Genomic DNA, 90720 nt, shown 5'->3' with positions numbered 1-90720 from the left:
AATTGTGGGTAATCAGGAAGATAAATTGCCCTAAACGGCCGTTCACGTTCACAGGGAAACCACAGGCAGGGAATTTGTGGAACGCATTCTCCTTCGGGAAGGCATCGCCGAGAACCTCCGCTTCATGGTCCTGGAAGTGACCAAGCAGGTGGAGAATACCAAAAAGGCGCTGGACCACTATGACCAAAAGATCATGGACTCCATCGCCAGCCGCGACGACTACATCGATAATCTCAAAAGCGTCGTGGAAAACAAGTGCTTCACCGCCATCCACACCCAGCGCGCCCAGGACAAGCGCGCCGTGGACCTGGTGCGCGCTGCCAACACCGTGGCCAACAACCTGGAGCGGGTGGGGGACTTTGCCGTCTCCATCGTCGGACAGATCAAGTACCTGAAAAGCCAGAGCTTCATCCAGCGTTACGACTATCCCCGCTTTTTCCGGGAAGTGCTGGACGCCCTGGACATGGTGTACCAGGCGGTGGTGAAGCAGGATCTTTCCCTGGCCTTCAAGATCTGCCGCGCGGAAAACACCCTGGACATGCTGTACAAGGTGCAGTTCGACCGCATTCTGTATGAGCTGCGCAGCGGCAAGGAAACGGAAAACCTCATCACCTCGCACCTCATCCTGCGCTACCTGGAACGCATGGGTGATGCCATTCTCAACATCGGCGAGGCAATCATCTTTGCCGCCGTGGGCGAGAAATTCAAGATCCGCCAGTACCACGCCCTGAAGGAAACCCTGGCCCTCTCCGGCATTGATACGCCCATCAGCGATGTGGAATTCCATTCCATCTGGGGCACCCGCTCGGGCTGTCGCATCGGCTACGTGCCCAGCGCCGCCCAGGCTCCCGAGGAAGGCGGGGAAGGCGAGGACGCCAGCCGCAAAAAAGCCAGCGCGGGCGTGCTCTTCAAGGAAGGCAACAAGAAGAAGCTCCTGCAGGAGATGGAAAACATCATGCGCTGGGAGTCCATCCTGCCGGGGCTGCCGCCGCGCGTGCTGGCCCACCAGGAAGACGCCACCCAGGCCTCCCTGCTCATCGAGTTCCTGGGCGGCTGCAACTTCCAGGATGTGGTGCTCACCGGGGATCCGGAAGTGGTCAAGAACGCCTTCTTCCTCATCACCGAAACCCTGGGCAACATCTGGGATCAGACCCTGGCGGAAACCCAGGCCCGCTCCCACTTTATGGAGCAGCTCAGGGGCCGCCTGGACGACGTGTTCCGGCTCTATCCGTCCCTGGATACGCCGCCCATGTACGTGGGCAACCTGGAAGTGCCGACCATTGCCGCCCTCATTGATGAGGCCCAGGCCATCGAGGAAACCTTGCTGGCCCCCTACACCGTGTTCATCCACGGCGATTTCAACTGCAACAACATCGTCTACGATCACGAAACCCAGCGCGTGCATTACATAGACCTGCACCGCTCCAAGCAGGCCGACCCGCTGCAGGACATCTCCGTCTTCCTGCTGTCCAATTTCCGGCTGCCTCTTTTCGATGCCCACCTGCGCGCCCGACTCAATAGCGTCACAATGGCCATGTATCACTTCGCCAAGGAATATGGCCTCAAACACGGGGACGCATGTTTTGAGGCGCGGTTGGCCATCGGCCTGGCCCGCAACTTCATCTCTTCCACGCGGTTCGAGCTCAATCCCAAGTTCGCCAGGGAGCTGTTCCAGCGCGGGCGGTACCTGTTGATGAAGATTGCGGCGCACAAGGGCCGGCCCTGGGAGGAATTCTCGCTCCCCGAACAGGTGCTTGTGTACTGAGGCAGGCCCGTCACCATTTTGCAACCACGGCGGTCCCCGCCGCCGCATGGCAGGTTTCAAGGAAGGATAGGTCATGAAAAAAATCGCGGTCATCGGCATTCCCGGAGGCTGGTCTTCGGAACTGCTGGCAGACACGGTGGCGAAGAAAACCGGGTTCCGCGCCCTGGTGGAACTCAAGGATTGCGCGCTGGACCTTGAACGCGGCGAGATGTTCGACGCCAAGGTCAAGCTGCACGAGATGGACGCCATCATCGTCAAAAAGGCCGGGCGGTACTATTCGCCCCATCTCATTGACCGCCTGGAGATGCTGCGCTACCTGCGGCAGCGGCGCAATATCCCCATTTTTTCCGACCCCGAGCGCATCATCCGGGTCCTGGATCGCCTGACCTGCACCGTGACCCTGGCCGCCAACGACATCCCCATGCCGCCCACGGCCATCACCGAGGACCCCGATCAGGCCCTGGCCTTTGTGGAACGCTACGGCCGCGCCGTGTTCAAGCCCCTGTACTCCACCAAGGCCCGGGGCATGGAAGTCATCGAGGCCGGGCCCGCCGCCCGGCACGAGATCGAAGGCTTCCACGAAACCAACCAGGTGATGTACCTGCAGCGCATGGTTTCCCACATCGGCATGGACCTGGGCGTGACCTTCCTGGGCGGGGAGTATCTGGCCACCTACGCCCGCAAAGGCAGCGGCGAGAGCTGGAACACCACCACCCGCTCCGGCGGCAAATACGTGCCCTACGAGCCGAGCAAGGAAATCATCGACCTGGCCCACCGCGCCCAGTGCCTCTTCAACCTGGATTTCACCTGCGTGGACATCGTGGAAACCAACGAAGGCCCCATGTGCTTCGAAGTCTCCGCCTTCGGCGGGTTCCGCGGCCTGCAGGAAGCCAACAACATCGACGCCGCAGACCGCTACGTCGACTACGTGCTGGGGAGGATCGGCGCATGATTCCCACCGTGCAACAGCTTGTGGATGCCGTGCTGGCCGAGACCCAGACGCCGCACACCCTGTTCCTGGCCTTCGGGCATTACGTGGCCGAGGTGCGCTCCAATCATGCGCCCCTCATCGAGACCCTGCGCAGCTACTACCGCGACTTCCTGACCGAGCCGGCTACGCCCCAGGCCGTCATTCATGCCGTGGAGGCCACCCCCCTGGAACCGGTCGCCCTGGCCGCCCAGGGCCTGGACTTCGCCGCCAAGCAGCCGGACCCGGGCAAGACCAAGATCAAGGAAGAATTTCTGGATCTTCCCGATGGCCGGCTGGTGCGCAAGCGCCTCACCGGGCTGCTGTTCGCCTTCGGGGCCGGGCGGCATCTGGCCCTGGGGCCCTGCCTGCAGAACGACAACCAGATCGTCAACTTCATCAACAACCGCTTCATTGAATACTGCCTGGACGGCGGCAGCCTGCTCTTCCATGCCGCGGGTGTGGCCCGGCACGGCCAGGGCCTGGCCCTGGCCGGGTTCTCGGGCATGGGCAAGTCCACCCTGGCGCTGCACATCATGCGCCGGGGCACGCAGTTCGTCTCCAACGACCGGCTGATGGTCAAGGGCGGAGAACCGTACGACGATCCCGCCACCGGCATCTCCATGTTCGGCGTGGCCAAAATGCCGCGCATCAACCCCGGCACCATCCTCAACAATCCGGACCTGACGTCCGTGATGACCGAGGAGGAGCGCGAGGAGTTCGAATCCCTGCCCCTGGACGAGCTCTGGAGCCTGGAGCACAAGTACGATGCCTTCATCGACGAGTGCTTCGGCCCCGGCAAGTTCATCCTGGCCTCGGCCATGAGCGGGCTGGTGCTGCTGAACTGGAAGCGCGACGGCGGGCCGTTGAAAATTGCCCAGATAGATCTGGCCTCCCGCGACGACCTGATGCCCGCCTTCATGAAGCCGGCCGGCCTGTTCTACGGCCCAGGCAAGGAAACGCCCTACACCATGGAAGCCTACCGCGACCTGCTGGCCCGGTGCCCGGTGTATGAACTCAGCGGCGGCGTGGATTTTGACGCCGCGGCCGACTGGTGCGCCTCCCTGATCAAGTAGCCCTGCCGCGTTTCGCTCATCCTGTGCGCGCCGTCCGTTCCGTCCTGCGGGGCGGGCGGCGCGTCTCCACTGCCTCCCCTGGGGAGCAATTCATGCAACGCATCCAAATTACGCATCATATCAATGTGCCGGACCCGGTGAAGGTGGCGCGCTACCGCACGGCCCCGCACCTGGGCCCGCGCGTGCTCTTCTTTTCCGGCGGCACAGCCCTGAAGACCCTCTCCCAGGAACTCATCAACTACACCCACAACTCCATCCACATCATTACTCCCTTCGATTCCGGCGGCAGCTCGGCGGAAATTCGCAAAAATTTCAGCATGCTGGGGGTGGGGGATATCCGCAACCGGCTCATGGCCCTGGCGGACCGCTCCCTGAAAGGCAACCCGCAGATTTTCGATCTCTTTGCCTACCGCTTCCCCAAGGACGCCGAACCCGCCGACCTGCGCGAGCGCCTGCGCAAGCTCATCGAAGGCAAGGACCCCCTCGTCACCCGCATCCACGATCCCATGCGCAAGCTCATCCGCAGCCACTTGCGGTTCTTTTCCGAGCGCATGCCGGACAACTTCGAGCTGCGCGGCGCGTCCATCGGCAACCTGATTCTGACCGGCGGCTACTTCAACTACAGCCGGCACATCGATCCGGTCATCTATCTCTTTTCCAAGCTGGTGGAGGCCCGCGGTGCGGTGCGGCCGGTGATCAACATGGATCTGAACCTGGCTGCGGAACTGGCGGACGGGTCGGTGATTCCCGGGCAGCACAACATCACCGGCAAGGAGGCCGCGCCCCTGGCCAGCCCCATCAAGCGGCTGTTCCTCACCCGGGAGCGCGATCCTCGCGAGGATGGCCTGCCTCCGGAAGAGGTGGAACCGCCGATGGTGCGCCGCAAGGTGTCAGACCTCATCAAGACGGCGGAAATAATTTGTTATCCCATGGGCAGTTTCTATTCCAGCCTCATCGCCAACCTGCTCCCGCGCGGCGTGGGTACGGCCATTGCGGAGGCCCAGTGCCCCAAGGTGTATGTGCCAAACCTGGGCAACGACCCGGAAATGCTGGGCATGGGGCTGTTCGATGCCGTGCGCACCTTGCTGTTTTATCTGGAAAAGAGTTGCAGCCAGAGCATCGCGCGTGATCGGCTGCTGAACTTTGTGCTCATCGACACCAAACGCGGCAAGTACCCGACGCCTTTGCATCTGGAGAAAATCCGCCGCTTTGGCGTGGAAGTGCTGGATGTGGAGCTGGTGACGGAGCAGAGCGCGCCGTATCTGGACCCGAACAAGGTCATTGAGCATGTGCTGAGTCTGGTGTGATGCCAGCGCTGCTGTCGCGCATGTCACTTTTGAAACAGGACGTTGCGAGAGGGGAAACCTTTTTGCAAAAGGTTNAGAAAGGTTTTCCCCCGACAGTTCTTTTCAAAAGTACATTGCTCTAGCGATTTCCCGGAGCCGGCCCGTCGTCCACATCATCCAGTTCGTCCGGATCGTCCGCAAACTGGTTTTTGGGCTGGTAGTCCTGGTTGAATTCGGGGCGATAGTCCTGGTAGCCGGAGCGCGGCGGCCGAATCAGCAGGCCGCTGCTGTCGCGGTAGTCGGCAGGACGATCGCTGCGGTAGTCGGCAGGACGATCGCTGCGGTAGTCGGCAGGACGATCGTTGCGCATGTCGGGTCTGGCGTCGGGCCTGACGTCTGGTCTGGCATCGGGCCTGGCATCAAGCCTGGAAGGCTCGCGGAACAGCTCGATTTCGTCGCGGATATCATCGAAATAGATGACATTGGACGCCACGTCGAACAGCTCGCGGGCCAGCTGATCCTTCCAACTGATGATCTCCACGCGAATGCCCAGGTTCAGGATGTAATGGACGCATTCGTAGAGGTCGCCGTCGCCGCTCATGAGGATGGCCGTGTCGTAGCCTTTGTTCAGGGCCAGGATGAGCATCTTGGTGGCAATGCCCACGTCCACGCCTTTTTCTTCAATCATGGCGCGGGTGTGTTGGCAATTGCGGCAGGTGGAGGTATACGTCCTGGGCTCGTAAAGCTTCACGTGCCAGTGCAGCTGGCTGCGTACGAAGTGGTAGAAGGCTTCCGAGCTGGAAGCGGCGGGCATGTCCCGCTCGGTCTGCATCATGGCCGTGCCGAAGAGGTACGTCTGCCAGACGGGGCCGCCTTTTTCGATGAACTCCTGCAATTTTTTCCAATCGATACGCCAGCCGGCCTTACCGACGCCGCGATAGATATTTGCGTTGTCAATAAAGGAGATGGTTTTCCCTCGGGGGTATGGCATGCAATGTCCTTTCTGATGGTGATGATGCGGTGTGCAGACATAAGTGGTGAAAGCCGAATCATCCTAATATACATGGCTTTGCAGCGGGCATCAAGATTGCGGGGCCAGGGGCGCAATGTCCCGCGGCCTCGGCTGGCAGTGCGGGTGCAGGGCCACACTGCGATTTATCTATTGCAACACATTGAAAATGCTGCAATGACAGAACAGTAGCCAGTGCAATGCCGCAAGGGAGCCTCCACATGCATGAACAAATGTCCATCAAAAAACAGGAGCGCGCTGCCGGCGAGTTCGGCGCGCTGGATCTTGGCGCCGCCGCCGCCAGTTATCGAAACTATCTCAATACGTTCCAGATAGATGCGCCCCTGGCGGCATCCTTCATCAACCGTGTGCTGGCAGAAGGCCCCATGCAGCTGCCGCCCCGGGTGGCGAGGCTGTTCGAGCAGGCCGTCAAGGCGGCGGTGCAGTTGTCGCCCTTCGATCCGGACATCCTGCACATCGGCGGGCAGACCGGGCTGTTCCCCAATATCGAGACCGTGCGCAAGGTGCTGCTGGCCACCAATCCCGAGCCGCAGGTGTATGAGGAGGTCCGCCACGCCCTGTTCAAGCATCATGCGGAAGACATCCGCAAGATCTGCCAGGGCATGCTGACCCGGCACCCCATGGCCGTGGTGTTTGCGGATCTGCTCCTGCGGGTGGATCTCTACGAGGGCCGCGCGCCGGATCCGCTCCTGCAGCGTTTTCAGTGTCCCAGGGTGCTGGCGCCGCTCTGGGAGAAACGACGCTTCGACCATTTCGCCACCATGGGGGACGACGCCAACGCCCTGCCCCTGTGGGAGCGGGTAGCGCCCCTGGCCCAGGGCGATTCCTTCACCCTCAGCCGCGCGGCGGAACTGTGGCGGCGGCAGGGCGATCTGGATACCTGCCTGGAATTGTACGCCCAGGCCCAGGCCCTGGACCCCCTCACCACGCCGTACGCCCTGCGCATGCAGGCCCTGCGGCAACCGCTTGTCCCCAACCACGCATTGGTGCAGGAAAAATCCGTCTGCATCTGCCTGTACAGCTTCAACAAGGCGCAGATGCTGGGCGAGACGCTGGAGAGCCTGGCCGGTTGCCAGATCGGGCCGGCCCGCATCCTGGTGCTGCTCAACGGCTGCAGCGACCACAGCCGCGAGGTGGTGGCGCGTGCCCGGGAGCGCTTCCCGCACAATGCGCTGGACATCCTCGACCTGCCGGTGAATGTGGGCGCGCCCGCGGCCCGCAACTGGCTCCTGAGCCAGCCCGCGGTGCAGCAGAGCGAGTACGTCGCCTTTCTGGACGACGACGTATACCTGCAGCCGGACTGGCTGGCGCACTTCCTCACCGTGGCCGAGGCCGATCCACGCATCGGCAATGTGGGCTGCAAGGTGGTGTTTCCCGGGGAGCATGCACTCTTGCAGTACCTGTACCGGCATGTGTCTGTTTGCACGGAGCAGGCCATCCGCGTCAGCCTGCCCACGCCGTACCTGCAGTACGACATCGGCTTGTACGATGTGGTCCGGGAAACCCGGGTGGTCATGGGCTGCCAGCACCTGCTGCGGGTGGCCGCCCTCAAGGATGCGCCGTGGTTCGATATCCGCTATTCTCCTTCCCAGATTGACGATACCGACCACGATCTGCAGCTGTGCCTGGCCGGCTGGAAGGTCTGGTACTGCGGCACGGTGACCTGTGTGCACCGGCAGAACTCGGGCACGTCCGTGCGCAGCGCCCTGAACTGGGCCGGGCAGGGCAACGTGATGGGGAACGATGTGAAATTCTATTACAAGTGGCTCGAACATTGGCAGGCGTTGCGCGCCCTGGATTCCGTGGGCTGCACCGCCTTGGCCCAGGCGGAATAGGCTGTGGTCGGGCCTCTGGAACGGACAGTCGCGCAGCCCCCCGCGGATAGTGGTGGTTATTTTTGCGGAAATCCGGTACTGTCACGGCACTCACAATGAGCATTGCACTGCACCCGGAACAGGGCCGACTTGCTGCGCAGATAGAGGCATTCAGGCGTCAACTCAGTGAGTTGCTTGAACAAGAGGCCTGTTTGAGAACCCACACCGTGCCGCTGCTGCAGGCCGTGTATCAAGCGGAAATAGGTATGCATGAGCTGGAACTGCTCAAGGCGCGGGTGGTGGTGAATGAATGCGGCTACCGGATCCGGGAAATCACGGCCATCCTGAATCGGGGCGGGCGCATCGGTATGGACGAGCTGCAGCGTCTTGAATTGCAGATCCAGCAGATCAAGGCGCAATGGCAGCAGGAGCTCGAAGCCAAGGAGCATCAGGTGCAGACCAGCATGCAGTTGCTCAATCACGTGGAATTTCTCTCAGAGGCGGCGCAGCAGCAGCTCAAGGCCCTGTACCGCAGCCTGTGCCTGCTGTTGCATCCGGATTTGCACGCGGATTCCGCCGCGTATCAGTTGTACTGGCACAGCGTGCAGGACGGCTATGCCCGGGGCGACGTCGAAACCCTGGAAGCCCTGCTGGTGACTGTGCAATCGCATGCGGAGATGGCAGCCCCTGCGGCCTGCGCCGGGCTGGAGGCCTTGCGGCAGGAGCGGGACCGGCTGGAAGCCCTGACGACGACCCGTCTGCAGCGATTGCACGACGCCCGGCAGCTTCCGCCCCTGAGCCTGGAAAAGGAACTGCACGATCCGGCGTGGATTGCCGCCAAGCGGGCCGAGCTGCACGCTGCCTGTGCAGCCATGCGCCGCAGGGGCGAGGAACTGCAGGCCACGTATGCCGCACTCCTGCAGCGTGGCGGCATGTGGATGCAGTGATGGCAGATATTGCGGTCGCATTCTCTGGCCTGAGCGGGCAGCTCATGGGCGCGACCGCGGGCACGGTGGAGATCGCCATCCCCTTCACCGCAGAAATTTTTCTGATCGATACGCACATTGCCGGTCTCGCCTACTACGCGGCTGCCGAGGCCCTGACTGTGGAGGGCGAGCCGCCAGCCCTGACGCTGCGGCGCGAACCGGGCAACCCGTATGATGCCCTGGCCATCGAGGTGCTGACGGCAGACGGAAAAAAGCTTGGGTATGTGCCCCGAAAAATCAATCCAATCCTTGCCCGACTCATGGATGCCGGAAAGATGCTCGGGGCCGTTGTCACCCGTGTGCACCAGGGTGCGCATGGTACGGTGGGCGAGGTGGCCATCCATATTTTTCTCAAAGAGGCATGAGGGGGCGCTGCGACTGCGTCGCATCTGTCATGAGAACTACGAAATTGCATGGTAGGGAACAGCCGTGAGCACAGGAACGCACCTTGCCGCCGGGCAGGAGCCGTTGCCGCCGGCCGGATGGACCGCCCGTACAGATGGCAAGGGCGGGCATGGCCATGCTGCGTCGTTGGGCCGGGAAAGGATAGACATGCAACACCTTCCGCGTTTGCGCGTGCTTGTTGTCCAGGACGATTCCATTCTGCAGAAAATCGCCTGCAATCTGGCCACGTGCTGCGGCATGGCGGTTCGATCTGCCAATGGGCAATCGCCCGTGCAGGTATTGACCGAAGCCGAAGGAACGACGGACCTGGTGCTCATCGGCTGGAGCTGCCTGATGGCGGACGATCGCGCAGCGCTGCAGTTTCTCCGCCAGGCCGAGGGGATGCGCATCCCCTGCATCGTGCATCTGTCGGACGACGACGGGCAGAAGGTGCGACAGGCGCGGGAATTGGGCCTGCCTGCGGTGCTGCCGCGTCTCTTTTCCTCCCAGACGCTGCAGGAACTGGCGATGCAGACTGCCGAGGCGGCCATGCCGGCCGGGTACGTCGCTCCGGTGCATGTGCCGCCTGTACAACCTGCGCCAGTACAATCCGTACCTGTGCAGCCCGTACCTGTGCAGCCCGTACCTGTGCAACCCGTACTTGTGCAGCCCGCGCCACCGCTGGAACAGCCAGCGGAAGCACCCGCCGCGCCGCCAGCCCGGGTACCCGTCAAGGCGACTGGCGCGATATCTGGCGCGACGTCTGGTGAGACGTCTGGCGAGACGTTTGGCGACGCCCTTGGGGAGACAGCAAGCGACAAGGCCCGCCGGCTGTTCGCCGAAGGCCGCGAGGCGCTCAAGGCCAAGGACCTCGACCGGGCCATCGCCTCCTTCTCCAAAATCCTGGCCATGCGCGGCCGTTTTCCGGATGCCTGCCGCGGTCTGGCCATTGCCTGGCAACGCAAGGGTGATTTGGCGAAATTTCATCATTATCTGAACAAGGCCGCAGAAGGCTACGTCTGGCGCGGCCACAATGCCGAGGCGGAAAAACTCTATCGGGACATGAAGCGCACCCGCTGCCTGGTCGTGAACCCCTATCAAGCCGTGGCCGATGTGGTGCTCCAGCGCGGCCGGGCCGATGCGGCCATCGTCCTGTATGAGAAGGCCCATGCCCTGGATCCGGACGATGTCGGTTTGCGTCTGGCCCTGGCCAGGCTCTGCCAGATGTTGCGCCGGGACGAGGCTGCCCTGGAGCATGTGGTTGCCATCCTGCAACGCGATGACCGGCACGCCGCCGCCATGGCCCTGTATGCGGAACTTGCCGGCAAGAGCTGGCATGCCCCGGCGCCTTATTCGCCCCAAGCATCCTTGTCGGACGGTGAAGGCGTGTGGGACGTGGAGGCCCTGGCCGTCTGCGAGGATGTGGGCGCCAGTGGCCCGGTGCTGTTCCTGGATGGCGAGGCTCCCCTGGACATCAGCACCGTGGCTGTGCCGCCGGAGGCTCCCGCCATGGCGGCCACGGCCAAGACGGCCTCCAAGATTCTCATTGTGGATGACGAGCCGCACATCCGCATGCTCCTGGAAGAAACCCTGGAGACCCTGGAAGAAGAGGGCGTCGCCCTGCTGTATGCCGAGAACGGCGAAGAGGGCCTGGCCCTCATCAAGGAAGAACGGCCGTCCCTCGTCTTTCTGGATGTCATGATGCCCAGGATGAACGGCTTTGACGTGTGCGACTGGGTGAAGAACAAGCTGGCCCTGGACGGCGTGTATGTCGTCATGCTCACAGCCAAGGGGCAGGAATTCGATTCCCAGCGCGGCCTGGAATCCGGGGCAGACGTGTACATGACCAAGCCTTTCCGCCCGTCGGAAGTGCTCATGCTGGCCCGCACCGTGCTGGGCATGTGACCCCGGAGCCATGCGGATTCGTCAGCACACGTCACCCGGGAATGCGCTTCCTCTTCTGCCTTAAGGCATGTTCCTTTTGAAAAAGGACATTGCGAGATGGAAACCTTTTTGCAACAGGTTCTCCCGTCTCGCGCTCTCCCCTTCCAACACTTTGAGAGTGACCTTGAATCACCATAAAAAGTCGTTGGAAAGGGGGTTCGGGGGAAGAACCTTTCTTCAGAAAGGTTTTCCCCCGAGAGTTCTTTTCAAAAACAACGTGCTCTAGCTGCCCTGCGACTCCCGTTTCATGGTTTCGATGAGGGAGGTCAGGGTGCTGGATTGTTCGGCCAGTTCGTGGAGCACATCGGCCGTGCCGGAAATGTGCGTGGAGGTCTCTCCTGCCAGTTGGTTGATTTCCTCCAGGGCCCGGCTGAATTCCTCGGTGGTGGCGGACTGTTCTTCGGCCGCTGTGGCGATGGAATGCACCTGCCCGGCAGCAGTCTGGGCGGCCTGGACAATGGCCGAGAGGGACGAGCCGGACTCGTTGGCCAGGTCTGCCGCGCGGGTCATCTCCTGGACGGCTTCGTCCATGCCGGCCACGTTGCTGGCGGCGGCGGTCTGGATGGCGGTGATGCTCTGGCCCACCTCCCTGGTGGCCTGCATGGTCTTTTCCGCCAGTTTGCGCACTTCGTCGGCCACCACAGCAAAGCCGCGGCCTGCATCGCCCGCCCTGGCCGCCTCGATGGCAGCATTCAGCGCCAGCAGGTTGGTCTGGTCGGCAATGTCGTTGATGGTGGTCAGGACGGAGCCGATATCCTTGGCTTGCTGGTCCAGGTTGCGCATGGAGTCCTTGAGGAATTCCGCTTTCTTGCGTGTTGAGCTCATGGCGTCGATGGACTTGCTCACCACATCTGCGCCGCGTCTGGCTTCGTCCTGGGCCTGGGTGCTTTGGCGGGCGGCCTCGGCGGCGCTGCGGGCCACCTCCACCACCGTGGCGCGCATTTCTTCCATGCCCGTGGCCGTGGAATGGATGCGTTCCTGCTGCTGGCTGGTGCTTTGGCGGATGATGTCGGACTGGGCGGCAATCTCTTCCATGGCGGCGGCCAGACGGGAGGTGAGTTGATCCAGCCGGGTGGCGGCGTGGAGCATGCCTTCCGCCTTGGCGTGTTCAGCCCGTTCGGTGGCAGCCCGGGCCTCTGAGGAGGCTCCCTCGGCGGCCAGGGCTTTTTCCTCAGCCAAGCGGGTCTGCTGGGTGATGTCTTCCAGATTCTTGTTCAGGGTGGCCACCATGTCGCGCAGGGCGGCCTGCAGGCGGCCCATTTCGCTGGTGCCCTTGGGGGTGATGGTGATGGCCAGATTGCCGGCGGCCACGGCCTGGGCGGCGGCGGTGGCTTCCTTGATGGGCAGGACCACGCTGCGGATGAGCAGTACAGCCAGGGGCAGCACCAGGACGACGAAGAACGCGGCCAGTTGCAGGGTGATGGATTGCAGCGCTTTGCCCGTGGCAGTGGTGATGTGGGCGCGGATGGCGGTCTTGGCTTCCTCTACGTTGTCGATGTAAATGCCGGTGCCGATCCAGATGTCCGTGCCAGGAATCATTGCGGCATAGGCCAGCTTGGGCTGGTCGCCCTTACCGGGTTTGGGAAAGATGTACTCCACGAACCCGCCGCCGCGGGCAGCGGCCCTGGCCAGATCGCGGACGAAGTAGACGCCGTTGACGTCCTTGGTTTCGTTCAGATCCTTGCCCTGCAGTTCCTTTTTGGGGGGCAGGGCCACGTTCACCGTGCCCTTGTACACGAAGAAGTAGCCGGACTTGTCTTCCTCGAAGCGGAAGGCGTCCACGGACTGGCGGATGAATTGCACGCGGGCGTCATCTCCGGACACGTCCTTGAGCAGGTCGCCCAGGGCGGCGGCCATGGCGTCCGTGGCCACCTTCACTTTGTTGCGCTCGCCCTGGAGCATGGTGTTCTGAGTTTCCGCCACGCCGATGTCGGCAATCTCGTCCATGGCCCTGGAAGCAAGCACCATGGCGCCGGCGATGCTGAGCAGCATCAGTCCGAGCAGGCAGAGCACTCGCGTTTGAACGGAGATGTTCTCGAACATGCAATCTTCCCCCCTTTACCTGCCGCCGCAGGATGTTTCACTGGCCCGGAACCACACTACATTACAACAACCATGCCAGCAGTGATGCTGAAGAAAATGAAGCCTGTCCGGGAAAACACGGTCAGGTTTGCGCTGCGTACGGGCTGCCGCTTCCGAAAAAACGGACGGATTCCAGAAAAACAGAATGCCATGCGCCACCCGGGAATCGCTGCTGGGAGTCGAACCGGGAGAGGAGAGCATGGGCGCCTCGCAAGGGGAGGGGGTGGATCAGGTGCGGGGTGAATTGTCCCCGGGTGGGAGCGGTTGGACATGCAGACGGGCCAGGGCATGCAACAGTTGGGCGCTGTTGACCGGCTTGGCCAGATAGGCGTCCGCACCGGCGGCAAGGATGCGTGAACGGTCCCCGCGCATGGCCTGGGCCGTGACCATCAGCACCGGCGTGGCGGGGGGGGTGGCGGTGTTTTCCGGGAAGGCGCGCAGGGCGTGCAGCAGCGTCAGGCCATCCATGTCGCGCAGGTGCATGTCCAGCAGTACGGCATCGTAGGGGGTGGCTGCCAGGCGTTCCAGCGCGGTTTCGCCATCCGTGACGGCATCGGCCGCAATGCCGGCCTGCTCCAGCACTTTCAGGCTGTACAGGCGGCTGACGGGCTCGTCCTCCACCACCAGCACCCGCCGGGGCAACGCGCCTGGGAGCTCCTGCAGTGGCGCAGGGGCGGCGAGCTGCGGGGAGGCAGCGGTAATGGCGGCAGGCAGGGGCACGGAGAAGAAGAATCGCGCCCCCCGGCCCGGTGTGCTCACCAGGGAGAGGCTGCCGCCCATGCGCTCCACCAGCCTGCGGGAAATGGCCAGACCCAGCCCGGCCCCGCCGACCGAATCCCTGGCCTGCAGCCGGGTGTATGGCTCGAAGATGTCTTGCTGGCGGCGCCTGGGGATGCCCGGGCCGGTATCCCGCACCTGAAAGTGCACCTCTTCCGCCAGGGGATGGGCGAGGAACTCCACCCGCACGTAGCCTTGGGCGGTGAACTTCAGGGCATTGCCGGCCAGATTCACCAGCACCTGACGCAGCCGGGTGGGGTCGCCCTGTCTGGCGTCCGGCAGGCCGGGCTCCACGGCGACGCTGAATTCCAGCCCTTTTTCCTCGGCTTGGCGGGCAAAGAGCGCTTGCAGCTCCCCGGCCAGGGCGCGCAGGGAAAAGGGCGTGCTGGCCAGCTCCAGCTTGTCGGCCTCGATGAGGGAGAGATCCAGCAGGTCATTCACCAGGGACAGCAAGTGCTCCCCGGCCTGGCGCTGCAGCCGGAGATATTCCAACTGCGTGGGCGAGACGGCTTCGGCGGCGGCCAGTTCTGCCATGCCCAGCATGTGATGCAGGGGGGTGCGCAGATCGTGGCTGATGTTGGCCAGGAAGGCGCTTTTGGCGGCGTTGGCCAGCTCGGCCGTGAGTTTGGCTTCCCTGAGGGCCTCTTCCGCCTGCCGCCTGGCCGTGGTGTCCGTGAGCATGCCTTCCATATGCAGGGGGGCGCCGTCTTCCCCGTTGACGAAGTGGGCATGCAGGGTGGCAGTGAACAGGGAGCCGTCCCGGCGTTTGAAGTCTCGTTCCAGGCCCAGAATGATGCCGGTGCGCCGCAGTTCCTCCACCATGGAGGTGCGGTCGGCCGGAGTGGCGTAGCATTCTGCGGCGATGTCGGAGATGGCGTGGATCGCGTCCCGTGGCGACTCGTAGCCCAGCATGGCGGCCATGGTCTGGTTCATGTCCAGAAACCGGCCGTCCAGGGTGGTGAGAAAGATACCCACGGGCGCGCTCTGAAAAATGGTGCGGTATTTTGTTTCGGCTTCCTGCAGCCGCTGCTTGCCCAGCATGTGGGCGGTGATGTCTTCCCGGATGAGTACGGCGCCGCAGACGCGGTTGTCGTCCTGGCCAGTACCTGCGTCGTCCGCAAACATGGGCAGGCACCGGATGCGCTGATATCCCGAACGGCCGCTGGCATAGCGCGGCACCCGCACTTCGTCCATGAACACGCGCTTGCCCTCAAAGACGACCGACAGATCCTCGGCCACGCCCGCGCTTTTGAGCCCGGGCAGCTCTTGCATGGTCAGGCCCAGAAAGAAGGAGGCTGGCAGCTTGCCTTGGTTGAAGACGTCCAGGTGCCAGCGATTGACGAATTCCAGGCGGCCCTGGGCATCGAAGACCATGATGGACAGGGGGAGATGATCCACCAGGGCATCCATTCGGGCGGAAGGCGTCATGCATGGGCGCGCCTGTTGCGGCGCGTCTGTGAAACCGGACGCGTTGGCGCACGCAGCAGATGGCTGCCGCGCCGATGTCGCGTCGATGCGTGCATCCTCCATGCGCCTTCCCCCTACGACAAAGCAATATGCTGTTGTATCAGAATAGCCAATTGAAATGCAATGCGCAACCGGCAGGCGTTCTTGCGCGAAGCGTGCCTGCCGGGTGCGTTCCTCTTCAGGCGAATTCCACCCGCAGGGCCTTGCCGATGCGGGAGAAGGATTCGATCCATCGCGCGGCCTCCGGGCTCTGGGCCGCCTTTCTGCGCATGGCCTTCTGCTGCCGGTTCCACAGGGCGAAGTAGTTGGTCTGCGCCCGCCAGGACGCCAGATTCAAGGGCAGGTCCGCCACTTCGTCCAGCACCAGACGCAGGGCCTGCAACCGGGCGAGGTCGTCGGGCTCCCGCAGGCACTCCCCGAGCTGACGGCGTACCCAGTCCACGGCCACGAAGTTGAGGGCTTCATCATCCAGATTCAGTCCCCAGCGTTTGGCCTCGGCCACCACGGCGCGCAGCTCTTCGCGGTTGATGCCATTGCCGGAAAAGAGTTTTTTGAGGTCATGCCCCACCACGTACCGTGCGGCGTCAATCACGTGGGCCGGCGGCGGAATGCGCAGCCAGTCCAGGAAGTTGAGCACCGCATAGTTGGACTCGAACACCTGCCGGTAGCTGGACTTGGCCAGGGCGTACGCCGGGGCCAGCACCTGGTTCACCACCAGCCGTTGTTCGTCGCGGAACAGGTGGTTGATGGAATACGTGTTGCGGCCGAAGTGCTTGTCCAGCAGGCGGATGGCCTCCACGATATCCCCGCGGTCGAAGGGTTCGCGCAGGGCGGTCACCATGGTGCGGAAGTGCACCGGATCCGTGAAGTAGGTCACCCCGCAGGTGACGGTGTGGTCGCCCAGGTGCAGCACGGCGAACTGCACCACGGCATGTTCGCCGGTGATGCGGCTGGTAATGGAGGCCTTGCCCGTGGCCATCTTGGAGCGGCCGTAGCGGGTGCGTTCGTGCACGTCGGCCTCGATGGCGTAACAGGCGAATTCGTGAGCGGCCTCGACTTCCTGGAACAGGGACACGATGGCGAAATGTGCGCTTACGCGCAGCATGTCCACCTGTGCTGGCCGGGCATGCGCCTCGTACACCTCCAGCCCGCCGGACAGGACATTGCTGGGCACCTGCTTGAGCAGGGCCTTGAATTGCTCCTCCAGGAATTTGCCGGAAATGTCTTCAGCCAGTTGGATGGTGCGCACGGCGTACTGCAGGTTCTGCACGGTCTCGATGCCGGAGACTTCATCAAAGAACCAGGCGCAGCTGGTGTAAATGAGCTGGGCGAAGCGCTGCATCTCCATCAGCTTGAGGATCTTGCTGCTGTCCTGCAGGGTGATGGCCCCCTTGGCCTCCTGCTGCAGGAAGGCCTGCACCGAGGCCGGGGAGCGGTCCAGCATGACGTTGATGTAATGATCCCGCGCGGTCCAGGGAGCCTTGAGCAGGGGGGCGGCGTGTTCTTCGAAGATGCGGGCCGTCTCGTCGCGCAGCCAGTCGAAGGCCTGCCGGAGGGGTTTGCGCCAGGCCTGGTTCCAGTCTGGGTGCCCGCCGGTGTTGCAGCCGCAGTCGCTGCGCCAGCGTTCCACGCCGTGGATGCAGCTCCAGGAGGAATTTTCGACAATTTCCGCTTCCATGATCGGGGGATGGCGGTCCAGGAATGCGCCGTAGTTGATGACTTCCACGTCGGGATCCTGTTCGGCGGCCTCCAGGCACCAAGCCAGGGCCATTTCGCCGAAGCTGTGGTGGTGGCCGTAGGATTCGCCGTCCGTGGCGATGTGCACCAGCTGGGGCCAGGGGCGGGCGCCGTTGAAGGCTCCCTTAAGACGGCCGTAGAACTGGCCGCCGCTTTTGAGCAGGCCTTCGAAGGCCAGGGCCTGGGAGATGGGGCCGTCGTAAAAGAAGGCCACGATGCTGCGGCCCGAGGGCAGATTGATTTTGTACGCCGTGGTGGGATCCACGCGGCCGTCGGAGACGTCCTGCCAGGGCTCTTCCTGAAGCTGAGGCGCCAGGGCCTTGCCGGCCAGCAGGGGCCGCACGCGGGCGCACTGGCGGGGGGCCAGGATGGTGAAGCGGATGCCCAGGCTGGCCGCCACTTCCAGGGTTTCCGTATCCACGGCGGTTTCCGCCAGCCAGATGCCCTCGGGCTCGCGGCCGAAACGTTTGCGGAAGTCCTTGATGCCCCAGACCGCCTGGGTGCGCTTGTCCCGGCCGTTGGCCAGGGGCATGATCATGTGGTTGTACACCTGGGCAATGGCCGAGCCGTGGCCGTTGAACCGCTGCAGGGAGAGGCGGTCTGCCTCCAGGATGCTGGCGTAGACGTCCGGGGCGTTGCGCTCCATCCAGGAGAGCAGGGTGGCTCCCATGTTGAAGCTCATCCGTGAATAGTTGTTGACGATATCCAGGATGCGGCCCTTGTCGTCCAGAATGCGGGCGCTGGCGTTGGGGCCGTAGCATTCGGCGGTGATGCGTTCGTTCCAGTCATGGTACGGGGCGGCGGAGTCCTGGACCTCGACTTCCTCGATCCAGGGATTCTCTCGCGGCGGCTGGTAGAAGTGGCCGTGAATGCAGATGTAGCGAGACGGCATGGGGCGCTCCCTGAAGGTTCCCGGATGGTTCCTGGAAGGTTGGCTGGCATATGCGTGGGCAATCCACGGCAGCATACCTGCAAACGATGAAGAGCGGAAGACGAATGCGCGAGAATTTGGCGCGTGATGCACCCGTAAGCCGTGCCGCCCTCAGCCCATGGACGCCACCAGCTTGGCGGCCTCGGTCTGGCGGTCGCGCCACTCTGCTTCGACGTCCTGGTGTTTGATGATGGTACTGAAGCAGAGCAGAGCGCCCCGGGCCTCCTCGCGCCGGCCGGTGGCATGGGCGATGCGCAGCAGCTCCAGATAGATCTGCGGGCTTTCCGCACGCAGCAGGGCCTGGCGGATGAGGAATGCGGCGCTTTCCCACTGGTTGGTGAGGCGGGCGAGCATGGCCCGCAGCAGCCACAGTTCCGCGGCATGGCCCTGGGTGGCCGCTGCCTGGCAGAGCAGGATTTGCGCGGCTTCAATCTGGCCGGCCTGCACGGCCTGCATGCAGCGGGCGATGGCGTCGTCCAGGGACAACGGCGGGGGCAGCTCCTGTGCCGGGCCAGCCGGGCCAGCCGGGCCAGGGAGGCCAGGGAGGCCAGGGAGGCCAGGGAGGCTGGACAGGCTGGCAGGATTGGCCAGGGCAGCCCGCACGCCGGGGACAAAGCGCAGGATGCGTTTGTCCAGCTGCGTGGCGGTCCTGGCCTGGTCTTCGAACAGGGACGCCGGGTATCGGCCGGCTTCGTCGGCGCGGTCGGCCCGGCCCCGGGCGAGCTTCTGTTCCCACTCTTCCTTGGATTTGAAAAAGTAGTGGTTCAGCTGCAGCCGGTTGCAGGACCGTATCGTGCGGTTGGAACCGGGGGTGACGGGGATGTGCTGTTCGTTGACCAGATGCTGGCCTTCGCGGAGCAGAAACCGGTGTGGATCCTCCACCCCCAGGACGTTGGCCGGATCCACCAGACACTTGATGATCTGATGCCAGCCCGTGGCATGGTCCGGGTAGCGATGGAGGTAACTTTCCGTCAGCAGGCCCTTGGGAGGCCGCGTATGCCCGGACGCGCCGAACATGGTCCAGGGCACGGCCAGGCCGGCGTAGGGCTCGAACTCCGCCAGCACGGGCCGCAGGTCGTTCCCGTGGACGGGGAACAGAAATTCGTCTGCGTCAATGAAGCCGATCCAGCGGCTGGTGTGACCGAATTCGCTCAGGCACACGGTATAGGCAAGGAGCTGCTGCGCGATGCCGGAAATGTTGATGACGGTGAACAACTGCGGCGGGAACCCCCGCAGGGCTCGGGCCACGGGGACGCGGCTTTCATTGTCGAAGATGAAAAAATGCTCCACCCCGAGCAGGGCGTGATGGGCCACCCATTCCCGGAGAGCCCGGTCCTCATCCTTGACGATGATGCACAGGGACAGATAGCGCATGGGCCCTTCCCGTGGAGCAGCCGTTCGTGTGTGTGAATGCACCCGGCAACGGCCTGTTAAGACATTTTACTTATGGAAAAGGATGTTGCGAGAGGGAAACCTTTTGCAAAAGGTTCTCCCCTCTCGCAACGTCCCCTTCCAAAACGCTGATAGTATCTTGTAATTATACCAAAAGTCTTTGGAAAGGGGGTTCGGGGGAAACCCTTTCTCCAGAAAGGGTTTCCCCGACAGTTCTTTTCAAAAGTACCTTGCCCTAGCCTTCGCCGGCGAGCCCGGCCCGTTCGGTCTTGGCCCAGGAGTCCTTGAGGGTGGCCGTGCGGTTGAACACGGGTGCGCCGGGGGCGGAGTGCCGGGTATCCACGCAGAAGTAGGCCAGCCGCTCAAACTGGCAGACAAAGCCGGGCGCGGCTTCTGCCAGGGCGGGTTCGATGAAGATGGACGGCAGGATATGCAGGGATTCCGGGTTCAGACACTCCAGGAATTCCTTGCCGTGGCGCTTCTTGTCCATGGGGTTTTCTTCGAGGAACAGCCGGTCGTACAGCCGGGCCTCGGCGGTTTTGGCGTGGGCTGCGGAGAGCCAGTGCAGGGTGCCCTTGACCTTGCGGCCGTCCTTGCTCCAGCCGCCCTTGGTTTCCGGGTCGTAGGTGCATTTGAGCTCCACCACGTTGCCGGCGTCGTCCTTCACCACCTCTGTGCAGGTGATGTAATAGGCGTAGCGCAGGCGCACTTCCTTGCCCGGGGCCAGCCGGAACCATTTCCTGGGGGCGTCCTCGCGGAAGTCGTCCTGTTCAATCCACAGGGTGCGGGAGAAGGGCAGGGGGCGGGTGCCCATTTCCGGCTTTTCGGGGTGCCAGGGGAAGTCGAACCATTCCACCTGCTCCTCGGGATAGTTGGTGATAGTGACCTTGAGGGGCTTGAGCACGGCCATGGCCCGGGGGGCGGTGGCGTTGAGCTCCTCGCGGATGCAGTGGTCCAGCAGGGCGATGTCCACCATGTTGTCGCAGCGGGCCAGGCCGATTTTTTCGCAGAAGCTGCGCAGGGCCGCAGCCGGCACGCCGCGGCGGCGCACGCCCGAGAGGGTGGGCAGGCGCGGGTCGTCCCAGCCGTCCACATGGCCTTCTTCCACCAGCTGGATGAGCCGGCGCTTGGAAAGCACGGTGTAGGTGAGGTTCAGGCGGGCGAATTCCGTCTGTTGCGGATGGTAGGCGTCCAGCTCGTCCAGCACCCAGTCGTACAGGGCGCGGTTGTTCTCGAACTCCAGGGTGCACAGGGAGTGGGTGATGCCTTCCAGGGAGTCGGAAATGCAGTGCGTGTAGTCGTACAGCGGGTAGATGCACCAGGCATTGCCCGTGCGGTGATGGGGCGTGTGGCGGATGCGGTACATGGTGGGATCGCGCATGACGATGTTGGGATGCGCCATGTCGATCTTGGCCCGGAGCACGTGGGCGCCGTCGGGGAATTCGCCGGCGCGCATGCGGCGGAAGAGATCAAGGTTCTCTTCCACGCTGCGATCACGCCAGGGGCTGTTGACGCCGGGCTCGGTGAGGGTGCCGCGGGCGGTGCGGATTTCCTCGGCCGTCTGGCTGTCCACATAGGCCTTGCCCTTGAGGATGAGCTGTTCGGCAAACTGGTAGAGCTGCTCGAAGTAGTCCGAGGCGTAGTACATGCCGTCCCAGTTGAACCCCATCCATGTGACATCGCGCTGGATGGATTGGACGTATTCGTCACTTTCCTTCAGGGGGTTGGTGTCGTCAAAGCGCAGATTGCACTTGCCGCCGTATTCCCTGGCCAGGCCGAAGTTCAGGCAGATGGACTTGGCATGGCCCAGATGCAGGTAGCCGTTGGGCTCCGGGGGAAAGCGCGTATGCACGCGTCCGTCCCAGCGACCGGTGCGGTTGTCTTCCTCCACGATGAGGCGGATGAAGTCCTTGGGCTGGACGGGAGCAGAGTCTGTGGGCGGGCAGGCAGTATCGCGGGTATCCATGTGCGGTGATCCTGAGCTGAACTTGTGGGGAAGCGAAACGTCATCCGTTACGAAAATCCCGTGCGCTGGTCAATGCGTCAGCGCCTGGGCGGCTCACTCCGCCACGCGGACGCGCACGTCATCCAGGGCCCAGAATTCCGTGCCCTTGCCGGTGAGTTTGGCGTAGAAGTCCAGTTCAAGCGCGCCGTCTTTCACCAGCGCCGCGGGCAGATCCACCCGAACCGGCACCTTCCAGTAGCCGAGCACATGCTCCTTCACCACCACCATGCCCAGGGCGTCCACGGTCTGGGTTTCGTCGTTGTTCAGGATCTTGCAGGGGAACTGGTCCAGCAGGAAGACCTGCTGCTCGTTGGCGTGCACGGTGAACCGGTCGGACAGGCGCTGCCCCCGGCTTTCCCAGTTGCCCACGAGGTACAGATCGAAGCGCAGTTCCAGGGGCTTGCCGGCCGGCAGCTGCTCCAGAGTGAGCGTGACGCCCGAGGGACGCTTGCGATTTTTGTTGTTGAACAGGCCCAGGGCCTTGATGTTGTCCAGCCGGAAGACGGCTTTTTCCGAAAATTGCGCCGGCACGCCGGACTGGAAATCTGCAAAAAACAAGTCCGTTGCCCGGGCAGGGGCGGGAAACAGTGCGGCAACGGCGAGCAGCAGGGAACACAGCGCAACGGCCAAACGAACAGCCATGGAGACCTCCGGGAAGCATGGATGGGGACTGCTGGATATTTCCAGGCGGCTGAACTATACAAAAGTGCGCCTGCGCCGTCCATCGTCATGGTGCGACTGCGCCTGCGCTTGCACACGGGTACACGGGGGGATGCACTGGTATGGAGTGGATTTTTGTCGGGATGTATACGATGCTGCTGGTGGGCGTGTTCATGATGGCCCACCGCCGGTCCGTGGAGGGGTATCAACGCGTGCTCAAGCTCATGGAGCTGAAGTGTCAGCGGCTTATTCAGGACAACGAAGTGCTGCAGCGGCGCATTGAGGAACGCAACCTGACGGTGGAGTTTCTCAAGGAGCGGCTGGCCGAGGCGGAAATGGTCCGTCAGGATGGCTGCGTGGACGCCACGCATTGACGCGCCCCGGTTGCCGGCATACCCGGCAACCGAGCGGGGGAGACGCCTGCTCCCAAACGGGAATGTTCCCAAAAAGACAGATGCTACGGTGCTGAAGACCCGGCAGCCGCAGCCTCGAAGGTGCCGCTCTTGCCGCCGGACTTGTGCAACAGCCGCAGTTCGGTGATGCGGATATCCTTCTGCACGGCCTTGCACATGTCGTAGATGGTCAGGGCTGCCACGGCCGCGGCGGTCAGGGCTTCCATTTCCACCCCGGTGGGGCCGGACAGGGAGGCCTCGGCCTGCACCTCCACGGCGTGGTCCGTCTCGTCCAGCGCGAAGGAGACGTCCAGGTGCGAGAGCAGCAGGGGATGGCACAGGGGGATGAGCTCCGCCGTGCGCTTGCCAGCCTGGATGCCGGCAATCTTGGCCACGGTGAGCACATCGCCCTTGGGCAGGGCCTGGCGCACCAGCAGATCATAGGTGGCAGGGGAGAGGAGCACCCGGCAGGCGGCCACGGCGCGGCGGCGGGTCTCCGCCTTGGCGCCCACATCCACCATGCGGGCCAGGCCCTGTTCATCCAGATGGGTAAACCCTGCGCCAGTCTCGCCAGTCTCGCCAGTTTCGCCAGTTTCGCCAGTCTCGCTCACGTCGCCTCCTCAGCTGGTCAATGCACAATGCGCCTGAAGCGGCCGGGCAGTCAGCCGCCCAGCACCTCGCCGGCTTTTTTGATGAAGTCCTTCACCTTTTTCATGGGCCGTTCCTCTTCCAGGCGCTGAAACTCGCGCAGCAGTTCTTCCTGCTTTTTGGAGAGGCTGGTGGGCGTTTTGACCTTCACCTCCACCAGCAGATTGCCGGAGTGGGTGGAGCCCAGGTACGGCAGGCCCTTGCCCTTGAGCTTGAAGACCTCGCCGGACTGCACGCCCTTGGGAATCTCCATGCGCAGGGGCTCGTCCAGGGTGGGGACCTCGATCTTGTCGCCCAGGGCCGCCTGCACGAAGCTGACTTCCGTGGTGTAGATCAGATCCTGACCCTGGCGGCGGAAGACCTTGTCTTCCTCCACGCTGATGACCACGTACAGATCCCCGGGGGGGCCGCCATGGGTGCCCGGCTCGCCCTCGCCGCGCAGGCGCAGGCGGGAGCCGTTGTCCACCCCGGCAGGCACGCGCACGGAGAGTTCCTTCACCTGCTGATTCACGCCCCGACCGCGGCATTCCGAGCACGGCGTGGTCACCACCGTGCCTTGCCCGCGGCAGATGGGGCAGGTGACGGCAATGCGGAAGAAGCCCTGGGACTGGTGAATCTGTCCGGCGCCGCCGCACTGCTTGCAGGTTTCGGGCGGATGCCCGGGCTCCGCGCCATTGCCGCCGCAATGCTCGCAGGGCACATCCTTGGGGATGTCGAGGGTGACCTCGGTGCCTTTGGCGGCTTCGCGGAAGGAGATGCGCAGGTTGTAGCGCAGGTCTGCCCCGGGTTGCGGCCGCGGACCGCGCCGGCCCCCGCCCATGGTGGAGAAGCCGAAGAAGTCCGAGAAGATGTCGCCGAAGGTGGAAAAGATGTCTTCGGTGGAGGAAAAGCCGTGGAAGCCGTTGGCGTCCACGCCGGCATGACCAAAGCGGTCGTAGCGGGCGCGTTTGTCCGGATCGCGCAGCACTTCGTACGCCTCGGCGGCTTCCTTGAACTGGCGTTCGGCTTCGTCGTCCCCGGGGTTGCGGTCCGGGTGGAACTCGAAGGCCTTTTTGCGGTACGCCTTTTTGATCTCGTCCTCGGTGGCAGCGCGCTCCAGGCCGAGGATTTCATAATAGTCGCGAGTGGTGGTCATGGCGAAGTCGGGTTACTGCTGGGGCAGATAGAATTCGTCGGTCACCAGCACCTTGCCCTCGGCGATTTCGCGCAGGGAGGTGACGATTTCCTTGTTCTTGGACTCGACGAGGGCTTCGTAGCCGTCGCGGTACTGCCGCACGCGCTTGATGGCCATTTGGACAAGCAGAAAACGGTTGTCCACCTGTGCCAGGCAGTCTTCAACGGTAATGCGGGCCATGTGCGCTCCTTGAAACGATGCATCCGGGGATGCGGATGGGATTTAGAAGGAAGATGCCGGGGTGCGGGCATGGAACACTGTGTCCAGCGCCTGCTGCAGCACGTCATCCGTTACCGGGTAGTATGTTGCGTTTTCCTGTCCTGTCGTCGGCGCATCCGTGGCGTGCTGTGCCGGGATGAGCCAGCATTGCCCCTCGGGCAGGCCGGGGTCTGCGGCAAAGGTCACTTCCTTCAGGGTGGCGCCGTCGATGTCCAACAGGGTCCACCGCAGCACATCCCGGGCTGCGGCCGGCCGGGAGGAGGCCGCGTCTGCCTCGAAGGTGCTTTCGGAGAGCCGCCACAGCAGCAGGTCCAGGCCGGGCACTGTAGCGTTTGTATCCTGCCGCGTCCAGTCTCTTGAGGGCAGGTCTTCTGCCGGGCGCGTTCCACCCTCACGCATAAGCACGACTTCCCGCGGCGTCAAACCCTGGTCTTCAAAAAATGCGAGCCGTTGGGACTGCACGGCGGCGGGATCGAAGGAAAGCACCCGACGGTCGCGCAGCAGGAACGGGTCTGGCGCCACCTTGAGCACGGCCGTGCGATCCACGGCGAGCAGGGCTGGCTGCCAGTCGCTTTTTGCAAGGTATTGTGCGTTGTTGCCAGGAACAGGGAAGAACTGCAGCTGCTGCGGGGTCTCCGCGCCCATGGGCCACAGGGACAGGCTGAGGGCGGCCGTGGCATTGGCAGACAGGCTGGTCTGCGGGACCAGCTGCCCCTTGAGGCCGACCACATCCAGCAACAGACGTTCGGCGTCCAGGGAGGAGACGGGATAGGCGGCGTAGTCCTCGGGCTGGGCAAAGGCGTATTGGGCTGGCCCGGTGCGGCGCAGCTCCACGGGAATATCCTGGTTGTCCACGCGGATACGGGTGATGTTCTGGGCCATCAGGCTGGTGAGGCGCAGATCATAATAGGCATCTGCCGTGGTGGCCTGCTCCAGCCAGTTGGCGCCCAGCAGGTATACCACGCCGGTGCCGTTGTCCGCAGGGGCCGGATCTTGCTCCAGGGTGGCGTACACGGCATCGCCGGCGGGATTCTTGCCGCCGAAGGCCAGGGTGTAGCGGGTGGCGGTGTCGGCCAGGATCAGGCGCTTGCCCGGCGCATCCAGGCCGTAGGCCTTCAGTTGTTTGGTGTCGCGCACATCCACATCCACCAGACTGCGGCGGGGCGGGTTGGCGTTGAAGAAGTTGGCCAGGGCCTCGGCCTTGCCGCGTTCGGCGCGCAGGCGTCGGGCTGGGTCGGCCTGGCTGATGAACCAGTCCCCGCCTTCTTTCTCCAGCACAAACGAGGCGTTGCCGGTGGTGGATTCCGCCCGCAGGAGCTGTTCCGGAGCCAGACGCGGCCAGGCCACGGCAGGCCGGGACGGCGGGGCCTGCGGTTCCGGCATGAGGGAGAACGCACCCCACACCAACCCTGCCAGCACGAAGAGAATGGCCAATCGTTTCATGGGAGCACCTCCTACCGCGCCCGCTTGCGGATCGTAGCCACGGCCAGGGCCGCACCGAACATGGCCAGGGGCAGCAGCACCAGCGGCACCCAGGAGAGCAGCAGCCGCTCACCGCCGGACAGGGCCAGGAAGACGTTGGGGACATCCGGCTTGCGCACCACGATGAGCCCTTCGCGCTCCAACAGCCAGTTGACGGCGTTGCGGGCCAGATCCAGGTTGCCGTACACATTGGCGTAGCGGTTGGTCAGGAAGTCCTGGTCGGCCAGCACCACGGCCCGCAGGTTGTCCAGGGGCGTTTTGGTGGCGTTGTCCGCATCCAGTTCCTTGACCATGGACACGGCGGCCCCGATCCACAGCGGGCCTTGCAGATCGGCGGCGGCGTCGAAGTCCGCCCGTCCGGTCCGGATGCCTGCCACGTCCCGCTCCAGCCAGGCCTGCTGGGTGGAGAGACCCAGGGGCATGACCTCCAGGGTGCGGTTGCCCAGGGTGGCATTCTCCACATCCGTCAGCGCGCCGGCGGTGGGGTAGAGGGTCAACAGGTTGAAGTCTTTGGTGATCGGATGGATGGGGTACTGCTGCACCAGCACGGTCAGGGCATCCCCCAGGATGGACTGCGCCGCCACGTCCACGGCCAGGCCCGGTTCCATGCGCACGCCCAGGTGCCGGGCGGTCCAGTCCGCCACGTTCACCGGATGCTCGGGAGCCAGGGCGATGAACATCCGCCCGCCGGCCTGCACATATTCGGCCAGCAGGTCCAGTTCCTTGGGCAGGTAGTTGCGGGTGGGGGCCAGGATGAGCACCAGATCGGCATCCTTGGGCACGCCCTGGCCTTCGGGGATGGCGGCCAGGGTCAGGGGGGCAATCTCCACACCCTGTTCCCGCAGGGCCTGGGCCAGCTGGCCGGCGCCGGCCTCCTGCAGGCCTTCCAGCTCCACCTCGCCGTGTCCCTGTACATGATACACGACGGCGCTGCGGGCGCTGGCCACCCGGGCAATGCCGTTGACGAGTTTTTCTTCATCCACAAAGGTCAGAATTTCCTTGCGATCACCGGAGCGCAGCACCACGCTGCCGGAGACGGTCACGCCCAGTTCCCGGGCGCGGAAGGGCGTGCGGTCCGGATCCACAAACTCCACGCGCACCCTGTCCGTTTCGCGCGAGACCAGATCGAAGAGATCTTCCAGTTGCTTCTTGAGGGGTTGGTCTTCGGGATTAAAGAAGGCCACCGCCTCCACGCTGGCATTGAGGTTGTTCAGGATGGTCACGGACTCCACGGCCAGGGAGTGCTGCTTGGCCGAGGTGGTGTCGTACCGCCAGCCCTGCTTTGCAGCCAGGGCGTAACAGCCAGCCAGCAGCCCGAGGCCGAGCACGCCGGCGAGAATGGTCTGGGAATAGCGCTTCCAGGCGGCCATGGATCAGTTCCTCCACCGCTGGTTTTCGAGGGAGAGCACCGCCAGCCAGAAAAAGCCGGCGGTGAAGGCCAGATAATAGATCACGCCCTTGAGCTCCAGCACGCCCCGGGTGAAGGGCTCGAAGTGCGTGAGCAGGGACAGGGACGCCGCCACCGCCGCCGGGCCCGTGGCCCCCAGCTCCGACAGCCAGGAGAGCACCCACAGGAGCAGCAGCGCAGCAAAGGTGAACACCGCGGCCATGATCTGGCTTTCCGTGAGCGAGGAGATGAAGCAGCCCAGGGAGGCAAAGGCCAACCCCATGAGCAGCAGGCCCAGCCAGCCGCACAGGACGGGCAGGGGTTCCACCTCGGCCATGGTCATGAGCAGGGCCGGCCCGATGGCCAGCCCGGCGCAGGTGGTCAGCAAGAACACGGCCACTGCAGCCAGCTTGCCGGCGGCAATCTCGTGTTCCTTGACCGGATAACTCATGAGCATCTCGAACGCGCCCATGCGCTTTTCCTCGCTGAAGGTGCGCATGGTGATGAGCGGCAGGAAAAAGAGCAGCATGACGCTGGACTGCTGCAGGTACGGCGAGATGATGTATTCAAAGGGCGTGACGCCGGACGTGCCGGGATTCTGCAGCAGCTGCAGGCTCACCAGCTCGAAGAACTGCACGGACGAAGTAAAAAAGTAGCCGCACACCACAAACAGACAGCCCAGAATGCACCAGGCCAGGGGCGTGCGAAACAGGATCATCACATCTTTCTGGGCGAGCAGCAGGGTTTTGTTCATGCCGCGGCCTCCTCACGTACGGGTTCGGTCGCTTCCGCCTCGGTGCGCACCAGATTGACGAAGGCGTCTTCCAGGCTCATGTCCGCCGGCTTGAACTCCAGCACCGGCCAGCCCTCGGCAAAGGCCACACGGGTCAGCAGGTCGCGTTCATCCTGGTCCTTGGGCAGCCGGGCGGGGTCGCTCTCCAGCACATAGGCCCCGGGCCCGTGCTGCTGCATGGCCGGCTCCACGATCTTGACGAAGGACTCTTGCCGATACCGCGCCAGCACTTTTTCCTGCATGTGTTCGGAGACGCCCAGCCGCAGCAGGTGCCGGCCCTGACCGCCGAAGGCGCGGGCGAGGTTGGCCGGGGTGTCCTCGGCCACGATGCGGCCCTTGTTGATGATGAGCACGCGGCTGCAGGTCAGTTCCACCTCGGGCAGGATGTGGGTGGAAAGCAGGATGGTCTTTTCCTGGCCCATTTCCTTGATGAGGTTGCGGATTTCCCGAATCTGGGACGGGTCCAGCCCCACGGTGGGTTCATCCAGGATCAGCAGTTCCGTCTGGCCCAGGATGGCCTGCGCCAGGCCCACGCGCTGCTGGTAGCCCTTGGACAGATGCCGGATGAGCTTGCCGCGCACATGGGCCAGGCCGCAGCGGGCCATCACCTCGGGCACCTGTTTGGCTGGTGCGGCGCTCTGCTTGAGCCGGGCCACCCACTGCAGGTATTCTTCCACGCGCAGTTCGGGGTACAGGGCCATGTTTTCCGGCATGTAGCCCAGGCGCTTGCGCAGGCCGATGGGATCCTTGCGGATGTTGCGGCCGTCCAGGGTCACCTCGCCGGCAGACGGGATGAGAAAGCCGGTGAGGATGCGCATGGTGGTGGATTTGCCGGCGCCGTTGGGGCCGAGCAGTCCCAGGATCTCGCCCTTGCCCAGGGTGAAGGAGACGTCATGCAGGACCTGGACGGGGCCGTAGCGATGTCGTACGTTGCGGACTTCTAGCATGGGGCCGTTCCTCGGTCCGGGGGCCGGGCCGTGTTCGCACGAGGCCTGGCGCCCCGAAAATGGAGTGGTTTTTATTTCGATTTCAACAACATGATGCTGACTGGCTGCGTCCGGCGGGCGCGAATGGCCGTGGAGCCCATCGCAACCAGCGCATCTCTATACCCATCTGCCCCTGGCATCGTCAACAGCATGCGACATCGTCTCAACTTCGTCCAGAAAAATTGCGTCGCCTCGGCTGGCAAGCTGCTGCATCAGAGCGGCACGCTTTTCGCCGGCGCGCGCATTGGCGTGGCCGTGTCCGGCGGCGTGGATTCGGCCGTGCTGCTGGAGGTGCTGCGCCAGCGCCAGCGCATCCTGCCGTTTCCCATCGAATTGCTGTGCTTCCACATCAATCCCGGCTTTGATTTCGAGTTGCACCTGAAACTGCGGGACTGGGCGGCCAGCCTGGGCCTGGCCGGCGTGTTCGAGCGCACGGAGTTCGGGCCGCGGGCCTTTTCCGAGGAGAATCGCAGCAACTCCCCGTGTTTTTTGTGCAGTTCCTGGCGGCGGACCCGGCTGTTCGACCTGTGCCGCCAGTACGGCTGCACCCATCTGGCCCTGGGGCATCATGCGGACGATCAGGCCGTGACCTTTTTCATGAACCTGTTCGACAACGGCCGCGTGGACGGTCTGGCCCCGGTGGAATCCTTTTTTCAGGGGCGGTTGCAGGTGATTCGCCCCCTGCTGTGGCTGGAAAAATCCCAGCTCAGACGCGCCGCCCGGGCCTGGGGGCTGCCGGTGTTCGAGAACCCCTGCCCGGCCTCCAAGGAAGATGCGCAGGGGCTGGCCCTGAGCAACCGCGCCCGCACCACGCAGTGGATTCGGGAACAGGTGGGCGGGGATCCTGCGCGAAAGGCCAACGTGTACAACGCCCTGCGCCGGCATGCCCTGGCGCGGGGGGCGCGGATGCCGGGGGGCGTTGTGGAAGAATCTTGAGAAAATCTGGAGGGATGGCGACGTGATGTGAAGGTTTTGTAATGCGCTGCACCTTGACAGCACGCCCCCGGCCTTCTAGAAGGTGTATCTCAAACGCTATGCTGCGGCGTGTTGTTTTTCCGCAAGCTGGCAACGGTTCGTACAATCAGCGGCGCGCCTGCCGCCGGATCCAGTCCGGTGCGGGCGGGGGCCGCATGCCGGTTGCGCATCGCCAGCCCCGAACCATCCGTATCCCGGGAGGCCTATGCTGTTTCGCAAGTATCACGTCGTCATCTTCAAGGATAACCAGGGCACCTGCAGCAAGCTGCGTCTGCATTCGTGGATGTTCTTTCTGCTGGGCGGCCTGTTCGTCCTGCTGGTGGTCGGCAACGTGGTGTTTCTCCGCTCGTTGCACGGCGTGAAGTTCATGGAACAAAGCGTGGAGGCGGCGCAAAAGAAGGTCAAGGCCCAGGAAACGCAGATGCTTGCCCTGTCCGGCAAGATCAATGCCCTGGAAAAGGACCTGACCCGCATTCGCGACTTTGACTCCCAACTGCGCGTGATGATGAATCTGGATTCCCAGGTGGAAGCCGTGGGCTCCGTGGGCAATCCCAAGGCCGAGGATTTTGCGGAAAAGGCCGCCCTGCTGCGGCAGGAACGCCTGGCCCGCCGCATGCACGATTTCCTGGATTCCCTGACCACGGATGCCCAGCTGGAACTGGTGCGTCAGGAACAGATCATCGACGCGTTGCGCGGCAATCTGGAGCAGCTGGCGTCCATCCCCTCCATCTGGCCCACGCAGGGCTGGGTGACGTCCGCCTTCGGGCCGCGGCGTTCCCCCTTCACCGGGCGCAACGAATTCCATCAGGGGGTGGACATCTCCAACAAGATTGGCACGCCCATCTATGCCCCGGCCAAGGGTGTGGTGACCTTTGCCGCCAACGACGCCGCCAATGGCAAGACCCTGGTTGTCCAGCACGGCGGCGGTCTGGTGACGCGCTATTCCCATCTGCAGGACTTCAATGTGAAGGTGGGGGACAAGACCGAGCGCGGCCAGCTCATCGCCTCCATGGGCAACACCGGCACCTCTACCGGCCCGCACCTGCATTACGAAGTGCGCCTCAACGGCGCGCCCGTGAATCCCATGCGCTATATTCTGGAATAGGCTGGCCCCGTGTGCGGCATTGCCGGGTTGTGGCGTCTCGGCGCTCCCCTGGAGGGCATGCAGGCGGACCTGCAGGCCATGGCCGACGCCCTGCGCCATCGCGGCCCTGATGCCGCCGGCGTCTGGCTGGACACGTCCCCCGCTGACGCCTCCCGCGCCTCGCCTTCCACGGTGGGGCTGGCCCATCGCCGGCTGGCCATTCTGGATCGATCCCAGGCCGGGACCCAGCCCCTGGCCACGTCCGACGGTCGCTGGCATCTCGTCTACAACGGCGAGATCTACAATCACCTGACCCTGCGCCGGGAGCTGCCGTATCCCTTCCGCAGTCATTGCGACACCGAAACCCTGCTGGCGGGCATTGCCGCCTGGGGCGTGGCGCAGACCCTGGCCCGGATCCAGGGCATGTTCGCCCTGGCCTGCTGGGATGCCCATACCCGCACCCTGCATCTGGCCCGGGACGCCTTTGGCAAGAAGCCGCTCTATTATGGATGGCTGGGCCGGGAGTTCGTTTTTGCCTCGGAACTCAAGGCCCTGGCCGCCACGTCCTGCTGGCGGGCCGCCCCGCCGGCCCTGGATCGTCAGGCCCTGGCCCTGTTCTTCCGCTATGCCGCCGTGCCCGCGCCCTGGTGCATCTGGGAAGGACTGCACAGCCTGCCGCCCGGCACATGGCTGACCATTGCTGACGATGCGGTGCTGGATCGCCGGCTGCCTGCGCCCGAGCGATGGTGGCGCCTGGGCGAGGTCGTCCGTCACGGGGTGGCGGCGCCGTTTCCCTCCCTGGATGCGGCGTGTGAGGTGATGGGGCCGTTGCTGCAGGACGCCGTGACCTGCCGGCTGCAGGCGGATGTGCCGGTCGGGGTCTTCCTGTCTGGCGGCATTGATTCCAGTCTGGTGGCCGTGCTGGCGGCCCGGGCGGCCGCTGCCGGCGGTGTGTCCGAACTCGTCGCCTTCACCATGGCGTCCTCCCATGCCGAGTATGACGAGGCGGACGTTGCCCGCAGGACCGCCGCCAGCCTGGGACTGCGGCACGTGGTGGAATCGGTCAGCGAGGCGGACGCCCTGGCCTGCATCGCCGACATGCCGATGGTCTATGACGAGCCCTTTGCCGACGCCTCCCAGTTGCCCACGCTGCTGCTGTCCCGTCTGGCGCGACGGCATGCGGTGGTGTTGCTGTCCGGGGACGGCGGGGACGAGCTGTTCGCCGGCTACACCCGGCACCTGCGCGCCCCGGGGCTCTGGCAGCGCATGGCGTCCATCCCGCTCTCCGTCCGCCTGCTGCTGGCCCAGGTGCTGGCCAGGGTGCTGGAGCATGGCGGCGAGGCGCTGCTGGCGACGGCCTACGAAGCCTGCGCCCCCCGGCTGCCGGCGCGCTGGCGGCAGACCGTGTTTCGGGACAAGATCCACAAGCTCGGCCAGGCGTTGCGGGCGTCGTCGTCCCGGGATTTCTACCACGCCTTTCTCTGCCAATGGACAGACCCGCCCCTGCGCCGCGGCGGGGCCGGGACGGTCATCCCCAATCCCCTGGCCGCGATGGAACAGGAGCTGGCGGGGATGCCGGAGCTGCCCTTCGTCTTCTGGATGCAGGCCATGGATCAGGCGGGCTATCTGGCCTGGGACATCCTGCCCAAGGTGGACCGCGCGTCCATGGCGGCATCCATTGAGGTGCGCTGCCCGTACCTGGATCGTCGCGTGGCCGAGGCCGCCTGGCGGCTGCCCCTGGCGGCGCGGGTGGCCGGGGGCAGGGGCAAGGTGGTGCTGCGTCGGATGCTGGACACGCTTCACCCCCTGCCGCACCTGAATCGGCCCAAGCAGGGCTTCGGCGTGCCCCTGGAACACTGGCTGCGCGGTCCCCTCAAGGCCTGGGCTGACGATCTGCTGCATCCCTCCCGGCTCAGGGCGCAGGGGTTCCTGGACCCCGTGGCCGTGCGCCAGGCCTGGGACGAGCACCAGTCCGGCCGGCGCAATCGGCAGTATGCATTGTGGACGGCGTTGATGTTTCAACGCTGGCTGGAGGTCTGGCGGGCATGAGCGAGTCGCCATCCATCGCCTTGGTGTCGCATGTGGATCTGAATCTGGCCCGCTTCCGCCGTACCCTCATGCAGATGCTGCTGGAGGATGGCTGGCGGGTGAGCGCCGTGGTCCCGCGCGGCCGTCATGCCCGGGAGATCGAGGAGCTGGGCGTGGATCTGCTGGAGTATCCGGCTTCGCGCGAGGCCCTGGCCGCTCGTGGCCTGGGCAGACACTTGCAAGCCCGGGCCGGGTTGGCCCGGCTGTTTGCCGGCCGGCGGTTCGATGTGGTGCACAGCTTCACCCACCTGCCGAACCTGCTGTGCCGGGCGGCGCTGCCCTGGCGCAGGCGACCGCTGCTGGTGAACGCCGTCACCGGGCTGGGGTCCGGGTTCCTGCGGCCGGGACTCAGGGGCATGGCCCTGCGCATGGCCTTGCATCAGTGCTACGCCCGCTCGGCGGCTCGCTGCGATGCCGTGCTGTTCCAGAACGAGGACGATCACACCTATTTCACCTGGCGTGGGCTCACGGGCCGGGCGCTGACGCAGGTGGTGCCCGGCAGCGGGGTGGATCTGACCCGCTTTCGGCCGAATCTGTTGTCTGTGGAAGAACGTCGCCGTCGCCGTGCGGCCCTGGGCTGTACCGATCGGCAGGTGGTGGCCGTGATGGCGGCCCGGCTGCTGTTCGACAAGGGCATCCGCGAAACCATGCTGGCGGCGCAGGCCCTGGCGACGGCAACGCCGTCCCTGCGGTTGCTGGTGGCTGGCGCGCCGGACCCGGGCAATCCCTGCTCCCTCACCGAGGCGGACATGCAGACCTTCGCCGGGCTGGGCAACGTGCGGTTTTTGGGCTGGCAGGAGGAGATGGCGCAGCTATGGAGCCTGGCGGATTTCGCCATCCTGCCGTCATACCGCGAGGGTGTGCCCGTGAGCATGCAGGAGGCACTGGCCTGCGGGGTGCCGGTGATTGTCACCGATGTGCCGGGGTGCCGGGAGATTGCCGCGCCGCGGGCCGAGGAGGTCCGGGCTGGCAGAACCCTGGGCGAGCATGCGCTGTGCGTGCCGGCCGGGCAGTGGCCGCCTTTGGCCGAGGCCATGCGGCGTGTGGCGGAAACGCCGGCGCTGCGCACGTCCATGGCTGCTGCCGCGCGCAGGAAGGCCGAGGAAGCCTTTGACGCCAGGGCGCTGGCCCGCAGGACAATGGACGTCTACGCAGCCCTGCTGGAGGGCCGCAGACAGTGATGGGACATCAGGCCGAGGGCTGATCGGCCGTGTCGGGGCGCTGCGCCTGGGGCGCTGTCCCGGTCTGAGCCGGGGATTCCGCTGCCGCCGTGGCCTGTACCGTGGGGCGTTTGCAGGGCATGGCCTCCAGGGCCTCGGCGTCGGCCTTGGCCAGGGCATGGAGCCTGCCATACACGGGCAGGTGGTACTTGATCTTGGCAAAGGCAATGCGCAGCACGATGTACAGCGGGATGAACCAGAATTCCGGCCGCACCTGCCCGAGAAACGGCGCGGAGAGATCGATCACCCGGCCGAAGCGATAGTCCATCCAGCCCAAAGCCAGGGCCAGGGGCCAGATGGAGGCGCAGAACAGGGTGGCCCCCAAAAAGAAATTCCGGCCGAAGGCGTCGTTGGCCAGGGTGTTGCAGGCCTTGAAGGCGGCCTTGTCCTTTTCCACCAGGGCCTCGAAGCTCATGTCGCTGTGCTTCTTCATCTCCCGCTGCTGGGCCAGATGGGCCGAGCGGTTGATGCGATAGGCCAGGGACATGGCCACGTCCCCCACCACAATGGCGCACAGGGCCACATACACGCTGCCCACCACAAAGCCCCAGTGCGGGTCCGGCATCAGGCGAAAGGCCCAGATGAAGCCAGGATCAAGGAAGGTGTTCAGGTCTGCAAGGCTGCTCATGCGATATCCTACTAAAAAAGGAAGGGGCCGCCAGGCAGCGGCCCCTGGTGCGACGACGAACGGTTAGAAAATCCGCATGCCGAAGAAGCCGCGCAGGATGTAATCCACGCCGGTGTAGAAGGCCAGGACGATGAACAGCACCTTGAGGGCGGTGTCCGGGATGTACTTGGAGGTGCGGGGGCCGATGATGGAGCCGATGACGATGCCCACCATTTCCGCGCCGATGAAGGACCACTCGATGGGCGTGCCCTGCATCATGTAGGAGAAGATGGAGGTGATCATGCCCACGAACACGCCCATGGCCGAGGTGCCAGCCACCAGGTACATGGGCAGGCCGGCCATGGAGGTGAGGAAGGGCACCAGCAGGAAGCCGCCGCCCACGCCCAGGAAGGACGCGATGGCGCCGATGATGAAGGCGCCGATGACGGGCACGATGGGGTTGAACTTGAATTCCACGCCGAAGAACGTGAACACGCAGCTGGTGGCGGTGAAGGACTGGATTTTCACGCCCTGGTCGGCAATGTTGCCGCCCTTCTTCACGCTTTCCTGGAAGGCCTTGGCAGCGGCGGAGGCGGCCTTCTTCTTGGCCTTGCCGGCAGGCGTGACTTCATACACCAGATACAGGCCCAGGAGCAGCACGAACAGGCCGAAGTAGCCCTGGTACGAGCTCAGGTTGATCTTGCCTGCGGTGAGCATGGGCACGAGATAGGAGCTGATGATGGTGCCAATGCCCAGAGCCAGGCCCAGGGGCAGCACCAGACGGCCCATTTTCCAATAGTTGTAGGTGGAAATGCCTGCAGAAGTGCCCACGAGGTACTGGTTGGAGGTACGGATGGAGTCCGTGACGATCTTGTTCAGCTGCAGGTCCTTGCCAAAGCTCTTGGCATACGCCCCGAAACCGAAGACGGTCATGTGGCCGATGGCCGCCATAACCCCGCCGAACGCGCCCACGGTGGAGAAGATCCAGCCGACCCAGATGGCCCAGAGCAGGCCCTTCCACCAGTCGATCACCGGGCCGCCGGGAATGCCCAGGAAGCCGGCAGGCTGGGCAGGGTCAACCTTGCCCGCCGTCACGGCCTGCTGGATGGCGTCGGCCAGTTTCTGCGACTGCGCCATGGCAGGTTCCTGGAATGCAATGAGCGTCACGGCTGCTATTGCCAGCAACAGCGCAAACAGTTTCATGTGCTTCACGTCTCTCACTCCTTCTCGACTTGAGTCAGTGATAATAAGATCCTGTCGCCACAAAGGGCTTCAGGCGAGTTCCCCGTCAAAGAGTCAATGCTTTCCCAATGATTCCGATGCGCTCCCACCACGGACGCTGCGAAATCAGGCGCGCTCCTGCCGTGCCAGCACGGTTTGGGCGTAGGCTTCGCGGTTCTTGTTGGAATTCTCATTCACATCCACGAATTCCAGCGCATGGGCGCAGCAGGCGGTCACGCAGGCCGGCTTGAGCCCTTCGGCCAGACGGTCGCGGCAGAAGTCGCACTTGATGGCCTTGCCCTGCTCGTCATCCCACTGCGGAATGCTCCAGGGGCAGGCCTGGATGCAGGCCTTGCAGCCCACGCACAGATCCGACTGCACATGCACCAGCCCCTGCTCATCGCGGGTCATGGCCCCGGTGGGGCAGGAGGCGATGCACCACGCCTTGGCGCAGTGAAAGCAGGTCATGTACATGGTCAGGAGCCGGGGCTTGCCGCCACGGTTCACCGGCCCCTTGGAGACCAGCTTGCCCAGCCATGCGCCTTCGGGCACCTTGTTTTTGGCCTTGCAGTGCATCTCGCAGGCATAGCAGCTGATGCAGCGGTTGGCGTTGAACTTGATGATCTGTTTGCCCATGGTGTCCTCCTGCTCCAGAGATGGCTGGCCCGATCTCTTATTTGATACCGATATGGTGTGAATTTCACGGAAGGCTGTCAAAGCGCAGCCTCTTTTCAGGGACGACGAATGTTACGGCATCACCGCATGCCCGGCTGCTGTGGCCAGATCGAATATCGCACCCGGCATGGTGCCCATCACCAGCAGCACCACGGCCAGGGCAAGGCCCCAGACGAGATCTCCCATCGGGCGTTTGACACTGCCGGCAGGAACATCGTCGGCATCATGCGTATAGGCATGCCGCACCAGGGAGAGGTAGTAGTAGATGGCGATGGCCGTGTTCAGCACCGCGACGATCACCAGCCAGTTGTAGCCATGGCCCCAGGCGCTCTTGAGGAGCATCAGCTTGCCCATGAAGCCCGCCGTGGGCGGCAGGCCCACCAGGGCAAAGGCGCTCACGGCCAGCACCAGGGCCAGCACGGGTTCGCGGCGGGACAGGCCATCCAGATCTTCCAGGGCCACGTTCTTGCCGTCGGGAGCCAGACGGCACAGCACCCAGAAGATGGCCAGATTCATGAGGATGTACACCAGCGCGTAGAAGCTCGCCGCAGCCAGGCCCTCAGCGGTGCCGGACACGAGGCCGAGCATCAGATAGCCCGCATGGGCCACGCTGGAGTAGCCGAGCAGGCGCTTGATGTCGCGCTGGGCCAGGGCCGCCAGGTTGCCGTAGGTCATGGAGATGGCGCCCAGCACGGCCAGCAGCAGCGTCACTTCCAGGCCGGGGGTCAGGAGCGCGGCAAAGCGCACCAGCACCACGGCTGCGCCCAGCTTGGGCAGGGTGGCGATGAAGGCGGACGTTTCGTTGGCGCTGCCCTGGTACACGTCCGGGGCCCAGAAGTGGAAGGGGAACAGCGCCAGCTTGTAGAACATCCCGCACAGGAACATGGCCAGTCCGACCGCAGCCAGGGGCGCGCCGGCCAGGGAGAAGTCCTTCCCGGCCAGAACAGCCAGATACGTGGTGCCGTGGCTGCCCCAGAGGTAGGAGAGGCCATACAGGGCAATGGCCGTGGCCACCGCACCGAAGAGGATGTACTTGACGCCGGCTTCCGCGGCCTGGCGTTCCTTGGCCCGCAGGGGCACCACCGCATACAGGCTGTAGGAGGAGATTTCCAGGGCCACGTAGATGGTCACGCACTCCACGCAGGAGGCCAGGAGCATCAGCCCCCAGGCCGAGGCGGCCAGGAAGAAGTAGAAGTCCGGCTTCTTGGCGGCGTCCAGCTGGGGCGGGTTGGCTGCGTTCAGGGCGGCGATGGTGAAGCCCACGGCCACGGCCAGCTTGAAGAACTGGGAGAGGGCGTCGATCTGATACGCGCCGTAGAACAGGCTGCCGCTGTCGCCCATGCCGATCAGCGCCGCGGCGATGGTGGCCAGTCCGCCGTAGGGCAGCCAGCACAGGCAGCGCTTGGAGCCGTCCGGGGTGAGGGACTGCACGAAGAGCACGGCCATCACGCCGAAGAGGGCCAGTTCAGGCAGGCAGAGTGCGAGGTTGTACTGGCTCATGTCAGCGGACCTCCCCTTGGGTCTTCCCGGCCAGATGCGCATCGAGTTTTGCCAGGGCGGGCGATGTCGGCACCGCCTTGGCCTGCATGGTCATGTGAACCTTGGCGCGGTAGTCGGTCAGCAGTTTTTCCACGGAGGGCGTCACCACTTTGAGGGCCAGGCCAGGAGCGATGCCCAGGTACAGCGTGAGGAAGGCCAGGGGCAGCAGGTACGTCCATTCCCGCAGATTCAGGTCGCCCCAGCCTTTGCCGGCGGGGGAGGCGGGCTGCCCGTAGGCCATCTTCAGGCCCAGGCGCAGCATGTACGCCGCGGCCAGCATGGCGCCGGGGATGCCTGCCATGCCCAGCCAGGTGTTGAACTCAAAGGCGCCAATGAGCACCAGCAGTTCGCCCACGAAGCTGTTCAGCCCCGGGAAGCCCAGCGAGGCCAGGGCAAACAGCCCGAAGAAGCCCATGAACGCCGGCAGATGTTTGCCCAGGCCCATGTTTTGCGTGATCTCGCGGCTGTGGCTGCGTTCGTAGATCGCCCCGACCATCATGAACAGCGCGCCGGTGACGATGCCGTGGTTGAGCATGACCATGAGCGCGCCTTCCACCCCGGCCTGGGTGAAGACGAAGATGCCCAGGGTGACGAAGCCCATGTGCGCCACGGAAGAGTAGGCGATGAGCTTTTTCATGTCCTGCTGGCCCAGGGCCACAAAGCCGCCGTAGAGGATGGACGCCACGCTGATGGCCAGCATCAGGGGGGCGTAATGGTCCGCTGCGGCCGGGGTGAGCCCGATGCAGAATCGCAGGAAGCCGTAGGTCCCCATCTTGAGCAACACCGAGGCCAGCAGTACGGACCCGGCCGAGGGCGCTTCCACGTGGGCCGCGGGCAGCCAGGTGTGGAAGGGGAACATGGGCACCTTGATGGCAAAGGCCAGGGCCATGGCCAGGAAGATCCAGCACTGGAAGTCGAAGGCGTAGTCCCCCTGCATGAGGGCGGGGATGGAGAAGGTGCCCTCGTGCACGTACAGGGCCACGATGGCCGCCAGCAGCAGGGTGGAGCCGGCCAGGGTGTACAGGAAGAACTTGATGGAGGCGTAGCGCCGGCGCGGCCCGCCCCACACGGCGATGAGCAGGTACATGGGCACCAGCATCGCTTCCCAGAAGATGTAGAAGAGTACCAGATCCATGGCCACGAACACGCCCACGCAGGCCCCGGTCATCAGCAGCAGGCAGACGTGGAATTCCTTGACCCGTTTGGAGATGTACGTCCAGGAACACAGGGTGCACAGGGGCAGCAGCACTGCCGAAAGCACCACCATGAAGAGCGAAAGCCCGTCCACCGCCAGGTGATAGGTGAGTCCGGCCGCGGGCATCCAGGGATGCAGCTCCACGAACTGCCAGCCGGCGTCGCCCAGGGCAAAGCCGCCCAGCAGCGTCAGAGCCAGCAGGGTTTCCACGATGCCAATGCACAGGGTGATGAACCGCGCCGCCGTATCGTCCACCCGCAGCACCATCAGGGCGATTGCGCCGACGATGGGCAGGAAGATCAGGTTCGTGAGATACGGGAACGCGGCGAGCATATGCTGTTCCATTTTTATCCCCCTATCCCAGCCACCACAGGCACGCAGCGATGCCCAGGCCCAGCGCCGTGGCCAGCGCAGCATAGTGTTGCAGATCGCCCGTTTGCAGGCGGGCCGCCAGTCGGCCTGTGGCGCCCACGGTCTTGGCGGACCCGTCCACCACACCGTCGATGGCCGCCACGTCAAAGGCGCTCGCCCCCTTGGCCCCCAGCTTGAGGCCGGGCAGGCCCAGGGTCCGGTACACCTCGCTCCAGATGCTGTCGATCCAGGCCGCCGGCCGGCTCACCAGGGTGTAGAAGGCCTTGCCGACGAGCACATAGAACCACTCGAAGTCCATGTTGCGCTGGGCATGCGGGGTGAGCACGTTGCGCAGGAGGTAGAAGCCCAGGCCGGTGAAGCCCAGCAGCGTGAAGGCCTGCAGGATGTTGAAGAGATCGTACGGGTGGAATTCCACATGCCCCAGCCCGGTCACAAAGGGCGTGTACGCCGTAATCTGTTCCGCGTGCATCGGGAAGGGCAGCAGCGAGTACAGCAGGTTGGGGAACAACCCGGTGACGAGGCAGAGCACCGCCCCGCCGAACATGGCCACATACATGTTCACCGGGATGGGTTCCAGTTGCAGTGTCGAATCCGGCTTGGCGAAGAAGGCGAAGTACGGCAGCTTGATGCCCACGGAGAGGAACGTCCCCACCGCGGCGATTTCCATGCCCAGGGCCAGCCAGGTGTGGTGCGACTCGGCCGCGCCGGCGATGGTCATGGTCTTGGAGATGAACCCGTTGAAGAACGGCATGCCGGAGATGGACACCGCCGCGGCCATGTACAGCACGAACACCAGCGGCAGCCGGCGGGCCAGGCCGCCCAGCTGGCTCAGGTTGGCCGTGCCGGCGGCGTGCAGCAGGCAGCCGGCGCCCATGAAGAGCAGGCCCTTGTACAGGATGTGCGCGTAGGCGTGGGCGCAGGCGCCGTTCACGGTCATGGCCGTGCCGATGCCGATGCCTGCCACCATGTATCCGACCTGGGAGACGATGTGATACGAGAGGATGCGCCGGGCGTTGTTTTCCATGGTCGCGTAGAACACGCCCCACAGACACATCACCACGCCCAGGATGCCCAGAATCTCCACCCCGGCGAAGGCCCGGGCCAGGACGTACACCGCCGTCTTGGTGGTGAAGGCGCTCATGAATACCGCGCCCGTTACCGTGGCTTCGGGGTAGGCGTCGGGCAGCCAGGCATGCAGGGGCACCACCGCGGCGTTCACGGCAAAGCCGAGCAGGATCAGCCAGTCATACAGCTGCAGGGCGTTCGGGTCCACGGGGTTGAAGTCGAAGTTGCCCGTGGCCTGATAGCGCAGCATGATGCCGCCCAGCAGGACCAGCCCGCCGAAGGTGTGCACCAGGAAGTAGCGGAAGCCTGCGGCCGTGGACTGCTGCCGGCGGCGGAACCAGATGAGCAGGGTGGAGGCCACGCTCATGAGTTCCCAGCCGATGAAGAGCGTCAGATAATCCCCGGCGAAGACGCACACAAACGCCCCGCCCACATAGGCCATGCTGGCCACGTGCTGCCAGCGGTCCTTGAGATGCATGGCGTAGATGCAGCCCAGGATGGCCTGCAGGGCGAAGATGTGGGCGAAGATGATGGAGAGCCGGTCCACCCGCGCCAGATTCAGGTCCAGCCCCAGCCAGTGCAGGTACAGGTTGGCTCCGCCGTCGCCCTGGCTGATGCACACCATCACGCCGAAGGCCAGCACGGCCATGGCCGGCAGCAGCCAGCGGTGGATGGCCCGCGGCAACAGTGCCGCGCCCGCGGCGCCCACGGCGAAGAACGTCGCGGGATGAAAGAAGAAGGACGCCGTTTCAGCGGTCATAATAGTCCTCCCGGCGGCCGATGAGCTTTGCCACGATTTTCTTCAGCACCAGCGCCATGATCACGGCCGTGCCCAGGGCGAAGACGGCCCAGAAGCCGGGCAGGGCATCCACCCCAAAGTGCGGATGGGCCGGCCGAAGAAAGAGGTTCATCACCACCATTGCACCCAGCGCCACGAAGAAGGCCAGCCGCCAGGCAGCGGCGTTGTTCCGCTGCCGCGCAAACCAGCTCCCCAGGGAGTTCTGCAGCTCGTCCCAGGCCATCACAACCCTCGCAAGGTGTTGATGAAGTGCAGGAAGACGGGGAACAACCCCAGCGCCACCGAAAACGCCGCTGTCAGGCACAACGGCACCACCATGGTGGGCGCAGCCTCTTTGAAGTGTGCCATGGCCGCCTCGGCTTCGCCCTCTGCCGGCTTCTTGAAGAATGCCGTGAACAGAATGGGCATGAAGTAGCCTGCATTAAGGATGGTGGAGAGCAGCAGGGCGCACATCAGCACCGTCTCGTGCGTCTCCATGGCCCCGCGCAGCATGTACCACTTGGAGACGAAGCCGCACACCGGCGGCACGCCGATCATGGAGAGCGAGGCCACGGCAAAGGCCCCGAAGGTCCAGGGCATCTTGCGCCCCAGGCCGTTCATCTTGCTGATCTGCTTCAGGTGCGTGGCCACATAGATTGCGCCGGCGCCCATGAAGAGGGTGATCTTGGAGAAGGCATGGTGGGCGATGTGCATCAGCCCGCCTTCCACGGCCAGGGGGGCCAGCATGGTCACGCCCAGGATAACGTAGGAGAGCTGCGCCACCGTGGAGTAGGCCAGTCGGGCCTTCAGATCGTCCTTGGTCAGGGCGATGATGGACGCCGCCACCAGGGTGAAGGCCGCCACATAGGCGGTGGGGATGCCCAGGAACAGCGTGTCCATGGTCTCCAGCCCGAAGCCCGAGAGCACCACCCGGGAGACGGAGAACACCCCGGCCTTGACCACGGCCACCGCATGCAGCAGGGCCGAGACCGGCGTGGGCGCCACCATGGCCGAGGGCAGCCAGTTGTGGAAGGGCATGATGGCCGCCTTGGCCAGACCGGCGATGTACAGCACATACGTCAGCTGCACCAGATGCGGATTGGCTGTGGCCGGGAAGATGCCCGTGGCCACATCGTGCAGGTTGAAGTCCAGCGTGCCGGCCAGCACGTAGGTGAGCACCATGGCCGGCAGGAAGAACAGCTTGGACGTGCCGATCAGGTAGATGAAGTACTTGCGCGCCCCGGCCCAGGCGGCGTCGTCCTCATGATGGGCGACCAGGGGATACGTGAAGACCGAGATGATTTCGTAGAACAGGTACAGCGTGAAGATGTTGGCAGACATGGCCACGCCGAGCGCGCCGAAGATGGCCACGGCGAAGCAGAAGTAGTACCGCGTCTGCGCGTGTTCGTTCAGGCCGCGCATGTAGCCGATGTTGTAGCTGGTCACCAGAATCCACAAGAACGGGGCGATGCAGGCGAAAATCAGCGCCAGGCCGTCCATGCAGAAGGAGATGGAGATGCCGGGATACAGCGTCACCAGGGTGTACTGCAGCACCTGGCCGTCCAGCACGTCCGGGATGAAGCTGAACACGGCAAGGCTGGCCAGGATGGCGGCCACAAAGGACACACCCTCGCGCTGGTTGATGTTCTTGCGGAGCAGATAGATGACGAACGGGGCCAGAAACGTCACAATGAGGGGCATGAGCAAGGCGGGCGTGTGCATGATCTTCCCCTACCCCTTGAGTTCCGAGACGGCCTCGACGGAAGCCGTGCCGAATCGTTTGGCCAGCACCAGGACGATGGCCAGCACCAGGGTGGCTTCGGCCGCGGCCAGACCCATGACCAGCAGCGCCCCGAGCTGGCCCAGGCCGGCCTGGCTCGCCTGCTCGGTCGCGGCGGGCGAAAGCTGCGTGGCCGCCACAATGGAGAGCCCCGCGCCGTTGAGCATCAATTCCACGCTGATGAGCATCCCCACCAGTGTCCTGCGCAGGCAGAAGCCGACGAGCCCCAGGGCCAGCAGCGTCACCGCGGCGAGCTGATAGCACAACAATGGATTGGCGAAGAGCGCGCTCATTTGGAAAGCCTCCGCTCGAACCCGAGGACCACTGCCCCGGCCATGGCCACGAAGAGCACCAGGGAGATGGCCTCGAAGGCCAGCACGTAGTCGGTCAACAACAGGTTGCCCAGCACGGCCAGGGAGGTTTCCACCGGCGTACCGGAAGGCATGGGCGCGTGCCGCAGCAGCAGGCCGCCCAGGATGGCCGCCGGCGAGGCTGCGGCCAGCACGGCCAAAATCTTTTTACTCGCTGCGGGGCATCCTTCTTCCTCGCCCCTGGTGAGCATGATGGCGAAGAAGATGAGCACGGACACCGCGCCCACATAGATGAGCAGTTGCATCAGCGCGATGAAGGGCGCCTGCATCAGCAGGTACATCCCCGAGACGCCGAAGAGCGTTTTGACGAGCCCGAGCATGGCCTTGACCAGATTCTTCGCCGCCACGGCCATGATCCCGCCCACCAGGATTGCCAGGAAGTACAGGAGAAACAGCGCCTTGGCTGTGGCGTCCGCCGTCAGGAAGTCCAGGGTCATACGCCTTCGCCTCCTTCCGCATCCTTTTTGACGAATGGTTTGCGCGGGGCGAGTTTTTCCGGCTTGCCGCCGCCGCGGGGACCCTCGCCGGGGGCGGGGGCTTCAGGCTGGCGATGCAGCCGGGCCAGCAGATCGAGGTGGAAGGCCTCGCGCGTGGGGCCGGCCAGATACAGGTTGGCGGAGTGTCGCAGGCTGACCACCGGGCACACCTGCACGCACAATCCGCACAGGCTGCACAAGGTGTAGTCCAGGTGGAAGGCCGTCACCTTTTTGCGGCCGCCGTCCTTGGGCATGTCTGCCGTGCGTTTGGTTTTGGGGGTCACGGTGTCCGTGTCCACGGTGTCTTCCGCAGGCTGGGCAGCCTTGGCCGGCTTGGCGGGTTTCTCCACCTTGAGGCGGATGCAGTTCGAAGGGCAGATCCGCTCGCATTGCATGCAGGCGATGCAGCGCGGGGTCTGGGCGTCGTCTTCCAGGGGCACCAGCTCAATGTGTCCGCGGTAGCCCTGGAGGGCGGCATCACCCACCACCTGCCGGGGGTAGTGCACCGTGCGCTGTGGCTTGGCGAATTCCCGGCCGGTGATCCTGAGCCCCACCACCAGACTCTTGAGGCCCTGCAAGGCCTCCACAATGGGTTCGAAGAGGGAAGCGCGCATGGTCACACCACCGCCAGTGCCACGAAGGTGGCCAAAAGATTCACAAGCGCCAGGGGAATGAGCCATTTCCAGCACAGGTTGAGAATCTGATCGAAGCGCACGCGGGGGTAGGTCCAGCGGATCCACATCATCACCAGCAACCAGGCGTAAATCTTGAACAGGAACCACCAGACGCCATCCACTAGCGGGCCTTTCCAGCCGCCGAGGAACAGCGTGGCCCCCACGGCGCTCACGACGATCATTTCCGCATATTCCGCCAGAAAGAAGAGGCCGAAGCCCATGCCGGGATATTCCGTATGGAAGCCGGCGGTCAGCTCGCTCTCGGCCTCGGGCAGGTCGAAGGGGGCGCGGTTGGTCTCGGCCACACTGCAGACAAAGTAGATGAAGAACGCCACCGGCTGCAGCGCCACGTTCCATTGCCAGGGCCAGCTGCCTTGCCGGGCCACAATCTCGCCCAGGTGCAGGGTGCCGGCCATGGCCGCGATGGCCAGCACGGCCAGCAGCAGCGGAATCTCATAGGCCACGCTCTGGGCCACGGCGCGCGCCGCGCCAAGCAGCGCCCATTTGTTGTTGGACCCCCAGCCGGCCATGCACAGGGCCAGCACGTTCAACCCGGCAAAGGCCAGGATGAGCAAGAGACCCAGGTTCGTGTCCAGCCCGTAAAGGCCGGGGCCGAACTCGATGGGCAGAAAGAGCAGGAACACCGGCATGAACGAGACCACCGGCGCGCCCCAGAAGAGCAGCCAGTCCGCCCCCTTGGGCGTGACGAGCTGCTTGCCTACCAGCTTGAGGGCATCCGCCACGGCCTGCAGGATGCCATGGGGGCCAACCTCAAAGGGGCCGGGCCGGCGCTGGATGTGGCCGGCCACTTTACGTTCCAGGTATACCAACAACATGCCATTGACGCCGACAAACGCCGCCAGCGCCGCCAGGGCCACCACCAGACGCACGAAGGCGCCGGGAATTTGCAGATCGGCGAGGGCAATCATCGGTCAATCTCCGGGATCACAAGGTCCAGACTGCCCAGGGTGGACACGGCGTCCGCCAGGAGCGTCCCACGGGAGACTTCCGCAAAACACGACAGGTTGGAGAAGCAGGGCGAGCGCAGGCGCATGCGGTACGGCGTCTTGCCGCCGTCACTGATCACCTCCACGGCCACCATGCCGCGGGCGGCTTCCACCATGGCCCGGGACGTGCCCTTGGGCAGGGTGAAGTCCTGCTTGGGGGCCTTGGGGTGGATGTGTCCGCCCTCGGCGCCGGGGATGCGTTCGAGTACCTGTTTGATGATGCGCGCGCTTTCCACCATCTCGTCCATGCGCACCATGTACCGCGCCAGGGCGTCGCCTTCGTGGTACACGGGGATGTTGAAATCCAGTTCGGAATACAGCGAATGCGGCCAGGCCCGGCGCACGTCGAAGGCCAGGCCGGAGCCGCGGATTACCGGGCCGGTGCAGCCGTAGCGGCGGCAGACGTCCAGATCCATCTCGCCCACGCCTTCCACGCGCTTTCTGAGGATGATGTTGTCGGTGACCAGATCCTTGTACATGGCCAGACGGGCGTCGAAGCCATCGATGAATTCCTTCACGCCCTCGTAAAACCCGGGCATGGGCTCGTGGGAGACGCCGCCGAAGCGGTGATAGCAGTAGGTGAGCCGCGAGCCCGTGGCCATCTGGAGCAGGTCCATGATGGTTTCGCGGTCGTCGAAGCCGTACATGATGGGCGTGAAGGCGCCCAGGTCCAGCAGGTAGGCCCCCCACCAGAGCAGGTGCGAGCTGATGCGGTTCAGTTCCACGGTGAGGATGCGCAGCAGCTCGGCGCGTTCCGGCACCTGGATGCCGGCCAGATTTTCCACGGCCAGCACCAGGGCGTGGTTCCAGCCCAGGGCGTGCAGGTAGTCCACGCGTCCCATGTTGGGCAGGAACTGGCCGGCCTTGCGATTCTGGCCCATGAGCTCGTGCATGCGGTGGATGTACCCCAGCACGGGTTCGGCGCGGGCGATGTATTCGCCGTCCAGCTCCAGGATGATGCGCAGCACGCCGTGGGTGGAGGGGTGCTGCGGACCCATGTTCAGGATGAGCCGGTCCGGCTCGCCCGTGGCCTGGAAGTGGCGGGTGTAGTAGTCGCCGGGGGCGTCGTCAGGCAGACCCGTGACATAGACATCGGCCACCGGCGGCGGCGCAGGCACCTCGCCGTCCCAGCCGATGAGGGATTCGGCGGACGGCGCGCCCACCACACCGGAATAGTCCATGACCGTGAAGATGGAGCTGCGCTCCTCTGCCGGGCGGGAAAGGGGCGTTTCGTCTGCCATCTCCGGCGCCAGCAGCAGGGGCAGGGGAGTGGGATGGTTGCGGAAGGTCACGGGAAAGAAGTCCATGGCCTCGCGCTCGTGCCAGTCCGCACCCTGGAAAATGTGCGAGATGGTGGGGAAGGCGGCCTTGCCATCGCCGTTGGCCTGGGCCAGGGCGTGCAAGGTCACGCGTTCCAGTGTTTGCGGGTTGCTCAGATGGTAGACGGCCTCGCAGCCTTCCACATATTCAGCGACGGTGACGTCCTCCAGCAGCATGCCATCCGCCTTGAGCCGGCACATGGCCGCGGGCAGGGTGGCGGGCTCCAGGAACACCTGCTGTCCGCCGCAGGGCCACTCAACGAGCCGGGGCGCCCCGGCCAGGGATTCCAGCACTTGTTCACGCATGGCTGCCCTGCTCCTGTGCCGCCTGGGGTTGCACCGGCTCCATGCCTTCAGGCTGCGGCCACCAGCGCTTGCCGGTAATCTTTTCCTGAAGCTGGAACAGCCCTTCCAACAGCCCTTCCGGACGCGGCGGGCAGCCGGGCACGTACACATCCACGGGCACCAGCCTGTCCACCCCTTCCACAATGCCGTACTGGCCCTTGAAGACAAAGGGGCCGCCGGAAATGGCGCAGTTGCCCAGGGCCATCACCCACTTGGGGGCGGGCATCTGTTCGTAAAGACGCACCAGGGCCGGAGCCATCTTCTTGGAGACCGTGCCGGCCACAATCATCAGGTCGGATTGCCTGGGGGAGGGCCGGAACACTTCCGCGCCAAAGCGGGAGATATCGAATCGGGCCATGCCCACGGCCATCATTTCGATGGCACAGCAGGCCAAGCCAAAAGTCATGGGCCACAGGCTCATGGCGCGGCACAGGTCGGTGATCTGCTTGACCGGGCCGATTTCCAGCGCGCCCGGCACCTGAGTTGCATCCGCCTGTTTGATCCAGGGAGCTAGGAGATCTTTTTCGGCCATGTGAAGACTCCCTTCTTCCAGAAGTAGAGAACGCCCAGGCCCAGCGCGGCCAGAAAAATGCTCACCTTCACCAGTTCAAGCCAGCCCGCCTGCCCCGAATACGCCACGGCCACGGGGAAGAGGTAGAGCACGTCCACATCGAACGCCAGGAACAGCAATGCATAAAAGTAGTAATTGATGCCGAATCGGATCCAGGGCGAGCCGTGCGGCGGCATGCCGCACTCGTACGGCATGCGCAAATCCCCGCCGGAAGCCCGGGGGGCCAAGAGCACCGACCCCGCCAGCGGAGCGCCGGCAAACGCTACGCCCAATCCCAGAGCAGCCAGAATGGCGATGTTCAGCCAGGTGAAGACCATGCGCCGTCCCCTTTTTCCAGGTCACGTTCGTCTCGTCATGCGCCCAGACGCCTGTCGATTCCCTATGATTGCAAAACACCTTTGGCGACAAAATGTCAAGAAATCTGGAAGTTGTTCTTAATTTCCCATTTTTTTCACTCGGTTTTCGTGTCTGGTCACGAATTTCCGGATTTGTAGCGTTCTTTTTTTCACAATCGAGGCCCTTTGCTTGCCTCAGGCCGCCAGGACCTGTTACCACCAGCTATCCGGTAAAGACCCGCGAGCGGACGGCACTTGCCGTCATTCAGATCTTTTATGAGGGTGGAACTCATGGCCAGAAAAGACGTTTACAGCCTTTGCGGCATGTGCACCGTGCGGTGTCCCATCATGGTGGAAGTGGAAGACGGCGCGGTGCGCTTCATTCAGGGCAACCCCAAGGATGCCGGCATGCGCGGTGCGCTGTGCCCACGTGGCGCTGCCGGGTACGCGTTGACGCAGGACAGCGAGCGTCCGCAGTATCCGATGATCCGCGAAGGCGCGCGCGGCGAAGGCAAGTGGCGTCGTGTCGCATGGGACGAGGCCTTCGCCCATGTGGCGGAAAAGCTCAAGGCCATCATGACGGAGCATGGTCCGCAGAGCGTCTTGTGGTCTGATCGCGGCGGCCCTTTTGTCGATCTGCACCAGGCCTTCATGCGTGGCATCGGATCGCCAAACTACTGCAATCATGATGCCTCATGCGCCAGGAACGTGCAGCACGCCGCGCTTTCCGTGTCTGGTTCCGGCCGCAAGGACTTCATCTACGATTACAAGAACGCCAAGCACATTGTGCTGCAGACACGCAACATCTTTGAGGCCATCAACGTCAAGGAAGTCAACGGCGTGCTGGACAGCCTGGACAATGGCGGCGTGCTCAGCGTCATTGACGTCCGGGCCACCGTCTCCGCATCCAAGGCGCAGAATTTCTTTATGATCCGCCCCGGCACGGACTATGCCTTCAACTTGGCGGTGCTCAACGAGCTGATTGCCACCAAGCAGTACAACGCGGCGTATGTGGATCGCCACGTCAATAATTTCGATGCGTTGAAGAAGTTTGTGGAGCCGTACACGCCGGAATGGGCCGAGGGCGAAACCGGCGTTGCCGCCAGTGCGCTGCGCAAGTTCGTCAAGCAGCTGGTGCAGGCCGCCCCGGCGGTCATCTGGCATCCCGGCTGGATGGTGGCCCGCTATTCGGATTCCTTCTACGTTTCCCGCACGGCGTATCTCATCAATGCGCTGCTGGGCTCCATCGGCGCCAAGGGTGGCCTGGCCGTCACCAACACGCCCAAGGACGTGGGCCGCAAGGGGCTCAAGAAGTTTGTGGACCTGTTCGAGAAGCCGGCCATCCCCCGCGCCGACGGCGCCGGCTCCGTGCTCAAGCACATCGATGCCGGCCCCGGGCTGGTGCACAAGGCATACGAGGCCATGGTCTCGGGCCAGCCGTACCCGGTCAAGGCGTACATCATCCACCGTCATGACCCGCTGATGGCCATGCCGGACCCCGACGCCATCCGCCAGGCCTGGGACACGCTGGATCTGATCGTCGCCACCACGTTCACCTGGTCCGACTCTGCCTGGTATGCCGACGTCATCCTGCCCATGTCCCCGTATCTGGAGCGCGATTCCATCATCGCCGGCGGTTCGGGCCTCAAGCCGACCATCTTCTACCGCGCTCGGGCCATTGAGCCCCGCTACGATACCAAGGCGGACTGGGAGATTATCTGCGGCCTGGCCAAGGCCCTGGGCGTGGAAAAGCTGGCCTTCGACTCCCTGGAAGCCCTGCACGAGTACCAGTTGCAGGACACGGGCGTGACCCGCGCCGACTTTGAAAAAAGCGGGCAGGTGGCCCTGTGCGACAAGCCCGTCTACAAGGACATGGCCGAGTTCAAGTTCAAGACGCCCTCAGGCAAGCTGGAAATCATCAATGAAAAGTGGGAAGGCATGGGCCTGCCCTCCCTCAAGCCGTACGAATCCCCGGCCAGACCCGAAGGCGAGGATGCCTTCCGCATCGCCTTTGGCCGCTGCGCCCTGCACACCCAGGGCCATACCGTGAACAACTCCCTCCTGAGCCAGAAGATGTCCGAAAACACGCTCTGGCTGAACACTGCCCGCGCCAAGGCGCTGGGCGTGAACGACGGCGACACCGTGCGCATCCAGGGCGGCAACGGCAAGAAGGTGGAAGGCACCATCAAGGCCTACGTGACGGACTTCATCCATCCCGAAGCCGCGTTCATGATCCACGGCTTCGGCCACAAGCTGCCCCCCGAGTCCCGCGCCTTCAACAAGGGCGTGGCCGACCAGGAATTCATGATCGGTGGCCTGAAGAAGGAAGACGCCGCCGGCGGCGGCCTCTCCCTGCAGGAGCACTTTGTGAAGGTCAGCAAGATGTAGAGCAGGGCACTTTTGAAAAGCGTTCTCGGGGGAAAACCTTTCTACAGAAAGGTTCTTCCCCCGAACCCCCTTTCCAAAGACTNGAGTTCTCGGGGGAAAACCTTTCTGAAGAAAGGTTCTTCCCCCGAACCCCCTTTCCAAAGACTGTTCATGGTGATTCCAGGGCACGCGCAAAATTTTGGAAGGGGAGCGCGCAAGAGGAGAGAACCGTTTTCGGGTGCACTGCCAACAGGGTTCCCCTCTCGAACAGACATGCGCAGGCGTGTGCGGCGGCGTATGCCTCTGGACACGCCTTTTTCATGAACCCGGCCCACCAGTCGGGGTCATGCTCGCGCAACAACCCTTCCAGAAATTCGGTACCATTGCGCGTTCACAATAAAAAGTCTTTGGGGAGGGGGGGCTGGGGGGATGCCCTTTCTACAGAAAGGGCATCCCCCCAGCCAACGCGCCTCAACAACAACCCGTTGCGTCCCTGACCACCTCCAGCGGCGGGCGGCCCAGCAGGGCCTGCAGCGTGGCCTCCAGGGTCCGGGAGGCGGCCAGACGGCGGGCGATGCCGGCGCAGGCGTCCGGGTTGTCTTGATATTGCTGCGCCTTGCGGCCGAATCGCTCCTCCAGGCCGACAAAGGCATCGCCGGCGGCATACTTGTCCGCCAGGGCCAGCACTGCCGGCAGCAGGGGCAGGCCCGGCTGTTGCGCGGGGTCGTCAGGCACTGCCGGCACACCGGGATGCAGGGCGATGGCCGTTTCCAGGGCCGCAAAGCCGGCCTCGCGCACCAGGGCCGCGCCGACGGCGGCGTGGTCGGGCTGGCCCTTGGCGATATCGTGCAGCAGCCCGGCCACCTCGGCGGTGTCCGCGTCCAGGGACAGGCCCCGAGTGGTCAGGGCCACGGCCAGCCGTCGGGCAGCCAGGGCCACGGCGCGGCTGTGCGCCACCACGCCGGCGCGGGGTTGATGGAGCCGCAGCAAGGCCTCGGCCTCGGCCAGGGTGGGGACGTCCCGATGCGGCAGCCAGGCTTCCAGACGGGCGAGATCCGCGGGGGTGTCCGCATCCAGATGGATGCCGGCATCGGCCACGTCCACCAGTTCCACCGCATTGCAGGCGGAAAAATAGCCAGCCAGACCGCCAGGGCCGGTCCAGGCGGTGATTTCCGGGATCCGATCCCGGCCGATCACCGGCGGGTGCCCCGTACGGCCGTCAAACATGGGCGACAGGATGCGGGCGGGATGGGGATTCGTCTCCCACGTCCGGCGCAACAGGCGGATGGTGGCGGGGCGGATGCACGGAATATCCACGGGATGCAGGCAGGCGGCGGCATGCCCGGCTGCGGCAAGCGCGGCAAGGCCGGCCAGGATGGAGGTGAACATGCCTTCTTCGAAGCGGGGGTTGTGCGCCGTGGGCAGTCCCAGGGCGGCGGCATGGGCCTGGACGTCCTCCCGCTGTGCGCCGGTGACCACCACCAGGGCGCGCAGGCCGGCCTCCCGATGCGTCTCGGCAATCCGTTCCAGAAAGGTCCGGCCACCGAGCATGGTCAAGGCTTTGCAGCCGCCCATGCGCTCGCCCTTGCCGGCGGCGAGAATCAGGCCGGCCATGCCGGCATGTTGCGGTTCCATGATGTTCGTTCCCCATTGCCGCCAGCGGCGGCTGATTGCAGTGCGCGACGGGGATTGCCCTAGCACGCCCGGCACGGCGTTGGAACCCGCATACCGGAACAAAATTTGCGGGATGTTTGCCCGGAATCGTTCCTTTCCTTGAGCTCTTTGCCCCGTGATGCTATGATGCGCTGTTGGCGAAAATTTTGACAAGTGGCGGCGTGAATCGCCGTGATGCAGCAAGGACCCCGAGATGGACACATGCCTGCCCCCTGTCTCTGCCGCGTCAGACTGCTGGCAGGATTTGCTCTTCCTCCACGCACCGGACGGCATGGCCGTGGTGCAGGCCGGCAAGATTGTCCGGTGCAATCCCGCCTGGCGGCGCTGGTGCCTTCTGGACGCCGCCCAGCCTGCGACCCTGGCCGCCAGTGTACACCCTGACGACATCTCCCCGCTGCTGGATTTCTGCCTGGGGGCGTGTGCGCCTGCCGCATCGGCCCGCCGCCTGCTGCTGCGCTGCGCAACCCCCGGCGAGGACGGCGCCTTCGGCTGGCTGGAGGCCACCGCCGCCGGGTTGCAGTGGGAAGGGCATCCCGCCGTGGTGGTCTGCATCCGCTCTGCACAGGAGGCCGACGGTCAGCAGGGCCAGCCCCTGCAGGCACTGGCCGAGGCCCGCCAGGCCCTGCGCCGGAGCGAACAGCGATACCTGGAGCTGTTTGAGCGCGCGCCGGTGGGCGTGTTCGTGACTGAATCCAGCGGCCGGGCCCTGCATCTCAACCCGTTCATGGCCCGGATGGTGGGGGCTGACTCTGCGGAGGAAGCCCTGGAGCACTATCAGGAACTGCCTCGCCAACTGTATGTGCATCCGGAACGCCGGCAGGAGGCACTGCAGCGGCTGGCCCGGGAAGGCGCCGTGGCCAACTTTGAATACCAGGCCCGCCGGGTGGATGGCGAGGTGATCTGGATTTCCATGAATGCCCGCATGCGCGAGCGTCAGGCGGATGGAACGTTCCTCATCGATGGCTTTGCCCTGGACGTGACCGATCGCAAACGCGCCGAACAGGCCCTGGCGGAAAGCGAATCCCGCTACCGGGCCTTGTTTGAGGACAATGCCATGGTCATGGCGCTGGTGGACCCGGAAACCGGGGCGTTCCTGGACGTCAACAAGGCAGCCTGCGCCTTTTACGGCTGGCCGCGGGACAAGTTCCTCACCATGCACGCTGCAGACATCAACCTCGCGTCCCGGCCCACCCTGCAGCGGGAAATGGCCGCGGCCCTGTGCGGTGGCAAGCGCTATTTCACCTTTCGCCATCGTCTGGCCTCGGGGGAGGTGCGGGACGTGGAGGTGTACAGCGGGCCCATTGTGGTCCGCGGCAAGGCCTTCCTCTATGCCTGCGTCTTTGACATCACCGAACGCGTGCAGGCCGAACAGGCCCTGCGCAAGAGCCAGCAGCATCTGCGCCACATCGCGGATACCGTGCCCGGGGTGCTGTATCAATTCAAGCGGGACCCCGACGGCCACTATTCGTTCCCCTACGTGAGCGACCGCGCCCGCGATCTCATGGATCTGCATCCCATGGACATCATGCGCGACGCCCAGATCCTGTATGCCCGCATCCACGCAGACGACGTGGCCGTCATCATGGAGAAGTCGGAACGGTCTGCCGCGTTGTTGGAACCGTTTTCCCTTGCGTACCGCTTCTATTGTGCCGATGGCCGCGAACGCTGGTTCAAGGCGGACTCCATCCCCGCCCGGCAGGAAGACGGCTCCACGCTGTGGAGCGGCATTGTCATCGACATCACGGACCGGGTGCCCGCGGAGCAGGGGAACGGGCAGGGAAACTGACTCCGCAACGTTGCGAGGGGGAAGAACCTTTCTTTAGAAAGGTTCTTCCCCCGAGGGTTCTTTTCAAAAATAACGTGCCCTATTTCCAGCCGGACTCCTTGTCGCACTCGGTGCGTTCCTTGGGATGGGACTTTTCCCACTGCGTGATGGACTGCGTTTCGTTCTCGTCCATCTTATCGTTCATGCATGTGCAGTACTTGGTGATGACGTCCACAGACACCTTGGCATCCTTGTTGTCCTGAATGCACTGGGCAATCCAGGTGGCGTCGTCGGAGCCAGCAAAGGCAAGGCTGGCGCAGGAAACAGTGGCAAGCACGAAGAGCGAGGCGAACAGGTTCTTCATCAGCAAAATCCCCCTTCTTTTGGCGTGTAAATGGCCGGGGTTTGCGATGCCACAGGTGTTGGACAAAAACGCGCATGGCAGCACGTCGCCATTTCCCACGATACAACCATCTCAGATACGCACGCAGGCCGCAAGGAATTCCAGCCCGGACGGGAAAGATCGTTCGCGCGGGACAGGTATTGCGGACGGGGCGGGGGGAGGGGGGAGGGGGGAGACGAGGCCCGGAACCGGCGTGGGGGGATGCTTGGCGCGGGGCCGGAAAAAGGGTATGGAGGCAGCATGAAACTTGTGTGGGACACGCAAAAACGCAACAAGAATCTTCAGAAGCATGGACTTGCATTTGAAGATGCCGACCAAGTGTTTATGCGTCCCACATTGGAATTTCTTGACGATCGCTTTGAGTATGGCGAAGATCGATGGATCGCCATTGGCATGCTCGGTGTGCAGTGCGTTGCCCTGGTGTATACCGAGCAAGGCGAAGCGCTTCGCGTCATCTCCATGCGTAAGGCAACCAAAGAAGAACAGAACGCGTATGAAAAAGCAGTATTATTCTGACATGGCCCGCGTCGCAGCCATGACCGACAGCGAAGCGACCCGCAATGCGCTGGACGATCCGGATGCGCAGCCGTTGGACAGTGCCTTCATGCGCAAGGCCGTCACCCGCATTCGCCGGCCAGGGCAGGCGCCGGAGCCATGCGCGCTTGTGGCGCTGGATCCTGATGTTGCCGCGTTCTTCGGCAAGCAGCAGGACTGCAGCGCGGCGGTCAATGCGGTGCTGCGGCGGTATCTGGAAGGGGAGAAGGTGTAGCACATGTTGTTTTTGTAAAGAACTCTCGGGGGAACACCTTTCTGAAGAAAGGTTCTNGTTCTTCCCCCGAACCCCCTTTCCAAAGACTTTTTTATTGTGACTCAAGACTACAATCAAATTTTTGGAAGGGGAGAGCGCGAGGGGGAATCCCGTCTTCCAACAGGCTCCCCCTCGCACCACATGCTTCGTTCTACACCCCTGCCGCCTTGAAGGCGGTATCCACCAGGGCTTGCGCCTCGTGGGCCAGGAGCCGAGCGTGGGATTCGCCGACCATGCTTTCGACGTAAATCTTGTAGATGTCCTCGGTGCCGCTGGGCCGGGCGGCGAACCAGCCCGAGGGCGCGCTGACCTTGAGCCCGCCGATGGACGCGCCGTTTTCCGGGGCGTGGGTGATGACGCTTTCGATGCGTTCGCCGGCCAGGGTCTCGGTGGTAATCATCTCCGGCGTGAGTTTCTTGAAGGCCTGCTTCTGTTCCAGGTTGGCCGGGGCGGAGACGCGGGTGTAGACCGGGCGGCCGAATTCGCGGGTCAGGTCGTCATAGAGCTGCTGGGGATTCTTGCCGGTGATGGCGGTCATCTCCGCGGCCAGCAGGTTCATGACGATGCCGTCCTTGTCCGTGGTCCAGACGCTGCCGTCCTTCTTGAGCAGGGACGCGCCGGCGCTTTCCTCGCAGGCGAACCCGTAGCGGCCGGAGAGCAGGCCGTCCACGAACCACTTGAAGCCCACGGGCACCTCGGCCACGTCGCGGCCCAGTTTGGCGGCCACGCGGTCCAGGAGCATGGAGGTGACGATGGTCTTGCCCACTTTGGCGGTCTTGGGCCAGCGGGGGCGGTACTGGAAGAGGTACCAGACGCAGACGGCCAGGTAGTCGTTGGGGTTCATCAGGCCGCCGGGGGTGACGATGCCGTGGCGGTCGGCGTCGGGATCGTTGCCAAAGGCCACGGCGTAGGCATCCTTGTGGGCCAGCAGGCCGGCCATGGCGTAGGGGCTGGAGCAGTCCATGCGGATGACGCCGTCGCGGTCCACGGGCATGAAGGCGAAGGAGGGGTCCAGGGTGTTGTTGACCAGCTCCAGGTCCAGGCCGTAGCGCTCGGCGATGGGTTCCCAGAAGGTGAGGGCAGAGCCGCCCAGGGGGTCTGCACCGAGCTTGATCTTCAGATCGCGCACGCAGTCCAGATCCACCACGGAGGCCAGGTCGGCCACGTAGGGGGTGATGAAGTCATAGGCCGCGGAGCTGGGCGCGCCTTTGGCCTTGGCATAGCTGAAGCGCCGCACGCCCTTGTTGTCCGCTTCCAGGTAGGCGTTGGCCATTTTCTGGATGGCGGCCGTCTCCTCGGAGCCGGCGGGTCCGCCGTGGGGCGGATTGTATTTGAAGCCGCCGTCTTCGGGCGGGTTGTGGGACGGGGTGATGACGATGCCGTCGGCCTTGTGGTCCGGGTGGTCCCGGTTCCAGAGCAGGACGGCGTGGGAGATGACCGGCGTGGGCGTGGCCGTGAGGCCGGCCTGGTAGCGCACGGGCACGTCGTTGGCGGCCAGCACTTCCAGCGCAGTCACAAAGGCCGGCTCCGAAAGGGCGTGGGTATCCATGCCCAAAAAGAGCGGGCCGGCGTGGCCCTGGGCGGTGCGGTAGTCGCACACGGCCTGGGTGACGGCCAGGATGTGGGCCTCGTTGAAGCTGGCCTTGAGGGACGAGCCGCGATGGCCGGACGTGCCAAAGCTCACGGCCTGGCTGGGATCCAGCACGTTGGGGGTGTGGGCGAAGTACGCGGTGACGAGACGGGGAATATTGACAAGCATCTCGCGCGGGGCGGGCTGTCCGGCCAGGGGATGAACAGACATGGGCGGCTCCTGGGGCTCACATGGGCGGCGGCATCAGTGCCGGCGCAGATTCAACGAACCGTGATGCTGCATACCCCAACATGCGGCCCCAGGACAAGGACTTCAAGCGGATAGGCGTGAGATTGTCACACGGGTTTGTTCTCGCTGCCGGCTGGCGCCTCGGAGGTCAGGGGGATGCGCCGGCCGGAAAGGCGGATCACCTGTTCCAGCAGCTTGAACCAGAACGCCGCGCCCAGGGAGACGGCCAGGGTGCTGATGAGCAGCCCCAGGACCTTGGCCAGACGGCTGGAAGGTGTGGCCGGCCTGGGGGCATCATGCCAGCCCAGGGGGAACGTGCTCAACAATGTGTCGGCATGTTGTTGCAGGGAGGCATCCAGACAGGACAGGACATTGGCGGTCAATTCATTGGGAGGCGTGGTGCCATTGGCTTGATATTGCTTGTACAAGGCGGTGGATTCAGGGCAGGTCCCCGCGAGGAGCGCCGTGGTGTTGTGGGTCTCGACGGCGGTGTTGTTGGTGGCTGCGGTGGCGTTTTCGGCCTCGGCCCGTTCCTGCAGGGTCTTGACGGCCATCTCGACCACCGATTTGCGCAGCTCCGGATCACTGTTCAGGGTGCGGGCGATCTGGATGGTGTCTGCATTCACGGCGACGCACAGCACCAGGGACAGCCCCAGCGAAATCAGCTGCACCCGGCGCTTGAACCAGCCCTGGGCGCGTTCCACGGAATCATTGAAGAGCTCTTCCAGGGCGGCGCGGAAGGCGGCCAGTTGCTCCGCCGCGGTGCCCGTGGCGCGCTGGGCGCGCTCAATGGCCAGAAGAATCAGCTCCTTGGCCGGAGCCGGGGCAGGATCTGCCAGCACGGCCGCCTTGAGGGCGTCCAGCTCGCTTTGGGCGGTGTCGCTGGCCTGTTGCACGGCCTGGGAGTTGAACAGCGTCTGGGAGAGGACGTCCACCAGCAGCGCCGGGGGCAGGTAGGAAGGCCGGCCGGGGGCCATTCCCTCGGGGGACATGGCGGCAATGGCGCCGTGGGCGTACAGGGTCTCTGCACTGACCATGCAGCCCTTGTCGCAGGGCAGCAGGCTCTTGAGCGTGCGGAAGAGATTTTCCCCCCGCAGATTGGCATACCCGATGACCAGTTCCACCAGCGCACTGTTGACCAGCGCCAGCAGGGCATACAGGAAAAACAAGCCGATGACGGTGTCGAGAATGCCCGTGTCGAACATATGTCCTCCACCACGGTTGCATCACCCGACACCGTCTATATGCTATTATGGGGTCAATGTCAAAATGGATAGCATGCCGCCAGGAAAATCCGTTGCTGCGAATCTGGGATGTCGAATGCTGGCGGTGTGTTCGCGCTTTGGCTATACATTGAACAGGAAGTGCATCACGTCGCCATCCTGCACCACGTATTCCTTGCCTTCCACACGCAGCACGCCGGCGGCGCGGCATTTGGCCTCGGTGCCGTGGGTGACGTAGTCTTCGTAGGCGATGACTTCCGCACGGATGAAGCCGCGTTCGAAGTCCGAATGGATGACGCCGGCAGCCTGGGGGGCCTTGTCGCCCTTGTTGATGGTCCAGGCGCGCACTTCCTTGACCCCGGCCGTGAAGTAGCTGATGAGCCCCAGGGCGGCGTAGCCCACGCGGATGACCTGCTCCAGCCCTCCGGTGGTGACGCCGGCATCCTTGAGGAATTCTTCGCGCTCGGCCTCGTCCAGGCCCACCAGTTCTTCTTCCATGCGGGCGCAGATGGTCAGCACCGGGGCGTGGCGATCCAGGGCGAACTGGCGCACGGCGGCCACGTGGGTATTGTCTGCGGCCAGGCCGGCTTCGTCCACGTTGCAGGCGTAGAGCATGGTCTTGGCGGTCAACAGTCCCAGTTCACGCACCAGCGTGGCCATGCCTTCGGCAGCCATGCCGGGGTAGGTGGCGGCGGGGTTGCCGGCATCCAGCCAGGCCAGGAGCTTCTTGCCTTCCTCGGCCAGGGCGCCGGCTTTCTTGTCGCCCTTGGCCTGTTTTTGCAGGCGATCAACACGATTCTCCAGGGACTGCATGTCCGCCAGGAGCAGTTCGGTTTCGATGGTCTCGATGTCGCGCAGGGGGTCCACGCCGCCGTCCACGTGGGCGATGTCGTCGTCCTCGAAGCAGCGGACCACGTGCAGGATGGCGGCGCATTCCCGGATGTTGGCCAGGAACTTGTTGCCCAGGCCCTCGCCCTTGGATGCGCCCTTGACCAGCCCGGCGATATCCACAAAATCCACGGTGGCGGACTGGATGCGCTGCGGCTTGACCAGCTCGGCCAGCTTGTCCACCCGCGGATCCGGCACGGGGGTAACGGCCTTGTTCGGCTCGATGGTGCAGAAGGGATAGTTCGCCGCCTGGGCGTTCTGTGCTTTGGTCAATGCATTGAACAAGGTGGACTTGCCCACGTTGGGCAGCCCGACAATCCCGATCCCTAACGCCATCTGCGGCACCTCGCGTAAAAAAATGAAGAAAGCGGGGACAACGCACCCGCAGAACTCTTCCCCTTACCCTACATGGATTTGCTTTGCAATGCGGGAAAAACCGCGTAGAACCACAAGCCCATGCACCACACTTCCTCTTCCAGAACGCTGCTTGCCAATGGTCTGCTGCTGCTCACCGCATGCATCTGGGGCTTTGCCTTCGTGGCCCAGCGGGTGGGCATGGAGCATCTGGGGCCCTTCGCCTTTAACGGCATCCGGTTTTTGCTGGGCGCAGCCTCCCTGTTGCCCCTCATTTATTACAACCGGTCCCGGGGCCGGCTGGCCGGTGCGCCTGCAGACAGGGCCGCCCTGCTCAAGGCCGGTGCCGGCATTGGCCTGGTGCTGTTTACCGGGGCCAGTCTGCAGCAGATCGGCATGGTGACCACCACAGCGGGCAATGCGGGCTTTTTGACCGGGCTGTACGTGATCCTGGTGCCCTTGCTGGGGCTGTTCTGGAGACAGCACACCGGCGCAGGCACCTGGACCGGGGCGTTGCTGGCCGTGGCCGGCATGTGGCTGCTCTCCGTGCAGGAGGGCTTCCACATTGTTTCCGGGGATGTCTGGGTCATGGTCAGCGCCATCTGCTGGGCCGGGCATGTGCTGCTGGTGGGGCAACTGGCGCAGAAAGTGGACGTGCTGGTGCTCTCCTTCCTGCAGTTTGTGGTCTGCGGGGTGCTTTCGCTGCTGGTGGCGTTTGTGTTTGAGGACTTTACGCTGCAGGCCGTGCAGGCGGCGGCCATCCCCATCCTGTATGGCGGCATCATGAGCGTGGGCGTGGCCTACACGCTGCAGGTGGTGGGCCAGCAGTGGGCCAAGGCGTCCCATGCGGCCATCATCCTCAGCCTGGAAGGGGCCTTTGCGGCCCTGGGGGGCTGGCTGCTCATCGGAGAGAACCTTACCGGGCGGCAACTGGTGGGCTGCGGGCTCATGCTGGCCGGCATGCTGGCTTCCCAATGCTGGCCTGCTTGCCAAAGCAAGGCTGCTGTGGAATAAGATGATGGTGGCAGGATGTTGCCTGCCGATGCATCCATTTTTTGTCCACAGGAGGCCGCATGTCCGCCTGGCTGGTCTGGTTTCTGGTGGGGATCGGATTTCTGATTCTGGAACTCCTGCTGCCCGGCTTTATCGTCATCTTTTTTTGCATGGGCGCGTGGGTGACCATGATCGGCATGCTGCTTGCGCCAGAGATGGCCACGGCATGGCAGGTGTCGCTGTTTGTGGTGGCGTCCCTGGCGTCCCTGTTCTCCCTGCGCACGTGGGGGATGAAGACCTTCGGCGGCCGGTCAGAAGTGAACGAGGACGCCAGAATCGATGACAAAATAGGCAAGCCCGCCGTGGTGACGCAGGCCATCTACCCGCCGGCCTCGGGCGAGGTGAAGTGCCTGGGCAGTTTCTGGCGCGCCGTGGCCGATCAGCCCATCGGCGTGGGCGTCCCGGTGCTCATCGAGGCGGTGGTCTCCGGCGACGGCCTCACCTTCAAGGTCAAACCCGCAGCGTAAAGGGGGATTCATGTTCGGCGAAGCCTTTGGAGCGGCCATCGTTTTTGCGGTCATCGTCGTCATTCTGTTGCTCAAAACCGCGGTGGTGGTGCCGCAGCGCTCGCAGTTTGTGGTGGAGCGGCTGGGCAAGTACCACGCCACCCTGGACGCCGGATTCCACATCCTTATTCCCTTTCTCGACCGCGTGGCCTATCGGCGTTCTATGAAAGAGGAGGTGATGGACATCCCCTCCCAGGCCTGCATCACCAAGGATAACGTGGCGGTGGCCGTGGACGGCGTGCTCTACATGCAGGTGATGGACGCCAAGGTCTCCTGCTACGGCATCGAAAATTACAAGATCGGAGCAAGCCAGCTGGCCCAGACGTCCCTGCGCTCGGCCATCGGCAAGATCGACCTGGACAAGACCTTCGAGGAGCGCGAGTCCATCAACCAGCAGGTCATCCAGGCCGTGGACGAAGCGGCCCAGAACTGGGGCGTGAAAGTGCTGCGCTACGAGATCAAGGACATCAGCCCGCCGGCCAGCGTCATGGACGCCATGGAGCGCCAGATGCGGGCCGAGCGCGAAAAGCGGGCGGCCATCTTCCAGTCCGAAGGGGATCGTCAGGCGCGCATCAACGTGGCCGAGGGCCTGAAGCAGGAGGCCATCAGCGTTTCCGAAGGCGAAAAGATGAAGCGCATCAACGAAGCCCAGGGCCGGGCCCAGGAAATCATGCTCGTGGCCCAGGCCACGGCGGCCGGCCTCAAACACGTGGCTGAGGCCCTGGTGGCCGATGGCGGCAAGGACGCCGCCAACCTGCGCGTGGCCGAACGCTACCTTACCGAATTTGGCAATATAGCCAAGACTGCAAATTCACTCATTATTCCGGCAAACCTCACCGATGTGGCCGGGCTGGTGGCCGGCGCCATGACCGTGATGGAGCAGACCAAGGGCAAGCGCGAGGAGTTCACGCTGGGGTAATTCCAGGTTCGCTTCAAGAACTGGGCCTTTTGAAGCAGAAATGGAATAAAAACATCTTCTTGTCAAAATGCTGGACAAGGGGAGCGCGAGGGGAGGCAGACTTGCCGCCCGAAGGCGCTCCCCCTTTTTTTGCGTCGTGTGTAGCGGGAAATACTGGAATACCAAGAAGGATCAACCCGAAGGGGCCAGGAGGTTCTTGACGCCGCCGCCGGGATGAAGCAGAAGAGTCGTTCTTTGATTGATCGATCAAGCCGGCCGAGGGAGCAAAATTGTATGGAATCGACTCGACAGGTGCATCACAACGAGGCCGAGGCGCTGTCCCCCGTGGCGGACAAGCGCGCCCGCATTCTCATCGCCGCCCAATCCGTGTTCGGGCGGCTCGGGTTTTCTCGTGCCACCATCAAGCACATCGCCTCCGAAGCAGGGGTGGGCTTCGGGCTGGTGGCGCATTATTTCGGCAGCAAGGAAGCGTTGTTTCTGGAAGCCGGGCTGGCCATGGCCCAATCCTTGCTCGAAACGTTGGCCGCGGCGTCCGCCACCCAGGAAAAAGGGCTGGACTCGCTGGAGGCCGTCATCGCTGCGTATTTCGACTTCACGCGGGAGAAGGCGGAATCCTTCCCGGTGGTGTTTCGCTGTTCGCCCTTCTCGGACGTGGAACGCAAGCTGGACCGGGATCGCATCGCCTCTAAATTTCTGGAGATTATCGACGTGATGCGCGAGTGCGTGGAGCGCGGCGTGCGCGACGGCTCCATCCGTAGCGTGCCGGTGGAGCCCATGGGCTTCATTGTGTACGGCACCCTGGTGGGCGCGCTGCGCACGGAGTTCCTCTCGCCCTTCAGGGTCCAGGGCATGTTTCAGGAAACCATCGCCTTCGTGCGCCAGGCCCTGGCCGCCGACGCTGACCAGGCCGCCGCATCCTTGATTGCGGAATCTGCGAATGCTTGATGTGCTGGAAGGCGCGCTGGAGCTGTTGGCCCTGAGCGTGTTGATGGCGGGCGTGGTGTTCTGGCGGTTTCGGCCGGCCAGCAACGGCTCCCGTCGGCGCCCCCGTTTCCGGAAGTAGCGGACCCCTTTTTGGTCAATCACGGCGCATCTGCCGGAGTGTCCTTGTTGCCGGGACATTCCGGTGGATGCGCCGTGTTGCGTGGTGGAGAATTACGGCGTTTTACTGTTGAAAAAGGACGTTGCGAGAGGGGAACCCTTTTGCAAAAGGTTNAGGTTTTCCCCCGAGAGTTCTTTTCAAAAACAACGTGTTCTAGGGCTGCACGCGCAGCATGTAGGCGGCGTCCCAGTTCAGATAGCGCGTTGCCAGGGTCTGCAGATCCGTGGGGGTGAGCTGCTGGACGGCGGCCAGCTGTTCGCGGTTCAGATCTGCGGGGAATCCCTGGGTCAGCAGGGTGGCGGCTTCATCCGTGCGGCTTAGGAGGGACTGGTGATCCCGGTAATAGTCGCCGCTGAGGACGTTCTTGCCGCGCCGCAATTCGTCCTCGGGCAGGGGCGTTTCGTGAAGTTGGGCCGTCACCTTGCGGAAGCCTTCCAGAGCTTGCGGCATCTTTTCCGGATCCGCGCCGATGTAGAAGAACAGCGCGCCCGTGGTGGGGCTTTGCCAGAGGAAGGCGGTGACGGTGTACGCCAGGCCCTGCTTGTCGCGCAGGTCGGAGAACAGCAGGCCGCTCATGCCGGCCAGGGTGGCGCGCAGCAGGGTGAGCCCGGGCGTGTCCGGGTGTCCGGCCCCGGGCAGGGGGAAGGCGATGAGCAGATGCGCCTGATTGCGCTCGGCCAGATGCAGTTTGGCAGTCTTGTTGTCTCCCCATTGCGGGGCGGTCCATTCCAGTGTGCCGCGGGCAGGATCGCCGCCGATGCCTGCGGCCAGACGCGTTGCCAGGGCGGTCATGCGCTCGGCGGAAAACTCGCCGCATACGGCCAGAGTCCAGGGCATGGTGCGCTGCCGCTGCCAGAATTCCAGCACGTCCTCGCGGGTGAGGCTGGCGATTTCCTCGGGCTGCCCCTGGTGGAAATATCCGTAGGGATGGTTTCTGAAGAGGAAGGGGAAGACGTGACGCAAGGCCAGGCCCATGGGCTGATCCTCGCGTTTGCGGATGGCTGCGGCCAGATTTTTCTGTTCCCGGGCCAGTTCCTCGGGGGAAAAGGCGGGGGAGGAGAGGGCTTCTTCCAGGAAGGCCAGCAATTCCTGCTCGAAACGGGCCGGGAACTTCATGGACACGGTGAACAGATTGCGGTGGGCGGTCACGCTCATGGAGGCGGCGCGATCGGCCAGGAAGTCCTGAATTTCCGTGGCGGTGCGATTGCCCGTGCCCCGGTTGAACACCCAGGCCGTCAGTTCGGCCAGGCCCTGTTTGTCCGGCGGCACCAAGTGATCCCCACCGCGCATGCTCAGGGTGAGGGCGGTGTACGGCAGGGTGGCGTCGGGCAGGAGCACCAGGGCGCGGCCGTCACCCAGCTCCACCCGCGCGGGTTCGCCGCGACGTCCCTGGCCGAAGGCCTGTTCCGCCAGGGGGCCGCCGGCCCGTTCGGGGGCACCGCCCCAGGCAGCGCGGACCATGCGCTCCAGGGCTTTGGCGCGGTCGGCGTCGGTCACTGGCGTGCCCAGGGTCGTGGCATTGGCCGGCAGGGTTGCGTTGCCGTTGTCGTGGGGCTGGCCGGGCGCCGGCACCAGCAGGGAGGCCACCAGCCGTTCCGGCCGCAGGTATTCCTGAATGCGGGCCTGGAGGATGTCCGGCGTCACGGCGGCCAGTTCGTGGAAGTAGTTTTCTTCCGCCAATGGAGAGTTTTCGAAGAACTGGAAGAACCCCAGCTTGGAGGTGAGCCCGGCAATGGTTTCCTTGGCCTGGAAGAGTTCGTCTTCCAGATTCAGCTTGGCCCTGGCCAGGGCTTCCGGGCTGAAGGTGTGCGCATCCAGGGTGGAGAGCTCCACCATCAGCTCATGCCAGAAGCGCTCCAGATCCGCCGGGTCCAGGGTGGCGTAAATGGAGAACATGCCCACGCGCTCCAGCATCAGGGCCGAGCAGGAGATGCTATCCACCAACTGGCGTTCATACTTGAAGGTGCGGTACAGCCGGGAGGTGCGGTCCCCGCCCAGCAGATAGGCCAGCACTTCCAGCCCGGTGCTTTTGGCCGAGCGGAAGGACGGGATGGGAAAGGTCACGTGCACGTAGGCCTTGTTCAGCGGCATGGACCCCACCTGCACGGACGGGCCGGCAATGCTCTGGGTCACGGCGTCCAGTTGCGGGGTGCCCAGGGGTTGGGGCGGGTCCACGGGGGCGGTGTTCTGCAATGCGCCGAACAGGGCCGTAGCCTTGGCCAGCACCTCCGCCTCCTGCACCTGACCGCACACGGCCAGCAGCATGGACTGGGGCTGATACAGGGCCGCGATGTAGCGGTGGATGTCTTCCGCGGTGATGGCCTGCACGGTCTCGCGGGTGCCGATAATGGGCCGGGCGTAGGTTGTGCCGGGCCAGATGCGCGGCTGCAGATTCTTGAAGATGCGCGCGGATGGCGCGTCCTCCCCGCGTTCCAGTTCGGACAGGACCACCTTTTTCTCCGAGGCCAGCTCGGCGGGATCGATGGTGGCGCCGAAGATCATGTCCTGGATCACTTCCATGCCCAGTTCCCAGCGGTCCGCGGGCATGTCCGCAATGTACATGGTATAGTCGAAGCTGGTGGCGGCGTTCAGGTACCCGCCGGCGCTTTCGATGTCCTGGGCCACCTGTCCCGGGGCGCGGGTCTTGGTGCCCTTGAAGACCATGTGCTCCAGCAGATGGCTGATGCCAGCCTGATCCGACGTTTCAAAGGCCGACCCGGCATGAACATACAACCGCAGGGAGACGAGGGGGAAGCGGTCGTCTTCCTGCACGAGTACGGTGAGGCCGTTGGGCAGCCGGGTGATGCGGGGACTGGAGGCGTTGACATCGGCAGAGGGCATGGTTGCAGCCTGGAGAGTTGAGGTGAACATGGAACACATGAACAACACACAGGAAACGATCAAGGAATAACGCAGCACTGAAAAACTCCAGTCTGGAATTCGCGGGGCAATCGGAACACGGCAACTGTCGGACGCGGCAGACCTGCGGCAGTCGCAGCCTGCCGGCTGGGACGAGCAGACGTCGAGCTGTGGGCCAGTATAGTCATTTTTCCCAGAATGCCTAGGGTGCTGGCGCATCAATGAAGAAAAAGAAAGGGCCGGACCGATACTCCCGCACCCGCGCAGGTGCATCAGACGGTTGCGCCCCGCATGCGCCGCGGGTATGGGATGCAGATGGATTCCCACGCTGCGCATCTGCCCCGCATGAAACCGGGGGTGCTCCTGGCCGCCTTCGGCTCGGGCGTGCCCGCGGCGCAGCGTTCGCTGGTGCAGTTCGAAGCCGCCGTGCGGGCGCTGTTTCCTGGCGTGCCGGTGCGCTGGGCCTTCACCTCCACCCGGGTGCGCACCCGGCTGGCCGGGGAGGGGGTGAAGACGGATTCCGTCCACAAGGCCTTGGAAAAGATGCATTTCGAGCGCTTCACCCACGTGGCCTTGCAATCCCTGCATGTGACGCCCGGTGCGGAATTCGAGGCCCTGGGACAGGCCGTGGAGGCCGTGTGTCGCAGCCATGGCGGCCAGTGCCCGGCCGTGGCCCTGGGGCTGCCTCTGCTGGCCCGGGATGAGGACATCCCCGTCGTGGCCGCCGCCATTTTGCAGACGTTGCCGCCGGAACGCGCCGCCGGCGACATTGTGGTGCTCATGGGCCATGGCACCTCCCACGAGGCGGACGCGCGCTATGATCGGCTGGCTGCCGCCCTCGGGCGTGTTGATCCCCTGGTGGTGGTGGGCACCATGGACGGCACTCGTTCGTTGGAGACTGTGCTTGCCGAGCTGGAACACCTGCCGCCGGGACCTGTGTGGCTCACGCCGCTGCTGGCCGTGGCCGGGGCGCACGTGCTCAAGGACATGGCCGGCCCTGGCCCGGATTCCTGGAAGTCCCGCCTGCAGGCTGCTGGCCGCACGGTGCATGTGGTGCATGCCGGCGCTGCCGAACGACCAGCCCTGGCGGCGATCTGGATCGAACATCTCCGCCAGGCCATGACCGCCCTGCAGGTGTCAGGCGGCTGAGCCTTCACTGCTGCTCTGGCTTGCTTTTTGCAAAATATGCAGGGGCAGGTGTCGGTTTTCTGCCAGAGACGCAACAGGAGGCATTCCATGGCACGACGGCTCGTTGTGGCGTTCGTCGCAATGGCAATGGTGGTGATGCTGTGCGCAGCATCCAGCGCATGGGGCAAACCCCGGGCGACCGTGCAGGATTTTCGGTTTTCCGCCCAGCGCGCCGAAGGCGGTGTGGTGGTGCGGGTGCAGTTTGACCACGCCCTGCTCGGCTGGGTGGATGCCGGGCAGGTGACATTCAAGGATTCCGGAATCGTTGTGCTGACCATCCGTGGTGAACAGCCACGGGTGGTGACCAATCTGGCCCAGGCCCTGAGCGCCGTGATTGCGCGCAGGGGAGCGGACGCCTTCCTGGGCCGACAACTGGCGCAACTCATCGAGCGGCACAAGGCCATGCCATAACGATAGCCTTTCGGCATCGCCCTTCCCGGCGGCTTCCTCAGAACGGCTTGTCGAATGCGCCCAGGGTGATTTTCTGGCGCTTGACGCTTGCGCCGCCGCCTGCGCCGCGTGCGCTCTGCTCCAGGGAGAGCAGGCGCTTCTTGAATTCGTCCATTTCCAGCAGGGCCGTGTAATTCTTGAGCAAGGCCATGTAGCCGTCGGCCTGTTCCAGGGTCAGGCCGCCTTGCGACAGGGCCTGGAAGATGGCTGCGCCAAAGGCGGCGGCTTCCTCCTGGGTGGTCAGGGGCGGAATCTCCAGGGGCGGCGCCGGAGTCTCGGGCCGTGGCCAGACGTGATCCAGGCACCAGACAAGGCATTCACTGTCGCCCTTGAGGGCCCGTTCCACCATGACCCTGGTCAGGGCCAGGGCGTGATCTTCCAGATATTGCCGCACCTTGGCGAAGATGGCCGGGTGCACATGCTGCTGCGGGATGGAGCGATGTTCCGGGGATGGCTCGGGTTTGGCCTCGCGCCGGGAACGCCCGGTCATGGTCTGCCCCAGCTGCCCTGCCGTCGCGGCCTGACCTGGCTGGCTGGATGGCATGGAAGGCTCCGCCTGCTTCGGCAGCTCCGCCTGTTTGGGCTGGCTGAGAGGCGCGGCCTGGCCTGACGCGGCTTGGCTTGACGCGGCCTGGCCTGACGCGGCTTGGCTTGACGCGGCTTGGCTTGATGCGGCTTGGCTTGGCGCGGCCTGGGCTGGCGGGGTGGTGGCTGTCGCCGGCTGCGGTTTGGGCTGGCGGGATTCTTCCCTGCCGGGCAGCGGGTGCCGCGCCGCGAGTCTGGAGAGGATTTCCCGCTGCAACTCCAGGGACATGGCTGGCGGCGAGGGCGGCGCAGGCGGTGTGGAGGCAGGGCCCGCTGGCGCATCTGATGGAGCCGATGAATCTGGCGAATCTGGCGAGTCTGGCGAATCTGGCGAAGCGGGGGCCGTCAATACGGCCTGGGCCAGGGGAGGTGCGTCCTCTGGTGTCGGGTGTGGTTCGGGATGGGACTCGGAGCGGGGGGCCGGCTCGGGCGTATCCTCCACCGCCGCATCGGTTTCCTCCAGCTGGAAGGTGAATTCGTCCGGCTCGATTGTGGGCGGCGCGGGTGGTGTGGACGTCGGGGGCGTTTTCGACGCAGCAGGCTTTTCGGCGGCAGCGGGCTCGGCCTGGCTGTCCTGCGGCGGCTCGGGCGACACCCGCTGCGCAGGGGCGGCAGTGTCTGCAGAGGCTTCCGGTGCGGGGTCAGCCGGTGCCGGGGACTCCTCGGCCGCGGGCACGATGTCTTCCAAAGAAAACACCGGATCCTCGGGGGCAGGCTCGGGGGCGGGGGCGATGTATGCCGAGATCGGTACACCGGATTCTGCCGCTGTGTCGGGTTCCTCCGCCGGGGGAGGCGTGGATGCTGTTTCCGGTGTCGTGGCGACTGTCGCCGGTTCCGCGACGGCTTCTGCACGCGATTCCGCAGCAGGCTCGGCAACCGATTCCGAAACCGATTCCACAATCAATTCTGCAGCCGGCTCGTCGATTGGCGCGGCAGGTGCTGCAGCGGCTTCGGCGGCAGGTGCTGCAGCGGCCTCCAGATGAGCCACCTCAAGGGTGGGCTCCTCTATTTTTTGTTCCAGTTCAAGAGGTTGCTGCATCTCAAGCGCAGCCGGGGAAGGCGGTGTGTCGGGCTGCTGCAGCGCGGCGGGCGGGGTGAACACCAGTTCCGCCTGGGGGGCTTCGGCCGGCGCTTCAGGCGCGGGCGGCGGCAGCAGGTCGTCCAGCTTGACGTCCTCGGACGCCTCCGGCAGCGGCGCGGCGGGCGCGGGAAAGGGGAGATCAATGTTGATGTCGTCCAGATCCAGGGGCTGATCATCCAGGAGGATACGCGATTGGGGCGTCTCGGGCAGGGGCTCCGGGGTCTTGGGCGTGCCTGATGCCGTAACTGATGCCGTAACTGATGCCGCGACTGGTTCAGCAACTGGTACTGGTTCAGCAACTGGTTCAGCAACTGGCGCAGCAACTGGCGCAGCAACTGGCGCCGGTTCTGCGGGAGGCGTGGCGGCGGGTGCGTCTGGCGTGAGGCCGGGATGCTGCCGGGAAAGGGATTGGCGGGCCATCTCCTCCCAGGAGGAACGGTCGGCGTCCGTCAGCTCGTTTTCCCAGACCTGCCGGGCCACGCCGGACAGGACGCTTTTGTCGACCTTGTATTCTTTGCTGAAGACCTCAGTAAAATACTCGAAGCCTGGAGAGTCCACACCGTTGCTCATGCTTGCTCCCGCTAAGGTGCTGCCATCGAGACGAATGCCTTGGGCCATCGTTTCCTGTTTCATCCTAACAAACAATCATGCATTTCGGCAAATGCGGCGGACGGGCGGCATGGGATTTCTTTCCCTGCGGTTTTTTCTTGTTCGAAAGCGAGTTTGGCACTGAAGTGGTTAATTATTATTCTGAAATGTAAGGATATTTTTTTGACAATATCGTCTCGGCAAGCGGGCATGGCCTCTGTACGCATCGACAAGTGCATGGTAAGATTGCTGAAGCCTAGATTTTATTAACCGCGCGCCAGACGGGTGCACCACCGGCGCAATCCGCGGAGGCCGATGGCATGGACCATGAAATTTCCAACAGCAGGCCAGAGACAGGCATGACCAGCGCCGCCCTGGCGGCAGTGCTGGCGCCGGCGGTGGAAGCCGGGGTGCGGGCGGCCATTGCCCCGACACTGGAGCGACTTGTCGTGCAGCTGGAACGCCTGGCCGACAGATTGGACCGGCTGGACGCCTTGCAGGCCCGTGGCTCGGCCGTGGTCGAAATGGCGGAATCCGCCGCCGCCACAGCCCCCCCCGCCGCCGCCCCGGTCATTCCGGTCGCGCGGGTCGCGCCGGTCGCGCCGGTCGAGTCGGTCGCGCCGGTCGCGCCGGTCGCGCCGGACGAGCCTGCTGCCCCCCCCTTGCCCCCCTCCCTGGCCATGGACGAGAGCGGCGAATTTGTCTTCGACGAGCTGGCGGACATCGTAGCGCCGTTCTCGTCCGAGGACGCCGCGGCGACGGCCACCCCCCTGCCTGCGGACGTCCTTGAACCGGATGCCGCACCGGAATCCGACCTCGTCCTGCACGAAGCCCTGCCCGAGGAATCCCTGGCCGGGGAGACGGAGCAGGAGCTGGTGCACGAGTTGGAGGATCTTTCCCCCCCCGAGGATATTCCCTTGCTTTTCCCGGCAGACGCCTCCGAGACCGCCGCCGAAACGGCGGACGAAGAGTTGTTTGCCGCGGAGGCCTTGCCCCTGGCGTTCCAGGACGAAGCGATGCAGGACGAGGACTTTTCGGACGAGGACGCACAGGCCGGGGACACACAGACCGGGGACGCCGCAGCCACCCTGGAAACCATCGACACCGTGGAATTTGTGGACGACGCCGAGGTGGACATTGCCGACGTGGATGTGGCGCAGACCATGCCGCAATCCTTCGAGCACGCGTCGGCTCGCGACCTTGACGAGTTTCTGCCCGACATGGCGCAGACAGAGACGCCCGAAGTCTCCGAAGTCTCGCCCGTTGCCGTCCAGTTTGAGCCCCTGCCACCGCTTGAGGACCTCGAACAAATTGAGGAAACCTATCTGGTGGTGGAGGAGGTGCTGTCGCCGGACCTGCCAGATCTGCCAGACCTTTTGGACCAGCCGGCCAGCCCGGTGGAGGACGTCGCCGTGCCGGCTCCCAAGGACGACATGCAGGCCACCACGATTTTTGCCGGCGAGATCACTGAGCTGTTCCCGGATCTGGAGGACTCCATTGAGATGGAGGAGCCCGCAACAGAGCCCGGAACGGTGGAGCCCCAGGCGGCCACCGCCGCGGAGCAAGCCGAGGCGGTGCAGGACGAAATGCCAGATGCGGAGATGGAGGGCTTCTCGCTGGAGGCAGCAGCCTCGACGTCTGAGGCTGCCGAAGATGAGCCGTGGGATTTCATCCTGCCAGGGGAGTCGTCGGAAGGTGCGGCCGCAGCCTCGACCCTGGAACTGGCCGACCCCCAGCCGCCGGGCCGGACCGTGGAGACTTGGGCCTTTGACCTGCCCGGCCTGGATACGACCAACACGGCGGTGCCCTGGAGCTTCGATCTGCCGCCCCTGGACGATGTGTCGCAGGCGGCAACGGGCGATACGGCGGGCGAGGCCGGGGAACCCCTGGCGGCCGTGGACAACATGGCCGAAACCATGAACCCCGAAGAGACGGCCAAGGATGTGCCGGATCTGGAAGGAGGGCCGGCGCCGGAAGCCATAGTGGTTCCCATCCTGGCGGCTGCCGCCACGCCTCTCATGCATCCGGTTGCGCCGCCGGCCGTCCCTGCAGCCGGATCGCCTGCCGCTGCGGAAAAGCCGCTCATCGTCCTTGGGGATGCGGAAGATGGCGACACCGAGCGCACGTCAATCGAATTCAACGAATACAACGAGCCTGTGGAGCCGCCCCGGACGCCCAAGGAGACGCGGCGCGTCATCTGGTACATGCACAAACGCGGCTGCCCTTCCACCCAGATTGCGGACTACCTCACCCTGGAGCGGGTACCCAGCTTTTCCGGACGCGCCAGCTGGGACATGCGCGACGTGGATGCGGTAATCAAAAAGATCGCCGCCCGGCTACAGATCCGCAAGCAGCAGTTGCATCGGCAGCAGGCATCCGGGGCCATGAACGAACTCATCGGCTGACGGGCGCGTCCTCCGTTTTTCCTGCAATAGAGCGCGTTGTTTTTGAAAAGAACTCTCGGGGGAAGAACCTTTCTAAAGAAAGGTNGGGAGAACCTTTTGCAAAAGGCTTCCCCTCTCGCAATGTCCTTTTTCAAGGTTGAAATGATCTAGCGCCGGGGCGTAGGCTCCGGCGCTTTTTTGCGCGGTCAAGCCATCCTGGAGGGTGCCTGGAGGGTATGGCCGGGCATGGGCGGCCCCTGCCTTGTGTGCCTGTCTATGCTGACCTCGTGACGCAGCAACCACCAGCGTTGGAGGACACGCATGCACAGCCTTGAGCACGCCACGGCCCGTCATCATGATGTCTGGGATCTGGACGCGCTGGACTGGAACACCCTGCCGCCCTCCCTGGCCGGGCTCAGGCGTCTGATGGGCGCTCCGGCCACGGTGCTGCTGGCCGAGTCCTACGGCGGCACCGCCGTGTATGTGCCCGAATACCCGTACCCCGACCATCACCTGACCGCCTGCATCGGCCTGCCGGCCATGGAACGGCTGGTGCGGGTGCACGGTCGGGAGAAGCTGCACATCCCCAAACTCGATGCCCTGGAACGTCAGGTGCGGCAATCGCGGCTGCGGCAGTTGCACAGCCAGGGCGCGAGCGTGGGGAGTCTGGCGCGAATCTTCAACATCACCCCGCGGCGGGTGCGGCAGCTGCTGGCAGTCTGATCCGCAGCGGGCGCATGTGCATCGCCTTTTACCCAAGGAGATTTTTCATGGAGAAACTCACTTCCCGCAAGCTCTGGACGGCCGTTCTCGGCAGCGCACTGCTGCTGGGCGCGCGGGCGCTGGAATTGGATGTGAGCCCGGAGCAGCTCTATGCCGCGGCCGGGGTGCTCATCTCGTACCTGCTGGGGCAGGGTTTGGCGGACGCCGCCTCCCGCACGAACACGGACAATGCCGGCGAATCCCGATGAGCGACCGCGATCTGCGCGACTTGTGGGATGCCATCGACGTGCTGCGCACCCAGCAGCACGTTGCCAACACCCTGCTGGCGGAAATCAAGACCATCCTCAGCGAACGGTGCGAGGGCCGCGGCCGGCGCATCCAGGACCTGGAAGCCGGCCTGGAGCAGGTGCGGGCGCGGGTGTGGTGGTTCGCCGGGGCGTCCTCGGCGGCGGCGTTTGTGGTGTCCCGGCTGTGGCCGTCCGGATTCGGAAAATGATCACCCAAGGAGGATGCGGGACGCATGAGCCCCCGACACACTTCCCCCCGGCCGGGCCATGCGCCTGCGCCGGAACAGATCGACATGATTGCCTGCGTGCTGCAGAGCGGCGGCAGTTTGCAGACAGCGGCGGCCGCGGCGGCCGTGTCCAAGGACGTGCTGGATTCCTGGCTGGCCCTGGGCGCGCAGGTGCTGGACCGCCCGCCCCGCGCGGGCCGCAGGCTCCCGGCCCTGGAGGAAGCCTGCGCCGCCCTGGCCGCCCGGGCACGCATGGAAATGGCCCGCACCGAAGCCGCCTGTCTGGAGGCCATCCGCCGCAGCGCCGTGGAGGGCGAAACCGTGCGCGAGACGGTGCGGGTGGTGGACGAGGCCGGGAACGTCGTCAAGGAAACATCCACCACCAAACAGGCCGCCCCGCAGTGGAAGGCCGCCGTCTGGTGGCTGGAGCACGTGTTGCCGGACCAGTGGGGCGGCAAGGGGGCCGAGGCCCAGGCCTGCGGTCCGGTGCGGCTGACCATCGTTCCGGATCCGGGACCCACTGCAGCCGGTGGTTGCGAATCCGAACAGGAGTTCCACAAACCCGCATGAGCACCTCGCCCCACGAAACAACCCTGCACGCCCTGCCGCATCAGCTCCAGGTGCTGTCCTCCACCAAACGCTATGTCTTTCTGGGCGGCGGGGTGGGCAGCGGCAAAACCGAGGCCGGCTCCCTGTGGGTGGTCAAGCAGGTGCAGCGTACTCCGCCCGGGGTGTTGGGCTGCATCGCCGCCAACAGCTATGCCCAGCTCACGGACTCCACCCTGCGCAACCTGTACCGCACCTGCCAGCGCGCCGGCATGCCCATCCGTCCCGGCACGCTGCCCTTCGCCAAAACCGCCCTGAACATCGCCATGCCCGGCCCGGACGCCCACTGGACGGACGTGCTCTGCCGGTCCCTGGAGTCCTATCACCTGTTGGCCGGCGTGGAATTTGGCTGGGTGTGGGTGGATGAGTGCTTCCTGGCCCGGCGCGAGGCCGTGGAGGTGCTCATGGCCCGCCTGCGCGACACCCGCATGCCCTGCCAGATGCTTTTCACCACCACCCTGGACGAGCCCGGCAGCTGGATGCATTCCATGTTCGTGGAACAGTACGATCCTGAACTCATGGACGTGTTCTACGCCACCACCTTCGAGAACCGCCACCTGCCCGACGGCTACACCCAGAGCCTCAAACGCATGTACCCGGCCCGGCTGTATGATCGCATGGTCCTGAGCAAGTGGGTGGCCCTCTCGGCCCACGTCATCTACCACAGTTTCGACCGCGCCCGGCATCTCTGTGCAGACATCGCCTTCGCCCCGGAACTGCCCCTGCTCTGGAGCCATGATTTCAACCTTGCGCCGGGCAAGCCCATGAGCTCGGTCCTGGCCCAGCTCCGGCGGGGGCCCCAGGGCATGGAGCTGCATGTGTTCGACGAGATCGTCATGGAAACCGCGGACACCAACCACGTCATTGCCGAAATGAAGGGCCGCCCCTGGCACGAGCAGGTCCGTGCCGGCGTCATCGTGTACGGCGACGCCTCCGGTCGCGCCCGGGACACCCGCTCCGGCATGACCGACTATTCCCTGCTGGCCGCCGCCGGGTTTGCGCAACAGAAAGTCCCCAAGGCCAACCCGCCCGTGCGCGACCGGCACAATCTGGTCAACTGCCTGCTGTGCGACGCCGAAGGCCGCGTGCGGCTGAAGATTCATCCCCGCTGCGAGACCCTCATCCGCGGGCTGGAACGCGCGGCCCTCAAACAGGGTGCGCAGTACGTGGAAGACGACTCGCTCTTCGAACAACACGTCACCACCGCCCTGGGCTACCTGTGTTGCGCCGAGTTCAAGCGGCCCTGAACGGCCTGCCTGCGGTACGGCAGGGGGCGCTGAACTCCCAGGCCCGCCGCATCGTTTATCCCACTTCATCCACGGAGGCGTCATGACCCGCGAGGAGTTGTTGAAGGTGCACCCGCACCATGCGGCGATGCTGCCGCGCTGGCGGTTCTGGATTGCGGCATACGAGGGCCTGGACGCCATGCTGGCCTATGGCGTGCTGGCGCGGCATCCCCGCGAGGAGCTGCACGAGTTTCAGGACCGCCTGCGCGAGGCCGTGGGCTTCAACTACTGCAAGTCCATCGTCAACTGTTTCAATTTCTATCTGTTTGAAAAGCAGCCCCGCCGCGAACTGGCCGGTCTGGCCGGGGATGGCCTGTGGCGCACCTTTGCCGAGGATTGCGATCTCTACGGCACCAACTACGACAACTTCCTGCTGGAACAGCAAAAGTACGCCAGCATCTTCGGCCATGTGGGCGTGCTGGTGGACAAGCCCGGCCGCGGCGCCGCCACCCGGCAGGAGGAACGCGAGGCCAGGCTGCACCCGTACCTGGCGGCGTATCATCCTGAAGCCATTCTGGATTGGCGGGTGGAGCGCGACATCAACCATCGGCCGTATGTGGCCATGGTCAAGCTCATGGAGGAGGACGGCACCATCCTCGTCTATCGCCCGGATGCGTGGGAGCGCTGGCGGGTGGAGGAGGGCGCGGAACTGGTGGGGCAGGGGACGCACCCGCTGGGGCGGGTGCCCTTTGTCTGGCTGATGAATCTCACGGGGCGGCGGCGGTTCGTGGGGGTCTCGGACATTGCCGACGTGGCCCCGCTGGATGCGAGTATCATCCGGGATCTGTCCCTGGGGGGAGAGGTGATCCGCAACTGCGCCTTCCCCATGTTCCGCACGCCCCGCCAGCCGCCGGACGCCACAGGCCTGCGCGACGAGGTGGCCACCGGCCCCCGGGCGGTGCTGGAATGGGACCCCGACGCCGGCGCGGACGCCCGTCCGGACTGGCTGGAGGCGGCAGCCCGCGAGCCGGTGGAAGCCATCCTGCTGTGGGTGGAGCGCAAGACGCAGGAAATCTATCGCATGTCCAACGCCGGCGGGCTGCATGGCGTGGATGCCCAGGCCAAGAGCGGCGTGGCATTGCGGCAGGAATTTCAGCTGCTCAATTCGGTGCTGGCCTCCAAGGCGGCCAATCTGGAAGAGGCGGAACGGGCCATCCTGGGCCACTGGCTGGCCTGGCAGGGGCGAGAAAAGGAAGTGGAGCGCATGCGGCTGGAGCGGCCGCGGCATTTTTCCGTGGAGGATCTGGCCGCAGATCTGGACAACGCCCTCAAGGGCGCAGGATTCATCGACAGCCCGACTTTTCAGCGGGAACTGAAGATGAGCCTGGCGCGGCGGCTGCTGCCCGGCGGGGAAGGAGTGCTGGGCACCGTGCGGGAGGAACTGACCGCGAAGGACGTTGCGGAACAGCAGCCTCGGGATTAGGGCGAATGACTTGAATGCGACGACGCCGGATGCTCCAGGCAGAGCGTCCGGCGTCGTCCGCAATGGGATAGCAGCGAAGCCAGAGGCGCGCGCGTCTGTCGGGCGTTTAGCCCTTCATGCGCTTTTCCCAGAGCTTCATGTCCTTCATTTTCTTGCGGCGCTCGCGCTGCAAGGCCTTGCACACCAGGGGCAGGTTCTTTTGGTAGCCCCACTTGGCGCGGTATTCGTCCGGGGTGAGGCCGAACTTGGCAAGGGTTTTCTTGGTGAGGATCTTGTACGCCTTGCCGTCTTCCAGGCAGGTGATGGTCTTTTCCTTGATGGCTTGCAGGGGGTCGCCCGCAGCAATGGGCGCTTCAAAAGCGGGCATGTCTCCGGCATGCATGCTCTTGATCCCTTTGGCCAGGGTGCGGACCATGGACGTGATTTCTTCTTCCGTCATGGTGCGGACGCCAGCCTGGGCCCTGACGATCTCCAGAGCTTCCTTGATGTAGCTTTCCACGAAGCGCCTCCAGAATGAATGTAGCGAGCAAGTCTACGTAACAAACGTATACAGTGACGATATCAGCATGTCAAGCAATGAAGACGCCGGCATGCGTCAATAATGCAGATTTTGATGTGGCATTGCGTTGGTGTTGCTGTCAGATGTCATGGGTCGCGTGTATTTGGTTGAAAGTAACTTGAAATAAAATCTAGATATACTATAGTACGGGCAGTGCCGCATGGAGCCGCGTGCAACAGTGCAGACTCGCTGCGCCGGCAGGCGACGCAGCGAGTCCAGACAGTGGCGGCAATGAATGCGCGCACGTCGCCGAGAGGCCGGAGCTGTGCCCTGCGTGCGCCCCAGAATCGCAGCAAGGCAGCCAATGGACGATGGCGCGCACGTCGCCGGTTACTCCCGCACCGGCTTCATGCGTTTTTCCCAGAGCTTCATGTCTTTCATCTTTTTGCGGCGCTCGCGCTGCAGGGACTTGCACACCAGTGGCTGGCCCTTCTTATAGCCCCACTTGGCGCGGTATTCGTCCGGTGTGAGGCCGAACTGCGCAAGGTGTCGCTTGGTGAGGATCTTGTACGCCTTGCCGGATTCCAGGCACAGGATGGAGTTTTCCTTGATGGCTTCCATGGGATCCTGACTGGTCCGGGGAGCTGCAGCCTTCACACGCGTCCCCTCGCTGATGGAACGAATGCCTTGGCTGAGTTTATGAACCATGGAGGTGATTTCCTCCTCGCTCATATTGCGCACGCTCGCCTGAGCCTTGACGATTTCCAGTGCTTCTTTAACGTAGCTCTCCATTCCTCAATCCCCTTTTGAAGTGCTGTTGCGGCAACAGTAGAACTCTTGTGTCGCAAGTTGGTGGCATTGTCAAGGTGATTGGGTAATTGCATGAGAGGTTGATTCTCTAACTTCACGCCTACAACTGCGTTGAATGGCCATGCTACGATGGTACAACTTTTCTAATAAAAGTCTAAAAATTATTTAACACGTCAAGATGCATTGTCATTGCAGTAAAACAACACAGATGACGTAGTGCGGAGGCAGTGTGTAAAAACTTAGCAAAAAGCAGGCCAAAAATTGATTCGGCTTGCCTTGCCAGACGCTCGGGCGTATGGTGCCCTGGCCGATTCGGCGTGCGCGCCTCTTGCGCGGCGCCTTCTTTCCATCCGTCATCCATTAGCAGGAATATCCATGGAACATGCAGGTTTGCAGACCCGCTGCCCGGCAGCGGGCGTGTTGTGGAAGCGCGCCATATTGGCGTTGTGTTGCACGCTGGTGGTGATCATGGCTGCCGGCAACGCCCTGGCGCAGCCGCGCGAGGCCTTTACGCCCAGCATTCCGGAAGAGGCTGTGCGCAAGTGGTTCGCCACGGTCAAGCTGCCCGGCTTCAAACAGGTGAGCCTGTACCACGAGTTTCATCCCGTGGACGGCAGCTTGGTGGCCCGCTACGAGGCCCCGGGCAAGGTGGTGTACGTTTCCTATATCGACAATGTCCGCAAGGACCCCACCTACGGCTTCCGCCGCGATGCCAAGACCATGGCGCAGGTGGGCGGCAAGATGCCCCCCACCAGCAAGGAGGTGGCCGGCGTCAAATGGCACGGCAACGACTCCACCCCCTCCCCGGTGGCCACGCTGGACCTTTCCCAGGAAGTGAAAATTCTTCTGGTAGGCTACGAAAACGTGGCCCTGGACGAGCTCTATGCCCTGGCTGGCGGCATTTCCTTCGACATTCTCAAACGCGCGCACCGCTAGCCTCTCGCGTGAGAAGCACAACGAAAGACCTGACGCTGCTGCGGCGGCGTCAGGTCTTGCTGCGTGGGGTGCGCGAAATCATCGTGCGCCGATGCGCACGCCCTCAGCGGTGCGAGGGCGGATCATCTTCCGGCGGCGCGGTCCAGGCGGGCGGCGAAGTCCAGCAGCAGGGTCTGGGCCGTGGCCTGGAGGCCGGCGACGTCTCCGGGGCCAGGAGCCAGGGGCGCCAGCAGCGCCATGGTGCTGCGGCAGTTCGGCGTCTGATCCGCAGGGGTGCACTTGGCCAGGGTCCGGGCGCTGCGGGCCGCGGCGGCCAGGGTGGCGTTGCGATCCGGCCCGTGCTGGTGCGCATGCCAGACCATGCGCTGCACCAGGGGGCCGGCGGTCATATAGTAGCCCAGGTTGAGCAGGGTCGGGGGCAGGGGCGCCGGATCGTCGGGCACATAGCGGGCAATCAGGGCCGGCACGTTCAGATCGTCGATGTCTGCTGCCGAGTGACTGGCGACGAGCACCCCGGCCAGATCGGTGAGCATGTCGTCAGGCGGCGGGGCGGGCGGTTGTGCAGGGGGATGCGGCGCAGGTGCCGGCGGGATGGGGCGTGCCGGTATGGTCCGGTCCAGCGCTGTGCCGTTGGCGTGCACCACCGTGGAGACGGGGCCGCTCCACTGCCAGAGCAGGGCAAGGCTGGCGGCTGTCAGGAGCAGCGCTCCCGCAGCCAGGATGAGCAGAGGATGCACGCGGCGCACGGCGCTGGGCTCCTGGTTGTGCGTGAAACTCGCCGTCCGGCCTGGAGCATTTTAATTTTGAAAAAGGACTTTGCGGGAGGGAAAGCCTTGTTGCAAAAGGTCCTCTCTTCTCGCGCTCTCCCCTTCCAACAATTTGATAGTATTTTGTAATTATAACAAAAGTCTTTGGGGAGGGGTTCCCCCAGGAACTCTTCTCAAAGATAAAATGCTCTAGCAGGATGCCGAGGGGGCCGCAAGCAAATCCCGGAGCGGTGCGCCAGGGCTTCTTGTCATTTGGCGCTGTTCATGGAATGAACAGGTTGTGTACCAGAGTAATCCCATGCCCCATGGTGCGCTGTCGCGCCACGCGAAATCATGACGTACGCCCTGTGCTTTCTGGCCGGACTGCTCGTTGCCGGAGTCTTCGCACTGCAGCAACGCCGGCGGGTCCGCGAATCCCGCATCCATGAAGACACCTTCCGCTCCATGCTGGATACCAGCACGGATGTGTTTTATCGCACCGATGCCCAGGGCCGGCTGATCATGATCAGCCCTTCGGCGCTGCAACTCATGGCCTTCGATTCCATGGATGATGTGCTGCACAAGCCCATGGATTCCTTCTGGGCCCATCCCGCCCAGCGGGCCGCCATGCTGGAGACCATTGCCAGCCAGGGCGCGGTGCGCGACTACGAAGTGCTGCTGCGCAAGCGCGACGGCGGCGCTGTGGTGGTGGCGGTGAGCTGCAGTTTTTACCGGGATGGCCGCGGCAGGGTGCTGGGTGTGGAAGGCATGTTTCGGGACATCACCGACCGCAAGAAGGCCGAAGCCGCCCTGCAGGAGGCGGAGCGCAAGTATCGGGAACTGTTCGAGCTGGCGCCGGTGGCCATCTTTCAGGCCACCCTGGAGGGGCAGTTCTTGACGGTGAATCCCGAATATGCCCGCATGGTGGGCTATGCCTCGCCCCGGGAAATGGTGGAGTGCGTGGACGATATCGCCTGCCAGCTGTACGCGGATTCCGCCGAGCGCGTCCGCTACGTGGCCCACCTGCGCGAGCAGGGCAAGGTGGACAACTTCGAGGTGCAGCTCAAGCGGCGGGACGGGCAGCAGTTCTGGGCCTCCATCACCACGCGGATCCGGCGTGGGGAGGATGGCGGTGTGGCCTTCATCTACGGCTTCATCGTAGACATCACCCGGCAAAAAGAGGAGGCGGCCTTCCGGGCCCGCATGCATGAGGCGTTGGAGCAACAGGTGGTGGAGCGTACCATGGAACTGGAGCACAGCAACCGTCGCCTGCGGGAGCTGGACCAGCTCAAGACCAGCTTTCTTTCCTCTGCCTCCCACGAACTGCGCACCCCGCTGACCTCCATCCTGGGCTTTGCCAAAATCACCGCCAAAACCTTTGACCGGTTCCTGCAAGGCGTCCCTGGCGTCGATGCAGCCCAGCGCGCCAAGGCCGATACCATCCGCGCCAACCTGGGCATCATCGCCAAGGAGGGATTGCGGCTGACCCGGCTGGTGAACGATCTGCTGGACGTCAACCGCATCGAGGCCGGGGCGGTGGAATGGCGGCTGGAGGCGTTGGAGGTGGCCCCGTTGCTGGAGGAAGCCAGCCTGGCCGTGGCCGGGGAACTGACACAGCGGCCACAGCTGACCCTGCGCACCATCGTGGAGCCCGGCCTGTCTCCCTTATTGGTTGACCGCGACCGCATGCATCAGGTGCTGCTCAACCTGTTGCACAATGCCGTCAAGTTCACCGCATTTGGTGAGATTCGTCTGCTGGCCCGCAGCATTCCGGAGGCCCCGGGCATGGCGGAACTGGTGGTGGAGGACGACGGCCCCGGCATTCCGGCCGCAGAACTCGAACTGGTGTTTGAGAAATTCTACCAAAGCCGCACGGGCGCGCAGGATACCCTGCCCCCGGCCCACATGACCGCTGCCAAGGGCGCAGGGCTGGGCTTGGCCATCTGCAGGCAGATTGTGGAACACCTGGGCGGGAGCATCCGGGCCGAGTCTCCGGCGGGGGAGGGCGCGCGCTTCATCCTGCGCCTGCCCGTTGCGCCCTTGCAGGAGCCGCTGGTCGCACCACAGTAAGGCACCATCCCAGGCGAGGCCCTCAGCCGCTGCAGCACCGCCTACTGCGGCACGCGGGTGGACGTGGCGTAATTGAAGCCCCCGTGCGCCAGCAGCTGCCACACAGAGGCCCAGCCGTCTCCCCATTGCAGCCGCTGCGGCCCGAAGGCCCGACCCTGGCGCAGGCGGTCCTCGGCATTCGTACCGGGGCGGAGCATGCCGGCCTTTTCCAGCAGCAGGCGGGGCAGCTCCACCTGGGCGTGCTGGCCGTCCAGCAGAAAGGCGCGCAGGGCCTGTTGCGTTTCGAAGACGCGGGCGCTGTACAATGTCATGCGTTCAGGGGCGGCCAGACGCAGCGCAGACGCAAAGACATAATGATCCGGCAAGGCTCTGAAGATGGAAAGCTTCCATTCGGATGCGCCAGAATGCACGGCGTTGCGTTCCGTGATGGTGGCCACCAGCTCCCCCATGAAATCCAGGGTTTTTTGTCCATTACGAGGGAGCGAGATCCATTTCTTGACTGGCGTGCTTCCTGCAATGCCTGCCCGCTGGGCTCGCTGCTTCATGAAGGTAGAGATGTCGAACGCCATGTTCTTACCCTCCTGGATTGCCTGGATGCAGAAAGCGCGTGGCCTGTCCTGCATCGTTCTGCCACAAAACAGAGATCGTCTAGAAAAAGTTGTGTTGTATCGTTTGTTGTGTTGATTCTAAATTCGTGTTCACACCTTTTTACGTGTTTGTACAGGGAAATTTTCCTTGTTCACACACTCGACACAGAGTAGATGCAACACGTTGCTCCATGTTCTTTTTCGGGGGGGGCGCCAGCAGGAAGGCATTCCTGTGTCCGATTGCATCAATGGTGGAGATGGTGTTAGGTAATGCATCGTAGTTATTGCACTAATCAATGAACAGAGAGGGGTTTCTCCTTTTCTATGACACAGGATTAATGCTGTGTATACTTTTTTTTGCAATGCAGCCATGATAGCGCCCAGTATCTTCTCCGCCTTCCCCTGCTGCCTGCGCAACCCCTTGCTATCCGGAGCTGCTCTCCATGCCTTCGCCTCCGATGATTCCTGATGCCCCCTGGGCCATGCCCGCGCCCGCCGTGGCCGCTGCCCTGGAGACGGATCTTGCCCGTGGTCTCACCGATGCCGAGGCCCAGGCCCGGCTGGAACGCTTTGGCGAGAACGTCATCACCGCGCAGCAGCAGGAGCCCTGGCACGCCATTTTGTTGCGGCAGGTCATGAATCTCATCGCGCTGCTGCTGGTGCTGGCCGCGGTGATGAGCGCCGTGCTGGGCGAGTGGCTGGAGGTGGCGGCCATTGCTGTGGCCTTGCTGCTCAATGTGCTCATCGGCTTTGTGACCGAGCTCAAGGCCCTGCGCTCCATCGCCGCCTTGCAGCGCATGAGCCAGGTCAATGCCAGGGTGATCCGCGACGGCCGCGTGAAGGAGATTCCGGCCAGCCAGGTGGTGCCCGGGGATCTGCTCGCCCTGGAAGCCGGCGATGTGCTGGCCGCAGACCTGCGTGTGGTGGAGTCCTCCCGGTTGCGCGCCAATGAGAGCGCCCTGACCGGCGAGTCCCTGCCGGTGGACAAAATCACCGCGCCCCTGCCGGAATCCACCATGCTGGCAGACCGCACCAACATGCTCTTCAAGGGCACGGCGCTGCACATGGGCACGGGCACGGCCATCGCCACCGGTACGGGCATGGGCACGGAGCTGGGCCGCATCGCCGCACTAACGCAGTCTGCCAAGGCCGAACAATCCCCCCTGGAAAAGCGGCTCAACAGCCTGGGCGGCAAGCTGTTCTGGATCACCCTGGCCGTGGCGGCGGTGGTCATCGTGGCCGGGGTGCAGTCTGGTATGGCCCTGCCCCTGATCATCCAGACGGCCATCGCCCTGGCGGTGGCCACCATCCCCGAGGGCCTGCCCATCGTGGCCACCATCGCCCTGGCGCAGGGCATGTGGCGCATGGCGGCCCGCAATGCCGTCATCACCCGGCTTTCCGCCGTGGAGACCCTGGGCACGGTGAACGTGCTCTGCTCCGACAAAACCGGCACCCTCACCGAGAATCGCATGCGGCTGGCCTCCATGCTCCTGGCCGGGGCGGATGGCCTGCCGGCGGTGGTCGTTCCCGGAACAGACACCCCCCCGCATCTGCGTCAGGCCGTGCTGGCCGGCGTGCTCTGCAACAACGGGCAGTTGGCGCATGACGGGGAAGACGAGCATGTGGGCGATCCCCTGGAGCTGGCCCTGCTGGAAGCCGGGCGCGATGCCGGCCTGGAGCGCGATCACCTGCTGCAGACCATGCCCGAACTGCGCGAGGAGGCCTTTGATTCCGACACCGTGATGATGGCCACCTATCATCAGGATACAGAAGGGCTGCTGGTGGCCGTGAAAGGCGCGCCGGAACGGGTGCTGGCCGTCTGCGCCACCGTGCGCACGAGCGAGGGAGACATCCCCATTACCCCTGCCCTGCGGCAGGCCTGGGAGGACGGCAACCGGCGTCTGGCCGGCCAGGGGCTGCGGCTGCTGGGGCTGGCTGGCAAGGCTGCGGCGAGCACGGAGGATCCCCCCTATACGGACCTGACCCTCCTGGGCCTGGCCGGCCTGGCAGATCCGCCCCGGGCAGACATGCGGGAGGTGGTGGCCCGACTGCGGCAGCAGGGGGTGCGGCTGGTGATGGTTACCGGGGATCAGCCGGCCACGGCCCTGGCCGTGGGCGAGGCCCTGGGACTGGTGGATGCCGAGCACGGCAAGGTGATGGTGGGCGCGGATCTCAGGCCCGGCCACACCCTGACGGCAGTGGAAAAGCGTGACCTGCTGCAGACCAACGTCTTTGCCCGCGTCACCCCGGAACAGAAGCTGGACCTCATCGGGCTTTATCAGGAAGCCGGGCACGTGGTGGGCATGACCGGGGACGGCGTGAACGATGCGCCAGCCCTCAAGAAGTCCGACATCGGCGTGGCCATGGGCCTGCGCGGCACCCAGGTGGCCCAGGAGGCGGCAGATCTGGTGCTCAAGGATGACGCCCTGGCCACCGTGGCCATGGCCGTGGATCAGGGCCGGGTCATCTTCAACAACATCCGCAAGTTCATCGTCTATTTGCTCTCGGGCAACGTGGGGCAGCTCATGCTCATTGGCGCGGCCATGGGCCTGGGCCTCAAGCTGCCGCTTTTGCCCCTGCAGATTCTGTATCTGAACATGATCTGCGACATCTTTCCCGCCCTGGCCCTGGGCCTGGGGCAGGGCAGGGGCGCGCCGCCGCCGCCCCAGCCCCGTGGTGTGCGCGAACCCGTGCTGGCCGCGGCCCACTGGACGGGTATTTTCGTCTATGGCGCGGTCATCGCCGCATGCATGCTGGCTGCCTATTGGTGGGCGCTGCACCGGTTGCTGTTCACCCAGGAACAGGCCGTCACGGTGACGTTTCTTTCCCTGGCCCTGGCCCGCATCTGGCATACCTTCAACATGCGCGAGCGCCGCACCGGGGTGTTTGTCAATGATATCACGTGCAACCCCTTTGCCTGGGGCGCGGTGGCCATCAGCCTGACCCTGGTGGCCATTGCCTGCTGCCTGCCACCTGTGGCCCGGGCGCTGCATGTGGCGGCCCTGGGGCAGGAGGGCTGGCTGCTGGTGCTGGCGGCCAGCACGGTGCCCTTTGTGGTGCTGCAGCTGTATAAATCGTTGAGCAGGTCAGGAGCGTCCGGTGTCTGAGCACCCTGCCCGAAGGGCCGGGGCGCCGGCGGTGCATGGCGTCAGGCCTGGCGTTAGAGCATGTTGTTTTTGAAAAGAACTCTCGGGGGAAAACCTTTCTAAAGAAAGNAGGGCAAGTTATCTTTGAAAGAACTCTCGGGGGAAAACCTTTCTAAAGAAAGGCTTTTTCCCCGAACCCTCTTTCCGAAGACTTTTTATTGTGATTCAAGGTCACTATTAAAGTTTTGGAAGGGGAGAGCGCGAGAGGGGAGAACCTTTTGCAAAAGGTTTCCCCTCTCGCAATATGCTTTTTCAAAATTAAAATGCTCTAGGCCTGGCGTCAGGTTTGGCGCACGGTGCCCTGGCTGAGGACCACCCCGGCGAACACCGCGCCGCAGGCCAGCAGTTGCTGGGCGTTCAACGTCTCGCCCAGCAGCAGCCAGGCCAGCAGCAGGGACACGGCCGGGATGGCGTTCACAAAGGCCGATGCCTGACTGGCCGGCAGCCGGCTCATGCCGAAGTTGTAGCAGCCATAGGCCCCGATGGTGACCACGGATCCCAGGTACAGCACCGCCAGCAGCGGCAGGGGTTCCCATGTTTGCGGCCAACTGACGAAGGGCAGCGTGGGCAGGTAGAAGAGCGTCCCCACCAGGGCCTGAATGGCCGTGAGCAGCCAGGGGGAATAGCGGGCGGAGAGCTTCTTGAGCAGCAACATGTAGCCCGTGGCGCAGACCATGGCCATGAATTCCAGGAAGTTGCCCAGCAGCGGGTTGGGCGCGGTCTCCTGCACCGTGGATGCCGTGGAAAGCCAGATCACCCCCAGCACAGCCAGGATGAATCCGGCCCAGATGCGCGGCGAGGGCCGCTCCCCCAGCCAGACGGCTGCCGCGCCGGCCACCATCACCGGCAGCATGGCCGTGACCATGCCGGCCTGCGCCGCAGAGGTGTGCGTGAGGGCGTACGCCTCGAACAGAAAATACAGCCCCGGCTCACACAGCCCCATGAGCAGCATGGGCTTCCAGTCCCCCTTGTGGTATTCCGCCCGCATGAACCGCCGGGCGAAGACGGCGAACAGCAGGGTGGCCAGGAGCATGCGGCCGAAGATCACCAGCAGGGGGTGCAGGGCGCCCACGGCCACCTTCATGGCGATGAAGCTCGACCCCCACAGCACCATGGCCAGGCTCAGGGCCAGGGTGGCGGCGAGACGGGAGGACTGGGCCGGCCGCGTGGGCGTGGGCATGGATATTCTCCTGAAGGGGGCGTGGGGAAAGGACGGGCTGTACCCCGCCCCCGGTGTGAAGTAAAGGGAGGCTGCGTTTTGATTGCCTCGCGCCTTGCATCCCGCCCCAACTTCCGCTATGCAACACTGCCCCTTTTCGCGAACCGCATCCCGCTCCTGGAGTCCACCGTGAATACCTGGGACGTCATCATCGTCGGCGCCGGCCCGGCCGGCCTCTTTGCCGCCTACCAATTGTGCGAGCATTCGGATCTGAAGGTTCTGGTCCTGGACAAGGGCCACGACATCCACAAACGCGCCTGCCCCATCAAGAAGGACGGCGTCTGCCGCAAGTGCGATCCCTGCCATATCCTGGCGGGCGTGGGCGGGGCGGGCCTGTTCTCCGACGGCAAGCTGAACTACATCCACAAGCTCGGCAAGTCGGACCTCACCCAGTTCCTGCCCCTTTCCGAAGCGCAGGCCCTCATCGACGAGACCGAGGCCGTCTTCAACCGCTTCGGCATGGACGGGCCCGTGTACCCCACCGACTGGGAAGCCGCCCGGGAAATCCGCAAGACGGCCAAAAAGCACGGGGTGGATCTGCTGCTCATCAAGCAAAAGCACCTGGGCAGCGACAAATTGCCCTACCACATCGCCACCATGACGGCCCACCTGCGCGACAGGGGCGTCGTCTTCCACACCAGGGAGGAAGCCAAAGACATTGTGGTGGAAGATGGCCGCATCACCGGGCTGGTGACCAGCAAGGCCGAGTACAAGGCCCGCCATGTCATCCTGGCCCCGGGACGCCTGGGCGCGGAGTGGTGCTCGCGCATCGCCGCCCGGCATCGGCTGGCCTGCTCCCAGCGCGGCATCGAGGTGGGCGTGCGCGTGGAAGTGCACAAGGACATCTATTCCGACATCACGGATGTCATCTACGACCCCACGTTCTTCATCCAGACCAGCAAATATGACGATTCCACCCGCACCTTCTGCACCAACCGCGAAGGCTTCGTCTCCCTGGAGAACTATCAGGACTTCGTGTGCGTGAACGGGCATGCGTACATGGACCGCAAGTCCGAGAACACCAACTTTGCGTTTCTTTCCAAGGTGGTGCTGACGGAACCCGTTTCGGACAACCAGACCTATGGCGAGGCCATCGGCCGGCTGGCCACCCTCATCGGCGGCGGCAAGCCGATCCTGCAACGCTTCGGCGACCTCAAGCGCGGTCGGCGCTCCACCTGGAACCGGATCATGAAAAGTTCCATCGAACCGACCATGAAGAACGTCGTGTGCGGGGATCTGGCCATGGCCCTGCCCGATCGCATCCTGGAAAACCTGGTGGAAGGCCTGGAACGGCTGAATCTGGTGGCCCCGGGCGTCTCCAACGAGGAAACGCTGCTCTACGCGCCGGAAATCAAGTTCTTCGCCAACCAGGTGGAGTCGGACAGCACGCTGATGACGCGCATCCAGGGACTGTATGTGGCGGGCGACGGCCCCGGCGTGGCCGGCAACATCGTCGCCGCTGCAGCCACGGGCCTGCTGCCGGCCAAGGCCATCCTTGCCGACAAGGCGCAACACGCCGCCGGGGAGAACCAGGGATGAGGCGCGTGCTCCTCGTCGTCGTCTGCCTGCTGCTGGTCCCCGCTTCCGCACCCGCCGGGACCGATGCCGCCCCCCGCAAGACCGCGCAGGATCGCTACGAGCGCGCCGAAAGTCTGGAGCGCTGCATGCGCTTTTCCGGCCCTTCGGTGTGGTTCACCGGCGCCAGTTGTCCGCGGGACACGGTGGAGGCCCTGTGCCGGCATATGCAGTCGGCGGAGATTCCGCCCGGGGACTGCGAGACCGCCTGCCGGCAGCGCCGGCAGGACGCCCGAACCCGGCTGGCTGCCACCGCCAATTCCGGCCAGGGCTGCCTCCCCTGGCTGGATTTCGCCCATGCGCAGTGCCGGCAGGGGTGCGGGGAATAGGCGTTCGTCTGGCATGACGTCTCCGGGCGCGATGGAAATCAACGATTACCCGTTGCAGATATTGGACTTTCGCCCCATTTTGCCACTGCCGCTTGACGCGGCCCCTGGGTGCGGAGTAGGGTATTTGCTCTAAGTCATGCTGATTGTTTAATCAATCAACGTACGGCATCCGCCGGTCTTGCGTCCACAACACGCAGCAGAAGGGGGAAGGAGAGTTCGCATGGTTCAGAAAACGCCCTACATCTGGTTTGATGGCAACCTCGTCCCCTGGGACGAGGCCCAGGTCCACGTCCTGACCCATGCCTTGCATTACGGCGTGGGCGTGTTCGAGGGCATCCGGGCCTACAATTGCGGCGACTGCTCCGCCGTGTTCCGCCTGCCCGAGCATGTGCGCCGGTTTTTCGATTCCGCCCGCATTCTGCGCATGACCATTCCGCATTCCGAACAGACCATCACCGATGCCATTGTGGATACCCTCAAGGCCAACAACATGAAGGAAGGCTACATCCGGCCGCTGTCCTTCTTCGGCGCCGGGGCCATGGGCGTGCTGCCCAAGGACAACCCGGTGCAGACCATCATCGCCACCTGGCCCTGGGGCGCGTACCTGGGCGAGGATGCGTTGGAAAAGGGCATCCGCGTCTGCACGTCCAGCTTCACCCGGCATCATGTGAACGTGATGATGACCAAGTCCAAGGCCGTGGGCAACTACGTCAACTCCGTGCTGGCCAAGATGGAAGCCGTGGACGACGGGTACGACGAAGCCCTGATGCTGGACACCAACGGCTACGTCTCCGAAGCCTCGGGCGCGAACATCTTCATCGTGCGCAGGGGCATCATCAAGACCACGCCGCTGACGTCCATCCTGGAAGGCATCACCCGCGACAGCCTCATGGTGGTGGCCAAGGCCATGGGCTACACCGTGGTGGAACAGCAGTTCACCCGGGATGAACTGTACGTGGCCGACGAAGCCTTCTTCTGCGGCACCGCCGCCGAACTGACGCCCATCCGCGAGGTGGACCGCCGCCAGATCGGCACCGGGGAGTTCCCCATCTCCCGCGCCCTGCAGAAGGAATTCTTCAAGGTGGTGCAGGGCCAGGACCCCGCATACGAAGGCTGGCTGCATCGCTACAGCTGCTAGGGCAAGTTATCTTTGA

At 64.2% G+C, this 90720-nt stretch carries 77 protein-coding genes and 2 pseudogenes; 37 read left to right on the top strand and 42 right to left on the bottom strand.

Annotated features, from left to right (window positions below; genetic code table 11):
- The first annotated feature begins 76 nt into the window (after positions 1 to 76).
- The 4 genes from DGI_RS01345 to DGI_RS01330 all read left to right on the top strand — a co-directional run bounded on the left by DGI_RS01345 (position 77) and on the right by DGI_RS01330 (position 5115).
- Positions 77 to 1765, top strand: coding sequence for a PhoU domain-containing protein (locus DGI_RS01345; RefSeq protein ID WP_021758823.1), 1689 nt, complete (start codon positions 77 to 79; stop codon positions 1763 to 1765).
- 73 nt (positions 1766 to 1838) lie between these two features.
- Entirely contained in the window at positions 1839 to 2717 is an 879-nt protein-coding gene (locus DGI_RS01340) for a GAK system ATP-grasp enzyme (RefSeq protein WP_021758822.1), read from the top strand.
- Complete coding sequence (locus DGI_RS01335; RefSeq protein ID WP_021758821.1) at positions 2714 to 3808, top strand: HprK-related kinase B; 1095 nt, start codon at positions 2714 to 2716, stop codon at positions 3806 to 3808. The genes DGI_RS01340 and DGI_RS01335 overlap by 4 nt, the downstream gene beginning before the upstream one ends.
- Before the next feature lie 92 nt (positions 3809 to 3900).
- Positions 3901 to 5115 carry a GAK system CofD-like protein gene (locus DGI_RS01330; protein ID WP_021758820.1) on the top strand — a complete coding sequence of 405 codons (1215 nt, stop codon included), beginning with the start codon at positions 3901 to 3903 and terminating at the stop codon, positions 5113 to 5115.
- Positions 5116 to 5233: 118 nt separating this feature from the next.
- Here DGI_RS01330 and DGI_RS16740 read toward each other — a convergent pair whose 3' ends face one another.
- On the bottom strand, positions 5234 to 6085 hold the full coding sequence (locus tag DGI_RS16740; protein WP_021758819.1) for an NYN domain-containing protein: 852 nt from the start codon (positions 6083 to 6085) through the stop codon (positions 5234 to 5236).
- A gap of 239 nt (positions 6086 to 6324) precedes the next feature.
- Between DGI_RS16740 and DGI_RS01315 the strand changes: the two genes are divergently transcribed.
- From DGI_RS01315 to DGI_RS19140, 5 genes and pseudogenes are all read left to right on the top strand, one after another.
- Complete coding sequence (locus DGI_RS01315) at positions 6325 to 7959, top strand: glycosyltransferase family 2 protein (RefSeq protein ID WP_235619921.1); 1635 nt, start codon at positions 6325 to 6327, stop codon at positions 7957 to 7959.
- A 191-nt stretch (positions 7960 to 8150) separates the two neighbouring features.
- Positions 8151 to 8885: a J domain-containing protein gene (locus tag DGI_RS18635; RefSeq protein ID WP_034607292.1), complete on the top strand. Its 735-nt coding sequence runs from the start codon at positions 8151 to 8153 to the stop codon at positions 8883 to 8885.
- Positions 8885 to 9289 (top strand): HIRAN domain-containing protein, encoded by a 405-nt coding sequence (locus DGI_RS18630; protein ID WP_051286393.1) that lies wholly within the window; start codon positions 8885 to 8887, stop codon positions 9287 to 9289. Before DGI_RS18635 ends, DGI_RS18630 begins: the two co-directional genes overlap by 1 nt.
- Before the next feature lie 187 nt (positions 9290 to 9476).
- Positions 9477 to 10616 (top strand): annotated as a pseudogene (locus DGI_RS19495) (tetratricopeptide repeat protein); the annotation flags it as partial.
- Positions 10617 to 10817: 201 nt separating this feature from the next.
- Positions 10818 to 11213, top strand: coding sequence for a response regulator transcription factor (locus DGI_RS19140; protein WP_027192986.1), 396 nt, complete (start codon positions 10818 to 10820; stop codon positions 11211 to 11213).
- Between the two features lie 261 nt (positions 11214 to 11474).
- On the opposite strand, the gene DGI_RS01295 is transcribed toward DGI_RS19140, so the two are convergent.
- The 6 genes from DGI_RS01295 to DGI_RS01270 form a co-directional block, all read right to left on the bottom strand.
- The gene (locus DGI_RS01295; RefSeq protein WP_021758814.1) at positions 11475 to 13295 is read right to left on the bottom strand and encodes a methyl-accepting chemotaxis protein; all 1821 of its coding nucleotides are present in this window, start codon (positions 13293 to 13295) and stop codon (positions 11475 to 11477) included.
- Between the two features lie 267 nt (positions 13296 to 13562).
- Positions 13563 to 15539, bottom strand: coding sequence for a PAS domain-containing hybrid sensor histidine kinase/response regulator (locus tag DGI_RS01290; protein WP_158407270.1), 1977 nt, complete (start codon positions 15537 to 15539; stop codon positions 13563 to 13565).
- A gap of 217 nt (positions 15540 to 15756) precedes the next feature.
- Entirely contained in the window at positions 15757 to 18207 is a 2451-nt protein-coding gene (locus DGI_RS01285; RefSeq protein ID WP_021758812.1) for a DUF3536 domain-containing protein, read from the bottom strand.
- Positions 18208 to 18357: 150 nt separating this feature from the next.
- Positions 18358 to 19620 carry a glycosyltransferase family 92 protein gene (locus tag DGI_RS01280; RefSeq protein WP_021758810.1) on the bottom strand — a complete coding sequence of 421 codons (1263 nt, stop codon included), beginning with the start codon at positions 19618 to 19620 and terminating at the stop codon, positions 18358 to 18360.
- A gap of 253 nt (positions 19621 to 19873) precedes the next feature.
- On the bottom strand, positions 19874 to 21604 hold the full coding sequence (locus DGI_RS01275; protein WP_021758808.1) for a glutamine--tRNA ligase/YqeY domain fusion protein: 1731 nt from the start codon (positions 21602 to 21604) through the stop codon (positions 19874 to 19876).
- Between the two features lie 93 nt (positions 21605 to 21697).
- Positions 21698 to 22285 (bottom strand): hypothetical protein, encoded by a 588-nt coding sequence (locus DGI_RS01270; protein WP_021758806.1) that lies wholly within the window; start codon positions 22283 to 22285, stop codon positions 21698 to 21700.
- Between the two features lie 161 nt (positions 22286 to 22446).
- Between DGI_RS01270 and DGI_RS01265 the strand changes: the two genes are divergently transcribed.
- The gene (locus DGI_RS01265; protein ID WP_144284081.1) at positions 22447 to 22677 is read left to right on the top strand and encodes a hypothetical protein; all 231 of its coding nucleotides are present in this window, start codon (positions 22447 to 22449) and stop codon (positions 22675 to 22677) included.
- Positions 22678 to 22760: 83 nt separating this feature from the next.
- Here DGI_RS01265 and moaC read toward each other — a convergent pair whose 3' ends face one another.
- Genes moaC through DGI_RS01230 form a run of 7 tightly spaced genes read right to left on the bottom strand, consistent with a single transcriptional unit; the run spans position 22761 to position 29345 of the window.
- Complete coding sequence (gene moaC, locus DGI_RS01260; RefSeq protein WP_021758802.1) at positions 22761 to 23306, bottom strand: cyclic pyranopterin monophosphate synthase MoaC; 546 nt, start codon at positions 23304 to 23306, stop codon at positions 22761 to 22763.
- Between the two features lie 50 nt (positions 23307 to 23356).
- Entirely contained in the window at positions 23357 to 24478 is a 1122-nt protein-coding gene (gene dnaJ, locus DGI_RS01255; protein ID WP_021758800.1) for a molecular chaperone DnaJ, read from the bottom strand.
- 12 nt (positions 24479 to 24490) lie between these two features.
- Positions 24491 to 24697, bottom strand: a complete 207-nt coding sequence (gene rpoZ / locus DGI_RS01250) for a DNA-directed RNA polymerase subunit omega (protein ID WP_021758798.1) — start codon at positions 24695 to 24697, stop codon at positions 24491 to 24493.
- A gap of 42 nt (positions 24698 to 24739) precedes the next feature.
- On the bottom strand, positions 24740 to 26179 hold the full coding sequence (locus DGI_RS01245; RefSeq protein WP_021758796.1) for a DUF4340 domain-containing protein: 1440 nt from the start codon (positions 26177 to 26179) through the stop codon (positions 24740 to 24742).
- A gap of 11 nt (positions 26180 to 26190) precedes the next feature.
- The gene (locus DGI_RS01240; protein WP_021758794.1) at positions 26191 to 27588 is read right to left on the bottom strand and encodes a GldG family protein; all 1398 of its coding nucleotides are present in this window, start codon (positions 27586 to 27588) and stop codon (positions 26191 to 26193) included.
- Positions 27589 to 27591: 3 nt separating this feature from the next.
- A complete protein-coding gene (locus DGI_RS01235; RefSeq protein WP_021758792.1) occupies positions 27592 to 28359 on the bottom strand; it encodes an ABC transporter permease in 768 nt (255 codons plus the stop codon).
- Positions 28356 to 29345: an ABC transporter ATP-binding protein gene (locus DGI_RS01230; RefSeq protein WP_021758790.1), complete on the bottom strand. Its 990-nt coding sequence runs from the start codon at positions 29343 to 29345 to the stop codon at positions 28356 to 28358. The genes DGI_RS01235 and DGI_RS01230 overlap by 4 nt, the downstream gene beginning before the upstream one ends.
- A gap of 189 nt (positions 29346 to 29534) precedes the next feature.
- Here DGI_RS01230 and DGI_RS01225 point away from each other — a divergent pair, with 189 nt between their 5' ends.
- The 4 genes from DGI_RS01225 (at position 29535) to DGI_RS01210 (ending at position 34712) form a co-directional block, all read left to right on the top strand.
- On the top strand, positions 29535 to 30320 hold the full coding sequence (locus DGI_RS01225) for a tRNA lysidine(34) synthetase (protein ID WP_027192983.1): 786 nt from the start codon (positions 29535 to 29537) through the stop codon (positions 30318 to 30320).
- 244 nt (positions 30321 to 30564) lie between these two features.
- Positions 30565 to 31464 (top strand): M23 family metallopeptidase, encoded by a 900-nt coding sequence (locus tag DGI_RS01220; protein WP_021758787.1) that lies wholly within the window; start codon positions 30565 to 30567, stop codon positions 31462 to 31464.
- A gap of 9 nt (positions 31465 to 31473) precedes the next feature.
- The gene (asnB, locus tag DGI_RS01215; protein ID WP_021758786.1) at positions 31474 to 33492 is read left to right on the top strand and encodes an asparagine synthase (glutamine-hydrolyzing); all 2019 of its coding nucleotides are present in this window, start codon (positions 31474 to 31476) and stop codon (positions 33490 to 33492) included.
- On the top strand, positions 33489 to 34712 hold the full coding sequence (locus DGI_RS01210) for a glycosyltransferase (RefSeq protein ID WP_021758785.1): 1224 nt from the start codon (positions 33489 to 33491) through the stop codon (positions 34710 to 34712). Before asnB ends, DGI_RS01210 begins: the two co-directional genes overlap by 4 nt.
- Positions 34713 to 34719: 7 nt before the next feature.
- On the opposite strand, the gene DGI_RS01205 is transcribed toward DGI_RS01210, so the two are convergent.
- From DGI_RS01205 to DGI_RS01135, 16 genes and pseudogenes are all read right to left on the bottom strand, one after another.
- Positions 34720 to 35379: a hypothetical protein gene (locus tag DGI_RS01205; protein ID WP_021758784.1), complete on the bottom strand. Its 660-nt coding sequence runs from the start codon at positions 35377 to 35379 to the stop codon at positions 34720 to 34722.
- A 63-nt stretch (positions 35380 to 35442) separates the two neighbouring features.
- A complete protein-coding gene (locus DGI_RS01200) occupies positions 35443 to 36561 on the bottom strand; it encodes a sulfite exporter TauE/SafE family protein (RefSeq protein ID WP_034607305.1) in 1119 nt (372 codons plus the stop codon).
- Positions 36562 to 36705: 144 nt separating this feature from the next.
- Positions 36706 to 37215, bottom strand: a complete 510-nt coding sequence (locus DGI_RS01195) for a 4Fe-4S dicluster domain-containing protein (RefSeq protein ID WP_021758782.1) — start codon at positions 37213 to 37215, stop codon at positions 36706 to 36708.
- 111 nt (positions 37216 to 37326) lie between these two features.
- Positions 37327 to 38754 carry an NADH-quinone oxidoreductase subunit N gene (locus DGI_RS01190; protein ID WP_021758781.1) on the bottom strand — a complete coding sequence of 476 codons (1428 nt, stop codon included), beginning with the start codon at positions 38752 to 38754 and terminating at the stop codon, positions 37327 to 37329.
- 1 nt (position 38755) lies between these two features.
- Positions 38756 to 40321 (bottom strand): complex I subunit 4 family protein, encoded by a 1566-nt coding sequence (locus DGI_RS01185; protein ID WP_021758780.1) that lies wholly within the window; start codon positions 40319 to 40321, stop codon positions 38756 to 38758.
- A gap of 22 nt (positions 40322 to 40343) precedes the next feature.
- The gene (locus DGI_RS01180; RefSeq protein WP_021758779.1) at positions 40344 to 42185 is read right to left on the bottom strand and encodes a Na(+)/H(+) antiporter subunit D; all 1842 of its coding nucleotides are present in this window, start codon (positions 42183 to 42185) and stop codon (positions 40344 to 40346) included.
- Entirely contained in the window at positions 42175 to 42447 is a 273-nt protein-coding gene (locus tag DGI_RS01175; protein WP_021758778.1) for a hypothetical protein, read from the bottom strand. Before DGI_RS01175 ends, DGI_RS01180 begins: the two co-directional genes overlap by 11 nt.
- Positions 42447 to 43925 (bottom strand): monovalent cation/H+ antiporter subunit D family protein, encoded by a 1479-nt coding sequence (locus DGI_RS01170; protein WP_021758777.1) that lies wholly within the window; start codon positions 43923 to 43925, stop codon positions 42447 to 42449. The genes DGI_RS01175 and DGI_RS01170 overlap by 1 nt, the downstream gene beginning before the upstream one ends.
- 9 nt (positions 43926 to 43934) lie before the next feature.
- A complete protein-coding gene (locus tag DGI_RS01165; protein ID WP_021758776.1) occupies positions 43935 to 44276 on the bottom strand; it encodes an NADH-quinone oxidoreductase subunit NuoK in 342 nt (113 codons plus the stop codon).
- Complete coding sequence (locus tag DGI_RS01160; protein ID WP_021758775.1) at positions 44273 to 44791, bottom strand: NADH-quinone oxidoreductase subunit J family protein; 519 nt, start codon at positions 44789 to 44791, stop codon at positions 44273 to 44275. Before DGI_RS01160 ends, DGI_RS01165 begins: the two co-directional genes overlap by 4 nt.
- Positions 44788 to 45444 carry a 4Fe-4S binding protein gene (locus tag DGI_RS01155; protein WP_021758774.1) on the bottom strand — a complete coding sequence of 219 codons (657 nt, stop codon included), beginning with the start codon at positions 45442 to 45444 and terminating at the stop codon, positions 44788 to 44790. The genes DGI_RS01160 and DGI_RS01155 overlap by 4 nt, the downstream gene beginning before the upstream one ends.
- Positions 45445 to 45446: 2 nt before the next feature.
- Positions 45447 to 46433 (bottom strand): NADH-quinone oxidoreductase subunit NuoH, encoded by a 987-nt coding sequence (gene nuoH, locus DGI_RS01150; RefSeq protein WP_021758773.1) that lies wholly within the window; start codon positions 46431 to 46433, stop codon positions 45447 to 45449.
- Positions 46430 to 47587, bottom strand: a complete 1158-nt coding sequence (locus DGI_RS19135; protein WP_027192978.1) for an NADH-quinone oxidoreductase subunit D — start codon at positions 47585 to 47587, stop codon at positions 46430 to 46432. The genes nuoH and DGI_RS19135 overlap by 4 nt, the downstream gene beginning before the upstream one ends.
- Before the next feature lie 150 nt (positions 47588 to 47737).
- Positions 47738 to 48136 (bottom strand): annotated as a pseudogene (locus DGI_RS19370) (NADH-quinone oxidoreductase subunit C); the annotation flags it as partial.
- Positions 48129 to 48707: an NADH-quinone oxidoreductase subunit B gene (locus DGI_RS01140; protein ID WP_021758771.1), complete on the bottom strand. Its 579-nt coding sequence runs from the start codon at positions 48705 to 48707 to the stop codon at positions 48129 to 48131. The pseudogene DGI_RS19370 and the gene DGI_RS01140, both read right to left, overlap by 8 nt.
- Positions 48686 to 49063 carry an NADH-quinone oxidoreductase subunit A gene (locus DGI_RS01135; protein ID WP_021758770.1) on the bottom strand — a complete coding sequence of 126 codons (378 nt, stop codon included), beginning with the start codon at positions 49061 to 49063 and terminating at the stop codon, positions 48686 to 48688. The genes DGI_RS01140 and DGI_RS01135 overlap by 22 nt, the downstream gene beginning before the upstream one ends.
- A gap of 309 nt (positions 49064 to 49372) precedes the next feature.
- On the opposite strand from DGI_RS01135, the gene DGI_RS01130 reads away from it, so the two are divergent.
- Positions 49373 to 51469: a molybdopterin-dependent oxidoreductase gene (locus DGI_RS01130; protein ID WP_021758769.1), complete on the top strand. Its 2097-nt coding sequence runs from the start codon at positions 49373 to 49375 to the stop codon at positions 51467 to 51469.
- A gap of 450 nt (positions 51470 to 51919) precedes the next feature.
- Here DGI_RS01130 and DGI_RS18200 read toward each other — a convergent pair whose 3' ends face one another.
- Positions 51920 to 53083: a DVU_1551 family NTP transferase gene (locus DGI_RS18200; RefSeq protein ID WP_021758768.1), complete on the bottom strand. Its 1164-nt coding sequence runs from the start codon at positions 53081 to 53083 to the stop codon at positions 51920 to 51922.
- Positions 53084 to 53315: 232 nt separating this feature from the next.
- Between DGI_RS18200 and DGI_RS01120 the strand changes: the two genes are divergently transcribed.
- Positions 53316 to 54908 carry a PAS domain S-box protein gene (locus tag DGI_RS01120; RefSeq protein WP_021758767.1) on the top strand — a complete coding sequence of 531 codons (1593 nt, stop codon included), beginning with the start codon at positions 53316 to 53318 and terminating at the stop codon, positions 54906 to 54908.
- A 79-nt stretch (positions 54909 to 54987) separates the two neighbouring features.
- On the opposite strand, the gene DGI_RS01115 is transcribed toward DGI_RS01120, so the two are convergent.
- Entirely contained in the window at positions 54988 to 55251 is a 264-nt protein-coding gene (locus DGI_RS01115) for a hypothetical protein (RefSeq protein ID WP_021758766.1), read from the bottom strand.
- A gap of 279 nt (positions 55252 to 55530) precedes the next feature.
- On the opposite strand from DGI_RS01115, the gene DGI_RS01110 reads away from it, so the two are divergent.
- Together DGI_RS01110 and DGI_RS01105 are read left to right on the top strand one after the other, a co-directional pair.
- The gene (locus DGI_RS01110; protein WP_021758765.1) at positions 55531 to 55806 is read left to right on the top strand and encodes a BrnT family toxin; all 276 of its coding nucleotides are present in this window, start codon (positions 55531 to 55533) and stop codon (positions 55804 to 55806) included.
- A 1-nt stretch (position 55807) separates the two neighbouring features.
- Positions 55808 to 56059: a hypothetical protein gene (locus DGI_RS01105; RefSeq protein WP_051286391.1), complete on the top strand. Its 252-nt coding sequence runs from the start codon at positions 55808 to 55810 to the stop codon at positions 56057 to 56059.
- A gap of 190 nt (positions 56060 to 56249) precedes the next feature.
- Here the strand turns inward: DGI_RS01105 and pgm are convergent, their stop codons facing one another.
- The 3 genes from pgm to ychF all read right to left on the bottom strand — a co-directional run bounded on the left by pgm (position 56250) and on the right by ychF (position 60364).
- Positions 56250 to 57899: a phosphoglucomutase (alpha-D-glucose-1,6-bisphosphate-dependent) gene (gene pgm / locus DGI_RS01100; RefSeq protein ID WP_021758763.1), complete on the bottom strand. Its 1650-nt coding sequence runs from the start codon at positions 57897 to 57899 to the stop codon at positions 56250 to 56252.
- Positions 57900 to 58024: 125 nt separating this feature from the next.
- Positions 58025 to 59122, bottom strand: a complete 1098-nt coding sequence (locus DGI_RS01095) for a hypothetical protein (protein ID WP_021758762.1) — start codon at positions 59120 to 59122, stop codon at positions 58025 to 58027.
- 141 nt (positions 59123 to 59263) lie between these two features.
- Positions 59264 to 60364 carry a redox-regulated ATPase YchF gene (gene ychF / locus DGI_RS01090; protein WP_021758761.1) on the bottom strand — a complete coding sequence of 367 codons (1101 nt, stop codon included), beginning with the start codon at positions 60362 to 60364 and terminating at the stop codon, positions 59264 to 59266.
- A gap of 120 nt (positions 60365 to 60484) precedes the next feature.
- Here ychF and DGI_RS01085 point away from each other — a divergent pair, with 120 nt between their 5' ends.
- The 4 genes from DGI_RS01085 (at position 60485) to DGI_RS01070 (ending at position 63805) form a co-directional block, all read left to right on the top strand.
- Positions 60485 to 61396 carry a DMT family transporter gene (locus tag DGI_RS01085; RefSeq protein WP_021758760.1) on the top strand — a complete coding sequence of 304 codons (912 nt, stop codon included), beginning with the start codon at positions 60485 to 60487 and terminating at the stop codon, positions 61394 to 61396.
- 59 nt (positions 61397 to 61455) lie between these two features.
- The gene (locus DGI_RS01080) at positions 61456 to 61902 is read left to right on the top strand and encodes an NfeD family protein (protein WP_021758759.1); all 447 of its coding nucleotides are present in this window, start codon (positions 61456 to 61458) and stop codon (positions 61900 to 61902) included.
- A 10-nt stretch (positions 61903 to 61912) separates the two neighbouring features.
- On the top strand, positions 61913 to 62860 hold the full coding sequence (locus DGI_RS01075; RefSeq protein WP_021758758.1) for an SPFH domain-containing protein: 948 nt from the start codon (positions 61913 to 61915) through the stop codon (positions 62858 to 62860).
- A gap of 273 nt (positions 62861 to 63133) precedes the next feature.
- Positions 63134 to 63805: a TetR/AcrR family transcriptional regulator gene (locus DGI_RS01070; protein ID WP_158407269.1), complete on the top strand. Its 672-nt coding sequence runs from the start codon at positions 63134 to 63136 to the stop codon at positions 63803 to 63805.
- A 310-nt stretch (positions 63806 to 64115) separates the two neighbouring features.
- Here the strand turns inward: DGI_RS01070 and DGI_RS01065 are convergent, their stop codons facing one another.
- Positions 64116 to 66803, bottom strand: a complete 2688-nt coding sequence (locus DGI_RS01065; protein ID WP_235619920.1) for a M16 family metallopeptidase — start codon at positions 66801 to 66803, stop codon at positions 64116 to 64118.
- Positions 66804 to 67136: 333 nt separating this feature from the next.
- On the opposite strand from DGI_RS01065, the gene DGI_RS01060 reads away from it, so the two are divergent.
- Positions 67137 to 67970, top strand: coding sequence for a sirohydrochlorin cobaltochelatase (locus tag DGI_RS01060; protein WP_027192975.1), 834 nt, complete (start codon positions 67137 to 67139; stop codon positions 67968 to 67970).
- A gap of 87 nt (positions 67971 to 68057) precedes the next feature.
- Positions 68058 to 68420 carry a hypothetical protein gene (locus DGI_RS01055; protein ID WP_051286383.1) on the top strand — a complete coding sequence of 121 codons (363 nt, stop codon included), beginning with the start codon at positions 68058 to 68060 and terminating at the stop codon, positions 68418 to 68420.
- A 37-nt stretch (positions 68421 to 68457) separates the two neighbouring features.
- Here the strand turns inward: DGI_RS01055 and DGI_RS18195 are convergent, their stop codons facing one another.
- On the bottom strand, positions 68458 to 70695 hold the full coding sequence (locus tag DGI_RS18195; protein ID WP_144284077.1) for a hypothetical protein: 2238 nt from the start codon (positions 70693 to 70695) through the stop codon (positions 68458 to 68460).
- Between the two features lie 338 nt (positions 70696 to 71033).
- Here DGI_RS18195 and DGI_RS01040 point away from each other — a divergent pair, with 338 nt between their 5' ends.
- The 7 genes from DGI_RS01040 to DGI_RS01010 all read left to right on the top strand — a co-directional run bounded on the left by DGI_RS01040 (position 71034) and on the right by DGI_RS01010 (position 77649).
- Positions 71034 to 73118 (top strand): hypothetical protein, encoded by a 2085-nt coding sequence (locus DGI_RS01040; protein WP_021758750.1) that lies wholly within the window; start codon positions 71034 to 71036, stop codon positions 73116 to 73118.
- A 300-nt stretch (positions 73119 to 73418) separates the two neighbouring features.
- Positions 73419 to 73820 carry a hypothetical protein gene (locus DGI_RS01035; protein ID WP_021758749.1) on the top strand — a complete coding sequence of 134 codons (402 nt, stop codon included), beginning with the start codon at positions 73419 to 73421 and terminating at the stop codon, positions 73818 to 73820.
- Between the two features lie 47 nt (positions 73821 to 73867).
- Positions 73868 to 74068 (top strand): hypothetical protein, encoded by a 201-nt coding sequence (locus DGI_RS01030; RefSeq protein ID WP_021758748.1) that lies wholly within the window; start codon positions 73868 to 73870, stop codon positions 74066 to 74068.
- Positions 74065 to 74316: a hypothetical protein gene (locus DGI_RS18625; protein ID WP_021758747.1), complete on the top strand. Its 252-nt coding sequence runs from the start codon at positions 74065 to 74067 to the stop codon at positions 74314 to 74316. Before DGI_RS01030 ends, DGI_RS18625 begins: the two co-directional genes overlap by 4 nt.
- Before the next feature lie 24 nt (positions 74317 to 74340).
- The gene (locus tag DGI_RS18620) at positions 74341 to 74904 is read left to right on the top strand and encodes a hypothetical protein (protein WP_021758746.1); all 564 of its coding nucleotides are present in this window, start codon (positions 74341 to 74343) and stop codon (positions 74902 to 74904) included.
- A complete protein-coding gene (locus tag DGI_RS18615) occupies positions 74901 to 76187 on the top strand; it encodes a phage terminase large subunit (RefSeq protein ID WP_021758745.1) in 1287 nt (428 codons plus the stop codon). Before DGI_RS18620 ends, DGI_RS18615 begins: the two co-directional genes overlap by 4 nt.
- A gap of 82 nt (positions 76188 to 76269) precedes the next feature.
- Entirely contained in the window at positions 76270 to 77649 is a 1380-nt protein-coding gene (locus tag DGI_RS01010) for a phage portal protein (protein ID WP_021758744.1), read from the top strand.
- Between the two features lie 106 nt (positions 77650 to 77755).
- Here the strand turns inward: DGI_RS01010 and DGI_RS01005 are convergent, their stop codons facing one another.
- A complete protein-coding gene (locus tag DGI_RS01005; RefSeq protein WP_021758743.1) occupies positions 77756 to 78148 on the bottom strand; it encodes a MucR family transcriptional regulator in 393 nt (130 codons plus the stop codon).
- Between the two features lie 390 nt (positions 78149 to 78538).
- Positions 78539 to 78940, bottom strand: coding sequence for a MucR family transcriptional regulator (locus DGI_RS01000; RefSeq protein WP_021758742.1), 402 nt, complete (start codon positions 78938 to 78940; stop codon positions 78539 to 78541).
- A 393-nt stretch (positions 78941 to 79333) separates the two neighbouring features.
- On the opposite strand from DGI_RS01000, the gene DGI_RS00995 reads away from it, so the two are divergent.
- A complete protein-coding gene (locus DGI_RS00995) occupies positions 79334 to 79894 on the top strand; it encodes a hypothetical protein (protein ID WP_021758741.1) in 561 nt (186 codons plus the stop codon).
- A gap of 122 nt (positions 79895 to 80016) precedes the next feature.
- Here DGI_RS00995 and DGI_RS00990 read toward each other — a convergent pair whose 3' ends face one another.
- Positions 80017 to 80640: a hypothetical protein gene (locus tag DGI_RS00990; protein ID WP_021758740.1), complete on the bottom strand. Its 624-nt coding sequence runs from the start codon at positions 80638 to 80640 to the stop codon at positions 80017 to 80019.
- Positions 80641 to 80994: 354 nt separating this feature from the next.
- On the opposite strand from DGI_RS00990, the gene DGI_RS00985 reads away from it, so the two are divergent.
- Entirely contained in the window at positions 80995 to 82710 is a 1716-nt protein-coding gene (locus DGI_RS00985; protein WP_021758739.1) for a sensor histidine kinase, read from the top strand.
- A 41-nt stretch (positions 82711 to 82751) separates the two neighbouring features.
- Here the strand turns inward: DGI_RS00985 and DGI_RS00980 are convergent, their stop codons facing one another.
- On the bottom strand, positions 82752 to 83279 hold the full coding sequence (locus DGI_RS00980) for a hypothetical protein (RefSeq protein ID WP_027192972.1): 528 nt from the start codon (positions 83277 to 83279) through the stop codon (positions 82752 to 82754).
- Between the two features lie 461 nt (positions 83280 to 83740).
- Here DGI_RS00980 and DGI_RS00975 point away from each other — a divergent pair, with 461 nt between their 5' ends.
- Complete coding sequence (locus DGI_RS00975) at positions 83741 to 86404, top strand: cation-translocating P-type ATPase (protein WP_021758737.1); 2664 nt, start codon at positions 83741 to 83743, stop codon at positions 86402 to 86404.
- Between the two features lie 319 nt (positions 86405 to 86723).
- On the opposite strand, the gene DGI_RS00970 is transcribed toward DGI_RS00975, so the two are convergent.
- Positions 86724 to 87623 carry a DMT family transporter gene (locus DGI_RS00970; protein WP_021758736.1) on the bottom strand — a complete coding sequence of 300 codons (900 nt, stop codon included), beginning with the start codon at positions 87621 to 87623 and terminating at the stop codon, positions 86724 to 86726.
- A gap of 168 nt (positions 87624 to 87791) precedes the next feature.
- On the opposite strand from DGI_RS00970, the gene DGI_RS00965 reads away from it, so the two are divergent.
- The 3 genes from DGI_RS00965 (at position 87792) to DGI_RS00955 (ending at position 90704) form a co-directional block, all read left to right on the top strand.
- Complete coding sequence (locus tag DGI_RS00965) at positions 87792 to 89201, top strand: NAD(P)/FAD-dependent oxidoreductase (protein ID WP_021758735.1); 1410 nt, start codon at positions 87792 to 87794, stop codon at positions 89199 to 89201.
- The gene (locus tag DGI_RS00960) at positions 89198 to 89566 is read left to right on the top strand and encodes a hypothetical protein (RefSeq protein WP_027192970.1); all 369 of its coding nucleotides are present in this window, start codon (positions 89198 to 89200) and stop codon (positions 89564 to 89566) included. Before DGI_RS00965 ends, DGI_RS00960 begins: the two co-directional genes overlap by 4 nt.
- Positions 89567 to 89786: 220 nt before the next feature.
- Complete coding sequence (locus DGI_RS00955; RefSeq protein ID WP_021758734.1) at positions 89787 to 90704, top strand: branched-chain amino acid transaminase; 918 nt, start codon at positions 89787 to 89789, stop codon at positions 90702 to 90704.
- Positions 90705 to 90720: the final 16 nt, after the last annotated feature.

It is taken from the genome of Megalodesulfovibrio gigas DSM 1382 = ATCC 19364, from assembly GCF_000468495.1.
Taxonomy (GTDB): domain Bacteria; phylum Desulfobacterota; class Desulfovibrionia; order Desulfovibrionales; family Desulfovibrionaceae; genus Megalodesulfovibrio; species Megalodesulfovibrio gigas.
This window is presented reverse-complemented; position numbering and strand designations above follow the sequence as displayed.

Bases quoted from the DNA above. Each gene is read 5' to 3' on its own strand.
- DGI_RS01340 (WP_021758822.1), top strand. From the start codon at position 1,839: ATGAAAAAAATCGCGGTCATCGGCATTCCCGGAGGCTGGTCTTCGGAA.
- DGI_RS01335 (WP_021758821.1), top strand. From the start codon at position 2,714: ATGATTCCCACCGTGCAACAGCTTGTGGATGCCGTGCTGGCCGAGACC.
- DGI_RS01330 (WP_021758820.1), top strand. From the start codon at position 3,901: ATGCAACGCATCCAAATTACGCATCATATCAATGTGCCGGACCCGGTG.
- DGI_RS16740 (WP_021758819.1), bottom strand. From the start codon at position 6,085: ATGCCATACCCCCGAGGGAAAACCATCTCCTTTATTGACAACGCAAAT.
- DGI_RS01315 (WP_235619921.1), top strand. From the start codon at position 6,325: ATGCATGAACAAATGTCCATCAAAAAACAGGAGCGCGCTGCCGGCGAG.
- DGI_RS18630 (WP_051286393.1), top strand. From the start codon at position 8,885: ATGGCAGATATTGCGGTCGCATTCTCTGGCCTGAGCGGGCAGCTCATG.
- DGI_RS19140 (WP_027192986.1), top strand. From the start codon at position 10,818: ATGGCGGCCACGGCCAAGACGGCCTCCAAGATTCTCATTGTGGATGAC.
- DGI_RS01295 (WP_021758814.1), bottom strand. From the start codon at position 13,295: ATGTTCGAGAACATCTCCGTTCAAACGCGAGTGCTCTGCCTGCTCGGA.
- DGI_RS01290 (WP_158407270.1), bottom strand. From the start codon at position 15,539: ATGACGCCTTCCGCCCGAATGGATGCCCTGGTGGATCATCTCCCCCTG.
- DGI_RS01285 (WP_021758812.1), bottom strand. From the start codon at position 18,207: ATGCCGTCTCGCTACATCTGCATTCACGGCCACTTCTACCAGCCGCCG.
- DGI_RS01280 (WP_021758810.1), bottom strand. From the start codon at position 19,620: ATGCGCTATCTGTCCCTGTGCATCATCGTCAAGGATGAGGACCGGGCT.
- DGI_RS01275 (WP_021758808.1), bottom strand. From the start codon at position 21,604: ATGGATACCCGCGATACTGCCTGCCCGCCCACAGACTCTGCTCCCGTC.
- DGI_RS01270 (WP_021758806.1), bottom strand. From the start codon at position 22,285: ATGGCTGTTCGTTTGGCCGTTGCGCTGTGTTCCCTGCTGCTCGCCGTT.
- DGI_RS01265 (WP_144284081.1), top strand. From the start codon at position 22,447: ATGTATACGATGCTGCTGGTGGGCGTGTTCATGATGGCCCACCGCCGG.
- dnaJ (WP_021758800.1), bottom strand. From the start codon at position 24,478: ATGACCACCACTCGCGACTATTATGAAATCCTCGGCCTGGAGCGCGCT.
- rpoZ (WP_021758798.1), bottom strand. From the start codon at position 24,697: ATGGCCCGCATTACCGTTGAAGACTGCCTGGCACAGGTGGACAACCGT.
- DGI_RS01245 (WP_021758796.1), bottom strand. From the start codon at position 26,179: ATGAAACGATTGGCCATTCTCTTCGTGCTGGCAGGGTTGGTGTGGGGT.
- DGI_RS01240 (WP_021758794.1), bottom strand. From the start codon at position 27,588: ATGGCCGCCTGGAAGCGCTATTCCCAGACCATTCTCGCCGGCGTGCTC.
- DGI_RS01235 (WP_021758792.1), bottom strand. From the start codon at position 28,359: ATGAACAAAACCCTGCTGCTCGCCCAGAAAGATGTGATGATCCTGTTT.
- DGI_RS01230 (WP_021758790.1), bottom strand. From the start codon at position 29,345: ATGCTAGAAGTCCGCAACGTACGACATCGCTACGGCCCCGTCCAGGTC.
- DGI_RS01225 (WP_027192983.1), top strand. From the start codon at position 29,535: ATGCGACATCGTCTCAACTTCGTCCAGAAAAATTGCGTCGCCTCGGCT.
- DGI_RS01220 (WP_021758787.1), top strand. From the start codon at position 30,565: ATGCTGTTTCGCAAGTATCACGTCGTCATCTTCAAGGATAACCAGGGC.
- DGI_RS01210 (WP_021758785.1), top strand. From the start codon at position 33,489: ATGAGCGAGTCGCCATCCATCGCCTTGGTGTCGCATGTGGATCTGAAT.
- DGI_RS01205 (WP_021758784.1), bottom strand. From the start codon at position 35,379: ATGAGCAGCCTTGCAGACCTGAACACCTTCCTTGATCCTGGCTTCATC.
- DGI_RS01200 (WP_034607305.1), bottom strand. From the start codon at position 36,561: ATGAAACTGTTTGCGCTGTTGCTGGCAATAGCAGCCGTGACGCTCATT.
- DGI_RS01195 (WP_021758782.1), bottom strand. From the start codon at position 37,215: ATGGGCAAACAGATCATCAAGTTCAACGCCAACCGCTGCATCAGCTGC.
- DGI_RS01190 (WP_021758781.1), bottom strand. From the start codon at position 38,754: ATGAGCCAGTACAACCTCGCACTCTGCCTGCCTGAACTGGCCCTCTTC.
- DGI_RS01185 (WP_021758780.1), bottom strand. From the start codon at position 40,321: ATGCTCGCCGCGTTCCCGTATCTCACGAACCTGATCTTCCTGCCCATC.
- DGI_RS01180 (WP_021758779.1), bottom strand. From the start codon at position 42,185: ATGACCGCTGAAACGGCGTCCTTCTTCTTTCATCCCGCGACGTTCTTC.
- DGI_RS01175 (WP_021758778.1), bottom strand. From the start codon at position 42,447: ATGGCCTGGGACGAGCTGCAGAACTCCCTGGGGAGCTGGTTTGCGCGG.
- DGI_RS01170 (WP_021758777.1), bottom strand. From the start codon at position 43,925: ATGCACACGCCCGCCTTGCTCATGCCCCTCATTGTGACGTTTCTGGCC.
- DGI_RS01165 (WP_021758776.1), bottom strand. From the start codon at position 44,276: ATGAGCGCGCTCTTCGCCAATCCATTGTTGTGCTATCAGCTCGCCGCG.
- DGI_RS01160 (WP_021758775.1), bottom strand. From the start codon at position 44,791: ATGACCCTGGACTTCCTGACGGCGGACGCCACAGCCAAGGCGCTGTTT.
- DGI_RS01155 (WP_021758774.1), bottom strand. From the start codon at position 45,444: ATGCGCGCTTCCCTCTTCGAACCCATTGTGGAGGCCTTGCAGGGCCTC.
- nuoH (WP_021758773.1), bottom strand. From the start codon at position 46,433: ATGATTGCCCTCGCCGATCTGCAAATTCCCGGCGCCTTCGTGCGTCTG.
- DGI_RS01140 (WP_021758771.1), bottom strand. From the start codon at position 48,707: ATGGCCGAAAAAGATCTCCTAGCTCCCTGGATCAAACAGGCGGATGCA.
- DGI_RS01135 (WP_021758770.1), bottom strand. From the start codon at position 49,063: ATGGTCTTCACCTGGCTGAACATCGCCATTCTGGCTGCTCTGGGATTG.
- DGI_RS01130 (WP_021758769.1), top strand. From the start codon at position 49,373: ATGGCCAGAAAAGACGTTTACAGCCTTTGCGGCATGTGCACCGTGCGG.
- DGI_RS18200 (WP_021758768.1), bottom strand. From the start codon at position 53,083: ATGGAACCGCAACATGCCGGCATGGCCGGCCTGATTCTCGCCGCCGGC.
- DGI_RS01120 (WP_021758767.1), top strand. From the start codon at position 53,316: ATGGACACATGCCTGCCCCCTGTCTCTGCCGCGTCAGACTGCTGGCAG.
- DGI_RS01115 (WP_021758766.1), bottom strand. From the start codon at position 55,251: ATGAAGAACCTGTTCGCCTCGCTCTTCGTGCTTGCCACTGTTTCCTGC.
- DGI_RS01110 (WP_021758765.1), top strand. From the start codon at position 55,531: ATGAAACTTGTGTGGGACACGCAAAAACGCAACAAGAATCTTCAGAAG.
- DGI_RS01105 (WP_051286391.1), top strand. From the start codon at position 55,808: ATGGCCCGCGTCGCAGCCATGACCGACAGCGAAGCGACCCGCAATGCG.
- pgm (WP_021758763.1), bottom strand. From the start codon at position 57,899: ATGTCTGTTCATCCCCTGGCCGGACAGCCCGCCCCGCGCGAGATGCTT.
- DGI_RS01095 (WP_021758762.1), bottom strand. From the start codon at position 59,122: ATGTTCGACACGGGCATTCTCGACACCGTCATCGGCTTGTTTTTCCTG.
- ychF (WP_021758761.1), bottom strand. From the start codon at position 60,364: ATGGCGTTAGGGATCGGGATTGTCGGGCTGCCCAACGTGGGCAAGTCC.
- DGI_RS01085 (WP_021758760.1), top strand. From the start codon at position 60,485: ATGCACCACACTTCCTCTTCCAGAACGCTGCTTGCCAATGGTCTGCTG.
- DGI_RS01080 (WP_021758759.1), top strand. From the start codon at position 61,456: ATGTCCGCCTGGCTGGTCTGGTTTCTGGTGGGGATCGGATTTCTGATT.
- DGI_RS01075 (WP_021758758.1), top strand. From the start codon at position 61,913: ATGTTCGGCGAAGCCTTTGGAGCGGCCATCGTTTTTGCGGTCATCGTC.
- DGI_RS01070 (WP_158407269.1), top strand. From the start codon at position 63,134: ATGGAATCGACTCGACAGGTGCATCACAACGAGGCCGAGGCGCTGTCC.
- DGI_RS01065 (WP_235619920.1), bottom strand. From the start codon at position 66,803: ATGCCCTCTGCCGATGTCAACGCCTCCAGTCCCCGCATCACCCGGCTG.
- DGI_RS01060 (WP_027192975.1), top strand. From the start codon at position 67,137: ATGGATTCCCACGCTGCGCATCTGCCCCGCATGAAACCGGGGGTGCTC.
- DGI_RS01055 (WP_051286383.1), top strand. From the start codon at position 68,058: ATGGCACGACGGCTCGTTGTGGCGTTCGTCGCAATGGCAATGGTGGTG.
- DGI_RS18195 (WP_144284077.1), bottom strand. From the start codon at position 70,695: ATGAGCAACGGTGTGGACTCTCCAGGCTTCGAGTATTTTACTGAGGTC.
- DGI_RS01040 (WP_021758750.1), top strand. From the start codon at position 71,034: ATGGACCATGAAATTTCCAACAGCAGGCCAGAGACAGGCATGACCAGC.
- DGI_RS01035 (WP_021758749.1), top strand. From the start codon at position 73,419: ATGCACAGCCTTGAGCACGCCACGGCCCGTCATCATGATGTCTGGGAT.
- DGI_RS01030 (WP_021758748.1), top strand. From the start codon at position 73,868: ATGGAGAAACTCACTTCCCGCAAGCTCTGGACGGCCGTTCTCGGCAGC.
- DGI_RS18625 (WP_021758747.1), top strand. From the start codon at position 74,065: ATGAGCGACCGCGATCTGCGCGACTTGTGGGATGCCATCGACGTGCTG.
- DGI_RS18620 (WP_021758746.1), top strand. From the start codon at position 74,341: ATGAGCCCCCGACACACTTCCCCCCGGCCGGGCCATGCGCCTGCGCCG.
- DGI_RS18615 (WP_021758745.1), top strand. From the start codon at position 74,901: ATGAGCACCTCGCCCCACGAAACAACCCTGCACGCCCTGCCGCATCAG.
- DGI_RS01010 (WP_021758744.1), top strand. From the start codon at position 76,270: ATGACCCGCGAGGAGTTGTTGAAGGTGCACCCGCACCATGCGGCGATG.
- DGI_RS01000 (WP_021758742.1), bottom strand. From the start codon at position 78,940: ATGGAGAGCTACGTTAAAGAAGCACTGGAAATCGTCAAGGCTCAGGCG.
- DGI_RS00995 (WP_021758741.1), top strand. From the start codon at position 79,334: ATGGAACATGCAGGTTTGCAGACCCGCTGCCCGGCAGCGGGCGTGTTG.
- DGI_RS00985 (WP_021758739.1), top strand. From the start codon at position 80,995: ATGACGTACGCCCTGTGCTTTCTGGCCGGACTGCTCGTTGCCGGAGTC.
- DGI_RS00980 (WP_027192972.1), bottom strand. From the start codon at position 83,279: ATGGCGTTCGACATCTCTACCTTCATGAAGCAGCGAGCCCAGCGGGCA.
- DGI_RS00975 (WP_021758737.1), top strand. From the start codon at position 83,741: ATGCCTTCGCCTCCGATGATTCCTGATGCCCCCTGGGCCATGCCCGCG.
- DGI_RS00970 (WP_021758736.1), bottom strand. From the start codon at position 87,623: ATGCCCACGCCCACGCGGCCGGCCCAGTCCTCCCGTCTCGCCGCCACC.
- DGI_RS00960 (WP_027192970.1), top strand. From the start codon at position 89,198: ATGAGGCGCGTGCTCCTCGTCGTCGTCTGCCTGCTGCTGGTCCCCGCT.
- DGI_RS00955 (WP_021758734.1), top strand. From the start codon at position 89,787: ATGGTTCAGAAAACGCCCTACATCTGGTTTGATGGCAACCTCGTCCCC.